This window comes from Azoarcus sp. DD4, assembly GCF_006496635.1.
In the GTDB taxonomy this organism is placed as follows: Bacteria; Pseudomonadota; Gammaproteobacteria; order Burkholderiales; family Rhodocyclaceae; genus Azoarcus.
Genome location: NZ_CP022958.1, coordinates 3,969,827 through 4,081,879, shown reverse-complemented (window position 1 = coordinate 4,081,879; position 112,053 = coordinate 3,969,827). Strand labels below are relative to the sequence as shown.

Below are 112,053 nucleotides of genomic sequence, written 5' to 3'. Positions count from 1 at the left end.
GATGGTGCTCGGACATCTGCTCGGCCTGGAGGAGCCGTGGGCGGTGCGCGGCGTGGATATGGCGGCGCGGCTGCGCGAGATGGTGGTCCATGTCGGGGTCGAGCAGCCGCGCGGCTGGTTCGGCCGCGGCCGCCGCACGCCGGCCGCACACGAGCGCGAGATGGACTGGCGCCACGTCAATGTCGGCGACTGGCGCGTCCAGTTGAAGGTGGCGGTGCCGGAAGGGGCGGACCTGTCGCGCTTCGGCTGGGCGGGGGAGGAGGACCTGCCCTTCACCCGCGCGCTCACCCGGCAGATCTTCGCGTTGTTCCGCGAAGGCGTCAGCCTGGAGCACATCTGCACTTTGCTGAATCTGCCGCTGGCCGAGGTCTGGCGCTACCGCCTGGCGCTCGATACCGGCAGGCAGGGCGGCAGCGGCGAGGGCGAGGCGCTGCCGGTCGCGGCCACATCTGCCGATTCCGCGGTGCCGCCGCCGGATCATCCGGTGTGGCCGGCGCTGCTCGAAGGGCAGCAGGACATCGACGTGCGGGTGCTGGCGCTCAAGCTGCTGCTCGGGCGCAGCCGGGCCCAGTTCGCACTCATCACCGATGCCGAGGTACGGGCGCTGAAGGTGCGCGAGCTGCATCGCTATTTCGTCCGCAACGAGCGTGCGCTGTCGCACGAGCTGGCCCAGCTGCGGGAGGGCGCATGAACGCCACTGCCGACACTTTCGCCGCCGGCCACGGCGGCCGCCTGCTCACCGTGGCCGAAGCGGCGCAGCGCATCGCCAGCGGCGCGCTGCTGTCGATCGCCGGCGACGAAGCCTGCCTGCGCGCGCTGCCGCGCGGCAACTGGATAGGCGGGACGATCCCCTACTTCATGGACGAGGCGGGCGGGCAGGTCAGCCGCGACCGGGTGTTCGTGACCGCGCTGCCCGGCGTCGCCGCCGACATCCGCCTCTACGACACCGTGGGCATCGCCGGCCTGTGCGTCGACGCGCCGGCCAACGGCTACACCCTGCTCATCATCCCGGCCTTCTCTGCGGTGCATTCGCTGTATGCCCGGCGCGCGCCGGATTTCGAGGACATGTTCGTCAAGCCGGTGGCGGGCTGGGTGGCCGGCGTGCATCTCGACGAGCTGGGGCGGGTCGAACCGCTGGTGGTCGACGGCCTCAGCGGCCGCTTCTCGCCGGAGCATGCGGTGGCGATCCATGTGGCGCTGGCCGACGAGGACTACGCCACCGTCGAGATCGTCAACGTGATGCAGCCCGCCGCCGGGGCGGAGCTGCGCTTTCCGGAAACCGGCTTCTCTGCCGCGCGCTGCCTGGTCGATGGCGTCGAGCAGGACTTCGCCGCCTGGCTGCAGCGCAGCGGCGCCGACCTGCGCCTGCCGCTGGTGGCCGACTACTGCGGCGCGCGCGTGAACGTGTCGTTCAAGGGCATCAATGCCGCCGACGGCTGCGTCGAGTTCTACGCGCCGGTGTTCGACGACGTGGTCTACCGGCTGGCGGCGCCGGTGGCCGACTATCCGGCCGCGCTGCAGGCGGCATTACCCGCCGGGGCACGGGCGGATTTCGCTTGCAACTGCATCCTCAACTATGTGCACGGCGGGCTGGAAGGTCGGCGGGCGGGCAATTTCTTCGGCCCGATCACCTTCGGCGAGGTGGCCTACCAGCTGCTCAACCAGACCCTGGTGTATCTGCACGTGGCGCGTGCCTGAGGCGCGGGGCTGCCGGACATGTTGCGCGCTGCGGGGGAGTCCGGCGGACATGGCGGTTGGGTATTTCGTGACGCGACATGCCCGGCCCGACAGATCTTTTCGATATGTCGACTTATGACAAAAAGAATAGACAAGGAACTAATTCACGGATCGTGAAATTTATTCTAGTTTCTTGTTAATTAAGAATTAATTCTATCTCGTAAATTCACTTTTTGCGACTTCCCGATTTGGGGAACGATAGCCGCTGAAACACTTTGCGCATACTTGCGCTTATGCCTATAACACATCACGAGTGTGGATGAAGCCGGGCCGGAGAGCCCAGTGCGCGTACGCACAAAGGGAAAGGAGGGAGGGCGTTTCGAATCCCCGGGTGTCTTGCTGCAGCCGTCCGAACATTCATGATGGACGGCTGCAGATTTTTGGCACGGGCAACGCGCTTTCCGACGATGAACTTGAGGTCGAGATCTGGACCTGAGGACTTTGGTCGATGCTTGTCCGGAAAGGCTTGTTGCTCGATTGTTCCGGCGCGGTGTGCGATGCGCTCGAACATCTGCAACTCGCGGGTTGGGATTTCCAGGTGGTGGCGACGCTGGAGGCGGCGCGCAAGGCCTTGACGCTGGCAGCGCCGCCGGTGGGGCTGGTCGCGTTCGACCACGAAACGTCGTGGCCGGGCCGCGAGATCGAGACGCTGCTGGCGCGCTTCGACGTGGAGTGGATCGCCATCCTGCAGCGCGGCCTGTTCGACAGCGCCGGCCTGGCGCCCCTGCTGCGGCGCAATTTCTACGATTTCCATTCCTTGCCGCTCGATCGCGAACGCCTGCTGGTGACGCTGGGCCACGCGTACGGCAAGGCGACGCTGGGCGCCAGGACCGAACCGCATCCCGCCGCCGAGGGGCGCTTCGGAATGACCGGGCGCAGCGCCCGGATGCAGCAGCTTTTCCGGCAGATCGAAAAGGTCATCACCGTCGATGCGCCGGTCCTGATAGGCGGCGAGTCGGGCACGGGCAAGGAACTGGTCGCCCATGCGATCCACCAGCATTCGGCGCGGGCGAAAGGGCCCTTCATCGCGATGAACTGCGGCGCGATCCCGGCCAACCTGATCCATTCCGAGCTATTCGGCTACGAGCGCGGCGCCTTCACCGGCGCGCACCAGCGCAAGATCGGCAACATCGAGGCGGCCAACAACGGCGTGCTCTTCCTCGACGAAATCGGCGACCTGCCGCTGGATCTGCAGGCCAGCATGCTGCGTTTCCTGCAGGAGAAGACCATCGTCCGCGTCGGCGGCACCGAGCGGCTGCGGATGAACGTGCGGGTGATCGCGGCGACCCACGTCGATCTCAAGCGGGCCGTGGCGGAGGGGCGCTTCCGCGAGGATCTCTACTACCGCCTGAACGTGCTGCACCTGCCGGTGCCGGCGCTGCGCGACCGGCGCGACGACATCGTGCTGCTGGCGCAGCTGGTCTATGCGAACAACGAGGAGCAGCGCAGTCCCCAGGTCCGCGGTTTCAGCGCCGAAGCCAGCCTGGCGATGGAGGCCCACGACTGGCCGGGCAACGTGCGCGAGCTCATCAACCGGGTGCAGCAGGCCATGATCATGAGCGAGAACCGCTTCATCAGCGCGGCGGACCTCGGCCTGGCGGCGGTGGAAGGCAACGGGGCGACGCTGGACGAGGCGCGCGCCCTGGTCGAGCGCGAGATGATCGAATCCAGCCTCAAGAAGTGCCAGAACAATGTATCCGAGACCGCGCGCCAGCTCGGCATATCGCGCGTGACGCTGTACCGCATGATCGATCGCCTGAAGATCGTTCTTTGACTGCAATGCGGCGCGTAGCGCCGTCCAGTAGGGGAGGGAGCGTATGAAGCTGACGTCGACGCGTACCGCACGGACCCTGGGGCCCGGGCTGGGTACCTGCATCATGCTGGCCGCGGCGCCCGGCTCGGCCTTGGCCGAAGAGGCCGGCGATGCGCCGCGGATGCTGCACATGCAGCAGCAGATCGAGGCCCAGAACCGCCAGATCGACTCCCTCAAGGCCGATCTCGCCCGCCAGGAGGCGGCGCTGGACGAGTTGCGCCGAACGCTGGGCGGCATGCGCGGCCGCGGGCCGGCGACGGCCGACAGCGGAGCGGCACCCGCGCAGGCGCCCGCCGCGCAGACGGTCGCCCGGCAGGGGCAGGCCGAACCCTCGGCGCAGCAGCCGGTGGGCCAGGCGCCGGAACCTTCGCGCGATACGCGCCAGCGCGAGGTGGTGACCATCTTCGAGACGCCCGGTGTGCTGACGCCGCCGGGCAAGTGGATCGTGGAGCCGTCGCTGCAGTACGCCTACTCGTCGAGCAATCGCGTGGCGCTGGTCGGCTACACGGTGATCCCCGCCATCCTCATCGGCCTGATCGACGTGCGCGAGGTCAAGCGCAACACCTTTACCGCCGCCCTCACTGTGCGGCGCGGCATCACCAACCGTTTCGAACTCGAGGCCAAGGTGCCCTGGGTCTACCGCTCGGACACCAGTATCAGCCGGGAGGTCTTCACCGGGACGGCCGACGAGCGGGTCTTCGATGCCGACGGCAAGGGCCTGGGCGACGTCGAACTGACCGGCCGCTACCAGCTGAACGACGGCGGCGGCGACAGTCCCTACTACATCGCTTCGCTGCGCTTCAAGACGCGCACGGGCAAGGACCCGTTCGAGGTGGAGACCATCTTCGTACCGGGTGCGCGCGAAGGCGGCCTGCAGACCGAGCTGCCCACCGGTTCCGGCTTCTACACCTTCACGCCCGGCCTGACCGTGCTGATCCCGTCCGATCCCGCGGTGTTCTTCGGCGGCGTCAGCTACCAGCACAGCATCAAGCGCAGCAATGTCAAGGCCAAGACCGATGGCGAGGATCGCTTCATCGGCGACGTGGAGCCCGGCGGGGTGATCGGCTTCAACTTCGGCATGGGGCTGGCGCTGAACGATCGCTCGTCCTTCAGCATCGGCTACGACCACCAGTCGGTCGGCAAGGTGAAGATAGACGGGCGCACAGCGCCGGGATCGGTGCGGGTGCAGCTCGGCACCCTGCTGATGGGTTACTCCTATCGTCTGAACTCCGGCAACTCGATGAATCTGTCGCTGGGCATCGGCGTCACGCGCGACACGCCGGACTTGCAACTCACGCTGCGCATGCCGATTTCGCTCTGATCTTCAGGGGGGCGTGGAGGGGGAGGAAGATGCCCGGGGTTGCCCGGGCATCTTTCTTTGTGATGGTGCGCGGCTAACGCATCAGCGAATGCACCATGGTGTCGCGCACCGACTGCATCATCTGGCCGCTACGCAGCAATTCCACGCTGTTCACGGTTGCGTTGATGGTGGTGACGGCACGGACGGTCTGGTTGTCGAGCGAGTTCTGGATGACCGTGGCGAGCGCGCCGGAGGCGAGACCGGTGGAGGAGAAACTGTTGTTGGGGCCGTTCTGTATCACCGCGATGGTCGCGCCTTCGGTCAGCGCAACCGGGGCCGCGCCGCGCCCGCTCAGATTGCCCAATTCGGCGAGCTTGACCGTGGTGACGCTGGCGAGCACGCCATTCACATAGACCGCACGCTCGATGCCGAAGGAGACGCGCAGGCCGGAAGGCGTCTCGAAGCCGCCGCGCAGCGTGTCCAGCTTGGCCTCGTTGACGACCGGCGCCTCCGTCAGCTGGATGGGGCGCAGCGGGCGCGGAACGGGGGCCGGGGAGCTGGGCAGCGGCACCCGCCGATTGCCGGCGATGCTGTGCTGCGCCGGGGCGAGGTCGCCGTAGTCGGTGCTCGTATCCGCCGGTGCCGGTCCGGGGCCGAGGTCGCCATAGACGGCGGGCGTGCTGTCGGCTTCGTGACGGGGGGCCGGGATGGGCGTGTCGCCATAGCTGTCGAGAATCTCGCGCGGGCTCCGGATGTCGGCCTCGACGACCTCGGCCAGCGTCCGTATCGGCGTGATGGTGGCGTCGGCGACCTGCGCCGGCTCCACATGCCCGGTGCAGGTGCCGGCGCTGTCCAGCGGCCAGTCGCCGAGGGCGAGCAGTTCGGCCGGCGGCGCTTCGCCGCTGGCGCAGCCCGCGGGCCGGAAGGCGTCGAACAAGGCCGCCGGCGCGGCCGCTGTCATGACGCTGTGCCCGCCGTCTCCGGCGCTGCCGGCCTGTGGGACGATTTCATCGTCCACCAGCGCGCGTGCGGCACCGATGCCCAGGGCTGCGGTGGCGCTCAACAACAGGGTGATGCGGGCCGCTTGCATGACGTGCATTCCTCAGTGGTCCCACGGACCGCGCTGCAAGAGCTGCACGTCGGCGACGTTGCGGTCGAGGCCGCGCGCCAGCGGTGCCCGCGGGCGGACGCGCCAGTCGGCCTCCTGGTTGAAGCGGGCGAGCTCGACGCGATTGTTCACCACCAGCAGGATGCCGTTGGTCCAGTTTCGCTCGAAGTCGGCACGCGCCACCACACGGGTGCCAAGGGCAGGATCGCCGAGCAGTACGTCGCGATTGCGCAGGCCCTTGATGACCACGAAGTGCGCATAGCCGTGCTCCTGGATCAGCGCAATCGCGGGGATGCCCGCGGCATTGAGCTGGTCCAGGCCGGCTTCGACGCCGTCGGTGGCAAAACCGAGATGGTCGAGATAGCGCTTCATGTCGAGCATGGAGAAGCCTTCGCGCTTGATCTTTTCCCTGTCGCCATGTTCGTACATGGTCTGGAACACCTGTGCCTCGGACACGCTGTGGCCGTAGTGATGGGTCAGCAGCGTGGCCACCGCCGCCGATCCGCAGGAGAAGTCGTACTGCTGGCGCAAGGTGGTCAGGAAACGCGCTTCGCGCAGGCTGACCGTGGGGATGTTCAGCGAACCGCCCAGCGGCGCGACCATGCGCAGGTTGTCGGAAAAGGCCGTCGCGGCGGCAAGAAACAGCCCTGCCGCCACGACGGTCGGGAAGAATCGGCGCAAGGGTGACGAGCGCCGCATCGCGTCCTCCTACTGCAGCTCGACGTTGAGGATCACGGCGTTCTGGATGAGTACGCCGTTGCCCGTGTTCTGGATGAACATCGGCATGCCGGATGTGCCGGCGAGCGCACCCTCCGAGACGATGTTGTAGCCGGTGACGACGTCCTGCGCCTGGACCTCGCGCACCGAGCCGAGTGCGCGGATTTCGCTCAGGTGGGCATCGGCGCCGCCGCGCAGATCGGCCAGCGCGTCGGCAGTCACCACCTTGCCGCCCAGTCCGGCAAGGCCGCCCGTGCTCTCTTCCGCATGCACAGTGGAAGGCGAGCTGCAAGTCACCGCTAGTGCAATTCCCAGGGCGATCATGGACAGTTCGGGTCTCATGGTCTGCCTCCTACAGCATGTGCTACAGGCCGGGCGGGCAGCTTGCGCCGCCCGCCGCGTGCCGGAGAGGCTTACCTGACGGTCAGGTTGGCCTGCACGTTGGCGCTTTGCTGCACCAGGGCACCAATGCCGGTGTTCTGCGCATTGATGATGATGCCGGCACCGTTGGTGAAGCTGCCGCTGATGGTGTTGGACATGTTGAAGGTTCCCGCGTCGAGGGCGATCGAACCGCCCGCGCCGCCGGCACCGCCGCTGCCGCCCTGGCCGGAGCCGCCGGTTGCCGCGCCCGCGGTCACCGTGCCGCCGGCACCGCCGGCACCACCCTGACCACCCTGGCCGGAGCCGCCGGCACCGCCGCTGCCGCCGTTGGCCGCGCCGCCGTTGGCCGCGCCGCTGGAGGCCACGCCGCCCGCACCGCCGGTGGCACTGCCGCCGGATGCGCTGCCGCTGGTGGCCGAACCGCCGGCCGCACCGTTGCCCGCGGTGTTGCTCGCCGTGCCGCCGCCGCCGCCGCTGGCGGTGCTGCTGCCAGAGGTCGCCGAGGCGCTCGAGGTGGCCGAACCGCCGCTGGAGGTGTTGGTGCCGCCGCTCGCGGTGGCCGCGCCCGCCGTCGAGGTCGAGCCGCCCGAGGTCGCCGCGCCACCGGTGCCGCTACCCGCACCGCCCGCGGACGTTGCCGTCTGGGTGTTGGTGCCGCCGCTGGAGGTCGCCGCGCCGGACGTGCCGCCGGCCGATGTTGCCGCACCGCCGGTGCCGCCGGCGCCGGCAGTCGAGGTGGCGGTATTGGTCGCCTGCGGCGAGACCGAACCGTTGTTGTCGGTGCGCCGTGCCTTCGCCGTGGCATCCCAGGCCTTGGCCCAGCTGCTGCCGCCGTCGGCGCTGCCGCTGTCGGCACCGCTGCCGCCGGCCTTGCTGGTGGCGCCGGAGCCGCCGGCATCGGCCTTGGCTCCGCTCCATGCGTCACCGCCGTAGCCCTTGGCGTTGCCGCCGCTGGCGGAATCCATGGCGTGGGCATCGCCGCCGGAGGCCTTCGCGCCGCCCGCGTAGCCCTTGCCGTCGCCGGCGATGGCCTTGTCGTATGCCGACGCCTTGCCGCTGCTCGCCGTGGCGTCGCCGCCACCACCGGCCTTGGCGTTCCTGGCGTTGCCGCCGTCGCCGCCGCTGCCGCCGCTCAGGTAGCCGGAATCGGCGCTGCCACCCTTGGCATTGCCGCCGCCGCCGGCGTAGGCCTTGCCGCTGTCGGCATCACCGCCCCAGGCCTTGGCGCCATTGCCACCGTCGCCGCCGTTGCCGCCGTAGGCCTTGCCGCCGTCACCGCCGTTGGCACCCTTGGCATCGCCGCCAGAGGCCTTGCCGCCGTCGCCGCCGTAGGCCTTGCCACCGTCACCGCCATTGGCGTTACCGTAGTTGCTCACCACGTTGCCAAGGCCATGAACCTTGATGTGGGAGACCGTGCCTTCGAGCTTGGAGAGCGCGACCACGTGGGTCTTGTTGAAGGAGTTGTTGAGGTTCGAGGTCGCCGTCGAACCGTTGTTCGCCGCCGCATTGCCGTAGTCCTTGGCAAGCGCCATGCCCTTGTTGTCGCGGTTGTCGCCTACGCTCTTGTCGTTCTTCTGGTCGGAGTTGTTGCGGTTGTCGGAATTGTTGCTGCTGTCCGAGTACTGGCTGTTGTCCTGGTAAGCCTTCGAATACTCGTTGGCTTCGGCGCCGCTACCGCTCTGTGTCGACGTTGCGGTGGCCGAGAGTGCGCCCGTGTTGTCGGCTTTCTTCTCGATCGTGATCGTCGGGTTTGCCCAGGCCTGGGCGGCAAATCCGAAGGCGAGCGCGATCGCACTGGTGAGCAGACTGTGTTTCATGGTGTTCTCCTCCACTGACAGGTGTGAGGGCAGGGAAGGGTATCCCGCCTCAGCGAGAGTGAAGCGCAACTCCCGTACCAGCCGCCGGAGAGCCGCAGCAGTGCTGGGTTTCGGCGCGAACGGCCGGGCCGGTGCGGCGGCGCCGGGCGGGATGGAGGAGAAAAGTGTTCAGACTTGTTACAGCGCGGCCGGCAGTCCGGCGGCAGCCGGCCGCGGCCGTGGTGGCAACACGCGCTTGCAGCCGGTGGATCCGCGGGAGTGCGCGGTCGCAGGCGGGGTGTAACGATGCTGATACAGTGGGCCGGCAGGAGGGCGGACGCAGCGCCCGCATCCGCCCCATGGCTGTGCGTGCTTCAGGCCCCGTCCGGCGGCGGCAGGTCGAAGGCCTGGACCTTGTCGACCAGCTGCGCGGCGAAGAAGGCCTGGGTGTGCGGCAGCTGCAGGTGCATGCGGAAGGCGGCGTCGTCGTCGAAGTGTTCCAGCAGCACGAAACTGTCGTCGCAGCTCAGGGCCTGGTAGAAGACGAATTCGCGACAGCCCGCTTCGGCGCGGGTGGCTGTTTCCAGGGTGAGGAGTGCGGCGCGCAATTCGGCGGCGCGGCCGGGCTTGCCGGCGATTCGGGCGATCTTGCGGACAGGGGCGGGCATCGGCGTTCTCGCGGAGGGTGGCTGTATCCGCGCTACGATACGCCATACGCATTGCATGGCGCCACCCGTAATGCATGCGGTGTGGCCTGCCTTATTGCGGTGCCTTCCGGCTGCCCGCTTCGAAGGGTGCGGCGGCGCGGCTGATGATCCTCTCCAGCAGTACTTCGGCGGCCTTGCCCCCCGCGCTGTCGGCGTTGCGGCGATAGCTGAGATAGACGCGGCCCCGTTCGGCGGGCAGGCGGTACACCGCGATCGCCAGCGGGCAATAAAGCATGTTGTGCACCGATTCGGCAGCGAGGCGGGCGGCGATGGGCGTGCTGCAGAAGCTCACCAGGCGCGCTTCGGCGTAGAGGTCGGGGCGGTGGCCGAGGTCGGCGGCGGTGCGTGCGAGGAGATCGCCGAAATCGTTCTCCGACGGCGGCGCGATGCCCTGTTCGGCGATGGCGTCGATGAGGGCGTCGTGCACGTCCTGGTAGCTCGCCGCCTGCACGCTGCGCACGACGAGTTCCTGGGCTGCCGCGGGCAGGGCGGCGGCGAGGCCGGCGGCGGTGGCGATCACCGCCAGCGCGGTGCGCAGGCTTTGCGGCCGGCGCACTGCCGGGTTGGCGTTGGGCATGGGATCAGAACTGGTAGCTCACACGCACGCCACCATACAGGCTTCGGCCCGGGCCGGGTTCGTAGTAGCGGCCGTTGCGGTCGCCGACGATGACCGAGGCGATGTGCTCGCGGTCGAACAGGTTGTCCAGCCGCAGCAGTTCGCTGAAGGTCCAGGGGCCGGATTTCTGCTCGGCCGCCAGGCGCAGGTTCACCAGGGTGTAGGCCGGGGCGACGTGGTCGGCATTGGCGTCGTCGACGTAGACCTTGCTGCGGTGGATGGTCTCGACCGCGGTGGTGAGGCCGGCCATCGGCTTCCACGCCAGCTCGGCATAGGCGGTCACCGCCGGGATGCCGGGGATGCGCTTGCCGTCTTCCACCGTGGCGGTGGTTTCGTCATAGACCGCACGCATCACCGTGAGTGCGCCGCGCGCGCTCAGCGTGGGGGTGAAACTGGTCTCGGCCGACAGCTCGAGGCCGCGGCGCAGGGTGGTGCCGGCGTTGGTGTAGCTGGTGCGCCCGCCGCTGGCCGAGGCCACGACGATCTCGTCGTCGGTGCGGATCTGGAACACCGCGGCGTTCACCCGGGTGTGCTCGCCGACATAGGCCTTGAGGCCGATCTCCGCCTGGCGGCTGCGCGCCGGCTTGAGGTCGAAATTGAAGCCGCCGCTGGCGGAGTAGGACAGCTCGTTCAGCGTCGGCGTCTCGAAGCCCTTGCCATAGCTGGCGTAGAGGTTGAGCAGCGGCGTCAGCCGCCACAGCACGCCGACCGCCGGCGAGGTCTGGCTGTAGCTCACCGAGCCGCTGTCGTCGCGGTTGGCGCCGACGATGAACTTGTCGTCGACGTCGAACTCGACTTCGCTGTGGCGCAGGCCCAGTGTCCAGTCGAAGTCGCCCTGGCGCCACACCGCCTGCACGTAGGGGTCGGTGCTGGTGACGGTGTCGATCTCGTCGCGGCGCAGCGCGCCCTTCACGCCAAGCACGTTGCCGATGAAGTTCTGATAGCCCTGGCGGTCGTCCTCGGCACGGTCGTAATCGATGCCGGCGGTGAGCGTGAGGCGGCCGGGGCCGATTTCGCGGTCGGCGATCCAGCGCGCGCCCAGGCCGTAGAACTCGCGGTCGAAATCGATCACGCCGCCGGCATGGGTGATGGGGGTCTGGGCCGATTTCGGAATGGACTGGTACTGGACCACGCTGCGTTCGCCGGCATAGGCCTGCAGCTGCAGGCGGTCGCTGCCGAAACGGCGCTCGTAGGTGGCGCCGCCCTGCACATGGTCGATCTCCTTGCGGGTGCGGTATTGCAGCGCGATGTCCTCCACCGCGGTCTCGTCGCGCTTCCAGGTGGCCCAGCTGAGGCCGAGCGGATCTTCCGTCTCGGGCTGGCGCAGGCTGCTGAAGATGAGGTTGAGCTTGCTGTCCTCGTCGGGCCGGAAGGTGAGCTTGGCATAGGCCTGGTCGCGCTCGGCAGCGCTGTAGCGGCGCTCGCCGTCGGTCTCGAAGTGCGAGGCGTCGAGCACGTAGCCGACGCCGTTCTTCTCGCCCTCGGCGCCGATGCCGATCTTGAGTGTGCCGTGGTCGCCGCCGAAGACGCCGGCCGACACCCGCGGTGCGCCTTCGCCTTCGCGCGAGAACAGCTGGATGACGCCGCCGGCGTGGTTGCCGTAGACGGTGGCCATCGGCCCGCGCAGCACTTCGATGCGGTCGGCGGTGTCGAGGTTGAAGGTGGCGGCCTGGCCCTGGCCGTCGGGGTTGCTGGCAGGGATGCCGTCGGCGATCAGCTTGACGCCGCGAACGCCGAAGGCGGCGCGCGCGCCGAAGCCGCGTACCGATATCTGCAGATCCTGCGCGTAGTTCTGGCGGTTCTGTACCACCACGCCGGGCACCGCGTTCATGACCTCGGAGACGTTCACCCGCAAGCCGGCATTGCTGTCGGCGCCGAGGCTGACGCTGTCAACCGAGTAGGGCAGGTCGAAGCTGGAGGTTTCCACCCGGCTGCCGGTGACGACCACCGGCGACAGCGCAGTGGCGGTTTCCTGGGCGGCGGCGGGGAGGCCGGCAAAGCCGCACAGCAGCGCGAGGCTGAGCGGGGCGAGATGCGGGATCGGCTTGCGGCCGGTTTGTCGGCGGAATGGCGTGTTGCGTGCGTTGCGGGTCATGTTGGCCTCGTGTCTCCTGTCCCTGGCGGGGCTGCGCTGAGGGCAGCGTTTGCCGAAGTCTAATGGCGCGCAGTCGGTGCCGCATCGGTCAAAGCACCGGCCTCGTCTCATGAAAATCATGAGACGAGGCCGGGAGTCCGGAAGACCGGGCTCAGGGCTTGCTGCCGGCGGCCTGGAGGGTGTCGAGTTCGCCCTTCAGGTCGTTGGCGCGCGTGATGATGTACTGGTGGATCATCTCCATGTGTTCCGGCAGCAGGGCGCTGGCGAAGGACGGCATGCCTTTGTCGGCGCGGGCACCGGCGACGATGGCGTTGAACTGGGCGTGCGTCTCGGGCTTCAGGTAGCGCAGGTCGGGTACGACGCCGCCGCTGACCGCGTTCAGCCCGTGGCAGTTGGCGCAGAAGCCGTTGAACATCATGCGCGCCATCGGCATCTTGTCGGCTTCCAGCGTGACCGGCGGCGGCGGGGGCAGGGCCACGGTCTTGAAGCTGGCCGGCGGCAGCGCGGCCTTGCCACCCAGCTTGTAGGTGAGGATGCGCGCTTCCGGCTTGACCTTGGCCGCCAGCGACAGCGGGCCGAGGATGCGCGGGAAGGTGCCGCCCCAGCCAGCCATGAAGCTGACGTACTGCTCGCCTTTCACTTCGAAGGTGACAGGCCCGGCCATCACGCCGGTGTTGGCCGGAGACTGCCACAAGAGCTTGCCGCTGTCCGCGGCATAGGCCACTACGCGGCCGTCGGCGGTGCCCTGGAACACCAGGTTGCCGGCGGTGGCGAGCGTGCCGCCGTTGTAGATGGTGCGGTATTCCTGGCTCCAGCGCGCTTCCTGCCTGACCGGATCCCAGGCGACCAGGCGGCCGCGCCAGGACTGGCTGATCTTGTCGACGATGGCCGGGTCTTCCGGCAGGTCGGGGACATCGAGACCGATGTTCACCACCGACTTGGTGGGCAGGAACAGCGGCTCCTTCTGCGCGACCAGACCGGCGGCGGTTTCCTGCGCCGGGATGTAGACCAGGCCGGTGTCCGGGCTGAAGGACATCGGATGCCAGTTGTGGCCGCCGATGATGGCCGGCGCCACCAGCTTGGGTTCCTTCGAATAGTCGCCGTCCGGCAGCAGCACCGGGCGGCCGGTGGCGGGGTCGATGTGGCTGGCCCAGTTCACCGGCACGATGTTCTTCGCCGAGATGAGCTTGCCGTCAGTGCGGTCGAGCACGTAGAAGAAGCCGTTCTTGGGCGCCTGCATCAGCACCTTGCGGAGCTTGCCGTCGATCTCGATGTCGGCCAGCGTCATCTGCTGCGCGGCGGTGAAGTCCCAACGGTCGGCCGGGGTGGTCTGGTAGTGCCAGATGTATTTGCCGGTGTCCGGGTCGAGCGCGACCACCGATGACAGGAAGAGGTTGTCGCCCTTGCCTTCGCTGCGGAACTGGTAATTGAAGGGCGAGCCGTTGCCGACGCCGATGTAGAGCTGGTTCAGCTCCGGGTCGTAGGACATCGAATCCCACACGGTGCCGCCGCCGCCCCACTTGATCCAGCCGTCGCCGTACCAGGTCTTGAGCGCCATCGCCATGGCGTCGTCTTCCGGCGGCAGCTTGGGGTCGCCCGGCACGGTGAAGAAACGCCAGGCCTGCTTGCCGGTTTCGGCGTCATAGGCGGTGACATAGCCGCGCACGCCGAATTCGGCGCCGCCGTTGCCGATCAGCACCTTGCCTTTGACGATGCGCGGCGCGCCGGTGATGGTGTAGCTCTTGGCGTGGTCGAGCACGGTATCGACCGACCACACCTGCTTGCCGCTGGCGGCGTCGAGCGCCACCAGCCGGCCGTCGAAGGTGCCGACATAGACCCTGCCCTTCCACACCGCGACGCCGCGGTTGACCGGGCCGCAACAGCCTTCGCCAGCCATCGCCTTGGGCACCTTGGGGTCGTGCTTCCACAGCAGCTTGCCGCTCACCGCGTCGAGCGCGTAGACGATGCTGTAGGGGCCGGTGGTGTACATCACGCCATCGACCACGATGGGGGTGGCTTCCACGCCCATGTCGATGTCCAGCTTGTGGGTCCAGGCGAGGCCGAGCTTGCCGACGTTGGCGTCGTTGATCTTCTTCAGCGGGGAGTAGCGCTTTTCGTCGTAGCCGCGGCCGTGGGACAGCCAGTTGGCGGCTTCGCCGCCGGTGGCGATCTTGGCGATGCGTTGCCCGTCCACGTTGGCGGGCGGGGCGGCGAGGGTGGGGGTGGTGGTGAGGAGCAGGGTGAGGGCGAGGGGGGCGAGGGTGGGGCGGGTCATGGTTTTGTTTTCCGTTGGGGGGGAGGGGGAGGTCGAGGTTCGTGGGTTTTGTTCCTCCCCTTTCAAGGGGGAGGCTAGGAGGGGGATGGGGTTAGGGCACGCGCGGCGCCTGACCCCATCCCCACCCCAACCCGGTAGCCTTTGCTTCGCTTCGTCGTTCAGCAGGCGGCAAGCAGTGCTTGCCGAAACCCCTGCTTCACCCCCTTGAAGGGGAGGGAGCAGGGCGCCTACTTACATCACCACCGACACCACCTTCTCTTCGGTGTAGGCATCCAGCGCGGTACGCGACAGATCGCGCCCCACGCCGGAATCCTTGTAGCCGCCCCACGGCAAACGGGCGTCGAGCGGGCTCCAGCCGTTGATGGCGACTGCGCCGACGCGCAGCTTGGGCGCCAGCGTGTGGGCGCGGACGACGTCCTGCGTCCATAGCGAGGCGGAGAGGCCGAAGGGCGTGTCGTTGGCGAGTTGCACGGCTTCCTCGTCGCTGTCGAAGGGCACCACCACGCCGACCGGGCCGAAGATCTCCTCGCGCATGATGCGCATCTCCGGCGTGCCGCCGGCGAACACCGTGGGGCGGACGAAGAAGCCGTTCTCCGGCAGCGCTTCGCCGCCGGCCATCAGCGCGGCGCCTTCGGCGATGCCGCTCTGGATCAGGGCGGCGACGCGGTCGCGGTGGCGGGCGTTGATCAGCGCGCCCATGCGGGTGTTGGCGTCCAGCGGGTCGCCCAGCGTCACCGACTTGGCCGCGCCGGCAAGCGCGCCGACCACGTCGTCGTAGCGGCTGCGATGCACCAGGATGCGGGTGCCGGCGGCGCAGGTCTGGCCCTGGTTCACGAACAGGCCCATGGCGACGCCCATGATGGCGGCGTCCAGGTTGGCGTCGGCGCAGATGATCTGCGGCGCCTTGCCGCCCAGCTCCAGCGTCAGGCGCTTGAACAGCGGCGCGGCTTCGCGGGCGATGATGCGGCCCACCTCGGTGCTGCCGGTGAAGCTGATCTTGTCCACGCCCGGATGCTTCACCAGCGTGGCGCCGGCCTCCGGGCCCATGCCATTCACCAGGTTGAACACGCCGGCCGGGAAACCGGCCTCGGCGGCCAGCCCGGCCAGCGCGGTGAGCGCCAGCGGCGCGTCTTCCGAGGGCTTGAGCACCACGGTGCAGCCGGCCGCCAGCGCCGGGGCCAGCTTCCAGATGCCTATCATCAGCGGCGCGTTCCACGGCACGATCAGCGCCGCCACGCCGATGGCCTCGCGAATGGTGTAGTTGAGCGTCGGCCGGCCCATGAAGCCGGCGGTGGGGATCTGGCGGCCTTCCAGCTTGTCCGCCCAGCCGGCGAAATAGCGCAGGGTGTCGATGGACATCGGCAGGTCCAGCATGCGCATTTCCATCAGCGGCCGGCCCTGTTCCATCGCCAGGATGTGGGCGAAGCGCTCGGCGTCGCGCGCCAGCAGGTCGGCCAGCTTGTTGAGCAGGCGGCCGCGTTCGGCGCCCGGCAGGCGCGACCACTCGCCGCCGTCGAACTGGGCGCGGGCGGCGGCCACCGCCGCATCCACGTCGGCGGCGCCGGAGTTGGCAACCTCGGCCAGTACCGCGCCGGAGGTGGGGGCGAGCTTGGCGAAGGTGGCTTGGGTGGCGGCGGCGCGCCATTCGCCGGCGATGAAGTTGAGGCTGGGGTAGGAGGTGGGGGCGGACATCGCGGTTTCCTCGTCGTGGGATGGCTGTGCGGTAAGGGCGGCTGGCCCGCGCGTGGGCGGGCGGCGCGCAGGCGGGCGGCTTACTTGAAGTGATGCACGTAGCGGATCACGTAGCGCTCGCCTTCCGGCCGGTTGCGCACGTGGCTTTCCTTGTAGGCGTTGAAGAACAGGTGGTCCTGCTGGGAGAAGCTGTAGAGCACGCCGGGGCCGATGCCGAAGACCTGTTCCTTGCTGCCGGACACCGCATGGCCGTTCACCTCGGTTTCGGTGATCTGCTTCAACCAGTAGCCGTTGATGCCCACGCGCAGTTGCGGCGTCACCGCGTACTCGGTGGCGAAGTTCATGTGGAAGGCTTCACCGGGGCGCATGTCGCGCGCGTTGGCGACGCCGTAGCCGGCGTAGCCGTTGGGATTGGGATCGGTGTTCTTGCCGCTCCACAGGTACCAGAGGCGGGTGGACACGGTCCAGTCGGGCGTCACCCAGTAGGTGCCGGACCAGTAGGGGTTGATGGTCCAGTGGTTGGCGCCGGGATTGACGCTGCGCTTGTTGTCGTACTCGCCGGTGGGGAAGGAGACGTCGATCTCGAAACGGTGGGCGAAGATGGGGCCGTTGGCGCCCATCACCGGCATCCACTGCAGGAAGGGGCCGACGATGAGGTCGCCGACGCCGGTGTTGCCCTTGGGCAGCGCCGCGTTGTTGAGGCCGTCGTCGGTGCGGGCGTCCAGCACTGCCGGCAGCAGCAGGGTGACGCCGTAGTGGGCGCCCCACAGGGTGTCGGCGGACATCCAGATCGCCTGCGACACCAGCGAGCTCACTTCGATGTCCTGCTTCGGCAGCGGCGCGGCCTTGCCGTCCTTGTCGCGCAGCTTGTCGGCGGTGTAGTACTGCAGGTACTCGGATACGTACCAGCCGGGGCCGGCCGGCGGCGCGCCATCGATGAAGGTGGTGAGGCCAAGGTTTACCGCCGGCAGGTCGTTGGCGGCTGCCGGTGCGGCGGCGCCGGCAAGCAGGGCCAGCGCGGCGGCCAGGCGCATGCGGCGGGGGGAGCGGGTCGTCATGGTGAGCTTCTCCGGGGAGATGTCGCTGTGGTCTTGTCGTGGGCGCGGCATGCCGCGTGGGACAGACCTTAGGGCGCGCATCGCCCCGGCGCTTGCCATGGCGTGCAGGACGCATGTCTGGCCGTGCACGCCGGCCGAACTCCCTGTCCGGCTCCGGCGGCGGCCGTCCACGACGGGGCGGCGACGGGTGGGGGCGTGGGGCCGGCGAGGTCTGCGTTCAGCCGCCGTTGCGGCCGCGGTAGCCGCTCGGGCTGACGCCGAAGCGTTCGCGGAAGCTGCGGCTGAAGTGGGCGGCGTCGGCGAAGCCGTGGTCGAGCGCGATCGCGGTGATGCTGTCGCCGCCGCTGCCGCTGGGGGCGAGCGCCTCGCAGGCCTTTTCCAGGCGCAGGTTGCGGATGAATTCGCGCGGGCGCAGGCCGGCCTCGGCGAAGAGGTTGTAGAGGCTGCGGCGCGACACATGCAGGGCGCGGGCGATGTCGTCGGGGCCGAGCTCGGCGTTGGCGAGGTGCTGCAGCACGAAACGCCGGGCTTCGACCAGACGTAGCGCGTCGCGCTGGCGGCTGCCCTGTTCCGGCAAGGGTTTGTGCAGCGCGCTTTCGGTCAGCGCCAGCACCGATTCGAGCAGGGCGCGCTGGGCGAACGCGTCCAGCCCTTCTTTCTCGCGCATTGCGCCACGCAGCGCCAGCAGGGCGATGCGGGCCGGGCCTGCGGTCTGGCGCGGTGCGCTGCCGAGGTCGCGCGCCAGCCGCATCCAGCGTTCGGCGTTGTCGCCGGTGTAGAGCAGGGAGATGAAGCGGGCGTCTTCGGAAAGCTGTAGCGAATACGGGTGGATGGCGTCGTAGAAGAGCCAGCGGTCGGCCTGCAGCGAACATTCGCCGCCGTTCTGCTGCAGCCGGCCGCTGCCACTGAGCAGCCACAGCAGTTTCACCGCCGGGCCGTCGGCCGCGGCGAGGTGGCTGCGCTGGCGGGTGACGCGGTGCTCGCACATGCGGATTTCGGCGGCGCGCGCCTGGTCCACCTGCGCCCACAGGCCGCGGCCATGAAAGCGGGTACTGCGTGCCACCTCGAAGTCCAGCGGCAGGAACTGCGCTGCCACCGCCTCCCGCCAGTTGTCGTGGCGGGTCTCCTGCATGCGGAAGATGGGGCTGTGACCTGCGTCCATTGGCGGGCTCTCGGGTTGAGAAGTGACGACATGAGGTCCGGTGCCTTCCGTAGCCTCGGACTCTCCCGGTGCCGGTCGGCACCTCCCCCCTCCAATGGACGGCGTGATCGCTGCTGGCCCTGGCCGTGAGGCAGGGATGCAGCTTCTTGATGCAAAAAGTTTAATTCAATGTTTTTTATAAGTAAATTATTTGGTTTGGCTCCTTTGTTTGCTGGTCATGGGGCAACACCGTGCGCGCGTGAGTCGGGGGCTTCACCGGATGCGTCTCGTGCTTTCGGCGTGTGCTCGTTTCCGTTTCATCCTGGCGCAGTTGTATAAAAACGTTACGGTGCAACCTGCTCAGATCGTGATCAGGCTGTTGTTTCGCGTCATTGGGTGTGAAGCATCAAGATCATGTTTTATATGGATTTGTTGGCTCGCTGTGTTGCTTGATGGCGCAGGCGCGGTAGTTGCCATGCACTGCCCACCACGCCATTTGCACGATGGCATAGGGGGGCGCTGCCTGGGTGGACAGACCCGGCGGCAGACATCAAGTAGAAACACCTGGAGACGATCCATGACGAAAAAAATCATCGCGATGGCGATTGCTGCCATTGCTTCCAGTGCTGCTTTTGGCCAGAGCAACGTCACCATCTACGGCAACATGGATTTGGGTTACTAACTTTCTAAAAAGTAATGTCAGGCAAGGGCATATTGACACTCCGGCTGGCGGAAGAACGATTTGACCAGGTTCGGCAGGCGTTGAATCCGGCGCAGCGCGCCCAGCGCCAGCCGCTTCATTTCGTCCTTGTCCTGCACCAGGCGCTTCGAGACCTGGCGCTTCACGTGCGCCCAGACCTGTTCGTCGGGGTTCAGTTGGGGCGAGTACGGCGGCAGGTAGAAGAGCTCGAGCTGCCCCTTCAGGCTCTCGACGTAGGCGCGAACCAGCTTCGCCTTGTGAATGGGGTGTCCATCGACAATGACGAAGACGGGCTTGGTGGCGCCGATCATCAGTCGCTTGAGGAACTCCCGGAATACCGTAGCGGTGACCGAGCCTTCGTGAAGCATGAAGCGAAACTCGCCTTGCGGGCTCACCGCCGAAATCATGTTCAGCGAGAAGCGCCGGCCGGTGACCTCGACGACCGGCGTCTGCCCACGCGGGGCCCACGTGGTGCCGGTGTGGTAGTCGGAGCGAATCCCCGATTCGTCGGCAAAGTAGATCGTCGCGCCCGCCGCACGCGCTTTGGCACGAATCGCCGGATAGGTTTCCGACTCCCATTGGCGCACCAGCGCGGCATCCTGCTGCCATGCTTGGTAGAGCGGCTTCTGGGCGCTGAATCCGAGCATCTTCATGAGCCGGCTGACCGTGGCGATCGACAGCTCCTTGCCGAACTGCCGCTTGATCAGCGCGCGAATCAGCGACAGCGTCCACAGCCCGAACTCGAACTTGTACTGCAGCGGCGTGTTCTCCCGCACTGCCTGAGCGAGCCAGCGCATCTCCTCGGCGCTCACCTTCGAGGGGCGCCCCGGAATCGGCTTGGCAAGCAGCGCGTTCTGTCCGCCGCTCGCAAAGTCGGCCAGCCACCGAAAGACACTGCGCACGTTCACGCCGAAGGCGGCCGCTACGCTTTGTGCTGTCTGCCCTTCGCGAACCGCCTTGATGGCCTGTTGGCGCATGACCTGAAGCGAGTGATGGTCGATGGCCCGACCGTCCGAGTTCCGTTTGCATTTCATGCGCGTATTGTCTCATGCTGTGACAATACTTACGAGAATGTTAGTACATGCATCGCAGCGGCGGCAGCGGCGCGGTGGACGGTGCGAACAGCAAGAAGCAAAGCGCGCTGGAAAGTGCTGCCTCGGAGAGCTATCTGGGTTTCAAGGGCGCGGAGGATCTGGGCAGCGGCATGAAGGCCGTGTTCGATCTGCAGCTTCTGCTCGATCCGGATGTGGGCGGTACGATGACGAAAGGACGTTCGTACGTGGGTCTGGCTGGCGGATTCGGTACGGTGGTTGGTGGATATCTGGACGGTCTGCGCTACGGGATCTATGGCAAGTACAACCCGTTCGGCAATTACTCCGTCGGCAACTTCGCGTCGATGACCACGCAGTACGACCGCGCTGCGAATGCGGTGGCCTACATCTCCCCGAACTTCAACGGCTTCACCCTGATCCTGGCCACCTCGACCAATACGCAGACCGACGAAGGTGAGCTCAACGGCGTTCACGTTCCGGCAAAGACGCCGGGTGGGAACAAGGGCGACGACCGTCTGTTCTCCGTCAACCTGATCTATGCCAACGGTCCGTTGAGCGTCGATCTCGACTACGAGACCACCAAGGCGGTCGGGTATTCCAGCAGCCGCCTGTTCGTGCTGACGACCGGTGCTTCCTATGATTTCGGACCGGTCAAGGTGTCCGGTGTGTACGACGTGATCAAGGGCGACCGCAATTCGCTGATCGGCGGCAACATCGACCTGGGCGGTTTCAATCTGGGTGGCCTGGCCGCAGACGAGAAGTACGACCGACGCAACTGGTTCGTGGGTGTTCAGGTCCCCTTGAACGATCGCGCACGCGTGATGGCGAGCTACGGCCGGGTCAAGGACAAGACCTTGTCGGATGCCGACGCCAGCAAGTGGGCGATCGGGGCACGCTATGCCCTGTCCAAGCGGACCGAGCTGTATGCCGACTACGCCCAGATCAGGAACGACTCCAATGCGGCCTTCACCATCAACCCGAAGGGCAATTCGCAGGGCCTGAGCGGTGTGGGTACCCGCGGTATCGCGGTGGGCATGAAGCACAGCTTCTGATCACCAACGCACCGACCCTGGTGGCTTCACCGGCAAAGGGCTGCGCCTGCGGGCGCGGCCCTTTTTCATTGTCGCGCCGGCGGATTGTTTCGCCAGACTGAATGGTGCTGACAGCAAAGGGTGGTTTATTTGCTGCATTGCAGACCACAGAATCTTTTCTTCCGCGGTGCGTCATACCGGCTCGCTCCGTCAATGCAATGCTCGTCCGGAAAGGGAAGAATATGGGTCTGGGAAAACGTATCGCGGGCTGCCTGCTGGTGGCCCTGGTGCTGCCCTTCGGCATCAGCCTGGCGGAGCACCCGCCCGGCACGCAGGCGGCCGAGCCCCGCAGCTGGCGCAATGCGCCGCGTCATTCGGCCGGCATTGCGCCCGATCCGGCCGCGCTGCCCGGGACGGCGGTGGTGCAGGTCTATGCGGCGCAGACGTATGGCTGGCGCGGCTACTTCGCGGTGCATCCGTGGGTCATCTACAAGCGCAGCGGCGACAGCGTTTATACCCGTTACGACGTCATCGGCTGGGGCGGCAGCCGGGTGGTGCGGCGCAACCACGCGCTGCCCGACGGCCTGTGGTTCGGCGCCACGCCGCAGGTGCTGGCCGACCACAGGGGCGAGGGCGTGGATGCGATGATCGACCGGATCGAGGCGGCCATCGCCAGCTACCCCTATCCCGACGAATACCGTGCCTATCCCGGCCCCAACAGCAACACCTTCGTCGCCCACATCGGCCGCGAGGTGCCGGCGCTCGGCCTGGACATGCCGGCCAACGCCATCGGCAAGGACTACCGGCCGCTGAGCCGTCCGGTCGGCCTGTCCTCGTCCGGCCAGGGTGTGCAGGCCTCGCTGTTCGGCCTGCTCGGCGTCACCGCCGGACTGGAGGAAGGGCTGGAGTTCAACCTGCTCGGCCTCGGTTTCGGCATCGACTTCAACCGGCCGGCGCTGCGCCTGCCTTCCATCGGCCGTCTCGGCATGGACAACCTGGCGGCCGACAGGGCGCCGGCCGCCGCCGCTCACGCCCAGGCGCTATAGTGCGACCACAGCCCGCCGCACCAGGAAGCCCATGGAATTAGACCTCGACCAGATCCGCGCCACCCTGCAACGCGACGCCGTGTGGGTGGTGTTCGCCAACGTGCTGATGCAGCAGCTCGGCCTGCCGGTGCCGGTGGTGCCGACCCTGCTGGTGGCCGGCAGCCTGCTGGTGGGCGCCGGGCAGGGCGGGGCGATGCTGGCAGCGGCAGTGCTTGCGTCGGTGATGGCGGATTGGGCCTGGTATCTCGCCGGCCGTGGTTTCGGCTACCGGGTGCTGTCGGGCTTGTGCCGCCTGTCCATCAACCCCGGCTCCTGCGTGTCGCAGACCGAGGCGCGCTTCGTGCGCTGGGGCGTGTGGTCGCTGGTGGTGGCGAAGTTCGTGCCCGGTTTTTCCACCGTCGCGCCACCCATCGCCGGTGCACTGCGCATGCCGCTGGCAAGCTTCACCATTGCGGCCGGTGCCGGCGCCGCGCTGTGGGCGGGTAGCGCCATCCTTGCCGGCTGGCTGTTGCGCGAACAACTGCAGGGCGGGATCGCGGCACTCGCCGAGCACGGCACCACGTTGCTGCTCGTCGTGCTGGTCCTGCTCGGGCTGTGGCTGGGCTGGAAGCTGTGGCGGCGCTACCGCTTCCGCCAGCTGGCCGACATCCGCCACATCGATGCCGCCACCTTGCTCGAGGTCCTGGCCTCGCCGCAGCCGCCGCTGCTGCTGGATCTGCGCGGCCCGGCGATGCTGGCCGAAACCGGCCCGATCGCCGGCGCCACGGCGACCGATCTCGATGGTCTCGCCGTGGCGGTCGGTGCCTGGCCCAAGGATGCGACGGTCGTCACCCTGTGCGCCTGCCCCGAGGATGCGACTGCCATCCAGGCCGCGCGCATGCTGCTGCAGATGGGCTACCGCAGCGCGCTGCCCCTGCGTGGCGGCTATCACGCCTGGCTGGCGGCGCAGCCGGGCGCGCATGCCGATCCGGCGACACCGGCGCAGGCCTGGGGGCGGGGCATTCCGCCCGCCTCGGGAACTGACGGGCCTGCGGGCTGACTAGCTTAGTAGGAGGCTGTCCCCATGTCCGATCCGAGCCCGATCCCGACCAGCGTCCGCCGGTTTCGCCGTGCCGCCGCGGCCGTGCTCTGCGTCCTCGGCCTGGCGTGGCAGCCGGCGATGGCCCAATCGTACCCGCAGTGGCTGGAGGGCGGCAGGCCGAGCACCGAGGCGGCGAGGGCGGTGGACATCCTGTCCGCTGCCGCCGACGACGGACTCGAGCCGCAGGACTACGGTGCCGAGGCGCTCGCCCAAGCGCTGGAGGCGCTGCACCGCGACGGCGACCTCGCCGGCCAGGCGGAGTTCGAGAGTCGCCTGACCGCCGCGATGGAGCGCTATCTCGCCGATCTCCATGGTGGCCGGATCGATCCGCGCCGCTTGCACGAGACCTTCGACGTGGCGCTGCCCGACAGCTTCGATGCGGCGGCTTATCTGCGCGACGCCGTGGCCGCCGGCCGGCTGGCCGAAGCGGCGAAGGCGGCGGCGCCGCGGCTGCCGCTCTATGCCGAACTGCGCACGGCGCTGGCCGCCTATCGCCGGCTTGCCGCCGATCCGGCGGTGCGCGCTGCCTGGCAGGCGCCGCTGCCCCCGCCGCCACGGCGCAAGCTGGAGCCGGGCCAGTCGTACGCCGGGCTGGCAGCCGTGCTGCAGCGCCTGGTCGCGCTCGGCGATCTGCCGCAGGGCACGCTGCTTCCCGCGCGCTACGAGGGCGCGCTGGTCGAGGGCGTCAAGGCCTTCCAGCAGCGTCATGGTCTGGCGACGGACGGTGTGCTGGGCAAGGCCACGATCGCGCAGCTGGAGGTCGTCCCGGCGGCGCGCGCGCGCCAGACCGCACTGACCATGGAGCGGCTGCGGTGGACGCCGTTGCTGCAGGCGCCGCGGATGATCGTGGTGAACGTGCCGGAGTTCATGCTGCGCGCCTACGCGGTGCGCGACGGCAGGATAGAGATCAAGGCGCAGATGAAGGTCATCGTCGGCAAGGCGCTCGACACCCGCACGCCGCTGCTGGCCGAGGACATGCGTTTCATCGAGTTCAGCCCCTACTGGAACGTGCCGCCCTCGATCGCGCGCGCGGAGACGGTGCCGCGGCTGCACCGCGAACCGGCCTACTGGGCGCAGCAGGGCTTCGAGTTCGTCGATGGCGACGGCCGGGCCATCACCGCCCTGTCCGTCGCCGGGCTGGATGCGGTGCTGCGCGGCGAACTGCGCATCCGTCAGCGGCCGGGGCCGAAGAATGCGCTCGGCGACATCAAGTTCATCTTCCCCAACAACGACAACATCTACCTGCACCACACCCCGGCGCCGCAGCTCTTCGCGCGCGAACGGCGCGACTTCAGCCATGGCTGCATCCGGGTGGAGGATCCGGTGGCGCTGGCGAAATTCGTGCTGGCGGGCGATCCGGCCTGGGACGAGACCCGCATCCGCGAGGCCATGGAAGCGGGCAAATCCCGCACCTTGCGCCTGGCGGAACCTTTGCCGGTGCTCATTGCCTATGGGACGGCGCTCGTCAAGCAGGACGGGCGCACCTATTTCTTCCCGGATATCTACGGGCACGACGCGCTGCTCGACGAGGCCTTGCGGAACAGGGGACGTCCCGATCCCGCTGTCGCAAGGCGCTGAGCGCAGGCACAATGGCGTCGCCCCCGCCTTACCGTAACGACCTTGAAAGCCTTCGTCCCCCAACGTCGCCATTTGCTGCGGCACACCGCGCGGCTGGCCCTGGCCGGCGCCGCGTTGCCGCTGGCCCGACCGGCCGCAGCCTTGCCGGCAGATCTTGCCCGCGGCCGCAGCCTGTCCTTCGATCACACGCATACAGGCGAGCATCTGTCGCTGGTCTATGCCCTCGGCGAGCGCTACCTGCCGGAAGCGCTCGGCAGCCTCGACCACTTCATGCGCGACCACTACTCCGGCGAGGTCGGCCGCATGGACCCGCAGCTCTTCGACCTGCTGCACCGCCTGCGGACGACGCTGGGCTGCGACACGCCTTTCCAGGTGATCTCCGCCTATCGCTGCGCCGATACCAACACCCGGCTGCGCAACACGCGCGACGGCGGGGTGGCCAAGCGCAGCCTGCACATGGACGGCAAGGCGATCGACATCCGCATCGCCGGTATCGGCCTGGCCGACCTGCGCGACGCGGCACTGGCGCTGCAGCTCGGCGGGGTCGGTTACTACCCGCGCGAGCAGTTCGTCCACGTCGACACCGGCCGCGTGCGCAGCTGGTAAATCGTCCGTAGCGCCGCGGCTAAAGGCGCAGGCCGGCGAGTACCGGTGCGCTCACGCCGGCGACGACGGGCAGGTTGTGGCCCGCCGCCAGCCGCGTCCACGGCGCCCGGTAACGACGCGCGGTGGCACGCATCCAGGGCACCGGCATCACGCGGTCGCGGTCGCCGCTGATGAGGCTCACCGGCGTCGAGATGCGCTCGACCGCCACCGATTCGGCCGTATCCAGCACGCTCGTCACCACTTCCCGGGTGCGCTTGCCGGCCAGGCCGGCAAGCAGCGAGGCGAGTTCCTGGTCGCGTGGCACGTCGGGCGGCACCGGCGCCAGCAGCACGGCGGCCGGTCGATCGGCACGCGCCAGTTCGCGCTGCACCAGGTAACCGCCCATCGAGTGGCCGACCAGCCGGGTATCTTCAGGCAGCCCGTCGAGCACGCTGCGCACGTCGCCGGCGTATTGCCGGTAGCTCGGCGCCGCCGCGGCACTGCGGCCGTGGCCGCTCAGGGACAGGGCGTGGGCGGCATAGCCGGCTTCGGCCAGGTCGGCCATCACGCCGCGCCACTGCCAGCCGTCGCCGCCGGCGCCGTGCACCAGCAACACATGGCCGCGCGGCTTGTGGCGCGGCAGGCGCTTGAACACCTCCAGCCGGCCGTCGTGACCGCCGCGGTGGATTTCGGTATAGATGCTCTGTTCGCGCGGCAGCACCTGCACACAGGCCTGGGCTTCGTCGCCGTCGTAGGCGATGACCGGGTCGAAGCGCCGGACCAGCCGCGTCATCGCCAGGTTGCGGCGCATGTAATGCACGTACATCTTCGTCAGCCGGAAGCGCCGAGCGCGCTGCAGCGCGCGCTGGATCAGATGGCTGCCGATGCGCCGGTTGCGGTAACCCGCCATGATGGACAGGCCCAGTTCGCCGACCGGGTAGCCGCCTTCCGGATGCACGGCGAGGTGAGCGAAACCCACCAGCCGGCCGCTGTCCCAGGCGCCTTCCACCACGTCGCGGTTGTAGTTCAGCCCCTGCGCGTAGGCCAGCAGCGTGGCGTCGGCGGTGTGGCTGCCGAAGCGCAGCGCGCGGTCTTCGGCGTCGAGCGAGAGCAGGTGAAAGACGATGGCCGGTTCGTCGTCCGGCGTGAGCGAAGCAAAGCGATAGTTCATGACGGCTCCAACGGCCATGCAGGCCGCTTCTAGACGCCTCTTACCTTAGATATATTGCTGCAATGCAGCAAATGATGATTTGTAAGCTGTCGATGAGAAAAATTCAGCCCGGTTCCGGCGACCTCGCCGCGTAGCCGCATCAGTTCCGGGTTTACATTCCTTACATCCCGTCTAATAATAAGAACCGTTCTCGTTTATACGGCTTGCCCAGGCCGATGCGTGCTGCAGGTGCGCGACGAGAAATCACCAGCCAGCCAGGCCGTGCCGCAAGGGTACGCGCCAGCCAGCCAGCAACCCCTTGCTGAGCAGGTGTCACCGTGTTCCGTTCCGTCTTCCGCGTTCCCGTCTTCCGGTCGCCAGCCGCTGCCGCCGTGCTGCGGCGCATCTGCCCGCGCCTGAAGTCCGACCCGAGCCTGCGCTAGACCCGTTCCCGGCAGTCCCATGCCAGCCGTGGCGTCCGCGCGGCTGCGCAGTGGGTCGCGTTCGTGCGCTGCCCGCTTGGCATTGCCCCCTGCAGCAGGGATTCCGTCCCGCTTACCCGCCCCCAACGACATGAACAAGACCAAGACCGAAACACGCCGGCATTCGTCGCTGTCCGCCGCCCGTCGCGCGCTCGCGCCTTCCCGGCGGCTGGCGCTGATGCTGTTGTCCGCCTGCGGTGCAGCCGTCGCGCAGGACGCCGCCAATCCGCTCACGCTGCCGGCGGTGACGGTGACCGATGGCGCTACGGAGACCGCAACCGGCCCGGTGCAGGGCTACGTCGCCCGCCGCAGCGCCACCGCCACCAAGACCGACACACCGCTCGCCGAAACGCCGCAGTCGATCTCGGTGATCACCGCCGACCGCATGCGCGACCAGGGCGTGCAGACGGTGCAGGATGCGCTGCGCTATACGGCCGGCGTGCGTGGCGAAACCTACGGTCTGGACAGCCGCGGCGACTGGTCGACCATCCGTGGCACCGACCCGGTGATCTACCTTGACGGCATGCAGCAGACCTTCGGCTATTACGCCAGTTCGCGGCCCGATCCCTTTGCACTGGAGCGCATCGAGGTGCTGAAAGGGCCGTCGTCGGTGCTGTACGGCCAGGGCACGGTGGGCGGCATCGTCAATCTGGTGAGCAAGCGCCCGCTGGATACGCAGCAGGGCGAGGTGCAGCTGCAGTACGGCAGCTTCGACCGCAAGCAGCTGGCGGTGGACGTCACCGGCCCGCTCGATGAGGACAAGACCCTGCTTTACCGCGTCGTCGCCATCGGCCGCGACAGCGATACCCAGGTCGACAAGGTCGGCGACGACCGCTACGTGCTGATGCCTTCGCTCACCTGGCGGCCGGATTCCCGCGTGGAATGGACGGTGCTCGCCAACTTCCAAAAGGACGAAACCGGCTCGACCACGCAGTTCCTGCCGCACGCCGGCACCGTGCTGCCGGCGCCCGGCGGGCTGTCCAAGATTCCGATCGATGTATTCATGAGCGAGCCCGGCTTCGACGAATACGACACCGAGCAGAAGTCGCTCACCTCGCTCTTCAGCTACAAGCCCGACGACACCTGGACCCTGCGCCAGAACCTGCGCTACTCGGAAAGCGAGGTCAGCTACCAGACCATCTACCCGGCCTTCCCGCCAGCGCTGCAGACCAACGGCGACATCGACCGGGTGTACTGGGTCGCCAAACCGGAGCTGAAGTACTGGACGGTGGACCACCAGGCGCAGGCCGACATCGCCAGCGGCCGGCTGCGCCAGACCGTGCTCGCCGGGCTCGACTACCAGTACGCCGTCACCAAGCGGCGCTGGGCCTACGGCGCGGCCGGCACGCTCAACCTCTACAACCCGGTGTATGGCAACTTCACCCCGCCGGGCGCCGACGACTTCTATGACGACCCGGACAACACCGTGCGCCAGACCGGCATCTACGTGCAGGACCAGCTCACCTGGGACGAACGCTGGATCGCGGTGATCGGCCTGCGCCAGGACCGCGCGGTCAATGACACCGAAGGCGGTGAAACGCAGAAGGACACCGCGGTGACCAAGCGCCTGGCGCTGATGTACAAGGCGGCCAACGGCGTATCGCCCTATCTCAGCTACGCCGAGTCCTTCCAGCCGGAGATCGGTCTCGACGGTTACGGCAAGGCCTTCAAGCCGTTGCGCGGCAAGCAGTACGAGGTGGGGGTGAAGTACGAACCGGCCGGCGGGCGCGGCCAGCTCAGCGCGGCGGTGTACGACCTGCGCGAGAAGAACCGCAAGTCGCCCGACCCGACCAATCCGCTCAACCAGCTGCAGACCGGCGAAGCCCGGGTGCGCGGGCTCGAGCTGGAGGCGCAGCTGCGCCTTACGCCCGACTGGGACCTGATCGGCACCTATTCCTATACCGACACCGAGGTGCTGGAAGGGACCAACGAGGGCAAGCGCCTGCCCAGCGTGCCGGAGCAGATGGCCTCGTTGTGGACCCAGCACCGCTTCTCCGTCGCCGGCATCAACGGTTTTCGCGGCGGCTTCGGCATCCGCTACATCGGTGACAGCTGGGACGGCACCGACAGCCTGACCACGCCCGGCTACACCCTGTTCGACGCCATGCTCGGCTACGACGTCGGCCGCTGGAGCTTCGCCCTCAACATGAACAACATCGGCGACAAGACCTACTACACCACCTGCCTCGCGCGCGGCGACTGCTTCGTCGGCACCCGTCGCACCGTGGTCGGCACCGCCAGCTACAGGTTCTGAACCATGGCCCTCGATCGCAAGCGCTGGTTCCTGGTGCACGGCTGGCTGTCGCTGCCGGTGTGGGCGGTGTTCTGCTTCGTCTGCCTGACCGGCACCATCGCTGTCATCAGCCACGAACTCACCTGGCTCACCAATCCGGCGGCGCGCGCCGACAACCCCGACGACCTGCCGGCGCAGCCGCTGCCGGCGCTGGTCGAGGCGGTACAGAAATCGGTGCCCGGCGCCGAGATCCGCCAGGTGATGGTGTTCGAGCCCTATCTCGTTACCGCCATCGGTTTCGCCGCACCTGGCAAGCCGCCGGCCCTGGCCTATGTGAACCCGTATACCGCCGAGGTGCAGGCGATCAACCAGGGCATCACCTTCGTCGGCTTCATGCGCTCGCTGCACGGCTGGCTGCTGTTTCCGTGGCATCACAGCTGGAGCGTCGGCTACTACCTGGTGGCAGCGATGTCCATCGTCACGCTGGGCGCGATGATCACTGGCATCGTCATCTACCGGCGCTTCTGGCGCGCGTGGACGCGGCCGCAGCTGCGCTTCGATGCCGGCGCGCGGGTGCTGCTGGGCGACCTCCATCGCCTCGTCGGCGCCTGGTCGCTGTGGTTCCTGCTGGTGATCGGCGCGACCGGGCTGTGGTACCTGGTGCAGGCAGTGCTGTGGCACAAGGAGCTGCACGTGTGGGACGAGCCGGCGATGGTCGCGCAGCAGGAGTTGCCGATGACGACAGGCGAGGTGCCGGCGCAGATCGGCCTGCAGCAGGCCATCGCCGCGGCACAGCGCGCGATACCGGAAATGCAGCCGCGCTGGGTGTCCTTCCCCGAGCACAAGCGCGCGCACTTCAGCATTGCCGGCAGCGGCGACAACTTCCTCTACGACGCCTACGCGTGGCGCGCCTTCGTCAATCCGTGGACCGGCGCGGTCGAGGAGGTCCGTACGCCGGCCGCCATGAACGCGCTGCAGACCGTCGCCCACATCGCCGATCCGCTGCACTACGGCACCCTGGGCGGGATCTGGACCAAGGCGATCTGGTTCGTGTTCGGCGTGCTGCTCAGCGCGATGTCCATCACCGGCTTCCTGATCTGGAGCAAGCGTACCTTCGGCCAGGCGCGCAAGCCCGCCCGCAAGCGCGCGACCGCCGCGGAAGCGGAATCCGGCGGTGGCCTGGAAGGAGCTCAGCCATGAAGGCCGCGCCGGGCAAACGTTGGCCGCGCGCCAGGTACTGGCTCAACGCCTTGGTGCTGATCGCGCCGGCCTGGTTCCTGTACGCATCGCTCACGCCGGCGTTTCCGGTGGCCTGGCAGACGCAGGCTGTCGGGCCTTTCACGGTAACGCCTGCACCGCACGACGAGGCCGGGCCTTACCTGCACGACGGCGTGCAGGTGAAGGACTTCGGCTTCCGCTTCTGCGACGGCTGCGTGGCCCGCATCCGCATGGCCTACGCCAACGCCGGCCCCGAGCCGGTCGCGGTGCTCGACGGCGAAGACGGCGTGGTGCACGGCCACGGCGCGCTGCAGGAAGCGCACGTGTCCTATCCGCAGCGCCCGGGTCCGGAAGATCGGCTGTGGCTGACGGTGCAGGAGTGGAACGGCACGCTGCATCGGGTGGCGTGGCCGCTGCCGGGGGTGTCGGCCGCGCCTGACTGAGCCGGCGCACCCAGCCATCCCCTGATCGTCCCCGCCGCAGCCGCGGCCGCCACCGCGCGTGTTGCGGGGACGGCGCTCGTCCTTTCCACGCTTTCCGAAGGGCGACAAGTCCCCAGCCCGCGATCCCCTGGCCCCCTCCCCTTCAAGGGGAGGGTTGGGGTGGGGATGGGGTCTGCGCGGCGCCCACCGAACCCCATCCCCATCCCAGCCTTCCCCTTGAAGGGGAAGGGGAAAACCGCCGGCTGGCTTCATCGCCAAGCAGCTTCCCTTCCGGAGAACCCACAATGCCCCGTTCCGTCCCGCCCACCACCAAGCCCCCAACCCAGCCCCTGACCCCGCTGGCGCTCGCCCTCACCCTGATCTGCACCCCCATCCTCGCCACCCCCGCGCTCGCCCAATCCACCACCCCCGAAGCCCCCCGCATCCTGCAGCCCGTCACCGTCTCCGCCGACACCACCGCCGCCCCCGACCCCGCCACCGAGGGCACCGGCTCCTACACCACCCTCGTCACCCGCAGCGCGACCCGGCTGGATCTGTCCATCCGCGACACGCCGCAGTCGGTCAGCGTGATCACCCGCGAGCGCATCGACGATCAGGCGCTGCAGTCCATCACCGACGTGGTCGCCAACGCAACCGGCGTGTCCACCCGGGTGTACGACAGCGCGCGGTCCAGTTTCGCGGCGCGTGGCTTCGACATCACCAACCTGCAGATCGACGGCATCCCCACCACCTGGAGCGCTGGCTGGAGCGCGGGCGAAACCCAGACCGACACCGCCATCTACGATCGCGTCGAGATCGTGCGCGGCGCCACCGGCCTGATGACCGGCGCCGGCAACCCCTCTGCGGCGATCAACCTGGTGCGCAAGCATGCCGACAGCAAGGAGTTCACCGGTGCGGTGACCTTGGGCGCCGGTTCCTGGGACAACTACCTCGGCACCGTCGACCTCACCACGCCGCTCAATGCCAGCGGCAGCGTGCGCGCCCGCGTGGTCGGCAGCCTGCAGGATCAGGATTCCTACGTCGACCTCGCCCACAACCGCAAGGAAACGCTGTACGGCGTGGTCGATGTCGATCTCGGCGAGCGCAGCCGGCTGTCGCTCGGCGCCAGCCGCCAGGACAACGATCCGGACGCCTCGCAGTGGGGCGGCCTGCCGGCCTGGTACGCCGACGGTACGCGCGCCGACTGGCGCCGTTCGAGCACCACCGCCGCCAGGTGGGCGTCGTGGGCCTCGACCCACCGCACCCATTTCGCCAAGCTGGAGCATCAGTTCGACAGCGGCTGGAAGGCCGAGCTGATGCTCAACCACGGCGAGAACGAGGGCGATCTCAAGCTGCTCTATCTCTACGGCGTCCCCGACCGCAGCACCGGCCTGGGCATGGGGGCTTCGCCGGCGCGCTACGCGGTCAGCCGCAAGCAGGACGACATCGGCGTGCATGCGTCCGGCCCCTTCGAACTCTTCGGCCGCAGCCACGAACTCGCCTTCGGCCTGATGCGCAGCGAGCAGGATTTCGACGCGACGCGGCGGGCGGCGCTGGGCGTGAGCGCGGTCGGCAACTTCAACCTGTGGGACGGCAGCTACGCCGAGCCGGCCTGGGGGGCGGAGAGCCTGTCCGAAGCCTTCGAGACGGTGGAGGAGGCGGCCTACGCGGTCGCACGCATCAACGTCGCCGATCCGCTGCGCTTCATCGTCGGCGGCCGGGTGAGCAACTGGAGCAAGGACGGCAGGACCTCCACCGGTAGCTACGCGTTCGACCACAAGGGCGTGGTCACGCCTTACGCCGGGCTGATCTACGACATCGACGAACGGCATTCCGCCTACGCCAGCTACACCGACATCTTCAACCCGCAGAACTACCGCGACCGCAACGGCGACTACCTCGATCCGCTCACCGGCAAGAGCTACGAAGCCGGCGTCAAGGGCGAATACTTCGGCGGCAGGCTCAACGCCTCGCTGGCGGTGTTCCGTATCGAGCAGGACAACCTCGCCCAGACCGACGCCGGCTACCTGGTGCCCGGCACCAGCAACCAGGCCTACTACGCCGCCCAGGGCACCACCAGCGAGGGCTACGAGATCGAACTGGCCGGCGAACTGGCGCCGGGCTGGAACCTCACCGCCGGCTGGACCCAGTTCGAGGCCAGGGACGAGGACGGCGACGCGGTGAACACCAACCATCCGCGCCGGATGCTGAAGGTCTTCACCACCCGGCGCATGAGCGGCGAGTGGGAAAAGCTCACCGTCGGCGGCGGCTTCAACTGGGAAGGCGAGAACTACACCGCGGTCACCAATCCGGTGACCGGCGCGGCCGAAAAGCTCAAGCAGCGGCCGTACGCACTGGTGAACCTGATGGTGCGCTACCAGATCAGCAAGGGGGTCTCGGCCCAGCTCAACATCAACAACCTGTTCGACAAGAAGTATTTCAGCCAGATCGGCTTCTACAACCAGCTCGCCTACGGCGCGCCGCGCAATGCGCTGGTGACGCTGAAGTACCAGTTCTGAGCGGGTTCGGGCGGCGGTCAGTGTCCGGCGCGGCGGATCAGCAGGTGGCCGGCCTTCTCAGAGGGGGTGAAGGACACGCACTGGTAGCCGAGTGCCGGCAGATCCAACCCGGCGAATAGCGGCTCGCCGCGTCCGAGCAGGACCGGGGCGAGGGCAATGTGCAGCTCGTCGATCAGGCCTGCGCGCAGGTACTGGCGGATGGTGCCGGGGCCGCCGCCGATGCGCACGTCTTGCCCGCCGGCGGCGGCGCGGGCCTGGTCGAGCGCGTCGTGGATGTCGCTGACGAAGTGGAATACCGTGCCGCCCTTCATCTGCAGCGGCGGGCGCGGGTGGTGGGTCAGCACGAAGACCGGCACATGGTAGGGCGGCTCGTCGCCCCACCAGCCCTTCCAGTCGAAGTCCGGCCACGGCCCGCGAATCGGGCCGAACATGTTGCGCCCCAGTATCCAGGCGCCGAGATTGTCGAAACCGCGCGCGGCGAAGTCGTCGTCGATGCCGGTGCTGCCGCCTTCCTGGCCGAATACCTTGCGCTGGAAGGTGCGCGTCGGCAGCGCCCATTCATGCAGCGCCATGCCGCCGACGCCGAGCGGATTGGCCAGGCTCTGGTCCGGACCGGCACCAAAGCCGTCGATGGAAACGGCGAAGCTCTCAACTCTTACGCGGGACATGGCGTGGCTCCTCGGCGGTGATGCCTTCAGGATGGCAGGGCCGCGGCTGCTCTGCTAGGCGCCGCGCCTCAGTCCTCGTCCAGCGCCCGGAACGCCGCGGCGAGGTGGTCGATCAGGGCCCGCACCGCCGGCAGCAGGCCGCGGCGCGAGGGATAGACCACGTGGATGATCTCGCGCCGCGGTGCCCAGCCCGGCAGCAGGCGGACCAGGCTGCCGGCGGCAAGTTCGTCGCACACCATCAGCGTCGGCAGCTGCACCACGCCGACGCCGGCCAGCGCCGCGCGCCTGAGCGCCACCATGTCGCTGGTGATCAGGCGCGGCTGGTGGTGCAGCGTGGCCTGCGCGGCGTCCGGCCCGTACAGCGTCCACAGGTGGTCTTCCTGCGGCGGCCCGAGCGCCAGGCTGGGGTAGCGGTCGAGGTCGGCCGGCGCGGCGGGGGCGCCGAGTGCGGCGATCAGCGCGGGGCTGGCCACCAGGCACTGGCTGCGGTCGGACAGCACGCGCAGCACCAGCTCGCTGTCGGCAAGCGGTGGCGGCCGCACCCGCAGCGCCAGATCGAAACCCTCGTTGAGCGGCGACACCCGCCGGTTGGTCGCTTCCAGGTGCAGCTCCACCTGCGGATGCGCGGCCAGGAACTCCGCCAGCATGCGGCCGACGTGGGCGTGCAGGATCGCGATCGGGCAGCTCATCCGCACCACCCCGCGCGGCTCGGCGCGGGTGCGCTCGATCGCCTCCTGCGCCGCTTCGGCCTCCACCAGCATCGCGCGGCAATGCTCGTAATAGGTCTGGCCGATTTCGGTCACCGAGAAGTGGCGGGTGGAGCGCTGGATCAGGCGCACGCCGAGGCGTTCCTCCAGCAGCGCGATACGCCGACTAAGCTTGGATTTAGGTAGCCCGAGCGCGCGCCCGGCGGCCGCGAAGCCGCCGTTGTCGACCACCCGGACGTAGTAGTAGAGGTCGTTCAGATCCTCCATCGCGCTTGCCTCACTGTTCCATTGATAGGACGCTGAGAGCGAATTTTGCCGTCTTATCGCACCGGCGGTGCATCTTTATAGTGATTTCCAGGCTGTTACCCAGCCATCAGTCAGGAGATGAAGATGAAGCGCATCCTCGGTGTCTACGCTGCCCCGCGATCCCATTGGGTGGGCGACGGCTTTCCGGTGCGTAGCCTGTTCGACTACCGCAGCCATGGCCGCCAGCTCAGCCCCTTCCTGCTGCTCGACCATGCCGGCCCGGCCGTCTTCGAACCGACCGCCGCGCAGCGCGGTGTCGGTGCGCATCCGCACCGTGGTTTCGAGACCGTGACGCTGGTTTATCGCGGCGAGGTCGCACATCGCGATTCCACCGGCCAGGGCGGCCTGATCGGCCCCGGCGACGTGCAGTGGATGACCGCCGGTGCCGGCATCCTGCACGAGGAATTCCACGGCCGCGGCTTTGCCCGCACGGGCGGCGAGCTGGAAATGGTGCAGCTGTGGGTGAACCTGCCGGCCCGCGACAAGATGACCGCGCCCGGCTACCAGGCGATCACCGCGGCGCAGATTCCGGTGGTGGAGCTGGCCAACGGCGCCGGCAGCGCCCGCATCGTCGCCGGCGAGCTGGACGGCCGGCGCGGCCCGGCGCACACCTTCACCCCGCTGGCGGTATGGGACCTGCGCCTGAACGCAGGCGGCTACGTCGAGCTGCCGTTGCCGGAAGGCTGGACCGGCGCCGTGGTGGTGTTGCGCGGCACGTTGCAGGTGAACGGCAAGGCGATCGTGCGCGACGGTCAGCTGGCGGTGCTGGACCGCAAGGGCAACGGCGTGGCGCTGGAGGCCAACAACGACGCGCTGGTGCTGCTGCTTGCCGGCGATCCGATAGCCGAACCCATCGTCGGCCACGGCCCCTTCGTGATGAACGACGCCGACGAAATCAACCAGGCGATCGACGACTACACCGCGGGCCGCTTCGGCCGGCTCGACCCCCAACCCGCGCCGGCAGCCGAACCGGCGGCATGAGGAACCGGCGTGCGGCAATCCCGCCGCACGCCACATCCGCCGCGCCGTCCGCTTCGCCCACGGGGCAGGGCGGCGCGGCATCCCCCAGAGAGCAAAGGAGCAAAACCATGGCACAACCCTACGTCCGTCTCGACAAGAACAACGCCGCCGTGCTGATGGTCGATCACCAGGCCGGCCTGCTGTCCCTGGTGCGCGACATCGAACCCGACCGCTTCAAGAACAACGTGCTGGCGCTGGCCGACCTCGCCAAGTATTTCGGCCTGCCGACCATCCTCACCACCAGCTTCGAGGACGGCCCCAACGGCCCGCTGGTGCCGGAGCTGAAGGAGACCTTCCCCGAGGCGCCCTACATCGCGCGTCCCGGCCAGATCAACGCCTGGGACAACGCCGACTTCGTACAGGCGGTGAAGGCCACCGGCAAGAAGCAGCTGATCATCGCCGGCGTGGTGACCGAAGTGTGCGTGGCCTTCCCGGCGCTGTCCGCGCTGGAGGAGGGCTACGAGGTCTTCGTGGTGACGGATGCCTCCGGCACCTTCAACGAACTCACCCGCGATTCCGCCTGGGACCGCATGTCCGCCGCCGGCGCACAGCTGATGACATGGTTCGGCGTCGCCTGCGAACTGCATCGCGACTGGCGCAACGACATCGAGGGCCTGGGCACGCTGTTCTCCAACCACATCCCGGACTACCGCAACCTCATCACCAGCTACACCACGCTGAAGGGCGGCAAGTAAGCGAAGGCGGCCCCGCTGCCCGAACGGTGGCGGGGCGCCGGTTCGACGACGCTCTTTCGCTTGTCCGATGCGCCCGAAAGGCGTTCAATCCCCAGTGCATACGGACCGGGTATGGGCCGGCAGTCCGTGACCACACCTACGGGAGGCATGACATGAACGATACGCAGCAGATCAAGGTACTCGGCATTTCCGGCAGCCTGCGCCGCGCTTCCTTCAACACCGCAGCCCTGCGTGAGGCAGTGCGGCTGGCGCCCGCCGGCATGCAGATCGATATCGCCGATATCGCCGACATCCCGCTGTACAACGAGGACGTCTATGCCCAGGGCTTTCCGCCCGCGGTCGAGCGCCTGCGCCAGCAGATCCGCGCCGCCGACGCGCTGCTGATCGTGACGCCGGAGTACAACTACTCGATGCCCGGCGTGCTCAAGAACGCGATCGACTGGGTGTCGCGGCCGCCCGACCAGCCCTTTGCCGGCAAACCGGCGGCGGTGATGGGGGCCAGCCCCGGGCGGCTGGGGACGGCGCGGGCCCAGTACCATCTGCGCCAGTCCATGGTCTTCCTCGACCTGCTCCTGCTCAACAAGCCGGAAGTGATGATAGGCAACGCCGGCCAGCTCTTCGACGACACCGGTGCGCTCACCGACGAAGCCACCCGCGGCCACATCCGCCGCCTGCTCGAAGCGCTGCGCGACTGGACGCTCCGCCTGCGCTGACCCCCGACCACTTTTCACCGATACCCGAATCCGATGACCCTCACCGCGTCTGTCTTCATCGCCACCAGCCTCGACGGCTACATCTCCCGCGCCGACGGCGCCATCGACTGGCTGGAGGCGGCCAACGCCGTGGTTCCGCCGGGCGAGGACTGCGGCTACGCCGCCTTCATGGATACGGTGGATGTGCTGGTGATGGGGCGCAACACCTTCGAGCTGGTGCTCGGCTTTCCCGAATGGCCCTACGGCGACAAGCGCCTGATTGTGCTCACCAGCCGGCCGCTGGCGCTGCCGGCCACGCTGCCGTCCACCGTGTCGGTGTCCAACGAGACGCCTGCGGCGCTGACGGCGCGGCTGGCGGGCGAGGGCGTGCGGCGCATCTATGTGGACGGCGGCATCACCATTCAGCGCTTCCTCGCCGCGGGGCTGATCGCCGACCTCACCGTCACCACCATCCCGGTGCTGCTCGGCAGCGGCCGGCGGCTGTTCGGCGCGCTCGACGCCGACGTGGCGCTGGAGCTGGTCGCCAGCCGCGCCTATCCCTTCGGCTTCGTCCAATCCACCTATCGCGTACGCCGGGCATGAACCGCGCCGCCTACGACGCGATCGCAGCGCGCTGGGACGAGGCGCGGCACAGCTTCTACGGCCGCGAGCAGTTCTATCTCGACACCCTGCTGGCCGGCCTGCCGCCCGGCGCCACGGTGCTGGACGCCGGCTGCGGCACCGGCCGTCCGATGGCGGAATACGTCATCGCGCGCGGTTTTCGGGTGGTGGGCTACGACCAGTCGGAAGGCATGCTGGCGCTGGCGCGGCAGCGCTTTCCGGGGCAGACGTGGATATGCGCGACGCTGGAGGATTGCGGGTTCGACGTGGGCGGGGCGGCAGGCGGCGCGCGTTACGCCGCGGCGATCTGCTGGGATGCGCTGTTCCACATCGAGCGCAGCCAGCACGAAGCGATCCTGCGCCGCATCCGCGACCGCCTGCACCCCGGCGGGCGGCTGATGCTCACCTGCGGCGGCTCCGAACATCCCGCCTTTACCGACACCATGTTCGGCGAGACCTTCTTCTACGATTCGCACACGCCGGAGCGCACCTTGGCCCTGCTCGACGGACTCGGCTTCAGGCCGCTGATCGCCGAGTTCATGAACGAGCCGACCGGCGGCCGCGACAAGGGGCGTTATGCCATCGTCGCGCAGCTCGCGTGATCGCTGCCGCTGCTCGGCGCGGCACGCCGGCGCCGCAGCCCGAGGCCCGCAAGGCCAAGACAAACCAGTGCGAGCGAGGCGGGTTCCGGCACCGCCATGGCCGCCGAACTGAAGCTGATGCTCCAGTCGGCGATGTTTAGTAAGGACACCTTCTGCGTGCGCACCTCGGTACTCCCGATGAGGTTGCCGTCGGCGTCGTAGGTGTAGGTAATACGCTGGGCCATCCAGAACTGGTGGATCTCGCCCCAGTCGAGGCTGTTGATGGCAACCGGCAGCAACTTGCCATCGACCAGGTCGAGCGTGATGTCCCCGCCCAGCATCATCCGGTTCATCGTCAACAGGTTCTCGAACGAGGTTAGACGTCCGGCATCGTCATAGGTGTAGATCGGCGCCAGGTAGGCGACGTGATCGAACAGACTGAGCGAACCGGTGTTGCCGCTGTAAGCCGAGGTGTACGCGGTGAGGCCGCTGGCGAGATTGCCGAACGAGGAAAGCGCAAACGACATCAGCGGGCTGGAAGCACTGGAGCTGCTGCTGAGCCAGGCTGGCGAAGGCAGCGTGTCGAAGCCCGAGGTGGTATATCCCGGCGTGCCGTCGATGTTCGTGTAGCGGCTGGCGTCGACCACGAAGCTCATGCTGGCGGTGACGTTGTCGGACGTGGAGCCGTAGGTTGGCGAGTAGGTGTAGCCGCTGGCGCTGTCGTAGGTGTAGGACTGGTCGGACTGGTAGGAGTCCGCCACGGCGCCGGTGAAGCTGTAGGTGACGAGGGTGGCGTTGGCGGCGGTGCTGCCGGCGGCGAGTGCGAAGGCAGCGAGCAGGCGGAGGCGGGTCGTCTTGTTCATTGTGCGTGGGAGGGGCGCACAAGGAGAGGGTGCGGAGCCCTATGTCATTCGATCGTGCGCAAAGCATATTCAAAAGGCATTGACGGTGGCGTGACGGTCGTCACGCAGGGTATGCATACGTCCCGCTCGAACGAGGCGCTCGCGGCGCTTGCCCGGCATGGAGCGGGGCTTGCTCCGATGCCTGCTGCCGCCGAAAGCTCAACGAAGCCCGCCTTCCCGCTCCCGCCGGACGAGCGTGCAAACCGTATCCACGCGGTTGTTGTCGCAGCAAAGTGCAAGCCCCTCCGCAAAGGCGGCCTGGGTGAGTCCGGTCAGGACGTCGCGGCTCGGCATCTCGATCGCCAGTCGGGCGCCCCGTTCCCACGCGAGCTTGGCGGTGTCGAGCCAGTTCACCCGCCGCGCAACGTTGCCGGCCAGATCGTCGGCGATTCGCGCCGGATCCGAGAGCGCGCGTGCGGCGCTGCTGCTCAGGAAGCCGATACGCGGACGCCGCGGGGACGACGCGGCGATCGCGCGCTTCATTGCATGTGCGACCGGCGCCAGCAGTTCGCAGTGCGACGGGACACTCACCGCCAGGCGCTCGCAACGCGTCGCCCCCTGCTCGAAGGCGAGGCCGGCGACCGCTTCCATTGCCGCATTGGCGCCGGCGACGATGATCTGTTGCTCCGCATTGACATTCGCAACGAAGACCGGCTGCGATGGCGAGTGGACCCGGCCGACGATACGCTCCACGCCACCGAGGTCCAGGCCGATCACCGCCGTCATGCCATGCCCCGCCGGAAAAGCTTCTTCCATCAGGCGACCGCGCAGGGCAACGAGACGCAATGCATCCTCGTAGTCGAGTACGCCGGCGATGACCGCCGCCGGATAGGCCCCGATCGACATGCCGGCCACCACGTCCGGCGCGGCGCCGCGGGCGATCAGGGTACGCGCCATCGCCACGCCGGCGATCAGCAGGGATAGCTGTACCGCCACCGTGGACTGCAGGGCCTCCTCGGTATCCAGTTCGAGTGGATTGCGGCCGAGCACCGCTTGCGTCTGGGCGAGGGTGCGTTCGACTTCGACATCGGCCGGCAGCCGCGACAGCATCCCCGGTGATTGCGAACCCTGGCCCGGAAAAGTGAACAGCACGCTCATGGCCGACACGCCTCCGCGTCCGGCTGCCAGGGGTTGCCCACGAGGCGGGGACCATCCGCGGTCTTCAGCAGTACCGTGCGACGTCCGGCCAGCCATTCGTCGAGGGCGAAGCCGCCGTGGCCGGTGTCGACCTGAACATCGAGGCGGCAAGCTGCATCAAGCTTCAGGGATTGCAGCAGGACGATCTGGTCTGCATCGAGCGGACGCTCCGCCCGCACCAGCAGGTCGAGATCGCTTTGCGGATGCAGGATGTCCACCCCGCTCGCGAGGGCGAATCCGACACTGCCGGTCGGCCCCCACGCCAGGCCGGCCGCATCGAGCATGGGGGCGATGCGGGCAAGGGTGTCGAGGCAGCCCAAGCCGCCACCGCAGCGTCGCTCCCACCCGCGCTCGAGCGCCAGCGCCTCCGGCGTGCAGCAACGCGCCACCCGGGCAGGGGCCACCCAGGCGGCATGGCGCTGGTTGCGGGTCCGACCGCGCAGCCCGACCGGGATCAGATCCCGCCCGGCCTGCGGTGCCCGCCGGACGACCACCGGCCAGTCCGGCTCGACCCAGTCGGGCAGGGCCGCCCCGCCGGCGCAGGCCGCCGGCCTTAGCCAGAGCAGATCGTGAGCGCGCATCGGGCTCTCTCCCTGTCTTCAGCCGACCATGGCCTGGGTGGCGAGGAACAGCACCGACGGCCCCATCAGGCAACCCAGGCCGGTATAGAAGGTCGAGGTCATCGCGCCGTAGGGGACGAGCTTGGGATCGATCGCCGCGAGTGCGCCGCAGACTCCGCTGGTCGTACCCATCATGCCGCCGAAGACCATCGCGGTGCGCGGATTGTCGAGCCCGATGCGCGGCGCGAAGAAGGGCGAGGCGATCATGACGAGGATGGCTTTCACCAGTCCGGCGGCAATCGACAGCGCCATGACATCCGAACTGGCGCCGATCGCCGCGCCGGTTACCGGACCGACGATGTAGGTCACCGCCCCGGCACCGATCGTCGCCATGCTCACGGCGTCGGTGTAACCGAACGCGGCTGCCACCGCGGCACCGATCACGAAGGACAGCACCACGCCGACCAGCAGCGACACGACACCGCTCAGGCCCGCCTTGCGGATCTCCTGGAAATGCACGCCGAATGCGGTGGCAGTGATAGCGAAGTCACGAATCATCGCCCCGCCCAGCAAGCCGACCCCGGTGAGCAGCGGCACGTCGGCGACGCCCTTCTGGCCGCCGGTAAAAAGGCCGCTGACGTAGGCCAGCGCCAATCCGAGCATGATCGCGATGGCCGATCCGTGCAGCTTGCCGCGGGTGAAGCGGCTCGACAGCCAGTAGGACAGGATCATGGTCAGGCCGATGACGGCAAAGCCGGTGAGGAGCCCGTTCTTGGTGAGGACGTCGAGAAGGATCTTTTCCATGACGGCTTACTCCGCAACAGCTTTCGCGTCGGCGACCGGACCGCTGGTGCCGATACGCGCGATGACAGGGATGAGTGCGAAACAGACGGCGGTGGCGAGCGCGCCGGCCAGGATCGCCGCCGGCCCCCCCTTCACTGCGGCCACGACGTTCTGCTGGGCCGCCATGGCGACCACGACGGGGATGTAGATGGCGCTCCAGAAGTGCACGCCTTCCATGGTCGGCGTGGGAAGCAGATTGCGCTTGCGCAGGTATTCCGAAGCGAAGATCAGCAGGATCATCGCGAATCCGACGCCGCCGACATTGGCTTTGACGCCGATCGCCGCGCCGAGGATGTCGCCAATGAAAAGTCCGACGAGGACGCAGGCCGCCAGCAAGGCGGTTCCATAGATGGCCATGATGCTTTCTCCTTTGGTGTTGTGGCTGCCGCTGCAGCCGCGTTTGCTTCAGTGGGCGGGGGCGTGGTGTCTCCTCCTGTCCCCCACCCGGGCAAATCGATCAGGGTCTCGTCATCGACACGCCTCCCAGCCTGCCCGCAGGCGTTCCCGCACCTCGCGCGAGAGGCGGCGGGCCGGCTGCCCTAGCCGCCCCGACAGGTCGCGGCGGGTGTCCGCGCGGATGTCGGCGAGCGCTTCGACGAGGCAGCTGTCGACGCGGTCGAGGTCCGCCCCGCCGGGCGCATCCGGCTGCGACACCGTCAGCAGGCGCCAGAGCAGCCCGAGTCTGGCGAAGCTGCCGATGTCGTATGCCATTGGCGGAATCCTTTCGGCCAGCGCCTCGAGTTGCTCGACCGAGCGCAGGGTCACCCGGGCCGCGGCGGCCTTGCCCATCGCATGGACCATGACCTGTGGATCGTCCAGGGCGATCAGGCGGTTGGCCTGGTAGCCATGTGCGAGCAGCGCACCGGACATCGCCTTGCCGACGATGAGCCCGATCACCGGATGCCCGGCAAGCCGCGCGTCGGCATAGGCGGCGGCGGCGCCGGCAAGCGCCTGGTGGATGCCGTAGGCCTCCTCGCGCCGGCCGTAGGCCTGGCTCGTCACGTCGATGACGGCGACGATGGGGCGGGGCCTCGCGCTGCCGGCGTCGGCGGCGATCACCTCGCGTACGGCGCGCGCCAGCGCCCACCCTTCGATCAGACCGACCTCGCCCCGCCGTGCCCGCGGGAAGGGATTGTGGGGGTCCGGCACCACCGCGATGTATCGTGCCGGTTCGCCAGCGAGCGTCGCATCCGCCACCCGGATCGAAGCGGGGTAGCCGGTAACGGCGGTAGCACCATCCCGCGCAAGTGCGGCAAGCCAGGTCGCGCCGCGGCTGATTCCGGTTTCTCGTGCCATGTCAAAGTCCCTCCTGGTAGATGGCGCGTACGACATCGGGCCGGGCCTGTTCGCCGGCATCGACGCGTGCCAGGCAGGCGAGGAAGTCCGCCTCGCGGTCGCTGCGGTGCCGCGCCGGGACACCGAGACGGATGAACTCGCGGACCTTGGCGCGCATGGCGTCGGCATCATCCTCGAGGAAAGCGTCGGCGAGCCGCGACGCGTAGCGCTGCTCGCCGCCGGTCATGCTCCAGATGAAGGGGCGATTGCGCGAGTCGTATTCCTCGATGCCCGCCTCCTGCTCGATGACCTGCGGGCCGTTGAGCCCCAGGCGGGCTTCGCGGGTGACGACGAGGTAGCTGCACATGCCGGCGGCGATCGACATGCCGCCGAAGCAGCCGACCGTGCCGGCGGTGATGCCGACAACGGGCCGATAGCGGCGCAGATCGGCGATCGCGGCATGGATCTCGGCGATCGCGGCGAGACCGAGGTTGGCCTCCTGCAGGCGCACGCCGCCGGTCTCGAACACGATCACCGCGCAGGTCGGGATGCCGCGGCGATTGTCCTCGGCCGCCAGTTCGAGCGCGCCGGCGATCTTCGCGCCGCCCACCTCGCCCATGCTGCCGCCCTGGTAAGCCCCTTCGATCGCGAGGACCACCGCGGACCGGCCGTCGATGCAGCCACGGGCAACGACTACGCCATCGTCGGCCTGGGTCACCACGCCTTGCTCGGCCAGCCAGGGCGAGGCAAGGCGGTCGAAGGGGCCGATCAGTTCGCGCATCGTGCCCGCATCCAGCAGCGCACGGGCACGCTGGCGTGCGCCAAGTTCGATGAAGCTCTCGCGTTGCAGCAGTTCAGCCGTATTCATTGTGCCGTCCTCCCGGGTTCGTCCAGTTCCTCGAAGGCCTGGTCGATGCGCATGCGCACCACACCGGGCGTCGCGCCGAAGTCATTGATCTCGATCCTGGTGGCGGGTAGGGGCCTGGCCGCGAGGATGCGGGTAAGCACCGCCTCCCACACCCTTCCCATGCCGACCACCGAGGTTGTGACCGAAACCGTGGTCGTGCCGGCGACGTTGGGCTCGACGAGCACCTCCAGGTCGCCGGAACCGACTACGCCGGCCAAGGCCCTGCCGGGCGCCGGTTGCGACGCCGGGAAGGTAAACTTCAGTTGTTCCATCCTAGTTCTCCCGCTGTTGAATGGGGTCCTGGGCCTCGAAGCGATCGAGGAACAGCGTCGCGGCGAGCAGGTCGGCCGCACCGCCCGGCGAAACGTTTCGTGCGACAAGTTCGCGCTCCAGTGCATGCAGCGCCCCGCGTCCGGCCCGCGTTCCTGCCCCGCCGGACGCCAGCACCCCCCGGGCCCCCGCCTGCACGCTGGCGAGTGCCGCCGGACCGCCACGCGACAGCACGCAGGTGTCGTCGAGTTCGGCCATGACGCCGAGCAGCGCGTTGAGGCGCGCAGCGTCTTCCGCGTCGCCGCTGGCGCGCGAGCGCCGCAGGATGGGCAGTGCGACATGCACGACGTGGGGGAAGCCCGCCTGCGCCTGACCACGCGCACCGCCGACGCCGTAGCTGCGGCAGGCCTGCTCGCCCTTGTTGCCGGTTACCCCCGGTGCATGGCGGTCGGGCTGGCGGGCCAGTGCGCCGGCGCGCGACGCGACGCGGGACGGCGTCCGGTCAGCGGGGGCCATGGCCGCGGCGGTCACGAGCAGCCCCAGGGCCCAGATCGCGCCGCGGTGGGTATTGACGCCACCGGTTGCTTCCAGCATCGCCGCCTCCCCCTCCCGGCCGATGGCGCCTATGGTTTCGCGCAGTTCCGGGTTCTCGCCGGAGCCGAGGCCGGCGTCGGCCAGCGCGGCGAAGGTCGGCCGCAGGGTGCGTGCCGAATGGCACATCAGCGACCAGTCGAGGTCACGGTGCGAACCGCGGCTGCGGATGTCCACCAGCCCCGGCTTGGGTGTCAGCGTGACCTCGTCGATGAGCGCCGTCACCGCAAGATCGGCAAGGCGATCGACCATGCCGGGGCGGCGTGTCCGGCGCATCCGTGGATGGATTTCTAGCGTCGGGCTCATTACCAGCTCCTGAACTTGGCGGGCGGGTTGTAGAGGCCGCCCGACCAGGTGACCAGGTCGGCGACGCTCTTCGCGGCAAGCAAGGAGCGGGTCGCCTCGGCACGATGCACGCCAAGATCTTCGGGCAGGGCCACCAGCCCGTCGCGACGCAGCGCCTCGGTCTTGCGCGGATCGTGCGTGAGTCCGACCGGGGTCACGCCGGAAACCGCGGCGATCATCGCCTTGCGCTCCTCGAGCGAGCGCGCCTTGTACAGATAGGCGATGCCTTCCTCGGTGAGCACGTGGGTGACGTCGTCGCCATAGATCATCACCGGGGCAAGCGGCATACCGCTCTCCCTGCCGACCTCGACCGCGTCGAGCGACTCGACGATGCAGGGCTTGCCGCCCGCCTGGAAGGTTTCGACGATCTGCACGACGAGCTTGTGACCGCGGGCGAGCGGGTCGTCCGTCTCCACGAGGTCGAGCCACGCCGGCGTCGGATGCCTGCGCCCGCGCGGATCGTGCCCCATGTTGGGCGCGCCGCCGAAGCCGGTGAGCCGCCCGCGGGTCACGGTGGAGGAATTGCCCAGCCCGTCCATCTGCAGCGTCGAACCGATGAAGAGATCCACCGCGTACTGACCGGCCAGCTGGCACAAGGCGCGATTGGAGCGCATGGAGCCGTCGCGGCCGGTGAAGAACACGTCGGGCCGGGCCGCGACGTAATCCTCCATGCCGAGTTCGCCGCCGAAGCAGTGCACACTTTCGACCCAGCCCGACTCGATCGCGGGGATCAGCGTCGGGTGCGGATTGAGCGCCCAGTTGCGGCAGATCCTGCCTTTCAGGCCGAGGCGTTCGCCGTAGGTCGGCAGGATCAGTTCGATGGCCGCGGTATTGAAGCCGATACCGTGATTGAGCGACTGCACCTGGTGGCGTTCGTACACGCCGCGGATCGCCATCATCGCCATCAATACCTGCATCGGCGTGATCAGGCGCGGATCGCGGGTGAACAAGGGTTCGATGAAGAAGGGCTTGTCGGCCTGCACCACGAAGTCGATCCAGTCGCCGGGAATGTCCACCCGCGGCAGATTGCCCACGTCGTCGACGATCTCGTTGACCTGGGCGATGACGATGCCGTCGTGGAAAGCCGCGGCCTCCACCAGGGTCGGCGTGTCCTCGGTGCTCGGGCCGGTGTAGAGATTGCCCTGGCGGTCGGCGGTATAGCCGGCGACCAGCACCACGTCGGGAATCAGGTCGACGAACAGCCGCGCGTAGAGCTCGATATAGGTGTGTATGGCGCCAACTTCGAGCAGCCCGTCCTGCAGGAACTGCGAGATACGCAGGCTCTGCGCGCCTGCATAGGCGAAGTCGAGTCGGCGGGCAATGCCACGTTCGAAAAGATCGAGGTGCTCGGGGCGGCTCACGCTCGGCATGATCAGGTTGATGCCATGCACCCGCTCGGGGGAGACCTCGGCGAGGGCGCGGGAGAGGAAATCCGCCTGCTTCTGGTTGTTGCCCTCGAGCACCACCCGGTCGCCCGGGCCGATGAGCCTTTCGAGTACCTCGACGATCGAATCGGTCCGGAGCACGGAGCCATCGGCGAGTTCGCGAACCTGCGCGAGACGGCGCTGTTTCTCGGTCCGGCGTCGGGTCCAACGCGGATCTGGTTGAGCCTTGGCTTGCATGTTCACTCCGTCGTTCGAGACTTGGTGACCGCAAGATAGGCCCGCGCCAGCTACGCTTCAATCAAGCAAAACGCACGTTTATTACTCCATGAGTAATAATTATGGCCGCGGTGGCCATGACCGCTGGCGACCGGTCGGGGGAGGCGTAGATGCAGATCGACGAGCAGATCACTTTCCGAAAGCTGGAGGTCTTCCTCAGCTTCATCGAGTTGGGCAGCATGGTGCGAGTGGCCGAGGCGCTCGACCAGAGCACGGTCAGCGTGCATCGTTCCCTGCATTCGCTCGAGGAAGGCTTGCGCTGCCCGCTGTTCCGCCGTGATGGACGCAAGCTGATTCCGCTGGCCGCAGCCTACGTGTTCGCCGAACATGCGGCACGCGCGGTGGCCGAATGCACCACCGGCATCCAGAAAGCTCGCGAGACAGCGGGATTCGGCGCGGCGCGCCTGAGGATCGGCGCCCTGTACTCGCTCACGGTACGCACCATTCCGCGCCTGCTGATAGGGCTCAAGACCCGTCGGTCGGAACTCGATGTCGACCTGACCCTGAGTTCCAACCGGGACCTGCTGCACAAGCTCGAGGAAGGGCGGCTCGATGCCATCGTGATCGTGGTCGATGAAAAGGTCGGCCACTCGGGACTGATCACGATCCCGATGTTCTCCGACACGATGTTCTTCGCAGCCCCGGTCGGCTCACCCTATGCGCGTCATGAGCTGATCGACCTGCAGGACCTCAAGGACGAGAACTTCGTCAGCCTGAACGACGATTTTGCGACGTCCCACGACTTCAACCGCGCCTTCGAACTGGCCGGCTTCAAGCCGCGTATCGTCATGCGGGTTGGCGACATCTTCTCGCTGACCAATCTGGTCAGCGGCGGTGTCGGTTACTCGCTGCTGCCCGGCCGCGTTGCCGATTTCAGCCCGCAGGTTCAGCTGATCCCGATCGCGAAGCCTTATATGGTCAGCCAGCGGATCGCTTTGCTCCTTCCCCGCAATCGCGAGCGCGATCCCAATCTGCTGGCGCTGATGGCCGAATGCAGGATGTTCAGGCGCTAGGGGCGCCGCTGCAGAGGCGGCTCTGCCGACCGCGACAGGCTGTCAGGCGGGGGCGGACTGAAGCTGCCGCTTGCTCAGTCCGCCCCCGCATGCGTCAGCGTTTTCAGCGTATCCGCCACGCTGCGCGTATGCCCCGCCGATTCCGCCGTCTGCCCGCTGAACGCCTGGATCGCCTCCAGCATCCCTGAAAGATTCGCGACGTCCGCCGACTGTCCTTCGATCGACTGCGCCACCCGGCCGATGTCGGTGGCCAGCGTGGAGATGCTGGTGCCGATTTCGCCGGCGCTTACCCGTGACTTCTCCGCCAGCTTGCGCACCTCGTCGGCCACCACCGCAAAACCGCGTCCCGCCTCGCCGGCGCGGGCGGCTTCGATGGCGGCGTTGAGGGCGAGCAGGTTGGTCTGGTCGGCGATCTGCTGGATGATCTGGACCACGCCCTGGATGCGGCCGCTGGCGTCGGCCAGGTCGCGGGCGCTGGCAGCGACGCTGCCGGCCTGGCGGGTGAGGTCGCCGACGGTGGCGCCGGCGTTGGCGATGACGCCTTCCTGTTCCCCAAGCTGGCGGGTGAGGCCGTCGACCGAGGCATAGAGGTCGGTGGCGCAGGCTTCCAGCTGTTGCGATGTGGCCTGGCGCAGTGTGTGGCTGTGCTTGAGGGTGGCGCCGAGGTCGTTGAGGCCGCGCACCACCGGGGCGTAGCTGCCGTCGAAGTCGGCGGCGTCCAGCGTTTCGTCGAAGCGTTCGGCCTTGTAGCCTTCGATCTGCTGCAGCATCACCCGCGACAGGCCGGCTAGCTTGCCGATCTGGCGGCGCAGGAAGAAGGCCTTGAATTCGCCGTAGTGGGCGACGAAGTTGTCGACGTATTCGTCGGCGAAGCGCTCGCCAGCGGCCACCTTGAAGAAGAACACCGCGGTCAGCGTCTGGTTGAGGTTGAGGCCGAGGATTTCGCCGAAGGTGGAAAAGCCGGCGATCTGGGTGCCGGCCACCAGGCGGTCGATGCCGCCCAGTTCGCGCTCGTTGTAGAGCCGGCGCAGGATGCAGTCGTTCATGATGCCGGCCACCGGCAGCCCCGGTTTGCCCTGCATGAAGCGGCGCAGGTCACGCTCGGTGCTGTCGACGAAGCCGGTGCGGCGCACCAGCACGATCTCTTCGCCGGAGGCGATGTCGCAGTAGAAGTGCACCAGCCGGGTCTGCAGGTCGATCTTCGAGATCGAGCGCACGAACAGTTCCTGGCCGACGCGGATGGCGAAGGAGTAGTCGCCGAGCTTCTGGTCGAGTTCTTCGGCGCGGCATTTCAGCGCCTCGCACAGCGCATCCACCATCGGCAGGATGCGGCCGTTGGCGGTGATCACCTGGGCGACGTGGCGGCATTCCAGCGAGGCGTGCAGCACATGGAAGGAGAGCCCGGCGGGCTCGAAGTTCTGGCTCTTGAACACGCCGAAGCGCGCGCCCCGCGCCGCTTTGAGGAAGACGACCAAGGCGTGGTTCTGCAGCTGGCGGCGGCCGTCGTGCAGCGCGGTGCGGACGAAATCGAGCTTGCCGCCCGCCGAGCCGCCGACGAACAGACAGGGGAAGCGGCCGGATTCGTAGAGCGCTTCCATGAAGAAGGATTCGGACGCCGACAGCCCGTCGAACAGCACGTAGGCGAGCGTGTCGCGGTGGTCGATGTCCATCTCGACCCGGGTGTTGGCGATGCTGGCGGTGAGCCGCGCGATGCGCTCGTGCAGATCGGCGGGCTTGCCGCCACTGCGCAGGTCCTCGCTGCCGAGCGGGATCGCCACCACTTCGGCGCGGGCGACGATGCCGGCGTCGAAGCACTGCACGACGACGCGGTCCCAGTGGTTGCCGGTGTCGCAGTAGAGCCGGCTGCCGCCTTCGCTGCAAAGTTCGCCGGCGGTGGTGGTCAGGGCGAGCGCCGCGCCGGGGAAGCGGTTACCGAGTGTGGCGGCGACGCGGTCGATGTCCACATGCGGCGACACGAAGGCGGCGACGAAGGTCGGCTTGATCGCCGCGCGCGCCAGCACGGTGTCGAGATCGGCGGCGCGCGCCTGGAGGGTGACGACACCGCTACCGGCGGTGCCACTGCGTTTTCCGAACAGTCCCATGTGCTTTCTCCTGCGCTGCGGTCGGGGGCCGCGGCGGTGTTACGCCCGTTTGTGGTTTATCGGCAGGGTGGGGGGCGGGCTTGATGGTTGTTGCGGTTCTTTCTCCTCCCCCTTCAAGGGGGAGGCTGGGAGGGGGATGGGGCTGGAGTGTGCGCGGCCAACCCCATCCCCACCCCAGCCCGGTAGCCTTCGCTTCGCTTCGTCGTTCAGCAGGCGGCAAGCAGTGCTTGCCGAAACCCCTGCTTCACCTCCTTGAAGGGGAAGGGGCTCACCACCCCGGCGGCGGTTGTCTGCGCATCTGTTTCTTTTCAGGGGCGCCCCCTCAAGCCTCCACCAACCCCGCCCGTACCGCGATCAGCGCCAGTTCCGCCGCGTTGCCCGCGTTAAGCTTCTGCTTGATGTGATACAGGTGGGTGCCCACCGTGCTGGTGCTCAGGTTCAGCGTTTCCGCCACCTCGGCCACCGAGCGGCCGCGCGCGAGTTGGAGGAAGACGTTGAATTCCTTGCCGGTCAGTGCGTCCGCCGGGTGCTCGCTGCCGCCCAGCCGCGCCAGCGCCAGGCGCGGGGCGATCTCCGGGTCGAGGTAGCGGCGGCCGTGGGCGACTTCGCCGATCGCGCGCAGCAGCTCGTCCGGGTGGGCGCGCTTGGAGAGATAGCCGGTGGCGCCGGCCTGCAGTGCGCGCGCCGGGATCTGGGTGTCGTCGTGGGCGGAGAGCATCAGCACCCGCGCATGCGGGTGGCGTGCGCGCAGCCGTTCGAGCGCGCCCAGCCCGCCGATGCCCGGCATGGATACGTCCATCACCAGCGCGTCGGGCAGGTGTTCGGTGTAGGCGGCGAGGGCGGCTTCGCCGCTGTCGGCCTCGCCGACCACGAAGGCGCCCGCGCCCTCGATCAGCAGGCGGAAACCCATGCGGACGACGGCGTGGTCGTCGGCGAGCAGGATGCGGAGGTCGGCCAGGGTGGTCATGCGGGCAGCTCCTTGGTCATCGGGCCGGGACGGCTGTCGGTGGCGCAGCCGGCATTTGCTGCGGTGGCCGCCAGCGGCAGGCGGGCGCGTACGCGCAGGCCGCCGGCCGGGGCAGCTTCGAAATGGATTTCGCCGCCCAGTTCAAGCACGCGTTCGTGCATGCCGGTCAGCCCGAAGCGCGGTTTGTCGCCGTCTGCACCGACGAGGCCGCGGCCGTTGTCGGTGACGGCCAGCTCGATGGCGTCGGCGGCACAGGCGAGCCGCACTTCGACCATGCTGGCGCCAGCGTGGCGGGCGACATTGGTCAGGCTTTCCTGCAGCAGGCGCTGCACCGTCAGCGCCACGCCGTCGCTGACCTCGCCTTGCGGCGCCTCGGCGCGACACTCGACCCGGATCTGCGGGTAGAGCGCGCCCCACTGCGCGCACCAACTGATCACCGCCTGGTCGATGCGGCTGCCTTCGGCGACGGTGGGCGGGCGCAGGCGATGCAGGATGGCGCGCACGCCGTCCTGCATCTGGCCGGTCATCGCGACGATGGCCTGGGCGCTGCCGTGGATGCCGGGCTGGTCTTCGCTGCGCTGGCCGATGGCGCCGGCGATGGCGCGCACCGCGGTGATGCCCTGGGCAAGTTCGTCGTGCAGCTCGCGGGCGATGGCGCGACGCTCTTCTTCCAGCCGGGCCTGGATGGCGCGGGCGAAGCGCTGGTCCTGTTCCAGGCGCTGGTTGTCGGCCAGGGTGTCGTCCAGCCGTTCGGCCAGCCGGTTGTAGGTTTGCGCCAGACGGTCGAGTTCCGGCGCGGCCAGCGTCGGCAGGCGGCGGTCGAAGTGGCCGTCGGCACCGCGGGCGAGCGCGACGTCGATCGCGTGCAGCGGCGCCAGCGCGCGGCGCAGCGCGCGGTGGCAGGCGAAGGCGAGCAGCGCCAGCGCGGCCAGTGCCCAGCCCGACATCGCCACCAGTTCGTCCCAGGCGTCGAGCACCGAGCGCGAGGCGTCGGTGCGCAGTACCAGCTGTTGCGCGCCGGCGTCGAAGCGGCGTTCCATCTGTACCGGTGTCAGCCGGGCGGCGAACCAGGCGGGCGCGTCGCGGCCGGCCTTGTAGGTGGGCGCGGGTGAGCGGTAAAGGGTGCTGCCATCGGCGGCGACCACCTCGACCACGTTGGCGCGCAGGCGGCCGACTTCGCGCAGGTAGGCCATCAGGCGCTCGCCGCCGTGGGCCGGGTCGCGCTCGGTCTCGCGCGCCAGCACCGTCAGCCACTGACCGGCGACCCGGCTGGCGGCCTCGGTTTCCTCGTGGATGGCGCTGCGCGTCTCGCGCACCCATTCGAGCGCGCCGACCAGCAGCAGGGCGGCGAACAGGCCGCACAGCACCAGGCTGACGCGGGCTTGCAGGCTGGGCGCCGGGCGGCGCAGGTTGGGCAGGCGGGTCATGGCGGTCAGGCTCCCCAGCGGTAACGCAGGCCGACCCAGCCGGCGCGCGGCGCGCCGGGGGCGTAGAAGGTTTCGCGCGCCCAGTCGCCGGAGTCGGTCTGGAAGGTGCCGCCGGCGTCGAAGGGGTTCTCGGCCAGCGCGCCACCCGTCGAGTACTTGCGGTCGAAGACGTTGTTGATGCGGCCGAACAGCGTCCAGCCGCCGCCCAGCGTGTAGTCGGCGTTGAGGTTGAGTACGGAGTAGCCGGCGATCTTGCCGCTGCCTTCGAAATTGCGCGTTTCGCCGAAGGCGTCGGTCACCTCGCCCGCGCGGTGGCGGTTGTTCTCGTTGCCGCGGGCGTACTGCGAGGAGAAGGCGACGAAGTCGGCACCCACGCGCAACGCTTCGGTCGCCTGCCACGACAGCATCAGCTTGAGGCTGTGCGCCGGGATGCCCGGCATGCGGTCGCCGCGCTTCACCAGGATCTCGTCGTCCTGGCCTTCGTCGGTGCATTCGGCCGACTGGCCGCGCGAGCTGTTGTTCTCGGCCAGGATGCAGGCCGAGGACTGGAAGGTCGCCTGCACGTAGTTGTAGTTGAGCGCCCAGTCGAGGCCGCGGTGCTTGCCGGACAGCCCCAGCTCCGCGCCCTGGCGGCGGGTGCGGCCGAAGTTGGTGAAGTAGCCGGCGCTGGTCGAGGTGCCGACGAAGAGGATGTCGTCGTGATTGACGCTGCGATACACGCCGGCATTCCAGCGCAGGCTGTCGCCGAGCAGGCCGGGCAGGCCGCCGCGCACCCCGAGTTCGAACGTGCGGGTGACCACCTGCTTGAGGAAGGGGTCGGCGGCGAGCGCATTGGGCAGGGTGCAGGGATTGGCCGGGTCGGCGCAGCCGAGCTCTATCGGCGAGGGCGCCCGGTTGCCCTGCGAGTAGCCGCCGTACACCGTGAGGCGGTCGTTGGCCTGCCAGGTCAGCCCCAGCGCCGGGTTGAGCTTGCGGTAGGTGAAGTCGCCGTCGAGGTTGGGCGGCGTCGGGTCGAGGCGGTCGCTGTTGATGACGCGGGTGTGGTTGTAGCGCGCCGAAGCGGTCAGGTGCAGCGCCGGGGTCAGCGCGAAGGTGTCGGCGACATAGACGCTGCTGCTGCGGGTTTCGCCGTCGAGGCTGTTCTCCAGCTCGATGTCGTCGGTGGGCATCACGCCGCGGCTGGCGTCGAGCAGGCCGAGCTGGCTGGTCTGCGTGAAGCGGCTGTTGCTGCGGTCGTGGCTGAAGCCGAGTGCGAACTGGTTGCGCTCGCCTTCGTGGCTCCACTGCAGGGCCAGGCCGCGCGCGCGCTGCTTGTTGCGAGTGCGGTTGTTCACGCCGGTCTCCGCATTGAGGCCGCCCGCAGCGCCGGCGGCGGCGCACTGCGCCTCCTCGGCGGAGCCGGCGTCGAAGTCGCCCGGGTCGCAGTCGCCGTCGTTGGGGCCTTCCTCGAAGTCGTCGTTGCCGTCGCCGTTGAGCGTGCGGGTCAGCGTTTCGCGGTGATAGACCGAGGCCGACAGCGTGTTGCGCTCGTCTATCCAGTAGCGGCCGGACAGCGCGACCATGCCCATGTCGTTACGGGTATTGTCGGGGTGGGTGAAGATCTCGCGGCGGCGGCGCTCCAGCATGGATTCGGGCGCCAGGCCGTTGCCGGTGAGGTCGGTGTCGGCGTGCATCAGGGTGAGGTCGAGCTCGCCGCGCTCGAAGCGCTGGGTGAGCTTGCCGAAGAACTGGCGCACTTCCGAGGGCGAGCGGTCGCGCCAGCCGTCCTCTTCGAACAGGTTGGCGGCGACGTAGTAGCCGGTGTCGCCGTGGCTGCCGCCGTGTTCCACCTCCAGGCTGCGGCGCTCGAACGAGCCCCACATCACCTGCGCTTCGCCGCCGGGATGGTCGAAGCCGTTCTTGGTGCGCAGCGCCAGCGCACCGCCCAGGGTGTTGAGCCCGTAGAGCGGGTTGGAGCCGGGCAGCAGGGTCACGCTGTCGAGCGCCAGCTGCGGGATCAGGTCCCAGTTCACCGTATCGCCGAAAGGCTCGTTCACCCGCACGCCGTCCAGATACACCGACAGGCCCTGCGGCGTGCCGAGCAGCGGCGAGGCGGAGAAGCCGCGGTAGTTCACGTCGGGCTGGAAGGGATTGCCCTGGATTTCGTTGATGTTCACCCCCGGCAGGCGGTCGCCGAGGAAGTCCGGCAGGGCGATGCTCTGCTTGGCGCGCAACGCTGCGGCGTCGGCGGTCTGCACATTGGACGGCACCCGGTCGCGGGGCTGGTCGAGGCCGGGCAGCGGGGCGACGGCGACGACATCGACGCGGGCCAGCGTGGCTTCGACGGCGGGCTCGGCGGCGAAGGCGCTGCCGAGCGGAAAGAGCGCAGCCACGGCGAGTGCCAGTGGCCTGCGGGTGAAGGCGTGGCGGCGGACGGTGTCGGGTTTCATCGATGCAAATTTCCTGGAGGATGCCTGTGAACGCGGGCGGCGCTCAGCGCCGTCCGGCCGCCTCCAGTGCGGCCTGCTCTGCTTGCGGGAAGAGATGGGTGACGCTGCGTCGGTACTCGACGTCTGCCAGCGCCATGCCGGCGAATTCGGCCGGCAGCGGGCGGGCGAGCATCTCGGGCATGTCGAGGCCGTTGCCCGCGCCCTCGGCGATGGTCGCGGCCAGCCACTGCAGGTAGCGGCGGGTCTGGCGGATCGGGCCGGCGTCGCTGGCGACCTCGCCGTGGCCGGGCACCAACTGGCGGAAGCCGAGCTTTTCGAGGCGGTCGAGCGCGGCCAGCCAGGGCCCGATGTGGGCGTGCGGCGTGGTCGGTGCGCGGTCGTGGAAGACGAGATCGCCGGCGAACAGTACGCCGCTCCTGCGGTCCAGCACCGCGAGGTCGGCGGCGGTGTGGCCGTCGGCGGCGATCAGTTCGAGGTTGCGGCCGGCGACGGTGAGCGGGCCGGCCTGCAGTGCGCGCTGCGGCGCAACCGGTTCGGTGTCGCGCATCCAGTCGCCGTTGAGGCGGTACATGTTGTCGGTGAAGGCCTTGCCCTCGGACACGATGCCGGCGGTGGTCGCGGGCAGCGCGGCCAGCGTGCCGGCATCAAAGCCCTGGTTGCCGAGGAAGTGGTCGGGGTGGTGGTGGGTGTTGATGACCAGCACCACCGGCAGTGTGGTGATGCGGGCGATGGCGGCCCGCAGCTGGTCGCCGTAGCGCCGGGAGCTGCCGGTGTCGATCACCACCACACCGGTGTCGCCGACGATGAAGCCGGTGTTGACGATGTTGCCGCCGTTGGCGAAGGAGAAGTCCTCGCGCCGGCCGACCAGCACATACACGCCGTCGGCGATGCGGCGCGGCTGCAACTGGTAGTCGAAGGCGGCCGCGGCCTTGGGTTCGGCAGCGGGCACGGCCACCGCGTGCAGCGCGAGCGCGGTGCCGGCACCCGCCGCGGCGATGGTGAGCGTGCCGACGACGGCGCGGCGCAGGGTGTGCAGCGCGCTCATCGCGCCACCTCGGCCTTGATGCGGTTGCCGTTGTTGTCGCGGCCGCTGATGCGCAGCGGCCCGCTGCCGCCGGCGGGCAGGTCGATGGTGAAGATGGGGTTTTCGGCCACCGGGGCGTAGGGCTGGATCTCGATCAGCCTGCGGCCGGCGGCGTCGCTCACCAGCAGATCCTCGATGTGGAAGATGGGGATGCTGGCAGCCAGGCCGGTGTCCATCGGATGGATCACGCGCAGGCGCAGGCGTTCGCCGCCGCGCAGCAGCGGCCAGACACGGCCCGAGACTTCGTTGAGGCGCTGCTGCCATTCCGGCGCGGCCGAACCGGTGGAGGGCAGGGTACAGCCGCCGCCGGTGGTGGTGACCCAGGTACCGCCGACGTGCCACACGCCGTCGGCGGTGCGTGCCGCGGCCCGCACCGGGGTCGATTGCTGCAGCTTGAGGCGGAAGCCGAGGCTGGCCTGGGCACTGGCCGGCAGGAAGCGCAACGCCTTGACGATGGGGTTGAAGTCGGCGAACACCAGCACTTCTTCCACGCCCGGCAGGGCCGAGGCATCCACGCTGATCGGCACGTTGAGCGGATCTTCGGCGATGTCGGGGCCGCTGACCTTGACCCGCGCGTCGAACTCGACGCGGGCGTCGCGGAAGAACTCCCGCTTCATGTCGGTCCAGCGCGCCGAACCGAGCGGGTCGGGCGCGGGCGGCGTGGTCTGTGCGGCGGCGCCCGCCATGCCCGGTCCGAGCAGGGTGAGCGCCGCCGCGGCAAGGGCAGCAAACAGCTTCATGGTCTCCTCCGAAGCGCGATCTTGGTCGCGCCGTTTCTTGATGTACAGAAACGCAAGCAGCGTGCCATCAGCCGGTGTCCCGTTGTATCGGGGTGTTCGGCATTGTGCTGTTCATTTTTGGAGCAGGTGGCGTCATTTGGTACAGGTCGGCATCTACAGTTGTCGCTGGCGCTGGCCGAGCTATAACGAATTGCGCACTCAGCGCCGTGGCATGCCCTTTGCAGAAGAAGTGCCGGGATCGCCGGGCCGACTCGCTCCCAACAACCGCGATCACCGAAACACTACCGAGACATCAAGGAGGAATAATGGAGAAGACTCGACAGCCCGCAAAACGCGTGGTGCTGACCGCCGTTGCTGCAGCACTCATGGCGCTGGGTGTCACCCACGCCGGCGCGGCCAACGTCACCGACGCGGACGTGCTGAACGACGCCACCACGACCGGCGAGGTCGTCACGTTCGGCATGGGCACGCAGGCCCAGCGCTACAGCCCGCTCACCGCGATCAACACCGACACCGTCAAGAACCTGGTGCCGGTATGGTCCTTCTCCTTCGGCGGCGAGAAGCAGCGCGGCCAGGAATCGCAGCCGCTGATCCACGACGGCAAGATGTTCGTCACCGCCTCCTACAGCCGCATCTTTGCGCTCGACGTCAAGACCGGCAAGAAGCTGTGGAAGTACGAGCACCGCCTGCCCGACGGCATCATGCCCTGCTGTGACGTGGTCAACCGCGGCGCCGCGCTGTACGACAACCTGGTGATCTTCGGTACCCTGGATGCGCAGCTGGTCGCGCTCAACAAGGACACCGGCAAGGTCGTGTGGAAGGAGAAGGTCGACGACTACGCCGCCGGCTATTCCATGACCGCGGCCCCGATCATCGTCAAGGGCATGGTGATCTCCGGCGTGTCGGGTGGCGAATTCGGCGTGGTCGGTCGCATCGAGGCGCGCGACGCCAAGACCGGCAAGAAGATCTGGGTGCGCCCGGTGGTCGAAGGCCACATGGGTTACAAGTACGACGCCGAAGGCAAGGCCGTCGAGAATGGCGTTTCCGGCACCACCAACAAGACCTGGCCGGGCGACCTGTGGAAGACCGGCGGCGCGGCCACCTGGGCGGGCGCCACCTACGACCCCGAAACCAACCTGATCTTCGCCGGCACCGGCAACCCGGCACCGTGGAACAGTCACCTGCGCCCCGGCGACAACCTGTACTCGTCCGCCACCGTCGCGATCGACCCCGACACCGGCAAGATCGCCTGGCACTACCAGACCACGCCGCACGACGGCTGGGACTTCGACGGCGTGAACGAATTCGTTTCGTTCGACTACAAGGGCAAGGACGGCAAGGTCATCAAGGCCGGCGGCAAGGCCGACCGCAACGGCTTCTTCTTCGTGCTCGACCGTACCAACGGCAAGCTGCTCAATGCCTTCCCCTTCGTGAACAAGATCACCTGGGCCAAGAGCATCGACCTCAAGACCGGCCGTCCGGTGTATGACGACGCCAACCGTCCGGGCGACCCGTCCAAGGGTGCCGACGGCAAGAAGGGCGAGGTGGTGTTCGCCGCGCCTTCCTTCCTCGGCGGCAAGAACCAGCAGCAGATCGCCTACAACCCGCAGACCGGCCTGTTCTACGTGCCCGCCAACGAGTGGGGCATGGACATCTGGAACGAGCCCATCTCCTACAAGAAGGGCGCGGCCTACCTCGGCGCCGGCTTCACCATCAAGCCGCTCAACGAGGACTACATCGGTGCGCTGCGTGCGGTCGATCCGGTGTCCGGCAAGATCGTCTGGGAAAACAAGAACTTCGCTCCGCTGTGGGGCGGCGCGATGACCACTGGCGGTGGCCTGACCTTCTACGGCACGCCGGAAGGCTTCCTCAAGGCGCTCGACGCCAAGACCGGCAAGGAGCTGTGGAGCTTCCAGACCGGTTCCGGCGTGGTCGCGCCCCCGGTCACCTGGGAAGACGGCGGCGAGCAGTACGTTGCGGTGGTGTCCGGCTGGGGCGGTGCGGTGCCGCTGTGGGGTGGCGACGTCGCCCAGCGCGTGAACTACCTGGAGCAGGGCGGCTCGGTCTGGGTGTTCAAGCTGCACAAGATGTGATCGATCGCGCGGCCGACCTCCACGGCTGCGTTTCAGGGCACGGGTGCGATGGCATCCGTGCCTTTTTTCTTTGCGGCACTCGTCGGCTGTAAGGCGGCAGTCCATGGCGGCGCCCTCAGTCCTTCGCCGGCGGGCGGGTTTCGACGAAGCTGCGGATCGCCCACACCACTTCGGGTGCGAGCACGCCTTCCCAGGCCGGCATGTGCACCACGCCGACCTTGACCTTGCCCTTCTGCACCGAGCTGCGGAAGTAGTGATCGACGTCGCGCGTGCAGCGCTGGCGCAGGTCTGTGTCGAGGATGCGGGCACAGCTGCGGCCGAGCCGGCGCAGGTCGGGGGCCGGTGCGGCATGGCCGTCGGCGTCGGCACCGTGGCAGCTTGCGCACGACTGGTTGAAGGCCGCTCGGCCGATCTCCGCGGCGAGCGGATTGCCGCGGTAGGGGTTTTCCTCGCGCCATTCGCCGTGCTGCGCGGGCAGGGCGGAGATGTCCACGTCCGGGGCGCGGGCTTCGATGGCATGGGCCTGGCCGGCCAGGGCCAGCAACAGGGCGCCAAGGCTGCAGAGCCGGCCCTGCAGCTGCGCGACGGCGCGCGGGCGAGGTGTGCAAGGCGATTCGTGCATGACGCTCACCATCCAGCCGGGCAACCCCGGCAGCCTTCGAAGGCGGTATCCGGGAAGATCGTATAGCGCAGCACATTGCCCTCCATTTCTGCGTCCTGCAGGTTGGCCGTGACGAACTTGGCCTCCTGCAGGTTGGCGCTCACCAGGCGCGCACCCTTGAACCAGGCGAAGTTCACCCGCGCCATCTCGAGATTGGCGGCGGTGAGGTTGGCACCGGAAAAATCGGCACGCATCAGCCGGGCGAACTCGAAGTCGGCGGCCACCAGCCTCGCCTTGCGAAAGGTCGCCGCGGGCGCGCTCGCCTTGTTGAGGCGGGCGGCGGTGAGGTTGGCGCCGTCGAAGTTGGTACCGGCGAGATTGGCGCCGCGCAGGTCGGCGCGGCTGAGGTCGGCACCGGAAAAGTCGGCACCGGCCAGGTTCTTGCCGGACAGGTCGGCGTGGCGCAGGTCGGCGCCGGCGCAGCGGGTGTAGGGCCAGATCGGGCAGCCGTTGACCACCAGCGGTTCTTCCGGCGTGCCGGCGGCGTGCGTCCCGGCGCAGGCCGACAGTGCGGCAAGGGCGGCAAGGGTGTGGCGCAAGCGTGGAGTCAGCATGGCGAAGGGGGCGGGCTGGCCCGCGCCGGCGGTGTTGCGGCCGGTACGGGCGTGTGGCGGGAACCGGCCCGGCGCTGCCGCCGGACCGGGACGGGTTGGGCTCAGCGGCTGGCCACCTGCCTGGGCAGCTTGAACACCCACATCGAACCGCCCTGGGTGACCTGCTTGGTGAGGTCGGCCAGGTCGCCGCCCCACAGCGGCACTGCGCCGCCGTAGCCGGACTGGATGCCGATGTACTGCTCGCCGTCCATCTCCCAGGTCACCGGCACCGAGACCACGCCGGAGCCGGTCTGGAACTTCCACAGCTCCTTGCCGTTCTTGGCGTCGAAGGCCTTGACGTAGCCGTCCGAGGTGCCGGTGAAGATCAGCCCGCCGGCGGTGGTCAGCGTGCCTGCCCACAGCGGGAACTTCTCCTTGTGCTCCCAGGCGATCTTGCCGCTCTTCGGGTCGATCGCACGCAGGATGCCGACGTGGTCCTCGAACAGCTTCTTGATGCGGAAGCCCTGGCCGAGATAGGCGGAGCCGGCCTTGTAGGTCAGGTGCTCGGTCCAGTAGTCCATCGCCCAGTGGTTGGCCGGGATGTAGAACAGGCCGGTGTCCGGGCTGTAGGACATCGGATGCCAGTTGGTGCCGCCGAGGAAGGGCGGCGACACGAACACCGAGTCGCCCTTGTCGGCGCCTTCCTTCGGCGCCGGCGGCCGGTTGCCCTTCTCGATCGGCTTGCCGGTCTTGAGGTCGAAGCCCGACGCCCAGGTGATGCCGTCGACGAAGGGCCAGGCGCCGATCAGCGAGGTCGGCTTGTTGGGGTAGCCGGCGCCATTGGCAAGCTTGTCGCGGTCGGTGACGAAGAAGAAGCCGTTGCGGTCGGCATGCGCCGAGGCCTTCACCTGCTTGCCGGTCTTCGGGTCCTTGTACTCGAACAGGATGATGGAGTTGTTGCCGGAGAAGTCCCAGGCATCGTTCGGCGTGTGCTGGTAGAAGCCCTTCAGCTCGCCGGTGCTGGCGTCCACATAGGCCTGGCCGGAGGTGAAGAGGTTGTCCCAGTTCTGCGGATCGTCGCCCTGCGCGGTGCGCTTCCAGGTGTTCCACGGCGCGGGATTGCCGGCACCGATGACGATGGTGTTGTTCTCGGCGTCGAAGCTGGCGGTCTGCCAGGGGGCGCCGCCGCCGTGGCTCCAGGCCTCGACCTTGCCGGTGGGGGAATTCGGATCGTTCGGCCAGGACGGCGCCTTGGCGTCGCCGGTCGTCGTGCTGTCCTTGCCGGCCAGCCGGCCCATGTGGCCTTCGACCAGCGGCCGCGCCCACACTTCCTCGCCGGTGTCCGGGTCGCGCGCATACAGCCAGCCGACCACGCCGAACTCGTCGCCGGACGAGCCGTGCACTAGCAGGATCCTGCCGCTCTTCTGGTCCTTCACGATGAAGGGCGCGCCGGTCATGGTATAGCCCACCTTGTGGTCGGCGAACTTCTTCTTCCACGCGACCTTGCCGGTGGCCTTGTCGAGGGCCACGATGGAAGCGTCCAGCGTGCCGAAGAAGACCTTGTCGCCGTAGATGGCCGGGCCGCGGTTCACCACGTCGCAGCAGGGACGGATGTCGTCGGGCAGGCGGTGCTCGTACTCCCACAGGCGCTTGCCGCTGCGGGCGTCGATGGCGAAGAAGCGGGAATAGGAGGCGGTGGCGTAGATCACGCCGTCGTGTACCAGCACCTGGCCTTCCTGGCCGCGCTGCTTCTCGCCGCCGAAGGAGAAGGTCCAGGCCGGTACCAGGCCGGCGACGTTCTTCGTGTTCACCTGCTTGAGCGTGCTGTGGCGCTGGGCCTTGAGGCCGAGGCCGTAGGACAGCACGTCGCCGGTGGTCTTGTCGTCGTTGGCGATGTCGTCCCAGCTGACGCTGGTGGCCGCCGCCGCCGGCAGTGCCAGCGCGGCTGCGACCAGGGCGACGACGGCGCGCAGTTGGGTTGCGGGTTGCTTGGTTCTCATTTTGGCTCCTTGCCTCCTGTGTGATTGGCGCCGGAGGCGGGCGGTGGCCGGGACTCCGGATGGCGAACGCAGTATCGCGGCCGTCCGCCGGCCGGGTCGCGGGAGGGCGGAACCGTGAAGCCGGGAAATCCTCCCGAGCGATCCGGGATGGCACGTGCTTTGCGTCATATGACGTCAAACAGGAATGGGATGGAGGCGGGAGTGGATCTTCGGGTGCGCCTGGTCGTCTGGCTATCGGGCTTTTCACTGGCGTTGCTGGCCGGCGCCTGCCTGGTGGTCGGGCTCAACCTCAGGCAGGACGTGGCTGAGGAGATGGTCGCCTCGGCACGGCTGGCCGACGTGATGCTGGCCATCAGCCAGGCGGGCAGTGCCGAGCAGATCGCCGGGCTGCTCTCCGCCGGCGAGCTGCGCCATGTGCAGGTGAGGCTGGATCGTTCAGTTTTGGAGCAATCGCCCGCTGCCGGGCTGCAACACCTGCCACCTTCCGGCGCGGAGGCGCTGCTGCGGGCGCTGGCCGGCGGGCTGCTGCCGGCCGCGCCCGATGCCGGGCAGGCGCGCCGCATCGAGCTGGCCGGGCCCGACGGCCCAGTCATCGAGATCCGCGCCGAACCGCTCAGCGAGCTGCGCGAGATCCTGCGCGACGCGGCCCGCCTGCTCGGCGTGCTGGTGCTGTTCGCCGCGGGAACGGTGCTGGCCGCGTGGCTTGCGGCCGACCGCGCGCTGAGGCCGGTGCGGGCGCTCGAGGACGGGCTGGCGCGGCTGGCGCGCGGCGAACCACGGGCGGAGCTGCCACCGTTCAGTCTCAGGGAGTTCAGCCGCATCGCCGACGCCATCGACCAGCTGGCCGACAGCCTGGCGCAGTCGCGCGCGTCAGAACGCCGCCTCGGCCGCAGCCTGATGGAGGTGCAGGAAACCGAGCGCCGCGAACTCGCGCGCGAACTGCACGACGAATTCGGCCAGTCGCTCACCGCCATCGGCGCGGCCGCCGCCTTCGTCGAACGCCATGCCGCAGCTGCCGAGCCGGCGGCACTGGCCGAGTGCGCGCGCGACATTCGCGGCGAATCCGGCCGCATGTCGACCCAGGTGCGCGGCCTGCTGCGCCAGTTGCGGCCGCACGGGCTGGACGGCCTCGGCATGCTCGACGCATTGCGAGAACTGATCGCCGGCTGGCGCCAGCGGGCGCCGCAGATCGCTATCGGACTCGCCCTGCCGGCCCGGCTGCCGCCGCTGCCGCCCGATGCCGGGCTCGCGCTTTACCGTACCGTGCAGGAGGCGCTGACCAATGTGCTGCGCCATGCCGGCGCCAGCCGCGTCGACATCGCACTCGGCCAGACGGGTGGCGAACTGCTGCTGCACATTGCCGACAACGGTTGCGGTCGGGCGGGCGAGATCCTGCGCCGCCCCGGCGGCGGCCTGCTCGGCATGCGCGAGCGTGCGGCGATGGCGGGCGGCGCGCTCATGCTCGACGATACGCCGGGCGGCGGACTTACCGTCGGCCTGCGCCTGACAACCCGCAACGAGGAGGAGCGTGGGGATGATCCGCATCATGTTGCTCGATGACCACGCGGTGGTGCGTACCGGCTACCGCCGCCTGATCGACGCCGAGCCCGGCCTGCAGGTGGTGGCCGAAGCCGCCACCGCCGACGAGGCCTACGCCCGCGTGGTGGACGGCGGCATCGACGTCGCGGTGGTCGACCTCAGCCTGCGGGGGACCAGCGGCATCGAGGCCATCCGCCGTATGCTGGCGCGGGAGCCGGGCTTACGGGTGCTGGTGCTGTCCATGCACGACAACCCGGGCTACGCCACCCAGGCGATGCGTGCGGGGGCGCTCGGCTATCTCACCAAGAGTAGCGAGCCGGACGAAATGCTGGATGCAATCCGCGCGGTGGCGGCGGGGCGCCGCGTGCTGTCGCCCGATATCGCCCAGGCGCTGGCCAGTGCGGCGCTCGACGGCGAACAGTTGCTGACGCGGCTGACCCCGCGCGAGTTCGAGGTGCTGCGCATGGCTGCCAGCGGCGAACCGGCCACCTGGATCGCCGACCGCATGCACCTCAGCCACAAGACCGTGCTCAACCATCTTTCGGCCATCCGCCAGAAGCTGGATGCCGATAACGATTTCAAACTGCTCAGGCTGGCGGCGCGCCACGGCCTGGTCGATCTGGGGGCCGAGGCTACGTGCTGAGGCTACCCGAACGCGCGCGTGTGTTGATGTTCCCATCCGTAACGCTGGAGATAAGAAAATGAGTCACACGAACCGCTACCGAATGCTGCTCGCCGCGCTGTGCACGGCCGGGCTTGCGCTGAACGCGGCCGCCGCCGACCGCAGCACGCCGCGCGAGGCGCGCGCGCTGTTCGACCAGGCGGTGAAGTACATGGAGGCCAACGGCCCCGAGCGCGCCTTCGCCGCCTTCAACAACCAGAAGGGCCAGTTCGTGCGCAAGGATCTCTACGTCTTCGCGCTCGACGACAAGGGTACCTACCACGCCAGCGGCGCCGCGCCTGAGGCGCTGGTCGGGCTTAACGTCATCGACACCGTGGATGCCGCCGGCAAGCCGCTGTTCCGCGAGATGCTGGACAGCGTCAAGGCCGCGCCCGAGGGCAGCGTGCGCTACGTCTGGCTGAACCGCGCCACCAACAAGGTGGAGCCCAAGGTGAGCTATGTGCGCAAGGTCGGCGACTACGTGGTCGGCGTCGGCTACTCGGTGCCGCGCTCCACCGCCGACGATGCCCGCCGCATGCTGGACGAGGCGGTCAAGCTGGTGCGCGACGAAGGCACGGCCAAGGCCGCGGCGGCCTTCAACGACCGCGGCGGCAAGTTCGTGCACGACGATCTCTACGTGTTCATGGTCGATCTGGCCAGCGGCCGCTTCGAGGCCATGGGCATGAACCCGCAACTCGCCGGCAGCGATGCCAGCGGGCTGGCCGATGCCGAAGGCCATGCCATCGTCGGCGACATGATCGCCAAGTCCAAGGCGCGTGGCAGCGCCACGGTGGACTACGTGTGGCGCAACCCGGTGACCAACGCAGTGGAGAAGAAGCGCAGCTATGTGAAGCGCGAGGGCGGGGTGCTGGTGGGGGTGGGGCACTATCTGGAGTAAGGAAGGAGGGCTTCTTGCTCCCTCCCCTTCGAGGGGAGGGACAAAAACCCCGCGGCTCCTGCCTCCACCGGGCAGGAAACCGCCCGCTCAGCCCGCCAGCTTCGCCGCGATCTTCGCCACATGGCCGCCCTGGAAGCGCGCCATCGCCAGCTCGTTTTCGCTCGGCCGGCGCGAGCCGTCGCCCTTGGCGATGGTGCTGGCGCCGTATGGGCTGCCGCCGGTGATCTCGTCCATCGTCATCTGCCGGCTCTCGGAATAGGGCAGGCCGACGATCACCATGCCGTGGTGCAACAGCGTGGTGTGGAAGCTGGTGATGGTCGTTTCCTGGCCGCCGTGCTGGGTGGCGGTGCTGGTGAATACGCTGCCGACCTTGCCGATGAGCTTGCCGGAAAACCACAGCCCGCCGGTCTGGTCGAGGAAGTTGCGCATCTGCGCGCACATGTTGCCGAAGCGGGTCGGCGTGCCGAAGATGATGGCGTCGTAGTCGGGCAGTTCCTCCACGGTGGCGATGGGTGCGGCCTGGTCCAGCTTCATGCCGGCCTTGCGCATGATCTCTTCCGGCACCAGTTCCGGCACCCGCTTGACGCTCACTTCGGCACCGGCGGCGCGTGCGCCTTCGGCGACCGCATTCGCCATCGTTTCGACGTGTCCGTAGGACGAGTGGTACAGCACCAGAACCTTGGCCATGACGACGCTCCTTGCTGTTGAAGGGGATGTGCGGCGTGGCCGGCGCCATCGCATGCCATGGGTGTTGCCTGCCCGCGGCGGCGCCGACGTTTCAGCGTAGACCACCGCCGCGGCGCTTACGACAGCGGTGTGGCGGGCGGGCCGTCGCGGTCCACCAAGCCTCGCCGGCCGTCGAAACGCATCCGCGCCAGGCGCTCGACGAACCAGCGCAGCGCCTTGCCCTTGTTGGCGCTGCGCCAGGCGACCGACACCGCTTGCGGCGGGCGCGGCTCCTGCAGCGGCAGGATGTGCAGCCGGCCGTCGATCAATTCCGCGTCGATGCGGTGGCGCGGCACGAAGCCGACGCCCAGGCCGCGGCACTGCGCCTCGATCTTGCTCGCGATGGATGGCACCACCACCCGGCTGCGGCCGTCGAGCAGGCCGGTGGAGCGGGCGGGCAGGTAGCGCGAACTGTCGGCCACCACGACCGTCGGGTAGCTGCGTATGACCTCGGCGGAGAGCGGCAGCGGTTGCATGCGCAGCGGATGGTCGATGGCGACCGCGAAGACGAAATCGACCTCGCCGAGCGCCTGGGTGACGATGCCGCCGGGTATGGCCTCGCCGGCCGCGCCTATCACCAGGTCGCAGCGCTGCGAATTGAGCGCGTCCCAGCTGCCGCCCAGCACTTCCTCGCTCAGCAGCAGTTCGGTGCGGTGCTGCAGCGCCTGGAATTCCGCCACCAGCGCATACACCGGCGCAAAGTCGAGCACGCTGTCCACCGCGATGCGCAGCTCCAGCTCCCAGCCTTCGGCGGCTGTCTGGACCATGCGGGTGAGCTCGTCGGTGGCGGTGAGGATGTGGCGTCCCTGTTCCAGCACCAGCCGGCCGGCCGGGGTGAGCACCGCGCGGCGCTTGCTGCGGTCGAAGAGGGCGACGCCGAGGTCTTCTTCGAGCTTGCTGATGGTGTAGGACACCGCGGACGGCACCCGGAACAGCGCTTCGGCGGCGGCGGCGAAACTGTGCTTGCGGTCGATGGCATCGAGTACGCGCAGGGCATCGAGGGTGATGGGTGAGATCATGGTTCAACTATTTTGAACAGTCACATCGATATTCTCCGTTATTTTTTTCCGATGCCGGTATCTATCATCGAATCACCAGTCATCGAGACTGATCCAAATTCACAACGGAGAGATACCATGAGCACCAACCTGATCAAGCGGATCACTGCCACCAACGCCGGCCTGGGCGCACTGGCGCTGCGCATTCCCATCGGCATCATCTTCATGGCGCACGGCGCGCAGAAGCTCTTCGGCTGGTTCGGCGGCTACGGCCTCGAAGGCACCGGCCAGTGGATGGCCTCGATCGGCCTGGCGCCCGGCTACCTGATGGCCCTGATGGCCGGCAGCGCCGAGTTCTTCGGCGGCCTCGCGCTGCTCGTCGGCCTGCTGGTACGGCCCGCCGCGCTGGCCCTGTCGGTGGCGATGGTGGTGGCCATCCTCAGCGTGCATATCAAGAACGGCCTCTTCATGAGCAACAACGGCTACGAGTTCGGGCTGGCGCTGCTCGCGGTATCGGTGTCGCTGCTGTTCAGCGGTGCCGGCAGCGCCTCGGTCGACAAGCTGATCGCCGGCGACACCGCGACCGGCAAGCGCTGAACACGCATCACCGGGCCGTCCCGCAGGGACGCGCCCGACCCCATCCAGCGGGGAGCATCCGCTCCCCGCCCCCCTCAGGAGCAGACCATGATTCAGGTTCGCAAGGCCGACACGCGCGGCCATGCCGAGTTCGGCTGGCTGGACAGTCACCACACCTTTTCCTTCGGCAGCTATCACGATCCGCGCTACATGGGCGTGTCCGCGCTGCGGGTGATCAACGACGACCGCGTGGTGCCCGGCGCCGGCTTCGGCGCCCATCCGCACCGCGACATGGAAATCATCAGCTATGTGCTGGAAGGCAGCATCGAGCACAAGGACAGTCTGGGCTCGCACAGCCGGCTGAACGCCGGCGAGCTGCAGGTGATGAGCGCCGGCACCGGCATCGTCCATAGCGAGTTCAACCCGTCGGCGACCGAGGGCCTGCACTTCCTGCAGATCTGGATACAGCCTCACACCCGCGGCGTCGAGCCGCGCTACGAGCAGCACGATGTCTCGGCACTGCGCGGCCTGAGCCTGGTGGTATCGCCCGACGGCTACGACGGTTCGCTGCGCATCCACCAGGACGCGCGGGTGTGGCTGGCGCGCTTCGACGGCGAGCCGCTCGGCTTCGCTCCGACGCCGGGACGCAGCTACTACCTGCAGGTGGCGCGCGGCGGGGTCACGGTGAACGGCATCTCGCTCGTGGCCGGCGACGGTGCCACCATCACCGCCGAGGCCGAGCTGCAGCTGAGCGGGGGAGCCGGGGCGGAGGCGCTGCTGTTCGACCTGCCCTGAGGTCGTCGGAATAAATATGTAGAGCTTGTTGCATATTTTGCACTAAGCTCTACGAATGATCTGGCTGACGCTGATTCTTTCCCTGCCTTCCGATAACGCCAATGCCCGCATGCGCGCCTGGCGCGCGCTGCGGGCCTGCGGCGCCGCGGTGCTGCGCGACGGCGTATATCTGCTGCCGCAGCGCGATGCCACCCGCGACACGCTGACACGGATCGCCGACGAAGTGCGCGAGCAGGGCGGCTCCGCCCACCTGTTGAGCTGCGAAGGCGACAGCGATTTCGCGCCGCTGTTCGACCGCAGCGCCGAATACGGCACCCTGCTGGGCGAGATTGCCGCCTGCCGTGCGGCGCTCACCACGGCCAGCGCCGGCGACGGCCCCCGCCAGCTGCGCAAGCTGCGCAAGAGTCTGGACCAGCTCGCCGCCATCGACTTCTTCCCCGGCGAGGCCCGCCGTCAGGCCGAGGCAGCACTTGCCGAGCTAGACGCCGAGCTGCAGCGCGCGTTGTCACCCGGCGAGCCCCATGCCGCAGCCGGCACCATCCCCCGCCTCGCGCTGGCCGAATACCGCGGCCGCAGCTGGGCAACCCGCGCCCGCCCCTGGGTGGATCGTCTCGCCTGTGCCTGGCTGATCCGCCGCGACATCGACCCCGACGCCCGCTTCCTTTGGTTGGACGATCCTGCCGACTGCCCGCCCGATGCGCTCGGCTTCGACTTCGACGGCGCCGCCTTCAGCCACGTTGGCGCGCGCGTCAGCTTCGAGACCCTGCTCGCCAGCTTCGCCCTGGAATCGCCCGCGCTGCTGCGGGTGGGCGCGCTGGTGCATTTCCTCGACGTCGGCGGCGTGCAGCCGCCCGAGGCGAGCGGCGTCGAGCGGGTGCTCGCCGGATTGCGCGCAACACTCGATGACGACAATCACCTGTGCGCCGCCGCTGCCGTCGTGTTCGACGGTCTGGTGGCCGCTTTCGAAACGGATGCAAGCTGAGATGAACGACATCGCCACCCCCGCCGCCACCGAACTCGCCCCGTCTCAGGCACCGGCCACCGTCGGCCGCTGGGAGGCCTTCCTGTTCTGGTTGAAGCTCGGCTTCATCAGCTTCGGCGGGCCGGCCGGGCAGATCGCCATCATGCACACCGAGCTGGTCGAGCGCCGGCGCTGGATCAGCGAGAAGCGCTTCCTGCACGCGCTCAACTACTGCATGGTGCTGCCCGGGCCGGAGGCGCAGCAGCTCGCCACCTACATCGGCTGGCTGCTGCACCGCGGCTGGGGCGGGGTGGTGGCGGGCGGGCTGTTCGTGCTGCCCTCGCTCTTCATCCTGATCGCGCTGTCCTGGGTCTACATCGCCTTCGGCAACGTGCCGCTGGTGGCGGGGCTGTTCTACGGCATCAAGCCGGCAGTGACCGCCATCGTGGTCCACGCCGCCCACCGCATCGGCTCGCGCGCGCTGAAAAACGGCCTGCTGTGGGCGATCGCCGGGGCATCCTTCGTGGCCATCTTCGCGCTCAACGTGCCTTTCCCGGCCATCGTGCTGGGGGCCGCCGCCATCGGCTTCATCGGCGGGCGGATTGCCCCGGCGAAATTCCAGGCCGGCGGCGGCCACGGCAAGGCGGGCAAGTCCTATGGCGCCGCGCTGATCGACGACGACACGCCCACCCCCGAGCACGCCCGCTTCCGCTGGCCGCGGCTGATCCGGCTCGCGGTCATTGGTGCCTTGCTGTGGCTGGTGCCGATGGCCTTGCTGACCGCCACGCTGGGCTGGCACGATACCTTCACCCAGATGGGCTGGTTCTTCACCAAGGCGGCGCTGCTGACCTTCGGCGGCGCCTACGCGGTGCTGCCCTATGTCTACCAGGGCGCGGTCGGCCACTACGGCTGGCTGACGCCGGTGCAGATGATAGACGGCCTCGCCCTGGGCGAAACCACGCCGGGGCCGCTGATCATGGTGGTGGCCTTCGTCGGCTTCGTCGGCGGCTACGTGCAGGCGCTGTTCGGGCCGCAGGCGCAGTTTCTCGCCGGTGCGGCGGCCGCGGCGCTGGTGACCTGGTTCACCTTCCTGCCGTCCTTCCTGTTCATCTTCGCCGGCGGTCCGCTGGTCGAAGCCACCCACGACGACCTGAAATTCACCGCTCCGCTCACCGCCATCACCGCGGCGGTGGTCGGCGTGATCCTCAACCTCGCGATGTTCTTCGGCTACCACGTGCTGTGGCCGGCCGGCTTCGGCGGCGAATTCGACTGGCCGTCGGCGCTGATCGCGCTGGCCGCCGCGGTGGCGCTGTTCCGCTACAAGCTGAACGTGATGCAGGTGATCGGCGCGTGCGCGCTCATCGGCCTGGCGGTGAGGCTGCTGGCCGGCTGAGCGCCACGAGCGCCAGCGTGCCGAACGCCGCGCCGGCGGCGAAGGTCCAGGCGGCGCCCAGGCTTTCCCACAGCAGGCCGGCGAGCACGCTGGCCACCAGCATCGCCAGCCCGCTCACCAGGTTGAAGAAGCCGAAGGCGGTGCCGCGCAGTTCGGCCGGTGCGGTATCGGCCACCATGCGCGCGAGCAGACCCTGGGTGATACCCATGTGCAAGCCCCACAGCACGATGCCGGTGGCGAGCGTGCTCCAGTGCGTACCGGCGGCAAAGGCGAGGTCGGCGGCGATCAGCACCGCCAGGCCGAGCGCCAGCAGCCGGGTGTGGCTCATGCCGTCGGAGAGCTTGCCGAAGGGGTAGGCGGACAGCGCATAGACCACGTTCATCACGATCAGGGCCAGCGGCGAATAGGCGATGGGCAGGCCGCCGTCGAGCGCACGCAGCACCAGGAAGGCTTCGGAAAAGCGCGCCAGCGTGAAGATGGCGCCTATCGTCACCACTCGCCAGTAGGCGCGCGACAGGCGGCGCAGTGCCTCCCTGCGGATCGGGTTGATCGCCGCCGCCTGCGGCGGCCGCTCGGGTTCGCTCACACCGAATAGCAGCAGGGCCACCGCCAGGAAGCCGGGCACGATGGCGACCCAGAACACCGCACGGAAGTCGTTGGCCCACAGCAGCATCAGGCCGATGGCCAGTAGCGGGCCGAGGAAGGCGCCGACGGTATCGAGCGACTGGCGCAGGCCGAAGGCCGCACCGCGCAGTGCGGCCGGCGCGATGTCCGCCACCAGCGCATCGCGCGGTGCGCCGCGTATGCCCTTGCCGACGCGGTCTATCAGCCGGGCGGCGAGCACCATGCCCGGCCCGGCGGCGATCGCGAACAGCGGCTTGGACAGCGCCCCCAGCCCATAGCCCAGCACCGCCAGCGGCTTGCGCTTGCCCCAGTAGTCCGACAGCACGCCGGAAAAGACCCGTACGATGAGCGCGGTGGCCTCGGCCGCGCCTTCGATGAGGCCGATCACCAGCGCGCTCGCGCCGAGCGAGGCCACCAGGAAGACCGGCAGCAGGCTGTGGATCAACTCGGACGAGACATCCATCAGCAGGCTGACGAAGCCCAGCATCCAGATTGCGCGCGGCAGGCGGGGGGCGGATTTCACTGTGCTCATGGACGTGCGACGGGCGATGGCATGCCGTGATGGTAAGGGCTGGGTGTTGCGGCCGGTGATGCCAGCCGCGCCGGCGATTGGCACCGAATCTGCTTATTCCCTACTGACGCGACCGTGACCGCGCTTTTTGTGCGGTGTTTGTCGCGCACGAATCCTGTCCTTGTCGCAATCGAAACCACGGAGCGCATCGTGCCTACACTGGCTGAGAACACCACTTTCGTCGAGCTGAAGACCGCCAAGACCACTGGCCTGGGCATGGCCCAGCTGGGGATTCCCGTGCAGGACGACACGCAGGTGAAGAAGGGCAAGCTGCATGAGTTCATCCAGCTCACCCATGACGACAAGGTCGGTCGCCGCTACCAGAACATCCGCGTCACCGCTGTGAAGACGGCGGAAGGCGGCATCGACTCGGCCAAGGTCTTCTTCCAGTTCGAGGCCTTCGGCGACGACAACGTGCCCGAAGCGCCGGGCAGCGCGGCGTTTTCGGTGGCGCTGTTCGCGGGCGATACCTGTCTGCTGGCGCTGCCGGCGAGCAGCCTGTTCCTGCCCTACGGCCGCGCCTGGTACGAAAACCAGTTCGTCTATGAGGTGCCGCTGGCGGCCTTCGACCAGGCCGACCGCCTGCAATTCACCGTCAAGGCCGATCAGGTCCGCATGATCTGAGCCGGCCGGCCCGGCGGCGCCATGCGTCAGGCGGGCGTCGCCGCGGCCAGCCGCTGTGCCAGCGTGTCGGCCGCAGCGGTGATGTCCGCCGCGCGCCGGCGCATCAGCGCCAGCATTTCGTCCAGCAGCACCGCCGGCGGTGCTTCCAGCACGTCTTCGCCCAGCACCCAGCGTGCGAGCGCCGCCTCTTCGCGACCGAGTGCGCGTGCGGTTTCGCGCTGCCAGTCGCTGCCGTAGAGCAGCCGCGCGCTGTCGGCAAACCACTTGCGCGCCAGCACCCCGGCGTCGGCATCGGCCGGTTCCGTAGTCGGCGCCACCGGCGTCTCCTGCATCGCCTCGGCCAGCCGGCTGAGCTCCGGCAGTACCGAGCGCACCAGTTCCAGCCCGGACAGCGGCACGATCCAGCAGCGGTATTTTGCACTCCAGCGCGTCTTCGGCACCCAGCGCAGCATGCGCTCTATGGTGTCGGTGTAGTCGGCCTTGATGATGACGGCGCGGTCGGTGGCGTACACCCAGGGGTTGGCTGGCAGCGGATGGGTGAGGAGGCGGGCGCGGGCTTCGTCTTCGGTCAGCATGGGGATTCCGTGGTGTTCGTCCGATGCGGGATGGAAGACAGGGAAGCACGGACGGTGCCAGGCCAGCTGTGGCCTGCGGATGCGCTTGCCCTCGCCGGTGGTGTGCGCGGCGAAGACCTTCGCGTGGCGGCCGCCCGCGTGCGCTTACTGACGCTGCCCCGGTGTCAGCGGGCGATGGCCTTCTCGTAGTGCGCCTCCCAGCCGTCGGGCAGCTTGTGCGCGATGCCCTGGTGGCAGTCGATGCAGGTTTCCTTGTTGGCGGTGGCCTCCGCGTGAAAGCGCTGTGCCCGCTTGGCCTGGCCCTCGATGTTCATCGCGTCGAACGAGTGACAGTTGCGGCACTCGCGCGAATCGCTCGCCTTCATCGTGCGCCACACATTGCCCGCCAGCTGCAGGCGCATTGCCTCGAACTTCTCGCGGGTGTCTATGGTGCCCAGCAGCTTGTGATACAGCTCGTTGGTCGCGCGGATCTTGCGCGCCAGCTTCGGCCCCCATTCGCGCGGGACGTGGCAGTCGGGGCAGCTGGCCCGCACGCCGGCGGTGTTGCGGTAATGGGGCGAGGCCTGGTATTCCGGCAGGACGAAGGCCTTCATCTCGTGGCAGGAGGTGCAGAAGGCCTGGGTGTTGGTCGCTTCGAGCACGGTGTGGAAGCCGCCCCAGAACAGGATGCCGGCGATGACGCCGGCGATGAGGATGCCGCCCCAGGCGTAGCGGGTGCTCGGTTGCCAGAACCAGCGCCACAGCCGCTTGAGCGCGTTTGATCCGGTTGCGGGGTCGGATTGGGCCATTGGTTTCCCCTTGTTCGATGTGGCGCCGCCGCCCTGCAGCGCGCCGTGCCAGCGTGGCCGTGCGTGGGTGGGGCAGGTTCGCGGCGTGTGCTGCGCGCGGCGATGCGCGAGGACATCGCCGCCGCCGTGCAGCGCCCCAGCCCTATTTCACCGCTGTCGAGGAGATCGCGCCCTTGGCGCCGATGCCCAGGGTCATCGGGAAGGACACGTGGTGGAAGCGGGTGGTGACGTTGTCGTCATGGACGGCGAAGCCCACGCTGACCACGCTGCCGGGTTTGAGCGCCTTGTCGTCGGCCGGGTGGCCGGTGTCGAGCTTGCGCGTCCACACCACCGTCCACATGCCGTCCTTCCAGCTGCCCTTGACGTCCGCGTTGTCGGCCGCCGAGCCGCTGGCGTCGGCGCGCGACAGCAGGCGCCCGGGGAGCACGTCGCCTTTCTTCCATCCGGCCGCGGCATCGTAGGCCACCGCGTTCTCTTCCCGGATGATGGCGTGGGGCTTGGATGCGTTGCCGATGTCCTGCAGCGTGATCGCCTTGGCGCCCACCTTCCTGGCATCGAACATGAACTTCGGCGTCATGGTCTTGCGGTCCACATTCCAGCTGAAGGGATTCTTGCCTTCGTCGGACAGGCGGTATTCGAGCACGTAACCGTCGTCGGCCATCCCGACCGGGTTGCTGCGATGGGCGCGCCACTGCATCAGCTCGAGGAACTCGCCCGCTGCCTTGAGCCGGGCGATGTCTTCCGCGGAGCGGGTCTTGTCCCAGCTCGCGGCGTCGTCGCTGCGGGTGCCGGGCAGGTACTTGCGGACATCGCTTTCCTTCAGCGTCTTGCCGATCAGCGCATGGGCCTGCACCTGCTCCTTGCCCACCTCGCCGGGCATGTCGCGCATGCCGTTGTGGCAGGTCAGCCAGCAGCCCTGGTTCTTGAACAGCGGCACCTTGCCGTCGTCTATCATCAGCGCCAGGCGGTCCTCGTAGAGCGGCGGTTCGGCGCCGCTGCGCACCTTTTCCTCGGAGCGGGCATCGCCGAAGAAGACCCATTTCTCGCCGTCGTACATCATGTAGTCGTGCATCTGGCCGGCACGATCCATCTGGGTCTTCCACTGGAAGCGCAGGTAGAGGTTGGTGGCGTCGTGGGCGGCCTGGACCTGGAGGTCCATGACGCCCTGCTTGCCGGCGATGGGCGCGGGTTCGAGGCGGTCGCCCTTGACGAGCTTGGCGCCGATTTCGGCCTCTTCCCCCTCATGGCACGAGATACAGGAATCGCCGGCCTTGACCTTGCCGTCGGCGCGCTTGTGGGCGGGGCTCTTGAGCCAGTCGTAGCTGCTCTGGCCCGGGTAGAACAACTTGATGGTCTGGACCGGAATCTGCGACCAGTCGGCCGGTGGCGCCGACAGCGCCGTTGTCGAAAACGTTGCCGCCAGTGCTGCAATCGCCACGCCGTGCGCGGGCTTCGATGTCGATGCAATCATCGTGTCTCCTCCTCCGTCCGGTTCGTACGACAAACGTGCTGGGGGATGGGAAAGCACTGGCAGGCCGGGGCCCGGTGCGCTTTTTATTGCCGAGGTGCTGCGGTCGCCTGCCGAGGCGACTCGAAGCGCGTCCGGCTTTGATCCTTCATAGCACATCGGACTATCGATGAGGCAAACGAATGGTGCCGGTGGTGCAAGGCGACACGCCCGGGCACCGGCACCCGCTAGTCGGGGCCGGCGCGCAGGCGCGGAACGAAGGCGGGCGTGCGCTCGCGGTAGCGCCGGTACTCGTCACCGAATCCGGCGATCGCATCGTCTTCCTCGCGGCGCGCGAGGCGGGCATAGACCAGCAGCAGCACCGGGAACATCGCCAGCGTCACCAGCGTCGGCCATTGCAGCAGGAAGCCGGACATCACCAGCACGAAGGCGACGTACTGCGGATGGCGGATGCGCGCATAGGGGCCGGTGCAGGCCACGCGATGCTCGCGCTGCGCCTGGTACAGCACCGGCCAGGCCTTCGCCAGCAGCCAGAAGCCGGCGACGATGAATGCGGTGCTGGCCAGATGGAAGGGTCCGAAGTGCGGATTGCCGCGCCAGCCGAACATGACTTCCAGCAGATGGCCGGAATCGTGGGCCGAGAAATCCACGCCGGGAAAGTGCGCGGACAGCCAGCCCGACAGCAGATAGATCGTCAGCGGAAAGCCGTACATCTCGGTGAACAGCGCGACGATGAAGGCCGAGTAGGCGCCGAGCGAGCGCCAGTCGCGCGAGCTGCGCGGCCGGGCGAAGCTGAAGGCGAAGGCGATGAAGAATAGCGAGTTGATGACGACCAGCGACCACAGGCCGTAGGCGGGCGTGTCAGACATCGCGTTTCTCCGCGGCGTCGGCATGCCGCCGGTCGTGACCGTGACCGCCGCCGTGAGGGCGATGGCCGTGATGCATGAACAGATGCATCAGCGGGCAGGCGAGCAGCAACAGCCAGGGCAGCAGGCCGAGCAGATGGGCGCGGTGTTCGGCGAGCAGGTAGAAGGCGGCCAGGGCGAGAAAGCCGATGAACACCCATTTCGGTTTTGTCTGCCCCTTGTCCTGCGGCGGGGGCGAACGGGGGGCGTCGTGCAATGAGCTCATGACGGTTCTCCCGGGCGGGGCGATGCCGGGCAGGCGACCCAGAAGCCGAGCAGACCCATCCAGTGCCCGCGTTTCTCGACGGTATCGAAACCGCTGCGTTGCAGGAAGGCGGGAATCTCGCCGCGCAGGTTGGCGGCGGTCATCGGCATCGCCAGCATCGGCCACAGCAGCAGCCACCACAGCGGCGTGGCCGGGCGGTCGAGATCGACGATGACGAGCCGGCCGCCCGGCTTGAGCACGCGATGCACCTCGCGCAGGCCGGCGAGCTTGGTGGCGGGCGGCAGGTGGTGCAGCATGGCGCTCGACAGCACCGCGTCGAAGGACGCATCGGCAAAGGGCAGCGCCTCGATCGCGGCGACCTCGAAGCGCGCCCGGCTCGCTTCGGCAGCGGCGGCGCGGCGGGCGGCCGCGATCATCGCCGGCGCGGCGTCGATGCCGGTGACGCTGCCGCCGGGGCCGACCGCGTCGGCCGCGAGGCGGGTGAGCACGCCGGTGCCGCAGCCGACGTCGAGCACCTGTTCGCCGGCCCGCAGCGCGGCGTGGCGCAGGGTCTCGCGGCGAAAGGCGGGGCCGAGCCCGAGCCTGGGGCAGTACCAGTCGTAGATCGGCGCCGCCCAGCCCAGGGTGACGCCGTGGGTGTGCGGTGCGGTTTCGGTCGGGTAGGCGTCGGTGCCGCGCAGGCGCAGGGCGGCCCACACCAGGATGAGCGGGCAGACCAGCAGCAGCGCCGCCACCACCGCGCCCGGCCAGCCCGGCCCCCAGCGCCACAGCACCACGGCCGCCAGCGTCACCGCCAGTGCCGGGCAGATCCACATCCAGTTGTCGAGCGGACGTTTCATGGCTCATCCCCGTGGCGGGGTCAGACCTTCGCCCGGTTCAGCCGCAGCGCGTTGCCGACCACCGACACCGAGCTGAAGCTCATCGCCAGCGCGGCGATCATCGGCGACAGCAGCAGGCCGAAGGCCGGGTAGAGCAGGCCGGCGGCGATGGGTACGCCGAGGGCGTTGTAGAGCAGCGCGAACAGCAGGTTCTGGCGCATGTTGGCGACGGTGGCGAGCGAGATGTTGCGCGCGGTGGCGATGCCGCGCAGGTCGCCCTTCACCAGCGTCAGGTGGGCGCTGTTCATCGCCACGTCGGTGCCGGTGCCCATGGCGATGCCGACGTTGGCGCGCGCCAGCGCCGGGGCGTCGTTGATGCCGTCGCCCGCCATCGCGACGACGCGGCCTTCGCCCTGCAGCCTGGCGACCAGCGCATCCTTGTCGGCCGGCTTGACCTCGCCGTGCACCGCGTCGATGCCCAGCCGGGCGCCGACCGCGCGCGCGGTGGTGAGGCCGTCGCCGGTGGCCATGACGATGCGCATGCCGCTGTCGCGCAGCGTGCGCAGCGCGTCGGGGGTGGAAGCCTTGATGGGGTCGGCCACCGCGACCAGTCCGGCGAGCGCGCCATCGACCGCGAGGTGCATCACGCTGGCGCCCTCCTGGCGCAGCGCTTCGGCGCGTGCGGCGAGGGGCTGCCAGGCGATGCCTTCGTCGTCCATCAGCGCGCTGTTGCCGAGCACCACCCGGCGGCCTTCCACCGTGCCGTGTACGCCGATGCCGGACGAGGATTCGAAGCGGTCCGGCGTCGTCAGCTTCAGTCCGCGCTGCCTGGCCTCGGCGACGATGGCGTGGGCGAGCGGGTGTTCGCTGCCCTGGTCGAGGCTGGCGGCGATGCGCAGCACCTCGTCCTCGGTCCAGCCTGCGGCGGCGGCAAGGGCATGGAAGGCGGGGCGGCCTTCGGTGAGGGTGCCGGTCTTGTCCACGATCAGGGTGTCGACCTGGCGCAGCGATTCGATGGCCGCGGCGTCGCGGAACAGCACGCCGTGGGTGGCGGCCTTGCCGGTGGCGACCATCACCGACATCGGCGTCGCCAGGCCGAGCGCGCAGGGGCAGGCGATGATGAGTACCGCGACGGCGTTGATCAGGCCGTAGGCCCAGCTCGGCTGCGGGCCGTAGAGCCCCCAGGCGAAGAAGCTGGCGAGCGCGATCAGCACCACCCCGACCACGAACCAGCCGGCGACCACGTCGGCCATGCGCTGCATGGGCGCGCGCGAGCGCTGGGCCTGGGCCACCATCTGCACGATCTGCGCCAGCACCGTCTGGCTGCCGATTTTTTCCGCCACCATCACCAGCGCGCCGCTGGTGTTCAGCGTGGCGCCGATCAGCTTGTCGCCCGGCCGCTTGGTCACCGGGATGGGTTCGCCGGTGAGCATGGATTCGTCCACCGCGCTTTCGCCCTCGATCACGCCGCCATCCACCGGCACCTTCTCGCCCGGGCGCACGCGCAGGCGGTCGCCCGGATGCACATGGGCGAGCGGGATGTCCTCCTCGCCGCCGTCGGTGCGGATGCGGCGCGCGGTCTTGGGCGCGAGGCCGAGCAGCGCCTTGATCGCGGCGCCGGTCTCGGCGCGCGCCTTCAGTTCCATCACCTGGCCGAGCAGGGTCAGCGAGATGATCACCGCGGCAGCTTCGAAATACACCGCGACGTGCTCGCCCATGCGGAACGAGTGCGGGAAGAGGTCGGGCGCGACGGTGGCGATCACGCTGTAGACATAGGCGGCGCCGGTGCCCAGGCCGATCAGCGTCCACATGTTGGGGCTGCGCTGGCGGATGGATTGCACGCAGCGCACGAAGAAGGGCGCGCCCGCCCACAGCACCACCGGGGTGGCGAGCGCGAGTTCCACCCACGGCCGCGCGGCGCCGAGCAGCGGGTCGAACAGGCCGCCGGACATCGCGATCAGGGTGACGGCCAGGGTGAGCGGCAGCGTCCACCAGAAGCGGCGGCGGAAGTCGGCGAGTTCCGGGCTGCTTTCGGCCTCGGCCGACGGCAGCACCGGTTCCAGCGCCATGCCGCACTTGGGGCAGGTGCCGGGGCCGATCTGGCGGATCTCGGGGTGCATCGGGCAGGTGTATTCGGTGCCGTCGGCTGCGGCGGTCTCGGGCTGTGTGGCCGGGGCGAGATAGCGCTGCGGGTCGGCCTGGAAGCGGGTCAGGCAGTGCGCGCTGCAGAAGCGGTAGTCGTGGCCGGCGTGGCTGGCGCGATGGGGCGAATCCGGCTTCACCGCCATGCCGCAGACCGGGTCTCTGGCGTCGTCGGCGGAGGCGGGCGGAGGGGCGTGATGGTGGTGGTCGGCATGAAGCACCGCGTCGCCGTCGTGATGCAGGTGTTGGTGGCGCATGACAGGACTCCCCGTGCGCAGCGGCGCATTGCGCTGCCGCTTTTTCAGCATAGTGCGCCGCGGCGGCTGACGTCAGGCTGGCGGGCGGATGACATTCCCGTCATCTGCGGCGCGGCCGCCGATTTGCGCTACCCTGCGCGTCCGCGACGCCCCGGCCCGGTTCCGAGGGCGGCGGCTTCGTGTTCTGCTGAGGAAACCATGGATAGTCTCGAAGACCTGCGTGCGGGCAAGCTGGCCGGCGCGCAGCGCCTGAAGCTCGCCTGCGGGCTGACCGAGTTCCCGCGCGAGATCTTCCAGCTCGCCGACACGCTGGAGGTGCTGGATCTCTCCGGCAACCGGCTGTCGTCGCTGCCGGACGAGCTGCCGCGCCTGCAGCGGCTGCGCATCCTGTTCTGCTCGGATAACGACTTCACCGAACTGCCCGAGGTGCTTGGCCGCTGTCCGCAGCTGGAGATGGTCGGCTTCAAGGCCAATCGCATCGCCACCGTGTCCGGCGGCGCGCTGCCGGCGCAGCTGCGCTGGTTCATCCTCACCGACAACCGCATCGACACCCTGCCGGACGAGATCGGCCGCTGCCCCCGGTTGCAGAAGCTGATGCTGGCCGGCAACCGCCTGCGCACCCTGCCGGCCGGTCTGGCCGATTGCCGGCGGCTGGAGCTGCTGCGGATCTCCGCCAACCACCTGGAGACGCTGCCCGACTGGCTGTTGACGATGCCGCGGCTGGGCTGGCTGGCCTTCGGCGGCAATCCGTTCTGCACCGGGCTGGAGGACGCGGCGCTGGCGCACGACCCGATCGCCACGCTGGACTGGGCGGATCTGCAAGCGGGCGAGCAGCTGGGCGAGGGCGCGTCGGGCGTGATCCAGCGCGCGCTGCTGCGCGGTGAGCCGCCGCAGGCGGTTGCGGTCAAGCGCTTCAAGGGCGCCGTCACCAGCGACGGCCTGCCGCACTCTGAGATGGCGGCCTGCGTGCATGCCGGCGCCCATCCCAATCTGGTGCCTGCGCTGGGCAAGCTGGCGGACGGTGCGGACGGCGCCGGCGGCTTGGTGATGGGGCTGATTCCGCCTGCCTTCCGCAACCTCGCCGGCCCGCCGAGCATGGCGTCCTGCACCCGCGACGTCTATGCGGAAGGCACGCGCTTCACGCCGCAACAGGCCCTGTCCATTGCCGGTGGCGTCGCCTCGGTGGCGACCCACCTGCATGCGCGCGGCCTGATGCACGGCGACCTCTATGGCCACAACATCCTGCATGACGGCGAGGGGCGGGTGCTGCTGGGCGATTTCGGCGCCGCCTCGTTCTACCGGCGCGAGGACGCGGCGCTGGCTGCCGCCCTGGAGCGCATCGAACTGCGTGCCTTCGGCTGTCTGCTGGAGGAACTGGCCGAGCGCTGCGACCCGACGCCGGCGCTGCGGGCCGGCTTGGGGGCGCTGGTGAGCGCCTGCCTGAACGAGCGCCCGTCGTCGCGGCCGAGCTTCGCCGCCGTCGAGCACCTGCTGGCGGACTGCGCCCGCCAGCTTCCTGCTTGAGCCGGCGGGCTCCCGGCGCTGTCAGTCCGCGGTGGCGGTCGAGAGCGGCTGGTAGCCGCTCCGCCGCAACTGCCATTCCTTCACCACCGCGTACAGCGCCGGGATCACCGCCAGCGTCAGCACGGTCGAGGAGATCATGCCGCCCACCATCGGTGCGGCGATGCGGCTCATGACCTCGGCGCCGGTGCCGCTGCTCCACATGATGGGCAGGAGGCCGGCCATGATCGCCACCACCGTCATCATCTTGGGCCGCACCCGCTCCACCGCGCCTTCCATGATGGCCGCGTAGAGGTCGGCCGCTGTCGGCGCGCGGCCCTCGGTGGCGCGGCGGGCGCGGATCGCGTCCCAGGCGTGGTCGAGGTAGATCAGCATGATGACGCCGGTTTCGGCGGCGACGCCGGCGAGCGCGATGAAGCCGACCGCCACCGCCACGCTCATCTGGTAGCCCAGCCACCACATCAGCCACACCCCGCCGACCAAGGCGAAGGGCACCGACAGCATCACGATCAGGGTCTCGGTCAGCCGCCGGAAATTGAGGTAGAGCAGCACGAAGATCAGCACCAGGGTCAGCGGCACGACGATCTTCATCTTCTCCTTGGCGCGCTCCATGTTCTCGAACTGCCCGCTCCAGGTGGCGTAGTAGCCGGCCGGGAAGCTGACCTGCTCGGCCACCGCCCGCTGCGCGCGCTTGACGAAGGCGCCGATGTCGGCCTCGCGGGTGTCGACATACACATAGGCGGCGAGCAGGGCGTTCTCGGTGCGTATCGCCGGGGCGCCGCGGACGATGCGCACCTCGGCGAGCTGGCCGAGCGGGACGGCGCCGTTCATGGTCGGCACCAGCACCTCGGCGGCGATGCGTTGCGGGCTGTCGCGCAGCGCGCGCGGGTAGCGCACCGCGACGTTGTAGCGCTCCAGGCCTTCCACCGTGGTGGTGACCATGTCGCCGCCGAGCGCGGTGGCGACCACCTCCTGGACCATGTCGACCGACAGGCCGTAGCGGGCGAGCTGTTCGCGCCTGGGTTCGATATCGACGTAGTAGCCGCCGGCCACGCGTTCGGCGTAGGCGCTGGCGGTGCCCGGCACGGTGCGCACCGCGGCCTCCACCTGTTTGGCGACGGTTTCCAGCGTCTCCAGATCCTTGCCGAACACCTTGACGCCCACCGGCGTGCGGATGCCGGTGCTGAGCATGTCGATGCGGGCCTTGATCGGCATGGTCCAGGAATTGGCGAGGCCGGGGAACTTGAGTGCCGCGTCCATCTCGGCGATCAGCGCGTCGGTGGTGAGGCCCGGCCGCCATTCGCTTTGCGGCTTGAGCTTGATGACGGTCTCGAACATCTCCAGCGGCGCCGGGTCGGTGGCGGTGTTGGCGCGGCCGGCCTTGCCATAGACCGATTCCACCTCGGGGAAGGTCTTGATGATGCGGTTGGTGGTGGCGAGCAGCCGCCCGGCCTCGGTGGTCGACATCCCCGGCAGCGCCGCCGGCATGTAGAACAGCGTGCCCTCGTTGAGGGTGGGCATGAACTCCGAGCCGATCTGGCGCGCCGGAACCAGCGTCGCCGCCATCGCCAGCAGCGCCAGCGCGATGGTGACCCACTTGAAGCGCAGCACGGCGCGGATGATGGGGCGGTAGAGCCAGATCAGCAGGCGGTTCACCGGGTTCTTCGCCTCCGGCAGGATGCGGCCGCGCACGAAGAACAGCATCAGCACCGGCACCAGCGTCACCGACAGCAGCGCCGCGCCCGCCATGGCGAAGGTCTTGGTGAAGGCGAGCGGCGAGAACAGCCGGCCCTCCTGGCCTTCGAGGGTGAACACGGGGAGGAAGGAGACGGTGATGATGAGCAGCGAGAAGAAGAGGGCGGGGCCGACTTCCTTGCAGGCGGCGAGGATGGCGGCGACGCGGGCGGTGTTGGTTCCCTCCCCTTCAAGGGGGCGGAGGCGGGGTTTCGCAGAGCACTGCTCTGCGCCGCCGGAGCGGCGAGGCGAAGCGGAGACTTCCGGGTTAGGGTGGGGATGGGGTAGGTTTCCATCGCCGTCGAACCCCATCCCCACCCCCGCCCTCCCCTTGAAGGGGAGGGAGTTGGACGGCGAGTCGTCACGGACATCGCTCCTGCTTTGCGCTGAAGCCTCCAACCGCTCCAGATGCTTGTGCGCGTTCTCGATCATCACGATCGCCGCATCCACCATCGCGCCGATCGCTATCGCGATCCCGCCCAGGCTCATGATGTCCGCCCCCAGACCGAGCGCGCGCATCGCGACGAAGGCGAACAGGATGCCGAGCGGCAGGGTGATGATGGCGACCAGCGCGCTGCGCACGTGCAGCAGGAAGACCACGCACACCGCGGCGACGATCAGGCTTTCCTCCAGCAGCGTCCATCGCAGGTTGGCGATGGCGCGCTCGATCAGTTCGGCGCGGTCGTATACCGGCACGATTTCGGCGCCCGTGGGCAGGCCGGGGGCGATCTCGGCGATCTTGGCCTTGACGTTGGCGATCACGTCGAGCGCGTTCTGGCCGAAGCGCGCCATGACGATGCCGGAGGCGACCTCGCCTTCGCCGTTCAGCTCGGCGATGCCGCGGCGCTCGGCCGGCACCAGCTCGACGCGGCCGATGTCGGCGATGCGTACCGGGGTGCCGTTCTCGCTCTTCAATACCAGCCCGGCAATGTCGTCCACGCTGCGCAGGTAGCCGCGGCCACGCACCATGTATTCCTTTTCCGCCATCTCCACCACGCGGCCGCCGACGTCGCGGTTGGCGTTGCGGATGGCGCGGCTCACCTCATCGAGCGCGATGCCGTAACCGGCCAGCCGGCGCGGATCGACGGTGACCTGGTACTCGCGCACGAAGCCGCCGACGCTCGCCACTTCCGCCACGCCGTGGGCCTTGGTGAGCTGGTAGCGCACATACCAGTCCTGCAGGCTGCGGGTGTCGGCGAGCGACATGTCCTTGCCGAGCACCGCATACTGATAGACCCAGCCGACGCCGGTGGCGTCCGGTCCGATCTGCGGCGCCACCCCCTGCGGCAGGCGACCGGCGGCGGTGCTGAGGTATTCCAGCACCCGCGAGCGCGCCCAGTAGATGTCGGTGCCGTCCTCGAAGATCACGTACACATAGGACGCGCCGAACATCGAGAAGCCGCGCACCACCTTGGCCCGCGGCACCGCCAGCATCGCGGTGGTGAGCGGGTAGGTCACCTGGTCCTCCACCACCTGCGGCGCCTGGCCGGGGTAGTCGGTATAGACGATGACCTGCACATCCGACAGATCGGGCAGGGCGTCGAGCGGGGTGTGCTTGACCGCGTAGAGGCCGCCGCCGATCAGCAGCAGGGTGCCGAGCAGGACCAGGAAGACGTTGCGGGCGGACCAGTCGATCAGGCGGGCGAGCATGTCAGGGTTTCCCGTGGCCGGCGTGGTCCGCAGCCCGCGCCGTCGGCTCGATCTTCGTGACCACGAATTCGCCCGGCGCCCGCTGTTCGAAGCGGAAGCGGATCGCCGTCCCCGGCGCCACCCCGGCCACCACCTCCGCCGAGGCGATACCGAAATCCATCGTCATCTCAGGCCACTGCAGCGCCGGGATGGGGCCGTGGCTGACGGTGATCGAGTTCATCGCCAGGTCGATGCCGTCCAGCGTGCCGGTGGCTTCGAAGTCCTGGGCGGCCGCCGGCTGCGTGGCGTCGGCCGTGGCTTCGGTCAGGTTGGAAAGTGCGGCCTTCAGCTGGCTCTCGGAGTCGATCAGGAAGTTGGCCGACACCACCACCCGCTCGCCGGCCTTCAGGCCTTCGCTCACCTCGACGAAATCCTGGCCGCGCGCGCCCAGCTTCACCGGCTGCGGTTTGTAGCGGCCTTCGGCTAGCGCGATCAGCACCACCTGGCGGTGGCCGTCGTCGATCACCGCCGAGGCGGGCACCGTCACCCGCGGCGCGGCGGGGCCGGCGGCGAGTTCGACATGGGCGAACATGCCCGGTCGCAGCAGGCGTTCGCGGTTGTCGAGTTCGAGGCGGACCGGCGTGCTGCGGGTGGCGGCGTTGAGCGTCGGATAAACGTAGGCCACCCGCGCATCGAAGCGGCGGCCGGGGAAGGCGTCGAGGCTGACGCCAGCCGGCTGGCCGACCGCGACGCGGGCAAGGTCCTGCTCGTAGACCTCGGCGATCACCCACACCCGCGACAGGTCGGCGATGCGGTAGATCGCCTCGCCGGGCATGAAACGCGCACCCTGCACCGCGTTCTTCTCGAGCACGATGCCGTCGGCGGGGGCGTGGAAGGTGTGCCGCGCGGGCGCTTTGGTCGCTGCGGCAGCCCCCTCGGGGGGCGACTCGGCCCGCAGGGCCGGGGCGGGGGCGGTGATCTCCCAATTCTTCAACCGTTCGCGGGTGGCCTGGGCCAGCCGGGCGGCGGAGGCTGCGGCGGCCGGATCGGTGGCGGCGGCGTCGCGCTGCAGCTGTTCGGCGATACGCAATTCCTCGCCGGCCGACTGCAGCTCCGGGCTGTAGACGGTGAACAGCGGCTGGCCACGGCGTACCGGGTCACCGACCGCGCTGACGTGCAGGCGCTCGATCCAGCCTTCGAAGCGTGGCGCTACCGCCACCACCGAACGCTCGTCGAGTTCGATGCGGCCGACCACGCGCAGCCCGGCATCGAGCACGCGTTCTTCGGCGAGTGCGGTCTTGACGCCCAGCAACTGCACCCGCGCCGGGCTGACGCGGACCACGCCGGCGTCGTCGGGCGTGTCGTCGGCATAGACCGGGATGTAGTCCATGCCCATCGAATCCTTCTTGGGCACCGGCGAGGTGTCGGGCAGGCCCATCGGGTTGCGGTAATAGAGCGGCTTGCGCTCGCCGGCGGCGGCCGGCGCTGCGCCATCGCTGGCGGGCGCGGCGGCGGGGTGACCGGCGTTGCGGCTGCCGGCCCAGTAGCCGGCGCCGAGCGCCAGCGCCACCGCAAGCGCGGCGAGGGAAAGTTGCGCTGCGGGCTTCACTGCATCTCTCCTGCGAGTTTTTCCAGTTCGGCGAGCGCGGAACGGGTTTCGACCTCGGTTTCCAGCGCGCGCATGCGGATGTCGATCAACTGGCGCTCGGCCTCGATCACGCTGTCGAAATCGACGCGGCCGTTGGCGAAGGCGCTGCGGGTGGCGTCGCGGGTGGCCTCGGCCTGTGGCCGCAGGCTGCCGGTGAGCAGGCGCAGCGTTTCGCGGCTGGCGGCGTAGGCGGCGTAGCTGCGGCCGAGTTCGCCCTGCAGGCGTTGCTCGGCGGCGCTGCGGCGCATGTCGGCGGCGGTCACCATGTGTTCGGCCTCGCGTTCGCGCGCGCGGCGGGCGGACTGCTGCAGCGGGATCATCACCTCTACCATCAGATCCCAGGAGTTCTCGCCGTCGCGCGGCCGGTTGTTGGTGAGGCCGACGCTCCAGTCCGGGTAGCGGTCGCGCAGGGTGCGGTCGCGCTCTACGCGGGCGACGTCGGCGCCGGAGGCTTCCGCCGCCAGTTCCGGGTTGGCGGCGCGCACGCGCTCCAGCAGCGCGGCGAACTGCGGGGTTTCCGGCAGGGGCGCGGGGTCGAGCGGCGCGGCCAGCGCCTCTGTCGCCGGCCGCGACAGCAGCGCGTTCAGGGCCGCGGCGGCGCCGCTGCGTTTCTGCTCCACCGCTACCTGCGCCAGCCGCTGGGTGGTGATCTCGCGCTGGGCACGCAGCACCGCCTGCTGGGGCAGCAGGCCGAGCTTGTAGCGGCTGAGCGTGGTCTCTTCCAGGCCCTGCAGCAGCGCCAGCGCGTCGCGGTTGAGCCGGGCCTCGCGGTCGGCGGCGTAGTAGCGCAGCCAGGCCATCTTGATGTCGGCGGCGAGCGCCACCCAGGCCGCGTCGCGTGCGGAATCCGCCTTCTGCGCCCGCGCCTCGGCGGCGCGGCTGTCGAGCTCGCGCTTGCCCCAGGCGGGCAGCGGCTGGATCACCCGGTAGCGCGTCTCGCCGACCTGGCCCGGCACCAGCGTGGTCTTGCCGCCGCTCATGCGGTTGGTGAAGTCCATCAGTTCCACCTGGAAGCTCGGGTCGGGCAGCGCACCCGCCGAACCGATGCGCTCGCGCGCGGCCTCGGCCTCGGCGCGTTCGGCGGCGAAGGCGGGGTTGTTGAGCCGGGCGTGTTCGAGCAGGCCGGGGATGGAGGCGCCGAGGGCGGGGGCGTCGGCGAAAGCAGGGCCGCTGCCGGCCAATGCCAGCAGGAGGGCGATAACCCCTCTGCCCACGATCCCCTCGAATCGGTACTTCATGATCGTGACTCCGGCATTTCTTCTTGAAGGTTTCTTGCTGCCGTATCGAACCACCGCCCGGGACGACGTGCGGGGGTTTGCGGAGCGGGCGAGGACGGTCTGAGCGAGCAGAGCGAGCGAGTTCCGCTGTCCGCGGAGCACGTTCCCGCGCGGCGTCTCAAGAAACCCGCAGACGGTTCAAACCGGGCTGTGAGTCGCGACCACATCCTCCGTAGGCGTGATCACGCCCGGCGAGACTACTGCGCCACTTCCAGCGCCGTCACCGTAAACACCCCGCCTACCCGATCCGCCACGAAGCGGATCTTGTCGCCCGCCTTGACCTTGTCCAGCATCGCCGGATCGCTCGCGCGGAACACCATGGTCATCGGCGGCATGTCCAGCCTGGCGAGCGGGCCGTGGCTGATGGTGAGCTTGCCGGCCGCCTTGTCCACCTTCTTCACCGTGCCTTCGGCATAGGCATCGGTTGCAGCGGCCGCTGTGGGCTCGGCGGCGTGGTGCGCGTCATGCTCGTTGGCGGCCTGCGCCGGAGCGGTGCCCAGGGCCAGGGTGGCGGCGAGCGCAGCAAGGGAAATCGCAAACTTCATGATGCATCCTTCGGTGATATCGCTAGGGTCGGAGTATGACGGGATCAGCCCGACCGCAGGCTGACCCGCAGATTACATTCTTGTCAGACTGGCGCCGGCTGCCTTGATCCGGCTCACTTCACCACCAGCGTGCCCTTCATCCCCGCCTGGTAGTGGCCGGGGATCAGGCAGGCGAACTCGAAGTCGCCGGTGCGGTTGAAATGCCACACGATCTCGCCGCTGCCGCCCGGCGCCACATGCGCCATCCACGGCTCTTCGTGCTCCATCTCGGGAAAGCGCTCCATCAGCGCGGCATGCTCGGCGAGCGCGGCGGGCGTGCCGATCACCATCTCGTGCATCACCTGGCCGCGGTTCTGGTGAGTGAAACGGACGGTCTCGCCCAGCTTCACCGCGATGCGGTCCGGCACGAAACGCATCTCGTCCGTCATCACGATCGGAATCGTGCGGCTCACCGCCTTCTCCTCACCGGCAATGCCCCATTCCTGTTGCTCCTTCGCCACCGCGGCCGGCTTCGCCCCGGCATGCGGCTTGTCGCCGTGGGCGAGGGCTCCGCGCTGCAGGGCAAACAACCCGGCCGCCAGCCCGGCGGCGAGAAAACGACGACGATTCTTCATGGCAAGCTCCATCGCTGTCGGGCGGCATTCGCGCCCGCGTGCATCTTCGACAACGCGGCGCGACCGCCGCTCAGTGGCCCTGATGACTGCCCGGCTTGCGCACCGTCATCTCCACCGCCGGCGCCGACGGCGCACCCGCCGCCTTGTGGCGTTCCGGTGCCGGCACAGCGCCGGTCCACTCCCGCGCCACCGTGCCCGGAGGATGCTTGAACCAGCCCGGATCGGAATAGTCGCCCGGCTTCTGCCCGCGCCTCACCTTCAGCGTGGTGAACATGCCGCCCATCTCGATCGCGCCGAAGGGGCCCTGGCCGGTCATCATCGGCAAGGTGTTGTCGGGCAGCGGCATCTCCATCTCGCCCATGTCGGCCATGCCGCGCTCGCCCATCACCATGTAGTCCGGCACTACCTGCTGGATCTGCTCGACCAGGCCGCGGTGGTCCACGCCTATCATCGTCGGCACGTCGTGGCCCATCGCGTTCATGGTGTGGTGCGACTTGTGGCAGTGCATCGCCCAGTCGCCTTCTTCATCGGCGATGAACTCGATCTGGCGCATCTGGCCGACGGCGATGTCGGTGGTGACCTCCGGCCAGCGCGACTCCGGCCGTGTCGGGCCGCCGTCGGTGCCGGTGACCTCGAACTCGTGACCGTGGATGTGGATGGGGTGGTTGGTCATCGTCAGGTTGCCGATGCGCACCCGCACGCGGTCGCCCTTGCGCACGTTGAGCGTATCGATGCCGGGAAAGGCGCGGCTGTTCCAGGTCCACAGGTTGAAGTCCAGCATGGTGTTCACCTTGGGGACGTAGCTGCCCGGCTCGATGTCGAAGGCGTTGAGCAGGAAGCAGAAGTCGCGATCCACCGCGGCGATGTGCGGATGCGGTTCGCGCGGGTGGGTGACCCAGAAGCCCATCATGCCCATCGCCATCTGCGTCATCTCGTCGGCATGCGGGTGGTACATGAAGGTGCCGGGACGGCGCGCGACGAACTCATAGACGAAGGTCTTGCCGGGCGGAATCTGCGGCTGGGTGAGGCCGCCGACGCCGTCCATGCCGTTGGGCAGGCGCTGGCCGTGCCAGTGGATGGTGGTGTGCTCGGGCAGCCGGTTGGTGACGAAGATGCGCACCCGGTCGCCTTCCACCACCTCGATGGTGGGGCCGGGCGACTGGCCGTTGTAGCCCCACAGGCGGGCGACCATGCCGGGCGCGATCTCGCGCTCCACCGGCTCGGCGACGAGGTGGAATTCCTTCACGCCTTGGTTCATGCGCCAGGGCGCCGTCCAGCCGTTGAGGGTGACGACCGGGTTGTAGGGGCGGCCGCTCTTCGGCTGCAGTGGCGGCGCGGTGGCGGCGCTGGTCTGGATGGCGGGTTCGGGCAGGGCGGCCAACGCCACCCGGCTGACGCCGGCGGCGGCCACGCCCAGGCCGGCGAGGCCGGCACCGGCGAGAAAGCGGCGGCGGTCGGGTTTGGGATCTTGGCTCATCGGGGGACGGACTCCGGCTATCAATGACCGCCGCCATCGGCGGCGGGGGCGGCGCTGGCCTGCAGCGCGAGCGGGGCGATCGGCGTGCCGAGCATGGCGGCGCGCAGCGCGGCATCGGCGAGCCAGAAGTCGCGTTCGGCCTCGAGCGCGGCGATCACGCCGGCGGCGCGGCTGCGGCTGTCGGCGAGCAGCTCGAACACGCCGATCAGCATGCCGTTGTACTGGAGCACGCTCTCCTCGGCGATCCGGCTGCGCAGCGGCACGATCTCGTCGCGGTAGTGGCGGGCGAGGTCGTGGGCGTTGCGGTAGCCCTCGTAGCTGGCGCGCAGCTGCGAACTGGCGTTGCGCGCCACCTGCAGGCTGCGGTTGAAGGCGGCGAGGTAGCGTGCCTCGGCACCGGCCCGGCTGGCGTCGCCGAAGTCGAACAGCGGCAGCGGCAGTTCGATCTCGAAGCCGCGCTGCGGCGCTTCGCCGGTTTCGCTGTTGTTCACGCCGGCCACATGCAGGCCGTTGACGATGCTGGTGACGCGGGTGAGGCCGAGATCCTTTGCCGTGCGGTCGAGGTCGGCGCGCGCCAGACGGATGTCGAGCCGGTCCTCGACCAGGCTGCGGCCGACGCCGGCTTCATCCAGCGGCGTGGCAGGCAGCTCGGGCAGGCGCGCCGGCAGCCGCAGCGCCGCCGCCTGTTGCGGCGACAGGCCGAGCAGGCGCACTAGCGCCTCGCGCGCGCCGGTCGCGGCCTGGCGGGCGCGGATGCCGCCGGCGACGGCGTCGGCATGCAGCGACTGTTCGCGCGCCGCCTGCAACTGGCTGAAGTTGCCCACCGCCCGCATGCGCTGCGCGAGTTCGGCGCCCGCGGTCGAGGCGGTGGTGAGCTGGCCCCAGGCGGCGGCGATCTGCTGCGCGGCCACCGCCTGCGTCCATGCCTGGCGCACCGCGGCGACGCGTTCGACCAGCGCGGTCGAGGCCTGCAGCCGGGTCTGCTGCTGGCGCAGTTCGGCGCGCTCCAGCCGGGCGGGCAGCAGCAGCAGGTCGAGCAGCGAGATGCCGAGCGAGCGGCCGATGTCGAGTTCGGTGTCGCCGTCGTGGCGGCGCACCAGCTTCTCGAAGCTGAACACCGGGTTGGGCATGCGCGCCGAGGCGGTGGCGTCAGCCGAGGCGGTGGCCGCTTCGGCGAGCACGATCTGGAAGTCGGGGCTGTAGCCGAGCGCGATGCGCACCGCGTCGTCGGCGGCGAGCGGACCGGCGGCGAGCGTACGGTCGACCTCCTGCGTCATCGCCTCGCGTTCGGCGTCGCTGCGCAGCCAGCGCGGCTCGCTGCCGAGCCGGGCGCCGCCGTAGTCGGTCAAGGCGCGGTAGTTGTCGTCGATGGCGGTACTGGCGCAGCCGGCGAGCAGCAGCGCCGCCGCGAGCGCGGCGGGCAGGCGGAGGCGGGGCGTCATCGTGCGGTCTCCGCCGGTTGGGGCTGCAGATGGCCGCCGTGGCCGCGCAGGCCGCCGACCTCGTCGTTGACCTCGCGCCAGTCGCGCAGCGGTTCGTCGGCGCGGTAGGCGCGGTAGTCGGACAGCGTGGAGCGGAAGGGCGGCGGCGTCTCGGGCGCGGCGGCGGTCGGCGCCGCGGTTTGCGGCGGCTGTGGCGCGGTGGCGGGCGGCGCGTCGGCGGCCCGGGCCGGCACGGCCAAGCCGAGCAGCACGGCGGCGAGGCTGCCGATGCGGCAGGCGGTTGCTCTCATCGGGGCGTGATCTGTTTTGGGTTGTGATGCGGCCGGCGCCCGGGCGCCGGCCGTGGTCCGCTCACTTAGCCGGCCCTGCCGGGGTGGCGGGCGGCTGCATCATCATGGGCATCTTCATCATGCGGTTCATCATGCCCATGTGCCGCTGCATCATCTGCATGTGCTCGCGCATCATCTCGGGGGTGACGCTGCCGTCCATCATCATCGGCGGTCCGCCGCGGCCGGCGCCCGGACCCATGGGGCCCGCGCCCGGGCCGCCGGCCATCGGGCATTGCGGCATGCCCTGGCCGTAGGCTTCGAAGGCCTTCAGCTGCTCTTCCATCAGCGCCATGCGGCGCTCGGGGTCCTTCTCGGCACGGATCGCCTGCATGCGCACCTGCAGTGCGGGCAGACTGGCAGCCGGCGGCCATTCGCCGCTGGCCGGCGCAGCGGGCGGCACCGCCAGTGCGGCCGATGCGGCCACCGTGGCGGCGAGCGCGAGGGCCATGGGCAACATGCGCAGGGATTTCATGATCGATCTCCTTTCCGTCCGGGGGCGGGCATTGTTCTTCGGCATCGAACACCGGGACACGCTGTCATGATGCGGGCGCCTCGCAGTCGCCAGGCTGACCCGCGGATTACATCTTTGTAATCTTGGTCGCGGCGTCGGCGGCGGCAGGCACAATGGGGCCGCAACGCGAATTTCGAGAGTGAATCACCGTGAAGATCCTGATCGTCGAGGACGAGCCCAAGACCGGCGACTACCTGCGCCAGGGCCTGGCCGAGGCGGGTTTCGTCGTCGACCTCGCCCGCGACGGGCTGGACGGCCTGCACCTCGCGCTCGGCGGCGAGCACGACCTGATCGTGCTGGACGTGATGCTGCCCTCGCTCGACGGCTGGGGCGTGCTGCAGACCCTGCGCCGCGCGGGCCACCAGATGCCGGTGCTGTTCCTGACCGCACGCGACCAGGTGGAAGACCGGGTGCGCGGGCTGGAGCTGGGCGCCGACGACTACCTGGTCAAGCCCTTCGCCTTCTCCGAGCTGCTCGCCCGGGTGCGCACCCTGCTGCGGCGGGGCAAGAGCAAGGAGCCCGAGGTGCTGCGTGCGGCCGATCTCGAGCTCGACCTGCTGCGCCGGCGGGTGATGCGCGGCGGCCATCGCATCGACCTCACCGCCAAGGAGTTCGCCCTGCTCGAGCTGCTGTTGCGCCGCCAGGGCGAGGTGCTGCCGCGTTCGCTGATCGCCTCGCAGGTGTGGGACATGAATTTCGACAGCGACACCAATGTGATCGAGGTGGCGGTGCGGCGCCTGCGCGCCAAGGTGGATGAAGCCTTCGAGCCCAAGCTGATCCGCACCGTGCGCGGCATGGGCTATGTGCTGGAGGCGCCGGAGCCGGCATGAAGCGCAGCATGCCGCTTTCGCTCACCGCACGGCTGGCGCTGCTGTTCGCCGCGCTGACGGCCAGCCTGCTGATCGTCGTCGGCCTCGTCATGGGGCGGGCGGTGGAAGGGCATTTCCGCGAGCTCGACGAACACGAGATCGCCGGCAAGCTGCGCCTGATCGAGAACCTGGTGCGGCGCGCCGACACCCCGCAGGACGTCGAAGCCCTGCCGCAGCGACTGGACGAGGCTTTCGTCGGCCACGACGCGGTGGCGGTGCTGCTGCGCGATGCCGAGGGCAGCGCGATCTACGCCCTCCACGCCGGGCAGTTCGCCGCCGCGCAGATCGAAGGCGTGCCGCTGCCGCCCGGCGGCGTTTGGGCACGGGACGGGCGCCACTACATCGGCCGCGAGGCCAGCCTGGTGCCGCCGGCGGGCGGCGGCATGGGCGATGGCGCGCTGCGGGTGCTGCTCGGCCTCGACGTCTCGCACCACATCCACTTCCTGGACGAGGTCCGCAACCGGCTGTGGGCGGGCATCTCGCTGTCGGCAGTGGTGGCGGCGCTGCTCGGCTGGCTGGCGGCGCACAAGGGGCTGGCGCCGCTGCGCCGGGTGACCGCCACCGCCGAGCGGCTGTCGGCCGAACGCCTGGGCGAGCGCCTGGCCGAGGGCGACGCGCCGGCCGAGGTGCGCGAACTGGTCGAAGCCTTCAACGGCATGCTCGACCGGCTGGAATCCTCCTTCCGGCGCCTGTCCGACTTTTCCGCCGACATCGCCCACGAGCTGCGCACGCCGGTCTCCAACCTGATGACCCAGACCGAGGTGGCGCTGTCGCGCGCGCGCTCGGCCGACGAGTACCGCGAGGTGCTGGCCTCCAACCTGGAGGAGTACGAGCGCATCGCGCGCATGGTGAGCGACATGCTGTTCCTCGCCCAGGCCGAAAATGGCCGCCTGCCGCGGCCGGAGGAAACGGTGGCGCTGCAGGACGAGGCGCGGGCGCTGGCCGAGTTCTATGAGGCGCTGGCCGAGGAGCAGGGCGTGGCGATCACGGTGAGGGGCGCGGCGGAGGTGACCGGCGACCGTCTGATGCTGCGCCGCGCGCTCGCCAACCTGCTGTCCAACGCGCTGCGCCACACGGCGCGCGGCGGCACGGTCGAGATCGCCATCGAGGCCGGTGCCGACTGCGCGACGCTGGCGGTGCGCAATCCGGGCGAAACCATTCCGGCGGCCGAGCTGTCACGCATCTTCGAGCGTTTCCACCGCGCCAGCCGCGAACGCGAGCGCCACGGCGAAGGGGCCGGACTGGGGCTGGCGATCACCCGCTCCATCGTCGAGGCCCACGGCGGCCGGGTCACGGTGGAGTCGGCCGCCGGGCTCACCACCTTCCGCATCGAACTGCCGCTGGCGGCGGCCTGAGCGCCGCATCGCCGTTCCACCGACTTCAATCCGGAGCATCCATCATGAAGAACCTCCTTTCCACCGCTCGCCGCCTGCTGCTCGCCGCCGTCCTCGGCGGGACCGCGCTGGCCGCCCCGGCCTTCGCCGCCGGCGAGGAAGTGACCATGTACAAGGACCCCAACTGCGGCTGCTGCGGCAAGTGGGCCGAGCACATGCGCAGCCACGGCTTCAGCGTCAAGGAGATCGCCACTCCGCGCATGGGCGAGGTCAAGCGCGAGGCCGGCGTGCCGCAGGCGCTCGGTTCCTGCCACACCGCGAAGGTGGGCGGCTACATCGTCGAGGGTCACGTGCCGGCGGCGGACGTCAAGCGCATGCTGGCCGACAAGCCCAAGATCGTCGGCATCTCCGCGCCGGGCATGCCGCAGGGCTCGCCGGGCATGGAAGGGCCGTTTCCGCCCGACCGCTACGAGGTGGTGAGCTTCGACCGCGAGGGCAGGCGTGCGGTGTTCGCCAGTCACTGAGGCGGACCGCCTGGCGCGGGATCCGCAGCACCCTCAATGCGGTTTGAGGCAGTGGCAGTAGATGAAGTGCTGGACCTTGCCGGCGGGCGTCAGGTGTTCCTCGTCGCGGTGTTCCAGCAAGCGGAAGGCGGCGCCGAACTCGTCGTGCAGGCTGTCGGCCGAATAGCGCATCACCGGCAGACCGCTGCATTGCAGCGGGCCGTCGGGCGCAAAGGTGGCGACGATCACGTGGCCGCCCGGCTTCACCGCCCGCATCACCTGCTGTACGTAGGCGCGGCGTTGCGCCGGCTCGGTGAGGAAGTGGAACACCGCGCGGTCGTGCCAGACATCGAAATGGCAGGTGGGTAGCGGCACGGTGGTGACGTCGCCCGCGATCCAGCGCACGGTGTCGGCCGGCGCGCCCAGCCGCCGGCGGGCAATGGCGAGCGCTTCCGCCGAAAGGTCGAGCACCGAGAGGTGGCGATAGCCGTCGGCGAGCAGGTCGTCGACCAGCGTCGATGCACCGCCGCCGACGTCGATGATGGCCGCATCACGGCCGGCGCCGGTGCGGCGGATCAGATCCAGCGACAGCGCCGCATGCGGCTGGTACCAGCTCACCGACTGTGCGGCCTTGGTGGCATAGACCTCGTCCCAGTGCGTCCTGATGTTCATCGCGCCTCCGCGTGCCTTTCGTGCTTCGATTCTAGGCCCTCGAGCGGGTGCCGGGTAGCGGGGTCAGAAACGGGGCGCGTTGGGATTGAAGAAGGGGTCGGGCTGGCGCGGATTGGCGGTCTTCTGCGCATTGCTCGGCGGGCTGACCATGACGATGCTGGCGCGGGCGTCCTCGCGCAGGTTGATGGTGGCGCTGGCGCCGCCCTGGTGGTAGCTGCGCATCAGCGCGAGCGCGAGTTGCACGAAGGGTGAGCTCACACCGGTGTCGGCAACGCGGCGGGTGAGGTCGTAGCTGTTGGCGGGATCGTCGATGGCGAGCGGGTTCGGGGTGGCTTCGGCGCTCATCGCCAGGGCCAGTGGAATCAGGCGGCGGCCTTCGCCGGCGGTGTCGTAGAAGAGGCGCTGGGGCGCAGCGCCTTCGGGCAGCGTGGCGAGCGCCTGTTTCCAGGCTTCGGCCATGGCGGCGGCGCGGTGGCGATCGCCCTGGGGGCCGGTCGGCGCATCGAGCGGTACTTCAACCGGGCGGTGCAGGTAGCCGAGCAAGGGTGCGTTGTCATACTGCCTGAGCTGCCATTCGGTCCAGCGCACCGGCACCCAGGGGCTGGGCTTGAAGCCGGCTTTGCGCTTCCAGAAGGCAAGCAGCTGGCCCTGGCTGCCGTCGGGGTCGATGCGGGCGATGAGCTTCTGCTGGTGTTCGTGCCAGAACTGCCACGGCATGGTGGTGTGGTTGTCCGGCAATTTGTGGTAAGCCGTATCTGCGTTCCAGTAGTCGTGCCACAGCTGGATGACGTCGTACTGGGTGTCGAGTTTGTTGATGTCGTAGGGGACATCGACCACATAGGGCCGGATGTCGCGGTCCACCCGGTCGGAGCGGGTGACGAGGAGGGCAACGATGGAGTCGGGGATGGTGGGGACGAAATGGCCGTTTCTGATGCGCGTTGCACGCAGTTCCTGACTGTCACCGCTGAGAAGAACGGCGGCGGGTAGCTGCGGATGGCGGTCGAAGAAATCGAAGAGTTGGGCTATCAGTTGATCGCTGCCGTCTCCCTCGCGTTGATCGAGCACGGTGAACAGGTGGATGGCCATGCCGCCGTTTTGACGGCCACGATTGATGCGCAGGGCGGGTGCATCCAGGCTGACTGGACCTGCCACCAAGATCGGGATTGGCCAGCGCTCGACCCAGCCGTTGAGCGTCGATTCGAAGGCGTCAGCCTCGCGCTTGTCGTAATCCTGGCTGCGCCCCCTGTCTGACCATTCATAGTCTTGCGGATTCTGGGACAGGGGGCTCTGGAAGGCGTCGTTTCGCTTGTCGATGGCTTCCCAGAGGCGACCTTGACGGAAGCGGTGCAGGGTCAGACCCACTCCCCGAATCTCCAACGTGAAGCGCCTGTGGCGGTCTTGGTGCTCGATCTCGTGTTGTGCCTGTACCTGCTCCGTCTGGTGCTGTCGCTGTTCGGCGGCTTCCGTACGATTGCTGGCCATCCCCCAGAGCACGAAGAAGCCCGTGGTTGCGGCAAGCAGTGGAGGAGCGAATAGCGTTGTCAGTCTGGAGGCCATGGTCGGGAACTCGATGGAGATCATCGGGATGTGTTCTGCTGCGATTGCAAGGAGTAAAAGCCATGCGGTAGTCGCGGTGAGCACGACTGCGACTGCAGGGATGAGGCGGGGGCGCGAACTGGACCTGAATTGAAAGCTCATCATGCTTGGCCGACAGCTGCACGCTCAGCCCTTGTCTCGCTGACGATCTCGTCCGGCAATGGATCGTTCAGGATATGAGTCGGAAATTCGCCCAAGTCGTAGTAGCGCCAGATTGCGTCGATCAAGTCCTTCGTTTTGGTAGGAAGCTGCTCGAAGCACGCGAGCCTCCTTTTTTCTCTCTCGGACAACGGTGTTCGCCAGTCCGCCATCGCTAACAGCAAGGCCCGCCAGTCGTCGTCCTCCAGCGATTTCGCCTGCCCGACCGCCACGTCCATCGCGGTGACCCAGCGGTGGTGTTCGGGGTTGCCGACGATGGATGAGTGATAGGAGTTTTCCATGCCCTTGGTGTCGTCCTGGTAGCGCTGGCGCGCTTCGAAAGGGGTTTCGGTACGGTCGACTTCGACGATGCCGTATCCATCGCGGCGCACCCCATGAACGGTGGTCCGGTCGCCTTCCGGCCTGCCGTTGTTGTAGGCGAACTCGAGCTCTCGCAGGGTGGGGAGCGGGCCGCTGTGCGGGAGGTCGGGGCGCTTCTCGCGCTTGCGCCGCAGGCGGGTGCTGGCGACCGCGACCGAGGCATCGATCGGGTCGTAGCCTATCCGGCCGCGGTAGCGCGGATCGGCCGGCTTGCTGTTGCCCAGTTCGTCGTGGTGCAGGTCGGGCGTGAAAGGCGGCAGTAGTGGCTCGCCGGTGATCCTGCGCGTATCGCCGTGACAGGCACCGCTACGGCCGAAGGTGAAGCCGGCGGTATCGTAGGCGGGCTCGCCCTTCAGCCGCAGGGTATGGCGATAGGGTGAGGCCAGCCCGATCTGGGGTGCGCCATCGTCGCGCCGGCGCCAGGTCCACACACGCTGGAGAAAGCGCGGGCCGAGCCGGTCGAGCACCGGGTGCTCGGCCTCTCCGGCTTCGCCGTTGGGGTAAGCCAGCGTGTCGGGCACGCCGAAGGTGCCGATGCCTTGAACATTGGCCAGCCCGACAGTAAGGTCGTGGGAGCAGAAGTAGAGGTAGACCTTGCCGCGGTTGTCGCGCTCGGCGAAGACGATGTGCTCGCCCAGGGTGGTCGGATGGGGCCGCCGCCCCTGCTCCGGCGACCATTCCAGACCGGCGCGGCCGGTCGAGCAGATGTTGTTGTTGAGGCTGTCCAGCGGCGGTGAGGGATGGGGTGAGCGGCACACCTTGTTCACCAGTCGGACCAGGGTTTCGACCCGGGCGCGGGTGGTTTGCTGTTCGCTGCCGCTTTGTGAGACCCGGTCCATCCAGGGTTCGTGCAGGCCGTAAGGCGGATGGTTGAGGATGAGGCAGTCGGCCGGGCGTTCGGTCCAGGCCTGGGCGAGCAGCGAGATCAGGCAGCCCTGGCTGTGGCCGATCACCGTGACGGTCTCGTCGGGATCGACCAGCCGGATTGTGTCGATCAGGGCGGCCAGGCGTTTGGCCGCGAGCGCCATGTAGCTGCGGTTGGGCGCGGTATTGAGCGGATGGGCGTCGTCGGCGCCGAGATTGGCGAGCAGCACCCAGAAGTCCTTGCTGAAGTTGCCGCCGAACATGTCGGGGATGTTGCTGGTGGCATTGGCGAACATGCCGCCACCCTTGGCGAAGTCGCGGTCGAGGCGGTTGCCGTGGATGTCGACGACCTCGTTGTTGACCAACTCCTTGCCAATGTCCAGCTTGTCCGCCCGGTAGCCCCAGTAGAAGGGAATCACCGGGCTACGGGTATCGGCGTTGTCGCGCAGGCGGTAATAGACCTTGTCGGGGTCGGGCACGACAGGTTCGTTCTCGACCGGAAGGTTGTAGTCGTTCGGGTAGAGGTCGGTGCGGGAGAGTCGTTCGTTCAGCCCGGCGCACAGTCCGTTGTCGAAGGCGTGATAACTGGTGCCGACGTCGTTGACGCCGTGTACCAGGATGATGATCCCCGGCTGTCCGCGTGGCACCCATACGGGGTGGTCGCGGTAGCGGTTGGGTAGCAGCGGCGCACTGCCGCGGCCGACTTCGCGCGGCTGGGTCTTGTCCATGGTGTCGGGCGGCGCGAACCGCCATGTCCGGATTCTTCGAGTGGAGATTATGCAATATGAGTTTTGCGGTTGTCATTAGATCGGGCGCCCGCCCGTGCCGTTGCGGGGCTGCCCGAGCGACCGGCGAGGTGGACCGTCGATGTGCGCAATGCAGGGTGAAGCTGTTGATGTGCGCTTGCCGGCGGGCTGTGTAAGATTGAGGAAAAACCTTGCTGGAGAAGGACCATGCCCGGTTGCAGTTGCGGTTCGAGTTGCGCTTCGCAGACCTCGATCAGCCCGCGTTTTCGCAGGGCGCTGTGGGTGGCGCTGGTGATCAATGCGCTGATGTTCGGTGTCGAGCTCGTCGCCGGCCTGCACGTCGGTTCGGTGTCCTTGCTGGCCGACGCGGTGGATTTCGCCGGGGATGCCGCCAACTACGGCATTTCGCTGGCGGTGCTGTCGCTGGGTCTGGCGTGGCGTTCGCGCGCCGCCCTGGTCAAGGGCGCTTCGATGGCGGGCTACGGTGTTTTCGTGCTGGGGAAGTCAGTCTGGGCGGCCTTCGGCGGCGTGCCGCCCGAGCCGGTGACGATGGGGGCGGTGGCGCTGCTGGCACTGCTTGCCAACGCCGGCGTCGCGCTGATGCTCTATGCCTTCCGCGAAGGCGATGCCAACATGCGGTCGGTGTGGTTGTGCAGCCGTAACGATGCGATCGGCAACATCGCGGTAATCCTCGCCGCTGCGGGCGTTTTCGGCACCGGCCAGGGATGGCCGGACATCGTGGTGGCCGGAGTCATGGCGGGGCTGGCGCTGTCTTCCGGCCTGGCGGTGATCCGCCTCGCACGGCATGAACTTGCGCAGCGGGCTGCGCCCGCCGAGTCGCCCGTGCTGGTGACGTTGGGGGCGACTTCCCCGCCGGATCGGTCGGGCTGACCCGCCCGATCCGGCGGAAGCCGGCTTACTTGGGCATTGCCTTCCCGGCCGATGCCTTGTCCTTCAGCAGAGCATCGCCGGCCCGGGAATGGTCGGTGGCGGCTTCGTTCATTCTCTTGGTGGCGCGATCCATGCCGGTTGCGCGTTCGGCGGCGTTTGGTCCATTGGTGTTGGTGGATCCCTGCGTGCTGAGATGGCCGGCGGATTGTCCGCCGCTCAGTGCCTGGCTGGCCGAACCGCCCGTGGCGGCACCGTCATTGCCGCCACGGGCCAGTACGGTCGTGCTGCCGGCAGCGAGCAGAATGGTGGCGAGCAGGGTGGAAATGCGCTTGATCATGGTCGTCTCCATGTTTGATCGGATGACGGGCTGGCCACCGAATCTTCAGATCGCGGTTTGCCCTGGCAACACGATAGGCCAGGGCTTCCACAAGGCTGTTTCTACCGGGTTAGGAATTGTGTGGTGGTGTATTCGTCGTGGCGCTTCGCGCCGGAGGGGCGCCGGGAGGGCGCCGAGCTCGCCTTGCCCTGGGGCTGCTTGCCGGCAGCAGGCCTGCTCGGCTGGCCGACCGTCGTGTTCCTGGCGTGTGTGCTCGGCGCTGGCGATGGCCTGGGGTGCTCGCTCGTGCCGGAATTCGATACACCTGCTGCCCCGGGGTGTGCCGTTGACTGGCAAATACACGCCATGGACAGCCCGACCGGGGCCGTGAGCATGTGTGACCGGGCGGGAGCGGAAGGGCCGTTCCGGCGCGACGGTAAGGTCAGCGCTGCTCAGCCGGCCGCCTGTTCCAGCAGTTCTTCCGGGATGTCTTCGGGGCAGAGCTGCCCAGCTTCGTCCCCCATCAGCGCGAGGATGAGGCGTAGCCGGTTGTTCAGTTCGCTCAGGTTGCCGGGCCAGCGGTGGCGGCGCAGCAGCGCGATCGCATCCGGACAGACATAGACCGGGCGGTCGGGGCAGGCGTCGCGGACGAAGCGGCGCACCAGCGCGTCGAAGTCGCTGCGCTCGCGCAAGGGCGGAAGCAGGATGCTGTGACCGCCGCAAGCCGCGAAGGCGTCCATCGACAGACGCTGTTCGCGGATCAGGGTGTCGAGCGGGCTGCGGGTCGCGGCGATCAGCCGGGTGGAGGCCGAGGCGGCGGCGAAGAGGCGCACCTGTTCGGCCAGGGGCAGCGCATCGGTATCGATCAGGTAGAGGACGCCGCCTTCGGCCTGCCGCAGGGCGTGGTCGGTTTCGTCCTGCAGGTTGGGGCTCATGGCCAGCGCGGCGCAATCCACGCTCACGAATGCGCTGTCGCCGCAGTAATCGTGATGGTAGGCGTGCACCAGGTGACGCTTGCCGGTGCCGGTTTCGCCTTCGATCAGCAGCGGCCCGGACTGGCGCGCCCATTGCGCCAGGGTGGCCAGTGCCGCGGCGATGCGCGGGTCACCGAGATTGATGGTGTCCAGCAGCGACCGCTTCGGCGTCGTGGCGGCTGGCCGGGCGCGCGGTGCCGGTGCGCGCAGGGTGGCGCGTGCCACGCAGGTCCGGCCCTGAACGGTGCGCAAGGGAAAGGGCGTCTGTTGGCCGAGCGCTGCCCAGTCGACCAGGCGGCGCCAGTCGGTGGCAAAGCATTCGCCGCAGGATGAGTCGGGGTACTCCCGATAGAGCTTGAGCAGACCACGGGCGGCGCGGTTCAGGGCGAGCAGGCGTCCGCCTTCGTCGAAAACCGCGAGCGCCTCGAACGGCGTGCCGATGAGATCGGCGCGCAGGTGAAAGCGCAGTGTGAGAAAACCGTCGTCCAGGCTTTCGATCAGACGGTGCTCGATCAGTTCGGCCGTGGTCCGCAGCAGCGCGTCGGCATGCGAGAGGTCCGCCCGTGCGTCGGTGGAAATATCGAGGATGCCAGCGATGCCGCCGGTGGGCGACAGAATGGGTGTCGCCACGCAGGTGAGGAAGCGGTTGCGCTCCAGGAAGTGCTCGTTGCCCTGTACCGCGACGATCTCGCCGGTTTGCAACGCCGTGCCGATGGCGTTGGTGCCCATGCTGGCCTCGCTCCATTCAGCGCCAGGGCTGAGCGCAACGCGGGCGGCGCGGTCGAGAAAACCGGTGTCGCCGAGTGCGCTCAGGATGAGCCCCTGCTTGTCGGTCAGCAGTACGGTCGAGGACGGGCAGTCGATCTGGCGGTAGAGGTTTTCGATCACCGGCTGGGAGAAGGTCAGCAGCCGCGCGTTGGCTTCGAGACGATCCGCCAGGTCGGTTCGCGCTAGCGCGCTCTCCGGCAGGGCCTGCCCCGGATCCAGCCCATGCTCGTGACTACGCAGCCACGAAGCGCGCAGCGTCGCGGGCAGGTTGGCGGGAAGGGAGCCGGAGTTCATGCGCAATACCAGCAAGTCTCATGCCGTAAAGGAATCGCGCTCGCCGCGTGTATTTCGGGGCTGCGCCTGCAGCGTATTGGTGCGGCGCTTGGCGGGCTTGCGGTCGTCGCCAACGGCATATGCCCAATAGTGGAACAGCTGTTGTGTACTGGAGCAGCGCGACTTGTGCAGCGCACACCGCGGCACGCCGGATGGCCAGCCTTTTTTTATTCAAGTGCTTATAAACAAATAAGAAAACTCAATTCTGCCGGCTGCGCAGGCCGGGCTGGCACGCGAACTGCACTAGGGTTGGCACGCAAGTTCGCGTTACAGCAGACCGCAGACGAAGGAGACACGAATGCTATACGAGTTGCCCGGCAAGGCAGGCGCCAAGGTCCAGTTTAAGAACCGCTACGACAACTTCATCGGCGGCAAGTGGGTCGCGCCGGTACGCGGCCAGTACATGGACAACATCACCCCGATCACCGGCAAGCCCTTCTGCCAGGTGGCGCGTTCCACCGAGGAAGACATCAGCCTCGCGCTTGACGCCGCTCACGCCGCTGCCGACAAGTGGGGCCGCACCCCGCCCGCCGAGCGTGCCAACGTGCTGTGCCGCATCGCCGACCGCCTTGAACAGAATCTCGAGCTGATCGCCTACGCCGAGACCGTCGATAACGGCAAGCCGATCCGCGAGACCATGGCTGCCGACATTCCGCTGGCCATCGATCACTTCCGCTACTTCGCCGGTTGCATCCGCGCCCAGGAAGGCTCGCTCGCCGAACTCGACGAGACCACCGTCGCCTACCACTTCCACGAGCCGCTGGGTGTTGTCGGCCAGATCATCCCGTGGAACTTCCCGATCCTGATGGCGGCGTGGAAGTTGGCGCCGGCGCTGGCCGCGGGCAACGTGGTGGTGCTCAAGCCCGCCGAATCGACCCCGGTCGGCATTCTGGTGATCGCCGAGCTGATCGCCGACCTGCTGCCCGAAGGCGTGCTCAACATCGTCAATGGCCTCGGCCGCGAAGCGGGCGTGCCGCTGGCCACCAGCAGCCGCATCGCCAAGATCGCCTTCACCGGCTCCACCACCACCGGCCGCCTGATCATGCAGGCCGCGTCGCAGAACATCATCCCGGTGACGCTGGAACTCGGCGGCAAATCGCCCAACATCTTCTTCCAAGACGTCTGCGCCGCCGACGACGAGTTTTTCGACAAGGCGGTGGAAGGCTTCGTGCTGTTCGCGCTCAACCAGGGCGAAGTGTGCACCTGCCCGTCGCGCGCGCTGATCCACGAGTCCATCTACGACCGCTTCATGGACCGCGCGCTGGCCCGCGTCAAGGCGATCAAGCAGGGCAACCCGCTCGATACCGAGACCATGATCGGCGCCCAGGCCTCCACCGAGCAGATGAAGAAGATCCTGTCCTACATCGACCTCGGCAAGGAAGAAGGTGCGGAACTGCTGACCGGCGGCGGCGAGGCCCGCTTCGGTGGCGACATCGCCGAGGGCTACTACGTCCAGCCGACGGTGTTCAAAGGCCACAACAAGATGCGCATCTTCCAGGAGGAAATCTTCGGGCCGGTGCTGTCGGTGACCACATTCAAGGACGAGGCCGAGGCGCTCGCCATCGCCAACGACACGCTCTACGGCCTGGGCGCCGGCGTGTGGTCGCGCGACGGCTCCACCGCCTACCGCATGGGGCGCAACATCAAGGCCGGCCGCGTGTGGACCAACTGCTACCACCTCTACCCGGCGCACGCCGCCTTCGGTGGCTACAAGCAGTCCGGTATCGGCCGCGAAACCCACAAGATGATGCTCGACCACTACCAGCAGACCAAGAACCTGCTGGTGAGCTACAGCCCGAAGGCGCTGGGCTTCTTCTGAGCCTGCGTTTCGATGCCGCCCCACGGCGGTTCGCGTACTCCTTCGGGGCGGCCGCGTAGCGGACGGAGTACGCACAGGCGGCGGCTGGTGCCTGCATGGGGCAGCCGTCAATCGTGGTGTGTTTGATCTGCTGTTCTCCTCTCTCCCTCGCCCGCTTGCGGATGAGTTAACGGGCGGCTCCGGCCGCCCGCTTTTTTTGGCGGGAGGCGTCCGGAAAGGAGCGGATTATGGTTTCCAGGGTCATTGCGACGCCCGAGGCGCAGGCCTTCATCGAACTGTTGATCGCCAAGCACGGTCCGGTGATGTTCCACCAGTCGGGGGGGTGCTGCGACGGTAGCGCGCCGATGTGCTACCCGCGCGGCGAATTCCTGGTCGGCAGCAGCGATGTGCTGCTCGGTGAGGTCGCGGGGAGTCCGTTCTACATCGGCAAGCAGCAGTACGAGTACTGGAAGCACACCCAGTTGATCATCGACGTGGTTGAAGGCCAGGGCGGCATGTTCTCGCTCGAAGGTGGCGAGGGCCGTTGCTTTCTCACCCGCTCGCGCTTGTTCACCGACGCCGAGTGGCTGGAATTGACCTTGGCCGGCGTGGTTTGACGCGGTTCTCCAACAGTAAGGAAAGATCATGAAAAATGTACTCGCAGTTCTCGTCCTGTGCGCCGGTGCAAGCCTGGCGCAGCCCGCACTGGCCTCGCTGGATCTGGCCAAGAAGGCGCGCTGCGTGGCCTGTCACGCGGTGGACAAGAAAATGGTCGGCCCGGCCTATCGCGATGTCGCGGCCAAGTATCAGGGCCAGGCCGATGCGCCCGCCAAGCTGTTCGCGAAGGTGCGGGAAGGCGGTGCAGGGGTGTGGGGCCAGATCCCGATGATGCCGAACGACCCTGACAAGATCAGCGATGCGGACCTGAAGGCGGTAATCGCCTGGATACTCGCAGGTGCGCCTAACTGAAGTGGATGTTACCGAGATGCCCAGGTTGGTACAGGTGTTCAGAAATGGAGCATCTGTGCCAGCCTGGAGCAGTATTGATCAGCGCACCGCGCCGCGTCCCGGGAGCATGCGACCGAGTACGGCCTTCCCCTTGATGGCATGCATGAGCACCGCTGCGAGGTGGATGACGATCAGGGCGAGCAGGCTCCAGGCGAACAGCTTGTGGGCGCCGTTGAAAAAGGCGTTGATGGCTTCGTCGGGCCAGCCGGCCTTGGGGATGACCAGGCCGAAGACCTTCATCGGGTACTGCGTGAAGCTGCTCGACAGATAGCCCGCCAGCGGCGTTGCCAGCAGCAGCAGGTAGAGCAGGTGGTGACCGGCGGCGGCGAGCTTGCGCTCCACTTCGCCCAGACGGGGGTCGGGCGGAGCCGGATGGCGCATCCGCCACCACAGCCGCAGCACCACCAACAGCAGTGCGACGACACCGAAGGACTTGTGCAGGCCGATGGCGAAGCTGCGCTCCGGGCCCTTGGGCAGATCGACCATGTAAAGGCCCCAGGCGATCAGCCCCAGCACCAGCACCGCATGCAACCAGTGCAGGGCCATCGCGCCGCGGTCGTAACGAGGCGCGCTCATCGTATTGCCACTCCCCAGGGCAGTTCGCCCACGCTCACCTCGCCCATGCGCTTGAGTTGCACGGCGTCGATCACGCTGACCGTGCCGGAGCGGCCGTTGGCGACGTAGAGCTTGGCGCCGTCGGGCGTGATGGCCATGTTCCACGGCCGCTGCCCGACCGGGATGGTGGCGATCATGGTGTTGCTGGCGGTGTCGATCGCCATCACCGTGCCGTCACGGCCATTGGAAACGAATACCCGCTTGCCGTCCGGCGTGACGGTGATGCCGTTGGAGAAGTTGCCGGCGGGAATGGTGGCGATCACCTTCTGGCTGGCGACGTCGATCGCGTACACCGTATTGGCGAGTTCGCAGGCCACGTAGGCGCGCTTGCCGTCTGGCGTGAAGCCGATGCCGCGTGGCCGCTTGCCGACCGGGATCTGCGCGACCTGGCGGCGGCTGGCGACGTCGATCACGTCCACCTGCTCCGCATCCTCTGCGCTGGCGTAAAGCCAGCGGCCGTCGGGACTGAATACCGCATGCTCGGGGTTTTCGCCCTTGACGGCGATCTTGGCGAGTATCTGGCCGCTGGCAGTGTCGAGCAGCGCGACCTTGTCCTCGTCCTCGACCGCGACCGAAACCAGCTTGCCATCGTCCGACACATGGGCGCCCTCGGGCGATTCGCCCACCTTCCAGCTGGCCACCGGCTGCCCGTTGGCGGTGTCGACCACCACCAGCGCGGCGGTGGGCTCGTCGGTGAGGTAGAGGCGCTTGCCGTCGGGGGCGATGGCGATGCCACGAGGGCGCTGGCTGATGCGCAGCGTACGCACCACCTGGTCGGTGGCGGTGTCGATCACGCTGACCGTTCCGGATTTCTCGTTCGCGACGTAGGCGAGCGGCGCACAAAAGCCGACGGCGGGCACGAGCAGCCCGCCGATCAGCCACGCCAGCATGGTGTGGCGCATGAATGTCTCCTTTATGGGGTCTGGTGGGTGACGCCGTGTTCGGCGAAGATCTTCTCCAGGGTGCCGTCGCGCTGGATCTCGATCATCGCGTTCGAGAGCGCGTCGGCGAGAGCGGCATGATCGGCCTTGACCGCGAGGCCCAGCGACCAACCCTTGATGCGCAGTTCCGGCATCGACACGCCCGACAACTCGAAGCGCTTGTCCTGGCGATCGAGCGCGGCCTCGACTTCGGCGCGCGAGGCCATTACGGCGGAGATCTCGCCGCGCTGCATGGCGGCAACCGCGGCTGCGACCGTGGGGAAGTGGGTGACGTTGTTGCGCAGGCGGCCGCTCAGCACGCCGAGCAGGAAGTCGTCGGCCAGCGATGCCGTTTCCACGCCGATCTTCTCGCGGGTGAACACCTCGAGCGCCTTCGCCGCCGAGCCCGTGACCGGCGGCACCCGCTTCGGATCGCGCACCACGGCGAGCGATTCGAGATGGTAGGGCGCGAAGATGCGGACCTGCTCGTTGGCCTTGGCCAGGCGTGCGTCGACTGGTACGTGCAGCATGACGTCGGCAGGGCGGGTGCCGAGGTAATGGCCCTTCCATACCATGTTGCGCAGATCGTCGTTCATGTCTTCGTCGGCCTTGAACTCCACCACTTCGGGTTCGAGTCCGACGCGCCGGGCGAGTTCGCGCCCGAGCGCGACGTCGATGCCCTTGCCCTTGGCGGAGTACGGCGGGAAGTCGCCGTAGACGGCAATCCGCAAGCGTCCTTCCTGCTGGACTTCGAGGGCCGGCGCCGTCTGGGCGCTGGCGGCATGGGCGGCGAGGCTGCCGGCGCAGAACAGGCCGCAGGCGAGCGCAAGGATGCGCAGTCGTTCAATCTTCATGTACGGTCTCCAGCCAGGCGCGGATCGCCCACATCGCTTCCTGCGGCAGGATACCTTCGAACGGCGGCATGTAAACCCGGCCGCCACGGGTTGAACCGTTGCGGATGCGCTGCAGGAAGATCTCGTCGCCTTCGTCGCCCTTGGGCAGGAAGCGCAGGTCGGGGGCGATGCCGCCGGAGACGGCGCCGAGGCCGTGGCACCGGGCGCAGTTCTGGTTGTAGGCGGAGTCGCCTATGCGGACCGCTTCTTTTTCACCGCGATACGGGTTGGCGGTCCGCCATTCGGTGCCCAGCGCCTTCAGCGTCGATACGTCGACCGCCTGCGGCGTGACATCGCCGTGGGCGCCGGCGAGGCCGGCGGTTCCGCTCAACAGGGCCGCCAGCATGGCCTTGCGCAGCTTGAGGGTCATCGTCTCCTTGGTCTTCATGATTTCCACTTCCTTTGTGCTCGTGTCTGATATGTGAATGGCCGTTGGGGCCGTCACCGGGATTTTTGATCCGGTTGCTCCCTCCTCTGCAAAGGCTGTGCCACTGTTGCCGGAGCCGATGGCGGGGCCGGTCCCGCCTTCCTGTCCGGCGGTCCGGGCGGGTCGTCAAAATGGCGCGAATTGGCAAGGAACTTGCTGAATGGTGGTCGTGAGCCCGGTTTTGACCGGTTGCTGCGAAACGTGGCAGGTGCTAAGTTTTGTGACACTCCCGTAATAGACAATAAAAGCGATGCGGGAAGCGGAGAAGGAGGAGGAGGGATGAAAGGTCAGTTGATGGCCATGGACGCGCATGTCCAGCAGGTGCAGGCGGCGAGGCGAAGATTCTTCGATCGCGGCGAGGAGCCCGAAGGCGATGTGCCGTCGGAAGTCCTGCGGTCCTGGCTGCGCTGCCGCGATGGCGGTGTCGATGCCCTGGCCGTCGGTAACGGCGATCCGGAAGGGCGGGCGCAGCTGACCGAGGCGCGCGAGCGCAGCGAGCAACTGCTGAATCACGCGGCGGGCATCATGGAGCATGTGTTCGAGCAGATCCGTGCCTCGGGCAGCATGGTCATCCTTGCCGATCTCAATGGCGTGATCCTGCACAGCCTGGGCGATCCGGACTTCGTTGCCCGCGCCCAGCGCGTTGCCCTGCAGCCGGGGGCGTCGTGGGATGAGAGCCTGCGCGGCACCAATGCCATCGGCACGGCGCTCATCGAGCGGATGCCGGTGGAGGTGCTCGGCGCCGAGCACTTCCTCGAGCGCAACGGCGTGCTCACCTGCAGCGCCGCGCCGGTGTTCAAGCCCTGCGGTGGCCTGGCCGGGGTGCTCGACATCTCCGGCGATTACCGCAGCAACCAGCGCCATACCATGGGGCTGGTGCGCCTGTCGGCCCAGCTGCTGGAGAAGCGGCTGTTCGAGGTGGAATTCGCCCGTCAGATCCTGATCGCGGTGCATGCCCGGCCGGAATGCGTGGGCAGTCTCCAGGAGGGCCTGCTCGCGGTGTCGCTCGACGGCTGCATCGTCGGCGCCAATCCGGTGGCGCGCGAGGCGCTCGGCATTGGCGAGATGGACCCCGGTGGCCTGGCTTTCGGCAACGTGTTCCGCGTCTCGCTCGATGTCTTCTTCGATCGCTCGCGGCGCGATCCCGGTTCCTTGCAGGCGATGGAGGCGCGGCGCGGCGAACGCGTCTATGCCCGTCTCAAGAGCAACCTGCCGCCGCGCACCGAGGTGCCGGCGCCGAGCCCGGCCCGGCCGGCGGTGACGGCCCGCGCCGTAGCGGCCGAAGCGCCTTGCGACCCGAAGAGCGGCCGCGTCACCCTGGCCTGCCTCGCCACCGGCGACGCCCGCCTGCAGTTGGCGCTGGACCGTTCGTCGCGGGTGCTGGGCAAGGACATCCCGCTGCTGATCCAGGGCGAATCCGGCGTCGGCAAGGAGCTCTTCGCCCGCGCTTTCCACTACAGCGGCCCGCGCCGCGATGGCCCCTTCGTTGCGCTCAACTGCGCGGCGATCCCTGAAAACCTGATCGAATCCGAACTTTTCGGCTATGTCGGCGGCGCCTTCACCGGCGCGCGGCGCGAAGGCGCGATCGGCAAGATCCAGCAGGCTCATGGCGGAACGCTCTTCCTGGACGAGATCGGTGACATGCCGCTCGGCATGCAGGCGCGCCTGCTGCGGGTGTTGCAGGAGCGCAGTGTGACGCCGATCGGGGCGATGCGGCAGGTGCCGGTGGATATCTCGCTGGTGTGCGCCACCCACCGTCTGCTGCGCGACGCGGTGCAGAAGGGCAGCTTCCGCGAGGATCTCTACTACCGGGTGAACGGCCTCACGGTGACGCTGCCGCCGCTGCGCGAACGCAGCGACATCGGCCGCATCGTGGACAACATCCTCGCCGCCGAAGTCGGCGAGTCGCGCACGGTGCACATCGGCGCCGAGGTGATGGCCTTCTTCGAACGCTACCCGTGGCCGGGCAACGTGCGCCAGCTGCAGAACGTGATCCGCGTCGCGGTAGCCCTGCTGGACGAGGGCGAGGACGAGATCCGCCCGGTGCATCTGCCGGAGGAGCTGTTCGGCGCCGACGCCATGGACGAGGGCGAGAGCGCGCGGATCGAGGAACGCAGCCTGCCACGGCAGCCGGCAGCCGCCACGCCGGTTGCGGCGGCGCCGGCCATCGCCACCGGTGGCCGCAGCCTCGACCAGATCGAGCTGGAGGCGATCGCCGTGGTCATGCGTGAAGTCGGTGGCAACGTTTCGGCAGCGGCCCGCCGCCTGGGCATCAGTCGCAACACCCTCTACCGCAAGATCGGACGCATCGTCTGATCGTACTGGCGGAAAAACCCGAACCTCCTTCGTCTTGACTGGCATCCGCCGCGGTCTAGTGTTGAAGGTAGGTATGAACAATGCTTCATACGTTGCGCGTCAAAACCGCAACCGAACCCACCGAAGGAGACATCGATGTGGAAATCGCTGCTCATTGACCCGGCGAAGTGCACCGGCTGTCTGCAATGCGAGATGGCCTGTTCCTACGAGCACACCGGCGTCATCAATCCCAGCAACTCGCTGATCAAGGTATTCAACTTCGAGCATGAGGGGCGCAAGGTCCCTTACACCTGTACCCAGTGCACCGATGCCTGGTGCATGCACTCCTGTCCGGTCGATGCGATCCGCCTCGATCTGACGACGGGTGCCAAGATGGTGTTCGAGGACACCTGCGTCGGCTGCAAGGTGTGCACGATCGCCTGCCCCTTCGGCACGATCAACTACAACCAGGTCTCCGGCAAGGTCCAGAAGTGCGACCTGTGCGAGGGCGATCCCGCCTGTGCCAAGGCCTGTCCCACCGCGGCGATCACCTACGTGGATGCCGACTGGACCGGGCTCGACCGCATGCGCGCCTGGGCCGCCAAGGCCAACACCACTGCCACTTCTGCCGCCTGAGGAGGACGACCATGGGCTGGAATCGCAAAGTCCTGCGGGTGAACCTCACCGCCGGCACCTGTACCGAAGAGCCGCTGAACATGCAGTGGGCGCAGGAATACCTGGGCTCGCGCGGGCTGGCGACCAAATACCTCGTCAGCGAGATCGATCCCAAGGTCGATCCGCTGTCGCCCGACAACAAGATGATCATGGCGACCGGTCCGCTCACCGGCACCATGGCATCGACCGGCGGCCGCTACACCGTGGTGACCAAGGGCGCGCTCACCGGCGCGATCGCCTGTTCCAACTCCGGCGGTTTCTTCGGCGCCGAGCTGAAGTTCGCCGGCTGGGACATGATCGTCTTCGAAGGCAGATCGCCCAAGCCGGTCTATCTCTACATCGAGAACGACAAGGCCGAGTTGCGTGACGCCGGACACTTGTGGGGCAAGAGCTGCTGGGAAA

101 protein-coding genes and 1 pseudogene (2 of these 102 only partly in view) are annotated in these 112,053 nt (G+C 68.5%); 39 read left to right on the top strand and 63 right to left on the bottom strand.

Annotation, left to right across the window (positions count from 1 at the left end; translation table 11 throughout):
• The 4 genes from CJ010_RS18875 to CJ010_RS18860 all read left to right on the top strand — a co-directional run.
• Positions 1–691: the 3' portion of a hypothetical protein gene (locus CJ010_RS18875; protein WP_141019480.1), read on the top strand. The gene continues 14 nt to the left of window position 1, outside the view; the window shows 691 of its 705 coding nt (coding positions 15–705); the start codon falls outside the window, past its left edge; it ends in the stop codon at positions 689–691.
• Complete coding sequence (locus CJ010_RS18870; protein WP_141019479.1) at positions 688–1,698, top strand: hypothetical protein; 1,011 nt, start codon at positions 688–690, stop codon at positions 1,696–1,698. Before CJ010_RS18875 ends, CJ010_RS18870 begins: the two co-directional genes overlap by 4 nt.
• Before the next feature lie 487 nt (positions 1,699–2,185).
• Complete coding sequence (locus tag CJ010_RS18865) at positions 2,186–3,511, top strand: sigma-54 dependent transcriptional regulator (protein WP_141019478.1); 1,326 nt, start codon at positions 2,186–2,188, stop codon at positions 3,509–3,511.
• 43 nt (positions 3,512–3,554) lie between these two features.
• Positions 3,555–4,871 carry an acetate kinase gene (locus CJ010_RS18860; RefSeq protein WP_141019477.1) on the top strand — a complete coding sequence of 439 codons (1,317 nt, stop codon included), beginning with the start codon at positions 3,555–3,557 and terminating at the stop codon, positions 4,869–4,871.
• A gap of 73 nt (positions 4,872–4,944) precedes the next feature.
• Here the strand turns inward: CJ010_RS18860 and CJ010_RS18855 are convergent, their stop codons facing one another.
• The 12 genes from CJ010_RS18855 to CJ010_RS18800 all read right to left on the bottom strand — a co-directional run bounded on the left by CJ010_RS18855 (position 4,945) and on the right by CJ010_RS18800 (position 20,170).
• Positions 4,945–5,940 (bottom strand): hypothetical protein, encoded by a 996-nt coding sequence (locus CJ010_RS18855; RefSeq protein WP_141019476.1) that lies wholly within the window; start codon positions 5,938–5,940, stop codon positions 4,945–4,947.
• A 12-nt stretch (positions 5,941–5,952) separates the two neighbouring features.
• Positions 5,953–6,657 (bottom strand): C39 family peptidase, encoded by a 705-nt coding sequence (locus tag CJ010_RS18850; protein ID WP_141019475.1) that lies wholly within the window; start codon positions 6,655–6,657, stop codon positions 5,953–5,955.
• Between the two features lie 9 nt (positions 6,658–6,666).
• Positions 6,667–7,017, bottom strand: a complete 351-nt coding sequence (locus CJ010_RS18845) for a hypothetical protein (protein WP_240794410.1) — start codon at positions 7,015–7,017, stop codon at positions 6,667–6,669.
• A gap of 71 nt (positions 7,018–7,088) precedes the next feature.
• Positions 7,089–8,873: a hypothetical protein gene (locus CJ010_RS25200; protein WP_168224987.1), complete on the bottom strand. Its 1,785-nt coding sequence runs from the start codon at positions 8,871–8,873 to the stop codon at positions 7,089–7,091.
• Positions 8,874–9,226: 353 nt separating this feature from the next.
• Entirely contained in the window at positions 9,227–9,520 is a 294-nt protein-coding gene (locus tag CJ010_RS18835) for a putative quinol monooxygenase (protein WP_141019474.1), read from the bottom strand.
• Between the two features lie 91 nt (positions 9,521–9,611).
• Positions 9,612–10,136: a DUF302 domain-containing protein gene (locus CJ010_RS18830; RefSeq protein ID WP_141019473.1), complete on the bottom strand. Its 525-nt coding sequence runs from the start codon at positions 10,134–10,136 to the stop codon at positions 9,612–9,614.
• Positions 10,137–10,140: 4 nt separating this feature from the next.
• On the bottom strand, positions 10,141–12,270 hold the full coding sequence (locus tag CJ010_RS18825; protein WP_141019472.1) for a TonB-dependent receptor: 2,130 nt from the start codon (positions 12,268–12,270) through the stop codon (positions 10,141–10,143).
• A 151-nt stretch (positions 12,271–12,421) separates the two neighbouring features.
• Positions 12,422–14,545, bottom strand: a complete 2,124-nt coding sequence (locus tag CJ010_RS18820; protein ID WP_141019471.1) for a PQQ-dependent dehydrogenase, methanol/ethanol family — start codon at positions 14,543–14,545, stop codon at positions 12,422–12,424.
• Between the two features lie 231 nt (positions 14,546–14,776).
• A complete protein-coding gene (locus CJ010_RS18815) occupies positions 14,777–16,237 on the bottom strand; it encodes an aldehyde dehydrogenase (protein WP_141019470.1) in 1,461 nt (486 codons plus the stop codon).
• Between the two features lie 80 nt (positions 16,238–16,317).
• Positions 16,318–17,295, bottom strand: a complete 978-nt coding sequence (locus tag CJ010_RS18810; RefSeq protein WP_141019469.1) for a transporter — start codon at positions 17,293–17,295, stop codon at positions 16,318–16,320.
• A 217-nt stretch (positions 17,296–17,512) separates the two neighbouring features.
• Positions 17,513–18,457: a helix-turn-helix domain-containing protein gene (locus CJ010_RS18805; protein ID WP_141019468.1), complete on the bottom strand. Its 945-nt coding sequence runs from the start codon at positions 18,455–18,457 to the stop codon at positions 17,513–17,515.
• A gap of 678 nt (positions 18,458–19,135) precedes the next feature.
• Positions 19,136–20,170 carry an IS630 family transposase gene (locus CJ010_RS18800; RefSeq protein ID WP_141017523.1) on the bottom strand — a complete coding sequence of 345 codons (1,035 nt, stop codon included), beginning with the start codon at positions 20,168–20,170 and terminating at the stop codon, positions 19,136–19,138.
• Positions 20,171–20,217: 47 nt separating this feature from the next.
• Between CJ010_RS18800 and CJ010_RS18795 the strand changes: the two genes are divergently transcribed.
• The 5 genes from CJ010_RS18795 to CJ010_RS18775 all read left to right on the top strand — a co-directional run bounded on the left by CJ010_RS18795 (position 20,218) and on the right by CJ010_RS18775 (position 25,530).
• Positions 20,218–21,240, top strand: a complete 1,023-nt coding sequence (locus CJ010_RS18795) for a porin (protein ID WP_141019467.1) — start codon at positions 20,218–20,220, stop codon at positions 21,238–21,240.
• A gap of 221 nt (positions 21,241–21,461) precedes the next feature.
• Positions 21,462–22,265, top strand: coding sequence for a DUF3750 domain-containing protein (locus CJ010_RS18790; protein ID WP_141019466.1), 804 nt, complete (start codon positions 21,462–21,464; stop codon positions 22,263–22,265).
• Between the two features lie 31 nt (positions 22,266–22,296).
• On the top strand, positions 22,297–23,304 hold the full coding sequence (locus tag CJ010_RS18785; RefSeq protein ID WP_141019465.1) for a VTT domain-containing protein: 1,008 nt from the start codon (positions 22,297–22,299) through the stop codon (positions 23,302–23,304).
• Between the two features lie 24 nt (positions 23,305–23,328).
• Positions 23,329–24,924: a murein L,D-transpeptidase gene (locus CJ010_RS18780; protein WP_205754819.1), complete on the top strand. Its 1,596-nt coding sequence runs from the start codon at positions 23,329–23,331 to the stop codon at positions 24,922–24,924.
• Positions 24,925–24,966: 42 nt separating this feature from the next.
• Entirely contained in the window at positions 24,967–25,530 is a 564-nt protein-coding gene (locus CJ010_RS18775) for a DUF882 domain-containing protein (RefSeq protein ID WP_141019464.1), read from the top strand.
• Positions 25,531–25,549: 19 nt separating this feature from the next.
• On the opposite strand, the gene CJ010_RS18770 is transcribed toward CJ010_RS18775, so the two are convergent.
• Positions 25,550–26,680: an alpha/beta fold hydrolase gene (locus tag CJ010_RS18770; RefSeq protein WP_168224986.1), complete on the bottom strand. Its 1,131-nt coding sequence runs from the start codon at positions 26,678–26,680 to the stop codon at positions 25,550–25,552.
• 552 nt (positions 26,681–27,232) lie between these two features.
• Here CJ010_RS18770 and CJ010_RS18765 point away from each other — a divergent pair.
• The 4 genes from CJ010_RS18765 (at position 27,233) to fhuE (ending at position 33,533) form a co-directional block, all read left to right on the top strand.
• Positions 27,233–29,395, top strand: coding sequence for a TonB-dependent siderophore receptor (locus tag CJ010_RS18765; protein WP_240794408.1), 2,163 nt, complete (start codon positions 27,233–27,235; stop codon positions 29,393–29,395).
• 3 nt (positions 29,396–29,398) lie between these two features.
• Positions 29,399–30,574, top strand: a complete 1,176-nt coding sequence (locus CJ010_RS18760) for a PepSY domain-containing protein (RefSeq protein ID WP_141019462.1) — start codon at positions 29,399–29,401, stop codon at positions 30,572–30,574.
• Positions 30,571–31,035, top strand: a complete 465-nt coding sequence (locus CJ010_RS18755) for a hypothetical protein (protein ID WP_141019461.1) — start codon at positions 30,571–30,573, stop codon at positions 31,033–31,035. Before CJ010_RS18760 ends, CJ010_RS18755 begins: the two co-directional genes overlap by 4 nt.
• Before the next feature lie 284 nt (positions 31,036–31,319).
• Entirely contained in the window at positions 31,320–33,533 is a 2,214-nt protein-coding gene (fhuE, locus tag CJ010_RS18750) for a ferric-rhodotorulic acid/ferric-coprogen receptor FhuE (protein ID WP_141019460.1), read from the top strand.
• A gap of 17 nt (positions 33,534–33,550) precedes the next feature.
• Here fhuE and CJ010_RS18745 read toward each other — a convergent pair whose 3' ends face one another.
• Together CJ010_RS18745 and CJ010_RS18740 are read right to left on the bottom strand one after the other, a co-directional pair.
• Positions 33,551–34,201: a dihydrofolate reductase family protein gene (locus CJ010_RS18745; RefSeq protein WP_141019459.1), complete on the bottom strand. Its 651-nt coding sequence runs from the start codon at positions 34,199–34,201 to the stop codon at positions 33,551–33,553.
• A gap of 68 nt (positions 34,202–34,269) precedes the next feature.
• A complete protein-coding gene (locus tag CJ010_RS18740; protein WP_141019458.1) occupies positions 34,270–35,175 on the bottom strand; it encodes a LysR family transcriptional regulator in 906 nt (301 codons plus the stop codon).
• A gap of 123 nt (positions 35,176–35,298) precedes the next feature.
• Here CJ010_RS18740 and CJ010_RS18735 point away from each other — a divergent pair, with 123 nt between their 5' ends.
• The 5 genes from CJ010_RS18735 to CJ010_RS18715 all read left to right on the top strand — a co-directional run bounded on the left by CJ010_RS18735 (position 35,299) and on the right by CJ010_RS18715 (position 38,844).
• A complete protein-coding gene (locus CJ010_RS18735) occupies positions 35,299–36,195 on the top strand; it encodes a pirin family protein (protein WP_141019457.1) in 897 nt (298 codons plus the stop codon).
• A 107-nt stretch (positions 36,196–36,302) separates the two neighbouring features.
• Entirely contained in the window at positions 36,303–36,929 is a 627-nt protein-coding gene (gene ycaC, locus CJ010_RS18730) for an isochorismate family cysteine hydrolase YcaC (protein WP_141019456.1), read from the top strand.
• 152 nt (positions 36,930–37,081) lie between these two features.
• Positions 37,082–37,642 (top strand): NADPH-dependent FMN reductase, encoded by a 561-nt coding sequence (locus CJ010_RS18725; RefSeq protein ID WP_141019455.1) that lies wholly within the window; start codon positions 37,082–37,084, stop codon positions 37,640–37,642.
• 33 nt (positions 37,643–37,675) lie between these two features.
• Entirely contained in the window at positions 37,676–38,224 is a 549-nt protein-coding gene (locus CJ010_RS18720) for a dihydrofolate reductase family protein (protein ID WP_141019454.1), read from the top strand.
• Positions 38,221–38,844 (top strand): class I SAM-dependent methyltransferase, encoded by a 624-nt coding sequence (locus CJ010_RS18715; protein ID WP_141019453.1) that lies wholly within the window; start codon positions 38,221–38,223, stop codon positions 38,842–38,844. Before CJ010_RS18720 ends, CJ010_RS18715 begins: the two co-directional genes overlap by 4 nt.
• Here the strand turns inward: CJ010_RS18715 and CJ010_RS18710 are convergent.
• From CJ010_RS18710 to mdcA, 10 genes are all read right to left on the bottom strand, one after another.
• Positions 38,817–39,686 (bottom strand): PEP-CTERM sorting domain-containing protein, encoded by an 870-nt coding sequence (locus CJ010_RS18710; RefSeq protein WP_240794407.1) that lies wholly within the window; start codon positions 39,684–39,686, stop codon positions 38,817–38,819. The genes CJ010_RS18715 and CJ010_RS18710 overlap by 28 nt on opposite strands.
• 198 nt (positions 39,687–39,884) lie before the next feature.
• A complete protein-coding gene (gene mdcH, locus CJ010_RS18705; RefSeq protein WP_141019452.1) occupies positions 39,885–40,823 on the bottom strand; it encodes a malonate decarboxylase subunit epsilon in 939 nt (312 codons plus the stop codon).
• The gene (locus CJ010_RS18700; protein ID WP_141019451.1) at positions 40,820–41,443 is read right to left on the bottom strand and encodes a malonate decarboxylase holo-ACP synthase; all 624 of its coding nucleotides are present in this window, start codon (positions 41,441–41,443) and stop codon (positions 40,820–40,822) included. Before CJ010_RS18700 ends, mdcH begins: the two co-directional genes overlap by 4 nt.
• Positions 41,444–41,461: 18 nt before the next feature.
• Entirely contained in the window at positions 41,462–42,226 is a 765-nt protein-coding gene (gene madM / locus CJ010_RS18695; protein ID WP_141019450.1) for a malonate transporter subunit MadM, read from the bottom strand.
• A 6-nt stretch (positions 42,227–42,232) separates the two neighbouring features.
• The gene (madL, locus tag CJ010_RS18690; RefSeq protein WP_141019449.1) at positions 42,233–42,622 is read right to left on the bottom strand and encodes a malonate transporter subunit MadL; all 390 of its coding nucleotides are present in this window, start codon (positions 42,620–42,622) and stop codon (positions 42,233–42,235) included.
• Positions 42,623–42,733: 111 nt separating this feature from the next.
• Positions 42,734–43,561, bottom strand: a complete 828-nt coding sequence (gene mdcE, locus CJ010_RS18685) for a biotin-independent malonate decarboxylase subunit gamma (protein WP_141019448.1) — start codon at positions 43,559–43,561, stop codon at positions 42,734–42,736.
• Between the two features lies 1 nt (position 43,562).
• Positions 43,563–44,408 (bottom strand): biotin-independent malonate decarboxylase subunit beta, encoded by an 846-nt coding sequence (locus CJ010_RS18680; protein WP_141019447.1) that lies wholly within the window; start codon positions 44,406–44,408, stop codon positions 43,563–43,565.
• On the bottom strand, positions 44,405–44,719 hold the full coding sequence (locus CJ010_RS18675; RefSeq protein ID WP_141019446.1) for a malonate decarboxylase subunit delta: 315 nt from the start codon (positions 44,717–44,719) through the stop codon (positions 44,405–44,407). Before CJ010_RS18675 ends, CJ010_RS18680 begins: the two co-directional genes overlap by 4 nt.
• A gap of 1 nt (position 44,720) precedes the next feature.
• Positions 44,721–45,614, bottom strand: a complete 894-nt coding sequence (locus tag CJ010_RS18670) for a triphosphoribosyl-dephospho-CoA synthase (protein ID WP_141019445.1) — start codon at positions 45,612–45,614, stop codon at positions 44,721–44,723.
• Entirely contained in the window at positions 45,614–47,275 is a 1,662-nt protein-coding gene (gene mdcA, locus CJ010_RS18665) for a malonate decarboxylase subunit alpha (protein WP_141019444.1), read from the bottom strand. The genes CJ010_RS18670 and mdcA overlap by 1 nt, the downstream gene beginning before the upstream one ends.
• A gap of 149 nt (positions 47,276–47,424) precedes the next feature.
• Between mdcA and CJ010_RS18660 the strand changes: the two genes are divergently transcribed.
• A complete protein-coding gene (locus CJ010_RS18660) occupies positions 47,425–48,327 on the top strand; it encodes a LysR family transcriptional regulator (RefSeq protein WP_141019443.1) in 903 nt (300 codons plus the stop codon).
• A gap of 74 nt (positions 48,328–48,401) precedes the next feature.
• On the opposite strand, the gene CJ010_RS25735 is transcribed toward CJ010_RS18660, so the two are convergent.
• The 7 genes and pseudogenes from CJ010_RS25735 to CJ010_RS18630 all read right to left on the bottom strand — a co-directional run bounded on the left by CJ010_RS25735 (position 48,402) and on the right by CJ010_RS18630 (position 57,076).
• A complete protein-coding gene (locus tag CJ010_RS25735) occupies positions 48,402–49,217 on the bottom strand; it encodes a methyl-accepting chemotaxis protein (RefSeq protein ID WP_371415712.1) in 816 nt (271 codons plus the stop codon).
• Positions 49,218–49,325: 108 nt separating this feature from the next.
• Positions 49,326–50,429: pseudogene (locus tag CJ010_RS25730) on the bottom strand (FIST signal transduction protein); the annotation flags it as partial.
• A 322-nt stretch (positions 50,430–50,751) separates the two neighbouring features.
• Positions 50,752–51,396 (bottom strand): response regulator transcription factor, encoded by a 645-nt coding sequence (locus CJ010_RS18650; RefSeq protein WP_141019441.1) that lies wholly within the window; start codon positions 51,394–51,396, stop codon positions 50,752–50,754.
• Complete coding sequence (locus tag CJ010_RS18645) at positions 51,393–52,823, bottom strand: histidine kinase (RefSeq protein ID WP_141019440.1); 1,431 nt, start codon at positions 52,821–52,823, stop codon at positions 51,393–51,395. The genes CJ010_RS18650 and CJ010_RS18645 overlap by 4 nt, the downstream gene beginning before the upstream one ends.
• 5 nt (positions 52,824–52,828) lie before the next feature.
• Positions 52,829–55,252: a TonB-dependent receptor gene (locus CJ010_RS18640; RefSeq protein WP_141019439.1), complete on the bottom strand. Its 2,424-nt coding sequence runs from the start codon at positions 55,250–55,252 to the stop codon at positions 52,829–52,831.
• 43 nt (positions 55,253–55,295) lie between these two features.
• Complete coding sequence (locus CJ010_RS18635) at positions 55,296–56,297, bottom strand: quinoprotein relay system zinc metallohydrolase 1 (RefSeq protein WP_141019438.1); 1,002 nt, start codon at positions 56,295–56,297, stop codon at positions 55,296–55,298.
• On the bottom strand, positions 56,294–57,076 hold the full coding sequence (locus CJ010_RS18630) for a quinoprotein dehydrogenase-associated SoxYZ-like carrier (protein ID WP_141019437.1): 783 nt from the start codon (positions 57,074–57,076) through the stop codon (positions 56,294–56,296). The genes CJ010_RS18635 and CJ010_RS18630 overlap by 4 nt, the downstream gene beginning before the upstream one ends.
• A gap of 305 nt (positions 57,077–57,381) precedes the next feature.
• Between CJ010_RS18630 and CJ010_RS18625 the strand changes: the two genes are divergently transcribed.
• Positions 57,382–59,169, top strand: a complete 1,788-nt coding sequence (locus tag CJ010_RS18625) for a PQQ-dependent methanol/ethanol family dehydrogenase (RefSeq protein ID WP_141019436.1) — start codon at positions 57,382–57,384, stop codon at positions 59,167–59,169.
• A 115-nt stretch (positions 59,170–59,284) separates the two neighbouring features.
• On the opposite strand, the gene CJ010_RS18620 is transcribed toward CJ010_RS18625, so the two are convergent.
• The 3 genes from CJ010_RS18620 to CJ010_RS18610 form a co-directional block, all read right to left on the bottom strand.
• Complete coding sequence (locus CJ010_RS18620; RefSeq protein WP_141019435.1) at positions 59,285–59,791, bottom strand: c-type cytochrome; 507 nt, start codon at positions 59,789–59,791, stop codon at positions 59,285–59,287.
• Between the two features lie 5 nt (positions 59,792–59,796).
• A complete protein-coding gene (locus tag CJ010_RS18615) occupies positions 59,797–60,384 on the bottom strand; it encodes a pentapeptide repeat-containing protein (protein WP_141019434.1) in 588 nt (195 codons plus the stop codon).
• A gap of 101 nt (positions 60,385–60,485) precedes the next feature.
• Positions 60,486–62,363 (bottom strand): methanol/ethanol family PQQ-dependent dehydrogenase, encoded by a 1,878-nt coding sequence (locus tag CJ010_RS18610; RefSeq protein ID WP_141019433.1) that lies wholly within the window; start codon positions 62,361–62,363, stop codon positions 60,486–60,488.
• A gap of 201 nt (positions 62,364–62,564) precedes the next feature.
• Here CJ010_RS18610 and CJ010_RS18605 point away from each other — a divergent pair, with 201 nt between their 5' ends.
• The 3 genes from CJ010_RS18605 to CJ010_RS18595 are packed head-to-tail and all read left to right on the top strand — an operon-like array spanning position 62,565 to position 65,461.
• Positions 62,565–63,923: a histidine kinase gene (locus CJ010_RS18605; RefSeq protein WP_141019432.1), complete on the top strand. Its 1,359-nt coding sequence runs from the start codon at positions 62,565–62,567 to the stop codon at positions 63,921–63,923.
• The gene (locus tag CJ010_RS18600) at positions 63,898–64,545 is read left to right on the top strand and encodes a response regulator transcription factor (protein WP_205754818.1); all 648 of its coding nucleotides are present in this window, start codon (positions 63,898–63,900) and stop codon (positions 64,543–64,545) included. The genes CJ010_RS18605 and CJ010_RS18600 overlap by 26 nt, the downstream gene beginning before the upstream one ends.
• A gap of 58 nt (positions 64,546–64,603) precedes the next feature.
• Complete coding sequence (locus tag CJ010_RS18595; protein WP_205754817.1) at positions 64,604–65,461, top strand: cache domain-containing protein; 858 nt, start codon at positions 64,604–64,606, stop codon at positions 65,459–65,461.
• A gap of 87 nt (positions 65,462–65,548) precedes the next feature.
• Here the strand turns inward: CJ010_RS18595 and wrbA are convergent, their stop codons facing one another.
• Positions 65,549–66,148: an NAD(P)H:quinone oxidoreductase gene (gene wrbA / locus CJ010_RS18590; protein ID WP_141019431.1), complete on the bottom strand. Its 600-nt coding sequence runs from the start codon at positions 66,146–66,148 to the stop codon at positions 65,549–65,551.
• 116 nt (positions 66,149–66,264) lie between these two features.
• On the bottom strand, positions 66,265–67,206 hold the full coding sequence (locus tag CJ010_RS18585; RefSeq protein WP_141019430.1) for a LysR substrate-binding domain-containing protein: 942 nt from the start codon (positions 67,204–67,206) through the stop codon (positions 66,265–66,267).
• 117 nt (positions 67,207–67,323) lie between these two features.
• Between CJ010_RS18585 and CJ010_RS18580 the strand changes: the two genes are divergently transcribed.
• From CJ010_RS18580 to chrA, 4 genes are all read left to right on the top strand, one after another.
• Positions 67,324–67,782, top strand: a complete 459-nt coding sequence (locus tag CJ010_RS18580) for a DoxX family protein (RefSeq protein WP_141019429.1) — start codon at positions 67,324–67,326, stop codon at positions 67,780–67,782.
• 87 nt (positions 67,783–67,869) lie between these two features.
• The gene (locus CJ010_RS18575; protein WP_141019428.1) at positions 67,870–68,556 is read left to right on the top strand and encodes a pirin family protein; all 687 of its coding nucleotides are present in this window, start codon (positions 67,870–67,872) and stop codon (positions 68,554–68,556) included.
• A gap of 55 nt (positions 68,557–68,611) precedes the next feature.
• Positions 68,612–69,538, top strand: a complete 927-nt coding sequence (locus tag CJ010_RS18570; RefSeq protein WP_141019427.1) for a chromate resistance protein ChrB domain-containing protein — start codon at positions 68,612–68,614, stop codon at positions 69,536–69,538.
• 1 nt (position 69,539) lies between these two features.
• Positions 69,540–70,910, top strand: a complete 1,371-nt coding sequence (gene chrA / locus CJ010_RS18565; RefSeq protein WP_141019426.1) for a chromate efflux transporter — start codon at positions 69,540–69,542, stop codon at positions 70,908–70,910.
• Here chrA and CJ010_RS18560 read toward each other — a convergent pair.
• Positions 70,876–72,066, bottom strand: coding sequence for an MFS transporter (locus CJ010_RS18560; RefSeq protein ID WP_168224985.1), 1,191 nt, complete (start codon positions 72,064–72,066; stop codon positions 70,876–70,878). The two genes, chrA and CJ010_RS18560, sit on opposite strands and share 35 nt — an antisense overlap.
• A gap of 189 nt (positions 72,067–72,255) precedes the next feature.
• On the opposite strand from CJ010_RS18560, the gene CJ010_RS18555 reads away from it, so the two are divergent.
• Positions 72,256–72,729 (top strand): hypothetical protein, encoded by a 474-nt coding sequence (locus CJ010_RS18555; RefSeq protein ID WP_168224984.1) that lies wholly within the window; start codon positions 72,256–72,258, stop codon positions 72,727–72,729.
• Positions 72,730–72,755: 26 nt separating this feature from the next.
• Here CJ010_RS18555 and CJ010_RS18550 read toward each other — a convergent pair whose 3' ends face one another.
• The 7 genes from CJ010_RS18550 to CJ010_RS18520 form a co-directional block, all read right to left on the bottom strand.
• Positions 72,756–73,304: a hypothetical protein gene (locus tag CJ010_RS18550; protein WP_141019425.1), complete on the bottom strand. Its 549-nt coding sequence runs from the start codon at positions 73,302–73,304 to the stop codon at positions 72,756–72,758.
• A 164-nt stretch (positions 73,305–73,468) separates the two neighbouring features.
• Positions 73,469–74,092, bottom strand: a complete 624-nt coding sequence (locus tag CJ010_RS18545) for a NapC/NirT family cytochrome c (protein WP_141019424.1) — start codon at positions 74,090–74,092, stop codon at positions 73,469–73,471.
• Between the two features lie 142 nt (positions 74,093–74,234).
• Entirely contained in the window at positions 74,235–75,563 is a 1,329-nt protein-coding gene (locus tag CJ010_RS18540) for an ethylbenzene dehydrogenase-related protein (protein ID WP_141019423.1), read from the bottom strand.
• A 224-nt stretch (positions 75,564–75,787) separates the two neighbouring features.
• A complete protein-coding gene (locus tag CJ010_RS18535) occupies positions 75,788–76,429 on the bottom strand; it encodes an isoprenylcysteine carboxylmethyltransferase family protein (RefSeq protein WP_141019422.1) in 642 nt (213 codons plus the stop codon).
• Entirely contained in the window at positions 76,422–76,691 is a 270-nt protein-coding gene (locus CJ010_RS18530; RefSeq protein ID WP_141019421.1) for a DUF2933 domain-containing protein, read from the bottom strand. Before CJ010_RS18530 ends, CJ010_RS18535 begins: the two co-directional genes overlap by 8 nt.
• Positions 76,688–77,530 carry a class I SAM-dependent methyltransferase gene (locus tag CJ010_RS18525; protein WP_240794406.1) on the bottom strand — a complete coding sequence of 281 codons (843 nt, stop codon included), beginning with the start codon at positions 77,528–77,530 and terminating at the stop codon, positions 76,688–76,690. Before CJ010_RS18525 ends, CJ010_RS18530 begins: the two co-directional genes overlap by 4 nt.
• Before the next feature lie 20 nt (positions 77,531–77,550).
• A complete protein-coding gene (locus tag CJ010_RS18520) occupies positions 77,551–79,908 on the bottom strand; it encodes a heavy metal translocating P-type ATPase (RefSeq protein ID WP_371415671.1) in 2,358 nt (785 codons plus the stop codon).
• 198 nt (positions 79,909–80,106) lie between these two features.
• On the opposite strand from CJ010_RS18520, the gene CJ010_RS18515 reads away from it, so the two are divergent.
• On the top strand, positions 80,107–81,432 hold the full coding sequence (locus CJ010_RS18515; protein WP_141019420.1) for a leucine-rich repeat-containing protein kinase family protein: 1,326 nt from the start codon (positions 80,107–80,109) through the stop codon (positions 81,430–81,432).
• Between the two features lie 21 nt (positions 81,433–81,453).
• Here the strand turns inward: CJ010_RS18515 and CJ010_RS18510 are convergent, their stop codons facing one another.
• The 9 genes from CJ010_RS18510 to CJ010_RS18470 form a co-directional block, all read right to left on the bottom strand.
• Complete coding sequence (locus tag CJ010_RS18510) at positions 81,454–84,813, bottom strand: efflux RND transporter permease subunit (RefSeq protein WP_141019419.1); 3,360 nt, start codon at positions 84,811–84,813, stop codon at positions 81,454–81,456.
• A 1-nt stretch (position 84,814) separates the two neighbouring features.
• Positions 84,815–86,401 carry an efflux RND transporter periplasmic adaptor subunit gene (locus CJ010_RS18505; RefSeq protein WP_141019418.1) on the bottom strand — a complete coding sequence of 529 codons (1,587 nt, stop codon included), beginning with the start codon at positions 86,399–86,401 and terminating at the stop codon, positions 84,815–84,817.
• Positions 86,398–87,678 (bottom strand): TolC family protein, encoded by a 1,281-nt coding sequence (locus tag CJ010_RS18500; protein ID WP_141019417.1) that lies wholly within the window; start codon positions 87,676–87,678, stop codon positions 86,398–86,400. Before CJ010_RS18500 ends, CJ010_RS18505 begins: the two co-directional genes overlap by 4 nt.
• 236 nt (positions 87,679–87,914) lie before the next feature.
• Positions 87,915–88,262: a copper-binding protein gene (locus CJ010_RS18495; RefSeq protein ID WP_141019416.1), complete on the bottom strand. Its 348-nt coding sequence runs from the start codon at positions 88,260–88,262 to the stop codon at positions 87,915–87,917.
• Positions 88,263–88,375: 113 nt separating this feature from the next.
• Positions 88,376–88,876, bottom strand: coding sequence for a plastocyanin/azurin family copper-binding protein (locus tag CJ010_RS18490; RefSeq protein ID WP_141019415.1), 501 nt, complete (start codon positions 88,874–88,876; stop codon positions 88,376–88,378).
• 70 nt (positions 88,877–88,946) lie between these two features.
• Positions 88,947–90,353: a copper oxidase gene (locus tag CJ010_RS18485; protein WP_141019414.1), complete on the bottom strand. Its 1,407-nt coding sequence runs from the start codon at positions 90,351–90,353 to the stop codon at positions 88,947–88,949.
• 20 nt (positions 90,354–90,373) lie between these two features.
• The gene (locus CJ010_RS18480) at positions 90,374–91,795 is read right to left on the bottom strand and encodes a TolC family protein (RefSeq protein WP_141019413.1); all 1,422 of its coding nucleotides are present in this window, start codon (positions 91,793–91,795) and stop codon (positions 90,374–90,376) included.
• Positions 91,792–92,085, bottom strand: a complete 294-nt coding sequence (locus CJ010_RS18475; RefSeq protein WP_141019412.1) for a hydrolase — start codon at positions 92,083–92,085, stop codon at positions 91,792–91,794. The genes CJ010_RS18480 and CJ010_RS18475 overlap by 4 nt, the downstream gene beginning before the upstream one ends.
• Before the next feature lie 61 nt (positions 92,086–92,146).
• Positions 92,147–92,596, bottom strand: a complete 450-nt coding sequence (locus tag CJ010_RS18470; protein ID WP_240794405.1) for a hypothetical protein — start codon at positions 92,594–92,596, stop codon at positions 92,147–92,149.
• Positions 92,597–92,784: 188 nt separating this feature from the next.
• Here CJ010_RS18470 and CJ010_RS18465 point away from each other — a divergent pair, with 188 nt between their 5' ends.
• Genes CJ010_RS18465 through CJ010_RS18455 form a run of 3 tightly spaced genes read left to right on the top strand, consistent with a single transcriptional unit; the run spans position 92,785 to position 95,362 of the window.
• Positions 92,785–93,465: a heavy metal response regulator transcription factor gene (locus CJ010_RS18465; RefSeq protein ID WP_141019411.1), complete on the top strand. Its 681-nt coding sequence runs from the start codon at positions 92,785–92,787 to the stop codon at positions 93,463–93,465.
• Positions 93,462–94,859 carry a heavy metal sensor histidine kinase gene (locus CJ010_RS18460; protein ID WP_141019410.1) on the top strand — a complete coding sequence of 466 codons (1,398 nt, stop codon included), beginning with the start codon at positions 93,462–93,464 and terminating at the stop codon, positions 94,857–94,859. The genes CJ010_RS18465 and CJ010_RS18460 overlap by 4 nt, the downstream gene beginning before the upstream one ends.
• Before the next feature lie 44 nt (positions 94,860–94,903).
• A complete protein-coding gene (locus CJ010_RS18455; RefSeq protein ID WP_141019409.1) occupies positions 94,904–95,362 on the top strand; it encodes a DUF411 domain-containing protein in 459 nt (152 codons plus the stop codon).
• 33 nt (positions 95,363–95,395) lie between these two features.
• Here CJ010_RS18455 and CJ010_RS18450 read toward each other — a convergent pair whose 3' ends face one another.
• The 3 genes from CJ010_RS18450 to CJ010_RS18440 form a co-directional block, all read right to left on the bottom strand.
• On the bottom strand, positions 95,396–96,013 hold the full coding sequence (locus CJ010_RS18450; RefSeq protein ID WP_141019408.1) for a class I SAM-dependent methyltransferase: 618 nt from the start codon (positions 96,011–96,013) through the stop codon (positions 95,396–95,398).
• A 63-nt stretch (positions 96,014–96,076) separates the two neighbouring features.
• Positions 96,077–97,594 (bottom strand): DUF2875 family protein, encoded by a 1,518-nt coding sequence (locus CJ010_RS18445; protein ID WP_168224983.1) that lies wholly within the window; start codon positions 97,592–97,594, stop codon positions 96,077–96,079.
• A gap of 116 nt (positions 97,595–97,710) precedes the next feature.
• Positions 97,711–99,720, bottom strand: a complete 2,010-nt coding sequence (locus CJ010_RS18440) for a DUF3274 domain-containing protein (protein WP_141019406.1) — start codon at positions 99,718–99,720, stop codon at positions 97,711–97,713.
• Between the two features lie 225 nt (positions 99,721–99,945).
• Here CJ010_RS18440 and CJ010_RS18435 point away from each other — a divergent pair, with 225 nt between their 5' ends.
• Positions 99,946–100,629 carry a cation transporter gene (locus CJ010_RS18435; protein ID WP_141019405.1) on the top strand — a complete coding sequence of 228 codons (684 nt, stop codon included), beginning with the start codon at positions 99,946–99,948 and terminating at the stop codon, positions 100,627–100,629.
• Positions 100,630–100,654: 25 nt separating this feature from the next.
• Here the strand turns inward: CJ010_RS18435 and CJ010_RS18430 are convergent, their stop codons facing one another.
• Together CJ010_RS18430 and CJ010_RS18425 are read right to left on the bottom strand one after the other, a co-directional pair.
• A complete protein-coding gene (locus CJ010_RS18430; RefSeq protein ID WP_141019404.1) occupies positions 100,655–100,966 on the bottom strand; it encodes a hypothetical protein in 312 nt (103 codons plus the stop codon).
• Positions 100,967–101,397: 431 nt separating this feature from the next.
• Positions 101,398–102,981, bottom strand: a complete 1,584-nt coding sequence (locus CJ010_RS18425; RefSeq protein WP_141019403.1) for a sigma-54-dependent Fis family transcriptional regulator — start codon at positions 102,979–102,981, stop codon at positions 101,398–101,400.
• A 337-nt stretch (positions 102,982–103,318) separates the two neighbouring features.
• Between CJ010_RS18425 and adh the strand changes: the two genes are divergently transcribed.
• From adh to CJ010_RS18410, 3 genes are all read left to right on the top strand, one after another.
• A complete protein-coding gene (adh, locus tag CJ010_RS18420; RefSeq protein WP_141019402.1) occupies positions 103,319–104,839 on the top strand; it encodes an aldehyde dehydrogenase in 1,521 nt (506 codons plus the stop codon).
• A gap of 227 nt (positions 104,840–105,066) precedes the next feature.
• The gene (locus CJ010_RS18415) at positions 105,067–105,435 is read left to right on the top strand and encodes a DUF779 domain-containing protein (protein WP_141019401.1); all 369 of its coding nucleotides are present in this window, start codon (positions 105,067–105,069) and stop codon (positions 105,433–105,435) included.
• Between the two features lie 28 nt (positions 105,436–105,463).
• A complete protein-coding gene (locus CJ010_RS18410; RefSeq protein ID WP_141019400.1) occupies positions 105,464–105,787 on the top strand; it encodes a c-type cytochrome in 324 nt (107 codons plus the stop codon).
• Between the two features lie 78 nt (positions 105,788–105,865).
• Here the strand turns inward: CJ010_RS18410 and CJ010_RS18405 are convergent, their stop codons facing one another.
• Genes CJ010_RS18405 through pedF form a run of 4 tightly spaced genes read right to left on the bottom strand, consistent with a single transcriptional unit; the run spans position 105,866 to position 108,642 of the window.
• The gene (locus CJ010_RS18405) at positions 105,866–106,402 is read right to left on the bottom strand and encodes a cytochrome b (RefSeq protein WP_141019399.1); all 537 of its coding nucleotides are present in this window, start codon (positions 106,400–106,402) and stop codon (positions 105,866–105,868) included.
• Entirely contained in the window at positions 106,399–107,343 is a 945-nt protein-coding gene (locus CJ010_RS18400) for a beta-propeller fold lactonase family protein (protein ID WP_141019398.1), read from the bottom strand. Before CJ010_RS18400 ends, CJ010_RS18405 begins: the two co-directional genes overlap by 4 nt.
• A gap of 11 nt (positions 107,344–107,354) precedes the next feature.
• Positions 107,355–108,215, bottom strand: a complete 861-nt coding sequence (locus CJ010_RS18395; protein ID WP_141019397.1) for an ABC transporter substrate-binding protein — start codon at positions 108,213–108,215, stop codon at positions 107,355–107,357.
• The gene (gene pedF, locus CJ010_RS18390; protein ID WP_141019396.1) at positions 108,205–108,642 is read right to left on the bottom strand and encodes a cytochrome c-550 PedF; all 438 of its coding nucleotides are present in this window, start codon (positions 108,640–108,642) and stop codon (positions 108,205–108,207) included. The genes CJ010_RS18395 and pedF overlap by 11 nt, the downstream gene beginning before the upstream one ends.
• Before the next feature lie 318 nt (positions 108,643–108,960).
• Here pedF and CJ010_RS18385 point away from each other — a divergent pair, with 318 nt between their 5' ends.
• The 3 genes from CJ010_RS18385 to CJ010_RS18375 form a co-directional block, all read left to right on the top strand.
• A complete protein-coding gene (locus CJ010_RS18385; RefSeq protein WP_141019395.1) occupies positions 108,961–110,997 on the top strand; it encodes a sigma-54-dependent Fis family transcriptional regulator in 2,037 nt (678 codons plus the stop codon).
• A gap of 135 nt (positions 110,998–111,132) precedes the next feature.
• On the top strand, positions 111,133–111,612 hold the full coding sequence (locus CJ010_RS18380; RefSeq protein ID WP_141019394.1) for a 4Fe-4S dicluster domain-containing protein: 480 nt from the start codon (positions 111,133–111,135) through the stop codon (positions 111,610–111,612).
• 11 nt (positions 111,613–111,623) lie between these two features.
• A protein-coding gene (locus CJ010_RS18375; RefSeq protein ID WP_141019393.1) for an aldehyde ferredoxin oxidoreductase family protein crosses the window boundary here: on the top strand, positions 111,624–112,053 show its start. Its footprint extends 1,418 nt past the window's final position; the window shows 430 of its 1,848 coding nt (coding positions 1–430); its start codon is at positions 111,624–111,626; its stop codon lies beyond the right edge, outside the window.

What these genes read in the sequence shown, in the direction of transcription:
- CJ010_RS18760 (WP_141019462.1), top strand. Translation starts at nt 29,399, where the DNA reads ATGGCCCTCGATCGCAAGCGCTGGTTCCTGGTGCACGGCTGGCTGTCG.
- CJ010_RS18385 (WP_141019395.1), top strand. Translation starts at nt 108,961, where the DNA reads ATGAAAGGTCAGTTGATGGCCATGGACGCGCATGTCCAGCAGGTGCAG.
- CJ010_RS18785 (WP_141019465.1), top strand. Translation starts at nt 22,297, where the DNA reads ATGGAATTAGACCTCGACCAGATCCGCGCCACCCTGCAACGCGACGCC.
- CJ010_RS18740 (WP_141019458.1), bottom strand. Translation starts at nt 35,175, where the DNA reads ATGGAGGATCTGAACGACCTCTACTACTACGTCCGGGTGGTCGACAAC.
- CJ010_RS18400 (WP_141019398.1), bottom strand. Translation starts at nt 107,343, where the DNA reads ATGCGCCACACCATGCTGGCGTGGCTGATCGGCGGGCTGCTCGTGCCC.
- CJ010_RS18795 (WP_141019467.1), top strand. Translation starts at nt 20,218, where the DNA reads ATGCATCGCAGCGGCGGCAGCGGCGCGGTGGACGGTGCGAACAGCAAG.
- CJ010_RS18600 (WP_205754818.1), top strand. Translation starts at nt 63,898, where the DNA reads ATGATCCGCATCATGTTGCTCGATGACCACGCGGTGGTGCGTACCGGC.
- CJ010_RS18615 (WP_141019434.1), bottom strand. Translation starts at nt 60,384, where the DNA reads ATGCTGACTCCACGCTTGCGCCACACCCTTGCCGCCCTTGCCGCACTG.
- CJ010_RS18860 (WP_141019477.1), top strand. Translation starts at nt 3,555, where the DNA reads ATGAAGCTGACGTCGACGCGTACCGCACGGACCCTGGGGCCCGGGCTG.
- CJ010_RS18445 (WP_168224983.1), bottom strand. Translation starts at nt 97,594, where the DNA reads ATGATCTCCATCGAGTTCCCGACCATGGCCTCCAGACTGACAACGCTA.
- CJ010_RS18815 (WP_141019470.1), bottom strand. Translation starts at nt 16,237, where the DNA reads ATGTCCGCCCCCACCTCCTACCCCAGCCTCAACTTCATCGCCGGCGAA.
- CJ010_RS18395 (WP_141019397.1), bottom strand. Translation starts at nt 108,215, where the DNA reads ATGAAGATTGAACGACTGCGCATCCTTGCGCTCGCCTGCGGCCTGTTC.
- CJ010_RS18535 (WP_141019422.1), bottom strand. Translation starts at nt 76,429, where the DNA reads ATGTCTGACACGCCCGCCTACGGCCTGTGGTCGCTGGTCGTCATCAAC.
- CJ010_RS18520 (WP_371415671.1), bottom strand. Translation starts at nt 79,908, where the DNA reads ATGCGCCACCAACACCTGCATCACGACGGCGACGCGGTGCTTCATGCC.
- CJ010_RS18580 (WP_141019429.1), top strand. Translation starts at nt 67,324, where the DNA reads ATGAGCACCAACCTGATCAAGCGGATCACTGCCACCAACGCCGGCCTG.
- CJ010_RS18500 (WP_141019417.1), bottom strand. Translation starts at nt 87,678, where the DNA reads ATGAAGTACCGATTCGAGGGGATCGTGGGCAGAGGGGTTATCGCCCTC.
- madL (WP_141019449.1), bottom strand. Translation starts at nt 42,622, where the DNA reads ATGGCCATCTATGGAACCGCCTTGCTGGCGGCCTGCGTCCTCGTCGGA.
- CJ010_RS18805 (WP_141019468.1), bottom strand. Translation starts at nt 18,457, where the DNA reads ATGGACGCAGGTCACAGCCCCATCTTCCGCATGCAGGAGACCCGCCAC.
- CJ010_RS18710 (WP_240794407.1), bottom strand. Translation starts at nt 39,686, where the DNA reads ATGAACAAGACGACCCGCCTCCGCCTGCTCGCTGCCTTCGCACTCGCC.
- CJ010_RS18845 (WP_240794410.1), bottom strand. Translation starts at nt 7,017, where the DNA reads ATGAGACCCGAACTGTCCATGATCGCCCTGGGAATTGCACTAGCGGTG.
- CJ010_RS18850 (WP_141019475.1), bottom strand. Translation starts at nt 6,657, where the DNA reads ATGCGGCGCTCGTCACCCTTGCGCCGATTCTTCCCGACCGTCGTGGCG.
- CJ010_RS18625 (WP_141019436.1), top strand. Translation starts at nt 57,382, where the DNA reads ATGGAGAAGACTCGACAGCCCGCAAAACGCGTGGTGCTGACCGCCGTT.
- CJ010_RS18820 (WP_141019471.1), bottom strand. Translation starts at nt 14,545, where the DNA reads ATGACCCGCCCCACCCTCGCCCCCCTCGCCCTCACCCTGCTCCTCACC.
- CJ010_RS18530 (WP_141019421.1), bottom strand. Translation starts at nt 76,691, where the DNA reads ATGAGCTCATTGCACGACGCCCCCCGTTCGCCCCCGCCGCAGGACAAG.
- CJ010_RS18790 (WP_141019466.1), top strand. Translation starts at nt 21,462, where the DNA reads ATGGGTCTGGGAAAACGTATCGCGGGCTGCCTGCTGGTGGCCCTGGTG.
- wrbA (WP_141019431.1), bottom strand. Translation starts at nt 66,148, where the DNA reads ATGGCCAAGGTTCTGGTGCTGTACCACTCGTCCTACGGACACGTCGAA.
- CJ010_RS18765 (WP_240794408.1), top strand. Translation starts at nt 27,233, where the DNA reads ATGAACAAGACCAAGACCGAAACACGCCGGCATTCGTCGCTGTCCGCC.
- mdcE (WP_141019448.1), bottom strand. Translation starts at nt 43,561, where the DNA reads ATGGCACGAGAAACCGGAATCAGCCGCGGCGCGACCTGGCTTGCCGCA.
- CJ010_RS18550 (WP_141019425.1), bottom strand. Translation starts at nt 73,304, where the DNA reads ATGCTGACCGAAGACGAAGCCCGCGCCCGCCTCCTCACCCATCCGCTG.
- CJ010_RS18715 (WP_141019453.1), top strand. Translation starts at nt 38,221, where the DNA reads ATGAACCGCGCCGCCTACGACGCGATCGCAGCGCGCTGGGACGAGGCG.
- CJ010_RS18640 (WP_141019439.1), bottom strand. Translation starts at nt 55,252, where the DNA reads ATGAAACCCGACACCGTCCGCCGCCACGCCTTCACCCGCAGGCCACTG.
- CJ010_RS18830 (WP_141019473.1), bottom strand. Translation starts at nt 10,136, where the DNA reads ATGCCCAACGCCAACCCGGCAGTGCGCCGGCCGCAAAGCCTGCGCACC.
- mdcH (WP_141019452.1), bottom strand. Translation starts at nt 40,823, where the DNA reads ATGAGCGTGCTGTTCACTTTTCCGGGCCAGGGTTCGCAATCACCGGGG.
- CJ010_RS18680 (WP_141019447.1), bottom strand. Translation starts at nt 44,408, where the DNA reads ATGAATACGGCTGAACTGCTGCAACGCGAGAGCTTCATCGAACTTGGC.
- CJ010_RS18645 (WP_141019440.1), bottom strand. Translation starts at nt 52,823, where the DNA reads ATGACCCGCCTGCCCAACCTGCGCCGCCCGGCGCCCAGCCTGCAAGCC.
- CJ010_RS18800 (WP_141017523.1), bottom strand. Translation starts at nt 20,170, where the DNA reads ATGAAATGCAAACGGAACTCGGACGGTCGGGCCATCGACCATCACTCG.
- CJ010_RS18540 (WP_141019423.1), bottom strand. Translation starts at nt 75,563, where the DNA reads ATGATTGCATCGACATCGAAGCCCGCGCACGGCGTGGCGATTGCAGCA.
- pedF (WP_141019396.1), bottom strand. Translation starts at nt 108,642, where the DNA reads ATGAAGACCAAGGAGACGATGACCCTCAAGCTGCGCAAGGCCATGCTG.
- CJ010_RS18470 (WP_240794405.1), bottom strand. Translation starts at nt 92,596, where the DNA reads ATGAAATCCCTGCGCATGTTGCCCATGGCCCTCGCGCTCGCCGCCACG.
- CJ010_RS18585 (WP_141019430.1), bottom strand. Translation starts at nt 67,206, where the DNA reads ATGATCTCACCCATCACCCTCGATGCCCTGCGCGTACTCGATGCCATC.
- CJ010_RS18575 (WP_141019428.1), top strand. Translation starts at nt 67,870, where the DNA reads ATGATTCAGGTTCGCAAGGCCGACACGCGCGGCCATGCCGAGTTCGGC.
- CJ010_RS18405 (WP_141019399.1), bottom strand. Translation starts at nt 106,402, where the DNA reads ATGAGCGCGCCTCGTTACGACCGCGGCGCGATGGCCCTGCACTGGTTG.
- CJ010_RS18610 (WP_141019433.1), bottom strand. Translation starts at nt 62,363, where the DNA reads ATGAGAACCAAGCAACCCGCAACCCAACTGCGCGCCGTCGTCGCCCTG.
- CJ010_RS18410 (WP_141019400.1), top strand. Translation starts at nt 105,464, where the DNA reads ATGAAAAATGTACTCGCAGTTCTCGTCCTGTGCGCCGGTGCAAGCCTG.
- CJ010_RS18770 (WP_168224986.1), bottom strand. Translation starts at nt 26,680, where the DNA reads ATGAACTATCGCTTTGCTTCGCTCACGCCGGACGACGAACCGGCCATC.
- CJ010_RS18485 (WP_141019414.1), bottom strand. Translation starts at nt 90,353, where the DNA reads ATGAGCCAAGATCCCAAACCCGACCGCCGCCGCTTTCTCGCCGGTGCC.
- CJ010_RS18475 (WP_141019412.1), bottom strand. Translation starts at nt 92,085, where the DNA reads ATGAGAGCAACCGCCTGCCGCATCGGCAGCCTCGCCGCCGTGCTGCTC.
- CJ010_RS18825 (WP_141019472.1), bottom strand. Translation starts at nt 12,270, where the DNA reads ATGACCCGCAACGCACGCAACACGCCATTCCGCCGACAAACCGGCCGC.
- CJ010_RS18510 (WP_141019419.1), bottom strand. Translation starts at nt 84,813, where the DNA reads ATGCTCGCCCGCCTGATCGACTGGTCCGCCCGCAACGTCTTCCTGGTC.
- CJ010_RS18440 (WP_141019406.1), bottom strand. Translation starts at nt 99,720, where the DNA reads ATGGACAAGACCCAGCCGCGCGAAGTCGGCCGCGGCAGTGCGCCGCTG.
- CJ010_RS18430 (WP_141019404.1), bottom strand. Translation starts at nt 100,966, where the DNA reads ATGATCAAGCGCATTTCCACCCTGCTCGCCACCATTCTGCTCGCTGCC.
- CJ010_RS18515 (WP_141019420.1), top strand. Translation starts at nt 80,107, where the DNA reads ATGGATAGTCTCGAAGACCTGCGTGCGGGCAAGCTGGCCGGCGCGCAG.
- adh (WP_141019402.1), top strand. Translation starts at nt 103,319, where the DNA reads ATGCTATACGAGTTGCCCGGCAAGGCAGGCGCCAAGGTCCAGTTTAAG.
- CJ010_RS18745 (WP_141019459.1), bottom strand. Translation starts at nt 34,201, where the DNA reads ATGTCCCGCGTAAGAGTTGAGAGCTTCGCCGTTTCCATCGACGGCTTT.
- CJ010_RS18525 (WP_240794406.1), bottom strand. Translation starts at nt 77,530, where the DNA reads ATGAAACGTCCGCTCGACAACTGGATGTGGATCTGCCCGGCACTGGCG.
- CJ010_RS18490 (WP_141019415.1), bottom strand. Translation starts at nt 88,876, where the DNA reads ATGAAGAATCGTCGTCGTTTTCTCGCCGCCGGGCTGGCGGCCGGGTTG.
- CJ010_RS18720 (WP_141019454.1), top strand. Translation starts at nt 37,676, where the DNA reads ATGACCCTCACCGCGTCTGTCTTCATCGCCACCAGCCTCGACGGCTAC.
- CJ010_RS18635 (WP_141019438.1), bottom strand. Translation starts at nt 56,297, where the DNA reads ATGAGCGCGCTGCACACCCTGCGCCGCGCCGTCGTCGGCACGCTCACC.
- CJ010_RS18865 (WP_141019478.1), top strand. Translation starts at nt 2,186, where the DNA reads ATGCTTGTCCGGAAAGGCTTGTTGCTCGATTGTTCCGGCGCGGTGTGC.
- CJ010_RS25200 (WP_168224987.1), bottom strand. Translation starts at nt 8,873, where the DNA reads ATGAAACACAGTCTGCTCACCAGTGCGATCGCGCTCGCCTTCGGATTT.
- chrA (WP_141019426.1), top strand. Translation starts at nt 69,540, where the DNA reads ATGAACGACATCGCCACCCCCGCCGCCACCGAACTCGCCCCGTCTCAG.
- madM (WP_141019450.1), bottom strand. Translation starts at nt 42,226, where the DNA reads ATGGAAAAGATCCTTCTCGACGTCCTCACCAAGAACGGGCTCCTCACC.
- CJ010_RS18835 (WP_141019474.1), bottom strand. Translation starts at nt 9,520, where the DNA reads ATGCCCGCCCCTGTCCGCAAGATCGCCCGAATCGCCGGCAAGCCCGGC.
- CJ010_RS18455 (WP_141019409.1), top strand. Translation starts at nt 94,904, where the DNA reads ATGAAGAACCTCCTTTCCACCGCTCGCCGCCTGCTGCTCGCCGCCGTC.
- CJ010_RS18630 (WP_141019437.1), bottom strand. Translation starts at nt 57,076, where the DNA reads ATGAAGCTGTTTGCTGCCCTTGCCGCGGCGGCGCTCACCCTGCTCGGA.
- CJ010_RS18480 (WP_141019413.1), bottom strand. Translation starts at nt 91,795, where the DNA reads ATGACGCCCCGCCTCCGCCTGCCCGCCGCGCTCGCGGCGGCGCTGCTG.
- CJ010_RS18810 (WP_141019469.1), bottom strand. Translation starts at nt 17,295, where the DNA reads ATGACGACCCGCTCCCCCCGCCGCATGCGCCTGGCCGCCGCGCTGGCC.
- CJ010_RS18425 (WP_141019403.1), bottom strand. Translation starts at nt 102,981, where the DNA reads ATGAACTCCGGCTCCCTTCCCGCCAACCTGCCCGCGACGCTGCGCGCT.
- CJ010_RS18620 (WP_141019435.1), bottom strand. Translation starts at nt 59,791, where the DNA reads ATGCACGAATCGCCTTGCACACCTCGCCCGCGCGCCGTCGCGCAGCTG.
- CJ010_RS18435 (WP_141019405.1), top strand. Translation starts at nt 99,946, where the DNA reads ATGCCCGGTTGCAGTTGCGGTTCGAGTTGCGCTTCGCAGACCTCGATC.
- fhuE (WP_141019460.1), top strand. Translation starts at nt 31,320, where the DNA reads ATGCCCCGTTCCGTCCCGCCCACCACCAAGCCCCCAACCCAGCCCCTG.
- CJ010_RS18855 (WP_141019476.1), bottom strand. Translation starts at nt 5,940, where the DNA reads ATGCAAGCGGCCCGCATCACCCTGTTGTTGAGCGCCACCGCAGCCCTG.
- CJ010_RS18560 (WP_168224985.1), bottom strand. Translation starts at nt 72,066, where the DNA reads ATGAGCACAGTGAAATCCGCCCCCCGCCTGCCGCGCGCAATCTGGATG.
- CJ010_RS18660 (WP_141019443.1), top strand. Translation starts at nt 47,425, where the DNA reads ATGCAGATCGACGAGCAGATCACTTTCCGAAAGCTGGAGGTCTTCCTC.
- CJ010_RS18870 (WP_141019479.1), top strand. Translation starts at nt 688, where the DNA reads ATGAACGCCACTGCCGACACTTTCGCCGCCGGCCACGGCGGCCGCCTG.
- CJ010_RS18700 (WP_141019451.1), bottom strand. Translation starts at nt 41,443, where the DNA reads ATGCGCGCTCACGATCTGCTCTGGCTAAGGCCGGCGGCCTGCGCCGGC.
- CJ010_RS18545 (WP_141019424.1), bottom strand. Translation starts at nt 74,092, where the DNA reads ATGGCCCAATCCGACCCCGCAACCGGATCAAACGCGCTCAAGCGGCTG.
- CJ010_RS18460 (WP_141019410.1), top strand. Translation starts at nt 93,462, where the DNA reads ATGAAGCGCAGCATGCCGCTTTCGCTCACCGCACGGCTGGCGCTGCTG.
- CJ010_RS18450 (WP_141019408.1), bottom strand. Translation starts at nt 96,013, where the DNA reads ATGAACATCAGGACGCACTGGGACGAGGTCTATGCCACCAAGGCCGCA.
- CJ010_RS18735 (WP_141019457.1), top strand. Translation starts at nt 35,299, where the DNA reads ATGAAGCGCATCCTCGGTGTCTACGCTGCCCCGCGATCCCATTGGGTG.
- CJ010_RS18570 (WP_141019427.1), top strand. Translation starts at nt 68,612, where the DNA reads ATGATCTGGCTGACGCTGATTCTTTCCCTGCCTTCCGATAACGCCAAT.
- mdcA (WP_141019444.1), bottom strand. Translation starts at nt 47,275, where the DNA reads ATGCAAGCCAAGGCTCAACCAGATCCGCGTTGGACCCGACGCCGGACC.
- CJ010_RS18415 (WP_141019401.1), top strand. Translation starts at nt 105,067, where the DNA reads ATGGTTTCCAGGGTCATTGCGACGCCCGAGGCGCAGGCCTTCATCGAA.
- CJ010_RS18725 (WP_141019455.1), top strand. Translation starts at nt 37,082, where the DNA reads ATGAACGATACGCAGCAGATCAAGGTACTCGGCATTTCCGGCAGCCTG.
- CJ010_RS18495 (WP_141019416.1), bottom strand. Translation starts at nt 88,262, where the DNA reads ATGAAGTTTGCGATTTCCCTTGCTGCGCTCGCCGCCACCCTGGCCCTG.
- CJ010_RS18780 (WP_205754819.1), top strand. Translation starts at nt 23,329, where the DNA reads ATGTCCGATCCGAGCCCGATCCCGACCAGCGTCCGCCGGTTTCGCCGT.
- CJ010_RS18595 (WP_205754817.1), top strand. Translation starts at nt 64,604, where the DNA reads ATGAGTCACACGAACCGCTACCGAATGCTGCTCGCCGCGCTGTGCACG.
- CJ010_RS18380 (WP_141019394.1), top strand. Translation starts at nt 111,133, where the DNA reads ATGTGGAAATCGCTGCTCATTGACCCGGCGAAGTGCACCGGCTGTCTG.
- CJ010_RS18650 (WP_141019441.1), bottom strand. Translation starts at nt 51,396, where the DNA reads ATGACCACCCTGGCCGACCTCCGCATCCTGCTCGCCGACGACCACGCC.
- CJ010_RS18755 (WP_141019461.1), top strand. Translation starts at nt 30,571, where the DNA reads ATGAAGGCCGCGCCGGGCAAACGTTGGCCGCGCGCCAGGTACTGGCTC.
- CJ010_RS18670 (WP_141019445.1), bottom strand. Translation starts at nt 45,614, where the DNA reads ATGAGCCCGACGCTAGAAATCCATCCACGGATGCGCCGGACACGCCGC.
- CJ010_RS18675 (WP_141019446.1), bottom strand. Translation starts at nt 44,719, where the DNA reads ATGGAACAACTGAAGTTTACCTTCCCGGCGTCGCAACCGGCGCCCGGC.
- ycaC (WP_141019456.1), top strand. Translation starts at nt 36,303, where the DNA reads ATGGCACAACCCTACGTCCGTCTCGACAAGAACAACGCCGCCGTGCTG.